Raw genomic sequence first — 90,884 nt, 5'->3', positions numbered from 1 at the left:
GTGTGTCGGACTCAGCGAATACCCCGCATCGTGTCCATCGTAGCCAGCGCCACCGACGCAAAGTTGCCACCACGTGCTGGGCGGTAGGTCGTGCCTTCACCGGACCCGATAAACTTCACGCGGTGAGCGCCTTTCCTTATTGTGACGATGTCCTGGATTCTTCGGTTTCCCTGTTTCAGCTGGCAGATGTAGCGAAGAATCTCGGGTTGCCGTTGAGCAAGGTGCACCAGTTGCTTCGCGATCGCAAGATCATCGCAATCAAGCGCCGCAGTGTCCTGAGCGTCCCCGAGGTGTTCTTCGACGAGGACGGTCAGATCGTGAAGTGGCTCCCGGGCCTCCTGGCTGTTCTGCACGACGGCGGCTACACCGACAAGGAGACCCTGCGCTGGCTGTTCAAGGCTGACGAATCGCTGCCGGGCCGGCCTGTCGACGCTTTGCATGGTGACCTGGCCCGCGAGGTCATTCGTCGCGCACAGGCAATGGCCTTCTGACGGCGGACCGCAACAACGCCGGAACGGCGACCCGCACGCGGGTCCTGGTGGGAACGGTCACTCGCCGATCAAGGATCTGAAAGTCGGCCGATTCCACCTGGTCGAGAATCGCGCCGTAGAGCACGTACGCGGTACGGATCGACGGCTGTACCCGCGGATCCAGCATCTCGATACCGCATTCTGCCTGGCGATACTGAGCACGGGTGACAGCGATGAAATGCGCCAGCGCGCGTGCGACGCGGGCGTCGGTTACACCGGTTCGGCGTCCGTGTTCGAGAAGTTCGACGTCGACGCCGAAAGGTGCCCACTCGTCGAGCGGAAGGTAGAGACGCCCGCGATCGAGGTCTTCGCCGACGTCGCGGATGAAATTGGTCAGCTGAAACGCTTCACCGAGCTTCGATGCCGGCGTGACGGCATCCTCGACGGGGACGCCGACGCCGAGGATCGGGAGGAGTTGCAGCCCGATCACGACAGCGGATCCGTACATGTACTCGTTCAGTTCGTTCATGGTCCGGTAGACCGGACGAAACTCCGGGGTGCCGGGCGCATCCATGCGCATCGAGCGGAAGAACGCATGGAAGTAGTCCACCGGAATGTCGAAGTGCTTGACCGTGTGGGCAAATGCGGGCAGCACCTTGGTCAACTCAGTGGGTAGGGCAGCGCCGATAGGGTCGGACCCCGACGCGCCGATAGGGTCGGACCCCGACGCGCCGACACAAGCGGACTCTGAGAGTTGGGCAAACGTGGCTCTTTCGACGTCGCCAAGCCTGATACTCAGATCAGCGGCGGCACCCGGCTCGACTACGTCCACCAAGTCGTCGACACCGCGAGCAAAGGCGTAGAGCGCGTGCACGGCTCGTCGGCGCGCCGACGGGAGCAGGCGGGCCGCCATGTAGTAGGTCCGACCGTTTTCTGCGGTCACTCGTTCGCAGAACGCAAATGATTCCGACAGTGCTTCTGGAGCAATCGAACTCATGGCTTGATCGAAACCACTTCAGCAGGTTCTTCGTCCGGCGTGCGTCCGCGTAAACGTAGTGGATCTTCGGTTCGAAGCGACATGGCCGCGACTACCGATGCAAACGTCGCCAGTGCGACGTGGGGGAACGAGTACATGCCGATCGAACCGTCGGGCTGGAAAACCAGCATCAGCCAACTGGAGAGCCCAACCAGGATGGCGAGGGTGGTCGGCGAAAGCGCGAAGCCCGCGGCGACGGCCAACGGCCACGAGTAATACCAGGGGAGTGCTGCGGGGGAGAGGATCACGATTGCGACCATGACGATGACAATGCCCATCACTGCATCGCGTTCGGTTTTGCGGTACCGCCACCACACCGCCGCGATGATTGCGACCAGCACCACTGCTGACACGGTTCGGGTAACCGCGAGTATGTCGTTGAAGTGGTTTCCGGTGAACCAGGATGTCGCGAGGGTGGAGAGGTGGGCGAAGATCGTCGGCAACGACAGCCAGTTGATGATCTTGTTGGAACCCGACAGCGCGGTCGTCCAGCCGAGTCCGACACCGGCGATCAACGAGGTGGAGCCGAGAACGGCGACAAATATTGCAAAGCCCGTACCGGCAGTCTTCACGAAGGAACGGATCGGTGACATCGGTTCGCGGCCTTCGGCCGCAGCGTCCTCGCGTTCGTGAATCATCCAGATCCAGACGATGAACGGCAGCGCGACGCCCGCGGTTGCCTTGATCGCGACAGCTACCGCGATCAGACCGATTCCGAACATGTGCCGACGTTCGAGAGCGAGGGCAATGCCGGCGGCCATGAGTCCGACCATCAGCATTTCGTTGTGCACGCCGCCGATGAGGTGAATCAGGACCAGCGGATTGAGTACAGCGAGCCACAGCGCAATCGCGGTGTTTCCGCCGAGTTTCTTGGCCAGATGGGGGACCGCCCACATCATCAGCGCAAGGCCCGGCAGCATCGTGATTCGCAGCAGCATCGTGCCTGCGATGACGTTTTCGCCGGTAAGTCGAACAATGGCGTCGGTCAGGAGGAGGTGAACCGGACCGTACGGAGTGGTGGTTGTTGTCCACACGTTGGACACGTTGTCGAGCAGAATTCCGGGATTGACCACCGGACCCACGGAGTATGGGTCGAAACCGTCACGAAGCAATGCACCTTGGGCGAGATACGAGAACGCGTCTCGGCTGAACATGGGAACCGAGAAAAGCAGCGGAAACGTCCAGAGCGGCACAATGTATCGAAGCCCGCGGAGCGTGACGTCGCCGCGCAGAGTGGAGCGACCCAGTCGCGCCCAGGCACCGATCATGCACAGCACGCCGATCCAGACGATCGCCGCGGACAGGATCGATCCGTGCCCGAATCGGAGCCAGGACAGATGCATCGATTCCAGCAGCGGGTCCTGTCGCCGAACGCTACCTGCGCCGAATCCACCGAACGTGATCATCGTGGCACCGACAAAACCGAGAAGTGCGCTGTGTCCTTCGGGAGTCCGAAGGAAGTCGGCGGCCCTTCGTTGCCACGATGGTGTGGTGGCTGCTACGTGCGGACCGGCTTCGCCGGACAGAGCGGCAGAGGACGTCATGGGTACAGCTTCCTCCCCCGAGGTGTTCGGTTGCGGTTCGTGTGAATTTCTGGCGAATGGTCGGTTACGAGGGGCTAGTTTAGTTGCTCCCGAGACCAAGTACGGCCTCGCCTCGATTGCGCGCGCCGGTGATGCGTTCGGCGGCCAGTCGCCCGGAGAGAAGGACCGTCGGCACACCCACCCCCGGTACCGTTCCGGAACCGGCCAGGACGACGTTGTCGAAGCCCGGTTCGAGGTTCTTTCGACGAAACGGTCCGGTCTGGCTGAACATGTGCGCGGCCGCAAACGGACTGCCCGCCGTCATCCCTTTGTCCAACCACGTTTGGGGCGTGTCGACGTGGTCGATGTCGAGTCCGTCGGCCAGCCCGTCGTATCCGCGTTGTTGCAGGTTACCGAGGATTTCGCGGACGTACGGAGTCTCCAGTTTCGACCAGTCGAGCGGTGCGCTGACGAGGTTGGGACACGGTGCGAGAATCGAGAGGGGCTCGCGTGTGCGGCCGTCCCTCATGAACGTCAACCCGGCATCGGTGACCGCTGGTCTGGTGATCAACAGTGACGGATCGCTCATCAAAGTGCCGCGACCGGGTCCGGTTGTAATCTCCGCAAAAGTGCGTTCCCACGCGTCGCCGAAATCGATCGTGTGGTGTCGGCTCGCGGGCCATCGGTCTGCAATCGACGACAAGATTGTGCCGTGAATCACCACCGCAGACGGTGATGTTCGGACCCGGCGGGGCCGTCGACGAGTGTGTGGGCGCAACAGTTGGTCGGTGACGAGGACGTCGGGCGTCAGGACAAGAGCGTCGCAGGAAAGGCGTTCGCCCGAGGTTGTACATACCGCGCTGACACGTCGTCCGGTTGTTTCGAGTCGTTCGACGGGAGTGCCGAGTCGGAGTTGTCCGCCGCTTGTCGTGAAAGCGTCCGCCATCGATGCCGCGATGGAGTGCATGCCCCCTTCGGGGAAGTAGACGCCGAGAGATGTGTCCATGTGCGCGATGGCGCCATAAACTGCCAGCGCGCGTGCCGGTGCGACTCCGGCATAGAGAGCTTGGAAGGTGAAGATCCTTCGGAGTCGCGGATCTCGGATGAACCGGTCCACTTGGCGTCCGAGGGATCCGAAACCGCGGAGTGCGAGAAGCTTGGATAGATCCTTGAGTGCCGCCGACGAGTTCACCAAATCGAGCGGTGAATCGAAGTTTGCATCCATGAAGCGGTCGAATTCGGCGTCGAAAATTTGCGCAAGCCAACGGCGCAGTGACCGGTATCGCCGAGCCTCGTCGGGACCGCAAAGTCTGCTGACCTCGGCCGCCATGGTGTCGGGATCCGAGCTGACGTCCAAGGTAGTGCCGTCTGCGAATCGGGCGTGGTACGCCGGATCAAGTTTGTGGACAACCAGTTTCGGAGTCGTCAAGTCGGAATGTGCGCCGACGGCAGCCAGTGCGTCATCGATCAACTCGGGCATCGTCAGAACGGTTGCGCCGTTGTCGATGGTGTAATCGGGGCCGCGGTACTGGCCGACGCGACCGCCGACGGTGGCGTCGGCTTCGAAGATCGTGACTGCGCGGCCAGAGCCGAGAAGGTGCAGTCCCGCGGACAGTCCGGCGAGTCCGGCGCCGACAATGACCACGTGATCGCTTGGGGCACTTACGGTTCGGATGTGGCTCACGATCAGTACGTTCGCGAGGTGGCCGCGATGGCCATATCGGTGAGCCGGATCTTGGCTTCCGGAGTCGCGCTGCTCGATTCCAGTGCGGAGCCGGCAGATTCGACCAGTGCCGCGATGCGCGCTTCGGCGTCCGCCACAGCCCCGAGATCGGTGATCGCGATACGCAAAGTGTCGACTTCGGAGTCGGTGAGGTCGGTACCGATCCCGTCGCGGAGTAGTTGCGCTGCAGCGGGATCGGTGGCGTCGGCGCGATCGAGTGCCGCAGCGAACATGGTTGTTCGCTTGCCGGTGCGCAAGTCGTCTCCCGACGGTTTGCCGGTGACCGACGGATCCCCGAACATGCCCAGCAGATCGTCGCGAAGTTGGAATGCGATGCCGATGTCGGTGCCGAACTTCCGGTACGCGTCGATCAGTGCGGCGTCAGCACCGTAGAGAGCAGCACCCAGATGCAGCGGACGTTCGATCGTGTACGCGGCAGTTTTGTAGCGGTTCACACGCATGGCTGATTCGACGGTTTCGTCGGCGCGAGCTTCGTTGCTGATATCGAGGAATTGACCGCCGAGAACCTCGGTGCGCATTGCCGACCACACCGGGCTGACGCGCGCCGCAGCATCGGCGTCGATGCCGGATTCACGCATCATGTCGTCGGCCCAGGCCAAGGCCAGGTCGCCGAGCAGGATAGCGACAGCTTCGCCGAAGTGTGCGCCGTCGCCGCTCCAGTTGTTGCCGCGGTGCTGATTCTCGAACTCGACATGCACCGTCGGGAAGCCGCGGCGAGTAGTCGAGGCGTCGATGATGTCGTCGTGGACCAGTGCGCAGGCCTGGACGAGTTCGAGTGCGGTGCAGGCGCGCAGAACGCTCTCGCCGTCCGCTCCCTGTGGATCGCCGCCGGCGCCGAGCCACCCGGTCCAGGCGAAGGCCGGTCGGACGCGCTTTCCGCCCCGCAGCACAAAACTCTCGAGCGCCGCCACGGCTTTCTCGTACCCTCCGCCGATGTTCTCGACCATGTCGCGGCGTGAGGCGAAGAAGTCGCGCAAGCTCTGCTCGAACAGTGCCGGCAACTCGAGGGAGGACGGGAATGCGGCTGTGGCGGCTGAATTCGCTCGGGTGGGGTCGGTTCCAGCAGACAGGATGGCCTCCAAGGTCGGTTACTTCTCACACCTGTGGATCACGGCACGGGGGTGAGCATCGAGTCCAGCTTAGTGGGGGATCCGCCGACGCTCGGTGTGGCCCGTGAACTGCATGATCCTGGCATTCGAGATGCCTGGCTGGGTGCGATGCGCTCTTCCTCGGCAACAAAACATATGCTTACCTCGTGACATTCGATGCAGTCAGGGGACGCTCCAGCGAGGGCTGGGCCAGCCGAACACCATCGATCGTCGATCGGATCACGTCTCACACAGACGGTCGCATTCCGTTCTCGGTCGAGTTTTCACCGCCGCGCGACGCAGAAGCCGAAGCGCGGTTGTGGCGTGCCGTGCGCACGTTCGAGAGGCTCGGTCCGGCGTTTGTCTCCATGACGTACGGTGCCGGCGGTTCGACGCGTGACCGCACTGTTCGGGTTACCGGTGAGCTGGCCGAAGAGACGACGCTGCTGCCCGTTGCGCATTTGACAGCTGTTTCCCACAGCATCGACGAACTTCGATCCATGGTCGGTGCGTATGCAGACCGTGGCATCAGCAACATCTTGGTTTTGCGCGGTGATCCGCCCGGGGACCCACTCGGCGAGTGGAAAAAGCATCCTGACGGTGTCGAGTACGCCGAAGAATTGGTGCGGATGGTCCGCGACCTCGGTGACTTCCACGTCGGTGTGGCGTCGTTCCCCGAAGGGCATTACCGGGCGCCGGATCTGGCCCACGACACGAAGTACCTGGTCGCGAAGTTGCGCGCCGGTGCCGAGTACTCGATTACCCAGATGTTCTTCGACGTCGACGATTACCTGCGTCTGCGTGATCGCGTCAGCGCGTTCGACGCCGAACAGGGCGCAAAGCCGATCATTCCCGAAATCATGCCTGTCACGTCGCTCGGATCTGTGCGGCGCATGCTGGAGCTGTCCGGTTCTTCGTTGCCGCCGGCTCTCGAGCGTAGGTTCGACGCCGCAGCGGGCAATGGCGCTCAGGAGAATCGGGCGGCAGTCCGTGAACTCGGCATCGATCTGGCCACTGAAATGGGCGAACGATTGATCGCTGAAGGCGCGCCGTGCCTGCACTTCATCACGCTCAATTTTGCGCGTGCAACCAGTGAGGTGCTCGAACGACTCGGGCTGACGTCCGAGGCATCGACGGGTACGGCTGCAGCTCGCTAGCGTCAGGGGATCGTTCGGCCTTTCCAGGTAGCCCGGCCGAGACGGTGCCTTCGGCTCGAGTCCACCGCGAGCCCGATTGCGGCTGCAATCGATAGTGGGTGGGCGGCCGCGTCGGCGAAATCGCGGGCGCGAATTGTCCGGCGGGTCTCCATGTTTCGTGATGCAAGTCGCGAGAGGATGCCAGCCGCGTATCCGATTGCCGCGACCGCGCGTACCCGGCCGGTGCCGCAGACGACAGTGACGGCGGGTGCGATCCAGATTCCGGCGGCGGCAAACAGTACTACTGCCGTGGACGTCGGCGAACCGAAGGCGGTCCACAGCCACTTTCCGTAGCCCTCGCGCAGTTCCGTTGCGCTGGAATACATTCGGCAGGATGCGTGCTCACCGGCCAGAGCCACGACGGTGCGTAGGCCGGCCGCGCGCAGTGCCCGCGCAAGATCGAGATCCTCGGTCACGGATGCCGCGACGGCGCGGTGCCCACCGATCTGCCGGTAGTGCGACGCGTCGAAAACGAGGAACTGACCGCACGCAACCGCCATCGACGGCGCCGTGACAGCGTTGGAGGTCAGCGTTGGCAGTGTTGCCGCCCACGACCAGCACAGCAACGGTTGAACGATGCGTTCGGCAGCAGTGACGGCAATTTGCGTGGGCCACGGACTTAGCAACGACGCTCCGCTGCGACGCAGTTCGGTGACGGCCGCAGCCAGAGCATCGGGGCCGAGTCGGACATCGGCGTCGAGGAATATCAGAATGTCGGCATCGGTCGAGTCACTGTGGCGCGCAGCCTGATTGCAGGCGGCGGATTTGCCCAGCCATCCGTCTGGCGGTTCGTGCTCTCCCCGGACAATGGTGAATCGAATATCGCCGGCGGCTGCGGCCTCGGCAAGTGACGCGGTGCGATCGGTGGAACGGTCGTCGTAGATCACGACCCGGAGGTGTGTGATCCCACTTTGCGCGCGGAGATCGTCGATCAAGTCCGGAAGCCGAGTTTCCTCGTTGCGTGCCGGAATAATCGCGGTGACACGTTCGAAGATCGGATCGGGTGACACCCCGGCGAGGGCGGGGGTAGTGATTCGGTTGAGCACGCTGGTGGCAGCGCTGCCGACCGCGAATGCGGAGGCAGCTGTCAGTGCCCATCGGCGGATCGTTCTCACGTGTAAGAGGATGTGGGACTTTTCGGCGGCATTGCAACAGGGGTGCGGTTGCGCATCATCTCGGCCCCATGGTGCGGTTGCGCATCATCCAGGCCATTGCACCGACGATGATTGCGACGCCGAGGGTGAGTCCGGCCATGATGCCGGCCCAGCCTGCAAAACTTCGAGTGCTCGGATCCGCATAGCTCACTTCGGCACGCACAGTGGATACTTCACCGGCGGGCAGAGTCCACGAGACTCGCGAATCGCCGTCGCGATTGCCGTTGGTTGTCGCGATTCGAGCTGGAAATGCGATGCTGAATTGGATATCGGAACCCTGGGCCGGGACGGTCTTCAAATCAGCTTTTCCATCGAGGGCGACGGTGTCACCACTTCGCGTGAGTGTGAGCTGAAACGAACCGGCGCCCTCGTCCGTCATGGAACTCAGTTGCGCGACGTCCCCGAAGCTGAGGTCCGAGAAGAACGCCTGCGAACCGACATAACCGTCCTTCTTGTACTCCTGGACCCGAACTTGTTTCTCGAGCGACGAGGGCGGCGTCAACTGTGGTCCCTTGTCCGTCTCGTTCGCCGGGATGACAGCGGCAACGATCTGGCCGGACACACGGTCGTCGGCGGAGACGCCCATCGACACTTGAACGCGCAGGCAGCCGGCCAGCAAGGGGACCAACATCAGTGCGAGAGCGGCCGACGCAATGAATCGCTTTCGACTTCTCGGAGTGATTCGCTGACGAGTTCTCGGGCTGGTGGAGTCATCCGTGGACTGGTGCACAGTCGTTATCGTGCCAGTCGCGTCATCGGTAGTCAGCGACGAGGGGGTGTGTCGGCCAGTGAAGTTCGATCCCGGATGAAGGTGAGTAGCAGCCAGGATCCGAGAATCCCCATCACCGCGAATCCGTACATCGCCGAGTAACGCAACTCCGGGGCGCTGAGGAAGACGGAGTGCGCGAGGGCCGAACCGAGCCAGGTCCACAGAAACAGCCCTATGGGGACGGCCTCGGAGCGGGAGTCCTTCTCGTATCGCGTCGAGATCAGCTCCATGATTGTCGCCATCACCATGCCGACCAGGATCCAACCGGCGTAGTTGGTCAACGGGATGTGCGAGATCCCGCGCAATCCGGCGTTTTCGGCGCACCACGCCCACTGGCGATCGGCCACCATTTGCGGATCGAGGTACAGGTCCCATCCGAGCAATCCCACAACTGTCAGTGTTATGCGACCGATCCGGCGAGACACCGTCGAAAAGTTCCGAACCAGGCGGGTTGCGACGCACCAGATCGGATAGAAACCGGCGGTCCACGCGAACGGAATTATCAAGGGGACACCGGACAGCGCTGGACCCAGTCGATCGACGCTGTAGCTGTAGCAGCCGTACGGAATTCCGGTTGCTGTGCCGACTATTTCCGACACAAGCCCGATTCCTGCGGTGACCGCGATCAATGCAATCGTCCACGCCGCGCCGCGGTTGATTACCGCATGACTGATCGACGCAGCGGCGAGCAATCCGACGACTGCGATCGTGACGAGATCGCGGGTAGACCCGTCGACCAACGGGTACACGATCTGAGCTCCGACAGCGGCGAGCGCCAGAATCAGCGGAACCTTTTGCGGTGTCATTTCTTTCGAAGGATTCGGCGCAGTATCGAGTGTCCGCGGCGTTCGGAGAGTGCAATGCGAGCAGCGTTGCGACCGCTCGCTCCGGATACTCCGCCGCCGGGGTGTGTCGACGCGCCGGTGAGGTACAGGCAGTCTGCGCCAGGTACCCGATGAGCTGACAATTCCGGGAGCGGACGCCACAGCATCATCTGGTCGAGTGACATCTCGACGTGCATCACGTTGCCGCCGATCAAGCCCATCTCGGACTCGAGATCTCGCGGAGTTTGGATGTGCCGCGCCAGAATGCTGTCGGTGAAGCCGGGGGCCGACGCCTCCATCTCTCCGATGATGCGATCAGCCTCGGACTCTGCCAGCGACGCCCAGTCTCGATCCCCGCTCAGTCGGTACGGCTGCCACTGCGACCACAGTGTCACCTGGTGCTCACCCGGGGGAGCGATGCTGGGATCGATCCCGCTGAAACTCATACCGAGGACCGCGGGGCGCGGTGGCAGTTCACCGCCCGACGCAGCGCCTTGAGCAGTTCGTAGGTGGGCGCGATCTGAGACCAGAAGTTGTAGTCCCGACGTGCTCTCTTCGATCGAGGCCGACGGATACTGCGGTAGTTCGGACGTCGCCAACCGCAGGACCATACCGATTCCCGGGCCGACTCGAATCTTTCGGCGCCACCGTTCCAGGGTGGTTGCGTCGAAGCCGCCGTTGCCGAGAAGATCGAGCGTCGTCAGGATGTGGCAGCCGGCGATGACGGAACGGGCCTGCACTTCCAGTCCGCTCGCCGTGGTGACAGTCCAGAGGTCGCCGCGCCGGGCGACCGCGGTGACGGCGTCGCCGAGGCTGACCGTGGCACCGTCGGTGTGCATCCGCGACATGAGCGCTGCGCTCAGTGCGCCGCTTCCGCCGACTGCTCGGCCCGGCGGGAGCGTGTGCATGAGTGCCGCGAACCCCACCATGGAAGCGGTACCAGGCTCCGACATCGGTGGGCCCGACTGGGCTCCGAACCACGCGAGTGCAGCTTTGAGGGGTTCACTGTCGAAGTACTCGTCGAGGAGGGAATCGCCGGTGGCAAGGAATTGGCGCGAGATGTCGCTGCCGCCGCTACCGGTGTCGAGACCCCAGAATGACGACAGCAGATTCGGGCCCGTCGGCGGGGCGGAGAATGCGCGCATAACTCGGGTGCTGCGCTCCGACCAGACGGAAACGAACCGGCGGTAGGCGTCGGCATCTCTTGTGCCACATGCTTGCTCGATAGATCTGCAGGTTTTGTCGAGGTCGCGGTGGAAGACTATTCCGGGACGGTCCGAACCAGGCGGAGACGGCGCGAAGGCCCAGGGATCACAGTCGATGTACCGGAGTCCGTGTGCTGCGAGCCCGAGTTCTTCGATGATTCCGGTGTGTCGAATCATGATGTGGGCCGACGAACCGCGATCCACTTTGTGTCCGGGGAATCGCTCGACCGTCGACACCGCGCCGCCGGGGACGGTGTCCTTTTCGAACACGCGAACCGACCAACCCTCGCGGGCCAGGTACGCGGCCGAGACTAACGCGTTGTGGCCGGAACCGATGACGGCCGCATCAAGAATGTGCGTCACAGGGGCAGTCCTCTACCGAGAACGGCAAAAGGCCGACTGTCTCCGGAGAAGCGGAAGCGTCGGAGTACGTCCTGAAATCCGAGCCGACGGTACAGGCGCCAAGCCCGATTGTCCTCGTCGAACACTTCGGGGGTGGAGAGCAGAACCGAGCGCTCGGGCCGATCATGGAGGAGATGCCGGATCAGGGATTCGCCTAGTCGATGGCCCTGGCCGTTCGGATGAATATGCAACTCGGTGAGTTCGAAGTAGTCGTCGAGAATGGCGGAGATCTCCGACTGTGCACGGCCGGAACGGTGCAGTCCGTGCAGGACCTGCTGGTGCCACCACTGATCTGAGCTCCCGCGATAGCCGTAGGCAATTCCGACCAGTGACTCGACAGTGGGTGAACCGGACCCGGGTCCGGCGAGCGCGCCTACTGCTTTCCATCCGGGGCGGGTCGAGTGCTCGGTCCACATGGGTGCTCGATGGAACTCGGTGCCGCGCGGATAGTCCATTGCGGTGACGTACACGGTTAACGCCTCGTGCAGTCGTTTCGCGAATTCCTCGCGGTTCAGTTCAACCGTGTGTGGTGTCCAGGCGATCTGCGGGTCGACCGGTCTCACCTCTTCTCTTGACGACTTGTCGGTGGGTGCAGTTATATTGAATAGGTCGAACGAATGTTCGATGTGAGTGATCCCGAACTAGCGGGCAATCGTCGGGTTCGGTCCACTCGCGAGGTTCGCAGTGATGTGGTGATGCCCGAAGGGAAGCGGGCATCACCACATCACCGGATTCTGTTTTTTCGTGGAGTGAATCCCTACGTCACGGGAGGTGCCCGGATGTCTGAACGAGTGAAGTCCCAACGAGTGAAGTCCCAACGAGCAAAGTCTGAACGAACCCTGCCCGCGGAATTGTCGAGTCCGTCGGTGTCGGCAGTGTCCAGACTCCCGGCAATTTCGGGAACCGCAAAATTGCCCGAACGCTCCGTGGGTTCCTCCGCAGTGATGGGTTCCGGAGATCGGCCCAGTGGCGGATTCGCGTGGAATCTAGTGGGGAAGGCCGACGCGTTGCTCGCCGAATCCGCCGGAGCCGGCGATGCTGCGGACCGTTTTCGATGCGGCTACCTGGCGGCGCTGCGAGGTGCCGGTGCGGTGTTGGCCGTCGGCGTCGTCGGGACGGGGTCGCGACGCAAGCGAAGCGGAAATGCCTGGGCGCTCCTGGATTCGGCGGCACCGACATTCGGTGCCTGGTCGCGGTATTTCGCGGGATGGTCGGATACGCGGGCGGCAGTCGAGACGGGACTTCGAGTGGAGATCAGCGATGCTGACGCGGATGCATTTGTTGTCGAAGTCGGTCGATTTTTGACTGCAGTCGAGGAATACATCGGACAGGCGCTTCGAATCGATCTGAGAGCGTCCTGAGATTCAGCGCGCCTGAGAAGTCCGAATTTGCAGAAATTGCAGGTTGCACGGCCGGATCGGAGCCGATTTACCGCTCGTCGACACAAATACGTACGCTTGTGGCGGAACTCGTACGTGGAGTTGGTGGTCCGGGACCTAAACTACTCGTATTATAAAAACAGGTAGTCGTTCACGTTGATTACCCGCCGCCTCACACCGTGAGGTGGTTGCCAAACTTCCAGTGCCGGGGGAGGTACCGTGCCACTCTCCGAGCACGAGCAGCGCATGCTCGATCAGATCGAGAGCGCTCTCTATGCCGAAGACCCCAAGTTCGCCTCCAATGTGCGAGGCGGCCGTATGCGGGCGCCGTCTAGTCGGCGACGTTTCCAGGCGGCAGCTTTATTAGTGCTGGGTCTGGTCCTGTTGATTGCGGGAGTCGCACTCCCGTTCAAACCGGGCGGTTTTCCGATAATCAGTTTGGTCGGGTTCCTGTTCATGTTCGGTTCCGGCATCCTGCTCTTGTGGGGTGGCGGTCGACGTACGACAGGAACGTCCACTGCGAATGGTGGTACTCACGGCAGCGAAACTCAGTCCGGACCTCCGGGTGCTGGTGGGCCGAGCGGCGGTCGGGGGCATTCACGCGGACGAAGGTCAGGCGGTGGATTCTCTTCTCGCATGGAAGATCGATTCCGTCGTAGGTTCGAGCAGGAATAGCTCGTAAGCAGATATGTTCATCGATTGCCCTGCTCATTGGGTCAGCAGGGGAGTCCTTGTGGGGTGGCGCGATCTGAGTAGTTGATGACTCCGGCAGGCCACATGTTCGGTGTAAATAGGACGGTCGGCAACCTTTGGTTGCCGACCGTCCTTGCATTTACAGGACATTGGTCCTCCTCCACTTTCCCCCCTGATATGTAAGGAAATGGAGGCCTGTTTGAACCATGAGGGCATTGGTGGGAATTTCCGTATTCTGAGCTGGTCTTTTGTCCAATTTGAGGGTTTACAAGGCTGGGCTGGTGTGAGCGACGGACGTGTGGCTCGGAACACTTCTCGGGATATTCCCCAGCTTCCCCCACCGGCTTTGAACTGCTATTACTCAGCAAATCGGACTCTTGGGTGCCCGTTTGCTCCTTGTGTGTGGGGGAAAGTGGGGTACTGTGGGTGCGGGCGGAGAGCTTGGGACCACAATTCGCCCAATCGGGAGGGTCTCGGTCCAACGCTGAATTTCAGGGTTGGCTCAAAGTTGGTTCCAGGTTGCAGCTTGAAGGACCAAGGCTCGCGGGAGGTGTCGAGTGTTTCTCGGTACCTTCACGCCGAAGCTCGATGACAAAGGCCGGCTCACCTTGCCGGCAAAGTTCCGCGAAGAATTGTCAGGAGGGTTGATGATCACTAAAAGTCAGGATCACAGCCTTGCTGTCTATCCTCGGGACGAGTTCGTCAAGCTTGCCCGCAAAGCAGCGGCAGCTCCACGCAATGATCCAGCAGCACGGGCGTATGTTCGCGCTCTCGCAGCTGGGACAGATGAACAGCACGCCGATGCCCAGGGGCGAATCACCCTCTCGGCTGATCATCGGCGTTACGCAAACCTCTCCAAGGAATGTGTAGTGACCGGCTCTGTCGACTACCTCGAAATCTGGGATCTTGCAGCCTGGGAGAGGTATCTCGGAGACAACGAAGAGGACTATTCGCAGGCAAACGGCGAATCTCTCAGTGAGATCGTCTAGCGGCGGATAGTCCACGGCGAATGCCGCGAGGCCTCTGCCCGGAAAGACCCTGACGCACTTCCCCAGCGCCAGGTTCTACTTCGGGCAGGGACCTCGAAGCATTCGCTGGTTCGAATAGTCATTCTTCATCGGAATCATGAAAGTAGGAGCCGGAGCAAACATGGTTGATCGCGAGGTGAACGAACCCTCGGACGCCGACGGCTTCGCGCACGTTCCTGTTCTGTTGCATCGCGCTGACGATCTTCTCGGTCCCGCCATCACCGCTGTCGGTGACGGCGGTGATGGCGCGGTCATGATCGACGCGACACTCGGTCTCGGTGGGCATTCCGAGTTCTTTCTCGGCAAGTACCCGGGACTCCACCTGATCGGTCTCGATCGTGATACCAACGCGCTGCGGATCGCCTCCGAGCGACTGGCACCCTTCGCGGATCGAACCACGTTCGTGCACACCACCTATGACGGAATCGAAGACGCACTCGAAGAGGCGGGCCTTCCCACCGCCGAGTCGGTACACGCAATCCTCTTCGACCTCGGCGTGTCTTCCATGCAGTTGGACGAGGCCGATCGAGGGTTCGCCTACTCCATCGATGCGCCGTTGGACATGCGGATGGATCAAACAGTCGGGCTCACCGCGGCCGAGGTTCTCAATACCTACAGTCATGGTGATCTCGCTCGAATCCTGAGTACGTACGGCGAAGAACGCTTCGCGGGAAAGATTGCCTCCGAGATACTTCGGCAGCGCGAGAAGGAACCGTTCACAACCAGTGCGGCTCTGGTCGAGTTGTTGTACCGGGCAATCCCCGCAGCCACCCGTCGTACCGGTGGGCATCCCGCCAAGCGCACGTTCCAAGCTCTGCGGATCGAGGTCAACGCCGAGTTGGATTCTTTGCGCGCGGCAGTTCCCGCTGGTCTGGAAGCTCTGGCCGTCGGCGGCCGCGTGGTCTTCATGTCGTATCAGTCGCTCGAGGATCGAGTTGTGAAGGCGGAGTTGGTTCCACGCTCCAAGTCGACCAGCCCTGAGGGGCTTCCGGTCGAGCTTCCCGGAATGGGGCCGGAGTTCAAGATCCTCACCCGCGGTGCTGAGCGAGCGTCGGAGCAGGAAATCGAAGAGAACCCGCGATCGGCGCCTGTGCGATTGCGAGCAGCCGAGCGTATTGCCAGGAGGCGGGCATGACGACGAAGGGAAGCAGTGGGGACGATTCTTCACAGAAGCGCCGTTCCGGTGCAGCGCAGCGTGCCTACGACAAGCGAATGGCCCGTACTGTCGGACGTACGTCGACGGGTAGTGAATCCGGTTTTTCGAGCTCTCGCGGAGGAGAGTTCAAAGCGCGAATTCCGTTTGTTGCCTCCATCATCGGATTGTTCTCGATCGGCCTCGCAGTGACGCTGCTCCTGACAACCAGGTCCGCCGAAGACTCCTATCAGCTGAGCGATGCCCGCGCATTCAATCAGTCTTTGGTGGAGCAGAAGGCTGCGCTCGAGAGGGACTACCAATCGCGTAATTCGGCACCGGAGCTTGCCAACGCGGCAAATGCTCTCGGAATGGTCCCGGCCAAGGATCCGGCTCGGCTCGTTGTACATCCGGACGGAACCGTCGAAGTTGTCGGTACGCCGGCGCCGGCCAGTGCGGCGCCCATGCCGCCACTCGACGCTCCCGTCCCGGCGCCTTCGCCTGTGGTTCCGAGGACGTCCGCAGTTCCGACAACAGTGCCGAAAACGACAGTGCCGGTCCCACCCGCCGCGACACCGGGCGTGCCCAGCAACCCGCAAAACCTCGCTCACGGTGAGCAATTGGTTGCGGTGACCTCTGCGCCGGCTGTACCGACATCGGCGGCGGTGCCGACACCGACCGAGGATCGTCGGTGAATCGCAACTCAGAGTACGACGGCCCTCGGCGAGATTCGGGTAGGCGCCGCGCCGCGCCGGTGAACCGGAAGCGTGCACGCGCGTCCAAAACTTCCGCCTTTCCGTTTCGCCAGCGAGTCGGGCGCATCACGATGTGTGGTGCGCTTGCGGTTGCGGCGTTGCAACTCTTGTGGATTCAGGGCGTCGACGCGCCGAGTCTGGCTGCTGAGGCGGCCAACCAGCGAACCACAACACAGGTGGATCCGGCGGTGCGGGGATCGATCACCGACCGCAACGGCAACCCCCTCGCATTCACCATGGAAGCGAAAGCTCTTACCTTCCAACCGAAAGCGGTACGTGCAGAGTTGGAAGAAGCTCGGTCCAAGAGCATCGAAGCGGGTGTCGAAGTCGACAAACAGCCACCCGAGGTAGCGGATCGCATTGCCGAGATCGCCGCCGGAGTTCACGCGAAGTTGGGCGATGCCGCTCCGGAAAAAGAAGTCCTCGCGAAGATGAACAGCGACGAGACTTTTGTCTACTTGGCTCGGAGCGTCGATCCTGCTGTCGCAGCCGAGATTTCGTCCAGCTTTCGTGAGGTCGGCGTCGAACGCCAGGACATACGCGAGTACCCGGGTGGGTCCCTGGCAGCCAACATGGTCGGTGCAACGGGGTGGGACGGGCACGGACTTCTGGGGCTCGAGTCCTCGATGGATTCGACACTGGCCGGTATCGACGGTTCGCAGACGTACGACCGCGGCAGCGACGGCGCAGTGATTCCGGGCAGTTGGCGCGACAAGCAGCCCGCCGTCAACGGTTCGGGAGTACAACTCACCATCGATTCCGATCTGCAGTTCTTCGTGCAACAGCAGGCGCAGATCGCCAAGGACAAGTCCGGCGCGAAGAACGTCTCGGTTGTCGTCCAAGACGTCCCCACCGGGCAGGTCCTTGCGATGGCCAACGACAATACTTTCAACCCCGGGATCGGTCTCGAAAACAATCTGCGGTCGGTCGAGACAGGCAATCTGTCGGTCACGAGTCCCTTCGAACCCGGCTCTGTGAACAAGATCATCACGGCGGCTGCGGCCATCGAGGACGGATTGACCACACCGGACGAGGTTCTGCAGGTTCCGGGCAGCATCACGATGTCCGGCGCTACCGTGAAGGACGCGTGGGACCACGGGGTTGCTCCCTACACGTCTACCGGTGTGTTCGGTAAGTCATCCAACGTCGGAACGCTGATGCTGGCGCAGCGCGTCGGCGAGGATCGTTTTGCCGACATGCTCGACAAGTTCGGTCTGGGGCAGCGCAGCGAGGTCGGGCTCCCCGATGAGAGTGCCGGCCTTGTGCCCAGCCGTGACCAGTGGTCCGGCGGTACGTTTGCCAACCTCCCCATCGGCCAGGGTTTGTCGATGACGTTGTTGCAGATGACCGGCATGTACCAGGCGATTGCCAACGACGGCGTGCGTATCCCACCGCGGATAGTCAAGTCCACCGAGAACTCGTCGGGAGAGCGGACAGAGTTGCCGCAACCCGAGGGTATCGAGGTGGTTAGTCCGGAAACAGCGGCAGCGGTTCGTGACATGTTTCGCTCGGTAACTCAGGACGACACCGGTAATCAGCGCGGCACGGGTGTGGCCGCCGGAGTCGAGGGTTACCAGGTCAGTGGCAAGACCGGCACCGCGCAGCAGATTGATCCCGCGTGCAAGTGCTACTCCAACTCCAACTACTGGATCACCTTTGCCGGCATCGCTCCGGCAGACAATCCGCGTTTCGTGATCGGAATCATGCTCGACGCTCCCGTTCGGGGTGTCGACGGCGGAGGCGGACAGTCCGCAGCGCCGCTGTTCCACAACATTGCCTCGTGGATGCTGCAGCGTGACAGCGTTCCGATGTCTCCGGATCCGGGTCGTAAGTTGGTGCTGCAGGCAGACTGATGGCGTGGGAATCATGACCGACGCGGTCTTCGTCGGTTCCCGCGCGCGGTAATCTCAGACGTCGCAGTTTTCTTGTTTCAGGATCCTGTGGCTGCCTTTCGACCAACCACAATTGCCAGGAGCCGAGTGACAGTGCCGAACAGTTCGCAATCGTCGTCGGAACCTTCGCCGTCGTCGCCGGATTCTTCCGCATCATCACAGCCTGGTGTTGCGCAGAGTGCACGACCAGTTCATCCGATCGACACGGAGATCGCGGTTCTGGCGGCATTGTCCGGGGCCCGCCTCGATTGGCTTCACGTCGAGTGGATGGGCGCCGCGAAGGCAGCCGACGTCGTCTCCGGTGTTGATCTTCGGGCGCAGGCAATTGTTCCGGGAGATCTGTTTGCGGCGTTGCCGGGTGCTCGCTCGCATGGCGCCGAGTTCGCCGGTGATGCACTTGCCCGCGGAGCTGCCGCGATCTTGACGGACGAAGCCGGCCTGGGTTTGCTTCGCAGATCCGTCCCGAAGACAGACCGACCGGTGAGGGTTTTGGTCCATCCGAAACCTCGTGACGTACTCGGCGAGATCTCGGCCGAAATTTACGGCCGACCGTCGGAGAAGATGCAGGTCATCGGCATTACCGGGACCTCAGGCAAGACCACGACGTCATATTTGCTCGAAGCTGCGCTGGCCGGCGCCGGGCGTACGCCGGGCTTGGTGGGCACTATCGAGACCCGGATCCAGGGCCGTCGAGTGCCGAGCGCCCTCACCACACCGGAAGCGCCGCAGTTGCATGCGTTGTTCGCAGTGATGGCGGAGCAGGGTATCGACACCGTCGTGATGGAAGTGTCGAGTCATGCTCTTTCACTCGGACGCGTCGACGGTATCCGCTTCGATATCGGCGCGTTCACCAATCTTTCACAGGACCACCTGGATTTTCACAGAGATTTCGAAGAGTACTTCGAGGCGAAGGCTCGTCTGTTCGATCCGCAGTCGACTGTCCGGGCCGACCGTTCAGTCATCTGCGTCGACGACGTCTGGGGTCGCCGGATGGCGGAACTCGTCGCCGCTGATGCTCTGACCACCGTGTCGACTTCCGAGTCTGACGCCGATTGGAATGTCGGATCGGTCGAGGTTGCCGACGACGGTTCGCAGACTTTCGATCTGATCGGACCGGATGGACAGTCGTCGCCGGTGTCGTTGCGGCTTCCCGGGCGATACAACGTTGCGAATGCTGCCCTTGCTCTGACCATTTGCGTTGCCGCCGATATCGATCTGCCGGCGGCCGTAGCGGCAGTGGGAGCAGTGGATGTTCCCGGCCGCGTCCAGCGCATCGATCGTGGCCAAGGATTCCTCGCCGTTGTCGACTACGCGCACAAGCCCGCTGCCCTCGAGGCGGTCATTGCAACGCTGAGAAATCAAGTCTCCGGCCGCGTCGGGGTCGTTGTCGGTGCCGGCGGCGACCGAGATGCCGGCAAGCGCGCACTGATGGGTGAAGCGAGCGCGCGCGGCAGTGATCTGCTGATCGTCACGGACGACAATCCGAGGACTGAAGTGCCCGCCACGATTCGCGCTGCAGTGATGGCGGGTGCGCTGGCGGTTCCGGAATCGGAGCGCGGGGTGGTGCTCGAAGTGGGGGATCGCGCCGAGGCGATCGAACAAGCCGTTCGTTGGGCACAGCCCGGCGACGTAGTACTGGTGGCCGGCAAAGGTCACGAAACAGGTCAGGAAATCGACGGGGTCAAGCATCCTTTCGATGACCGCGAGGTGCTGGGCGAGATGATCGACCGGATCGTCGTCAACACAGCACATGGAGGCAAGAAATGATCCCGATGACGCTCTCTCGGATTGCCGAGATCGTCGGAGGAACCCTGCACGACGTCGACGATCCGTCGGCGACCGTGACGGGGACCGTCGAATTCGATTCTCGCAGAATAGGTCCGGGTGGACTCTTCCTGGCGCTGCCAGGAGCCCGCGTCGACGGTCACGAGCACGCCGGTGCGGCAGTCGCGGCCGGCGCAGTGGCTGTATTGGCGGCTCGGCCTGTGGGAGTGCCGGCAATCGTGGTGGCACCACACTCGTCGACCGGTCCGAGTTCGGTCATGGCTCTCGAACATGACGCCGACGGTAGCGGTGCGGCGGTGCTGCGCGCGCTGGGCTTGCTGGCCAGAGCAGTCGTCGACACGTTGTCGGCCGATAACGGTCTGACCGTCGTCGGAATCACCGGTTCCGCCGGAAAAACATCCACCAAGGACCTTGTCGCCGCAGTATTGCGCGGGTCCGGTGAGGTTGTTGCACCGCCGGGTTCGTTCAACAACGAATTGGGCCACCCGTGGACCGCCCTGCGCGCCGACGAGCAGACAGACTTTCTGGTACTGGAGATGTCGGCCCGCGGTGTCGGCCACATCGCTGAATTGGCACAGATCGCGCCGCCCAAGATCGGTGTCGTCCTGAACGTGGGCACTGCGCACCTCGGTGAATTCGGCTCCCGAGAAGCTATCGCGACCACGAAAGGCGAACTGGTAGAAGCTCTTCCGTCGGCTGCTGAGGGTGGTGTCGCCATTCTCAATGCCGATGATCGTATGGTCGCGGCAATGGCGTCCCGTACCGATGCGCGTGTGGTGCTGGTCGGACAATCCGAAGGTGCCCACGTACGGGCAACGGACGTGACGGTGGACGATCAAGCCCGGGCAACTTTCACGCTGAATTCGGACAAGGGTTCGGCGCGAATCCGGCTGGCTGTCCACGGTGAACATCAGGTCGGGAATGCACTCGCTGCTGCAGCCGTAGCCCTGGAAAACGACGTCTCGGTCGCGGATATCGCTCGCATCCTCGAAGACACGAAGGCAGCTTCGGCCCGGCGCATGGAGGTCACCGAACGCAGTGACGGCGTCACCGTCATCAATGACAGCTACAACGCCAACCCGGAGTCGATGCGTGCTGCGCTCAAGGCTCTGGTGTCGATGGCGCGTTCGGATCGACACTTCGGCCGTCGAAGCTGGGCAGTGCTCGGCGAGATGGCGGAACTCGGCCCCGAATCCGTCATCGAACACGATGCAATCGGCAGGCTCGCCGTGCGTCTCGATGTCAGCAAGCTGATCGTGGTCGGGACCGGTCGCACGGCTCGCGCGATGAATCAGGGCGCTGTGATGGAGGGTTCCTGGGGTGACGAGTCCGTAGTGGTCCCCGACGCTGCAGCTGCCGTGGCGATCCTCGAATCGGAGCTTGCACCCGGTGACCTGGTGTTGGTCAAGGCATCTCAGTCGATCGGTCTCTGGACGGTGGCCGAGGCGGTTCTGGCGCAGAAGCAGGTGTCCGAGTGATTCAAATTCTGCTGGCCGCCGGCATATCGCTCGCGGTCTCGATCATGCTCACCCCGATCCTGATCAAGGCGTTCGCCAAACAGGGATTCGGTCAGGAGATCCGGACCGAAGGCCCGGCCAGCCACCAGGCGAAGCGCGGAACACCGACGATGGGTGGTGTCGCGATCCTCGCCGGAATATGGGCGGGATACTTCGGCACTCACCTCATCGGGATGGGTATAGACGGGGCGAGTGGACCGTCGGCGTCGGGGCTTCTTGTCCTCGGCCTGACCACGGCGCTCGGCGGTGTCGGGTTCCTCGACGATTTCATCAAGATCCGTAAGCAACGCAACCTCGGGCTGAACAAGACGGCCAAGCTCGTCGGACAATTCGTCGCCGCAGTAATCTTCGGCATCCTCGCGTTGCAGTTCCGCGGTGCTGACGGCCTGACTCCGGGCAGCGTTCACCTGTCTTACGTTCGTGACATCGCGACGGTCTCGCTCGGTTCCGTCGTGTTCATCGCGTTCTGTTACTTGCTGGTCAGTGCCTGGTCCAACGCGGTCAACCTCACCGACGGGTTGGACGGACTGGCTGCGGGAGCAATGAGTTTTGTTCTCGGCGCGTACGTCATCATCACCTTCTGGCAGTTCCGCAATTCGTGCGAGACCAGTCCGGTGAAGGGCTGCTACGACGTTCGTGACCCGCTCGACCTTGCGTTGATCTGTGCTGCCGGCGCTGGTGCGTGCATCGGTTTCCTGTGGTGGAACGCGGCTCCGGCCAAGATCTTCATGGGGGACACCGGTTCGTTGGCACTCGGCGGCATGCTCGCCGGACTGTCGATCACTACGAACACCGAATTGTTGATGGTTGTCATCGGCGCACTGTTCGTCGCTGAGGCCGCGTCGGTGGTGATCCAGGTAGCGGTGTTCAAGTCCAGCCGTCGACGGGTCTTCCGAATGGCTCCGTTCCATCATCACTTCGAGCTTGCCGGGTGGGCGGAAACCACGGTCATCATCAGATTCTGGCTGCTGGCCGCAATCGCGTCGGCAATCGGACTGGCGCTCTTCTACAGCGAGTTCCTCGCAGCCATCGGAGGCTGACCGTGACCAACCCTGTGGACTCGACCAACTCGGGGGATTTAGGTAACGATCTGAGTTGGCTTCGCGGACAAAGAGTATTGGTCGCCGGCGGCCGAGTCTCCGGCCAGGCGACCATCGAACCGCTGGTAGTCCTTGGCGCCGTGGTCACGGTCGCCGATTCCACGCTGGATTTTGCGGATCGTTGCGCCGAACTTGGTGCCGATACAGTCACCACCGCCTCGATCGAGGCAGATCAGAATTCGATTAAGCAGTACGCGCTCGTCGTGACTAGCCCGGGGTTCCGGCCGGACGCACCGATTCTTGCGGCAGCCGCCGGTCACGGTATTCCGATCTGGGGCGACGTCGAGTTGTCATGGCGGGTTGACCACTGCGGTCTGTACGGACCGCCGCGAAAGTGGCTCGTCGTCACGGGAACCAACGGCAAGACGACAACAACCTCGATGCTCGCCTCGATTCTGGACGCTGCGGGTCTCGAAGGTCGCGCGTGCGGCAATATCGGTCTGCCAGTGCTGGAAGCGTTGATGGACACGTCGCCTCGCGTCGACTATCTGGCCGTCGAGCTGTCGTCGTTCCAATTGCACTGGGCCCCTTCGGTGTGCCCTGATGCCGGCGTAGTTCTCAATGTCGCTGAAGACCACCTGGATTGGCACGGTGGTATGGCTGCGTATGCCGAGGCGAAGGCACGGGCGCTCAGTGGCAAGGTCGCGGTCGTCGGGCTTGACGACGCTATTGCCGCGCAATTGGGCCGCGCTGCTTCTGCCGACGTCGTCGTGGGATTTCGATTGGGCGCTCCGGTTGACGGAGAGTTGGGTGTTGCAGACGGGTTTCTCGTCGACAACGCATTCGGAACGGGCGTGCAACTGGCTGAGGCTGCGGATATCGATCCGCCCGGTCCGGCCGGCATCATGGACGCACTTGCCGCTGCCGCGCTCGCCCGAGCTGTCGGGATCGCTGCCGACGCGGTTCGAGCCGGGTTGGCAGCTCATCAGGTGGGACCGCATCGAGGCGCAGTTGTCGGCACGGTGGGTTCGGTGGTCTTCGTCGACGATTCCAAGGCGACCAATCCGCATGCCGCACGGCCGTCGATCCTGGCGCACGAACGCGTGGTGTGGATTGCCGGTGGACTGCTCAAGGGTGCCAGTGTCGACGAGTTGGTGGCCGAGGTTGGCAGCAGGCTTGCCGGCGCAGTGTTGCTGGGAAGCGATGCCGGTGAGATCGAGCAGGCGTTGTCGCGACACGCGCCCGAGGTCCCCGTCGTCCGCGTGGGAACGGAGGACGATGCACAGGTGAACAAAATTCACAGCTCGTCGACGAAGTTCGTGACCTTGCCTTCGGGATCCGACGCCGATGCGGTGATGGCGGCCGTGGTCGGTGAGGCCGCGGAGTTGGCCTTGGTATCGGTACTGCCCGGCAGTGCGGTGGTTCTGGCACCGGCAGCTGCGTCATTGGACATGTTCGACAGCTACGGCCATCGCGGCAACAGTTTTGCTGCTGCCGTTGCGGCGTTGTCCGATCCGCCACCCGGATCAGTGAGCGAAGCCGGAAACGCACAATGACCCAGGGTCCCAAGACCCGAATCGGTGCCTGGTTGGCGCGGCCGTTGGCGTCGTTCCATCTGGTGGTCACGATTGCCGTGATGTTGACGGTCTTGGGCCTGGTGATGGTGCTGTCCGCTTCGGGCGTCGAGCAATATACAAGCGGTGGTTCAGCCTATTCGCTGTTCTTTCAGCAGTTGATCTTCGCAGTGCTGGGTTCGGTACTTTTTTATGTGGCCTTGAGGATTCCGGCACACACTATTCGACGATTCTCGTTTCCGGTTTTTGTCGTCGTGTTGATCATGCTGGTGCTGGTGCTCATTCCGGGAATCGGCACCGCAGCTCAGGGTGCGCGTCGATGGTTCACGGTGGGCGGCTTCTCGCTTCAACCATCGGAGCTCATGAAAGTTGTGCTCGCAATTTGGGGTGCGCATTTGCTCGCGTCGAGGAGGACCGACGACAATTCGGCTCGCTCGATCCTGATCCCGCTCGTGCCGGCAGCGCTCCTGGTGTTCGCTTTGGTTGTCGCACAACCGAACCTGAGCACGACGATCGCTTTGGGCATCATCCTCGGTGCGCTCTTGTGGTTCGGCGGTCTTCCGTTGAAATTGTTCGGAACTATTGCCGTTACCGGTGTCGTGCTCGCCGGAACACTTGCATTGACCGCTGGGTACCGATCGGACCGGGTCAAGTCGTTCTTCAATCCCAGTGATGACCTTCAGGGCGGCAATTACCAAGCGAAGCAAGCTCTGTATTCGCTCGCTGACGGCAAGATCTTCGGGGTGGGTTTGGGGCAGAGCGCCGCCAAATGGAATTACCTGCCCAACGCGCACAACGACTTCATCTTCGCGATCATCGGCGAGGAACTGGGTTTTGTCGGTTGCCTCGTCGTTCTCGGACTCTTCGCGGGGTTTGTCTACACCGGCTTGCGTATCGCGGCTCGAAGTATCGATCCGTTCTGGCGACTGCTCTCCGCCACTGCAACCACGTGGATAGTCGGTCAGGCGATGATCAATATCGGATACGTGATCGGATTGCTCCCCGTGACGGGCCTTCAATTGCCACTGGTCTCCGCGGGCGGTTCGTCGCTGGCGATCACGTTGTTCATGTTCGGCATCATCGCGAATGCCGCGCGTCACGAACCCGAAGCCATCGCGGCCTTGCGTTCCGGTCAGGACGGTAAGATTTCCAGGCTCCTGCGGTTGCCGCTGCCGGTTCCGTACCAGGCATTCGGCGCAGTTCGTCGTGCTGCCCCGCAGCGTCGCAAGGAGCAGCCAGGCCAGGCAGGGCAGAATGGACGACGTCGGCAGGCGCCGACTCGGAACACACAGGACCCACAAGATATTCGAGAGCGAGGAATTCGTAGGTGAGCGGCAAAAATTCGGCCCTGTCGGTAGTAGTGGCCGGGGGAGGAACAGCCGGTCATATCGAGCCAGCTCTGGCAGTGGCGGACGCAGTGAAAGCTCTGGCTCCCGACACCGTGATCACCGCGCTGGGGACGGCCCGAGGTCTGGAAACGACGTTGGTACCGGCCCGCGGATACACCCTCGAACTGATCCCACCGGTCCCACTGCCCCGTAAGCCGACGATGGATCTGGTGAAACTCCCGATGCGCATTCGGGCCTCGGTCCGTAAGACGCGCGAGGTCCTCGACTCCGTCGATGCGGACGTCATCGTGGGTTTCGGCGGATATGTGGCATTGCCCGCGTATCTCGCTGCACGCGGTGGGTTGCTTCGACGCCGTCGCAATATCCCGATTGTCATTCACGAAGCCAACGCCAGTGCCGGGATCGCGAACAAGATCGGCGCACGACTTGCAACGCGAGTTCTGGCTGCAGTGCCGGGATCAGGTGTGAAGAATCGCGGCGCCGACGATGCCGACATCGTAGGGATTCCGGTTCGGGCATCCATCGCGAATTTCGACCGGGCGGGTTTGCGGTCGCAGGCTCGGGAGTACTTCGGGCTTCCGCAGGACGGGCCGGTTCTGCTGGTCTTCGGCGGTTCACAGGGCGCAGCATCACTGAACGACGCGGTCAGCGGAGCGGCGCAGGCTCTAGCTGATGCCGGAATTTCGGTGTTGCATGCGCATGGACCCAAGAACTCGCTTGTCGTGACGCAGCATTCGGCGTCGGCGCCGTATGTTGCTGTTCCGTACCTGTCTCGGATGGACCTCGCGTATGCGGCCGCCGACGCAGCGATTTGCCGTTCGGGTGCCATGACGGTTGCCGAGGTGTCGGCAGTTGGGCTACCGGCCGTGTACGTGCCGTTGCCACACGGAAACGGGGAGCAGGAACTCAATGCAAAACCTGTAGTCGCCGCGGGCGGCGCGGTCATTGTCAGTGATGCTGAACTGACGCCGGCATTTGTAGCCGCCACCGTCGTGCCATTGCTCGTCGACGCGACGCGTCTGCAGGAAATGAGCGACGGTGCCAGCGGCCTCGGGCACAGAACTGCCGCCACCGAAATTGCGCGAATCGTTCTGGAAACAGCAGAACGCCACAACACAGCTGTAAGCAACAACATTAGGGGAAACCGATGACCGCGCTGCCCGCCCACCTCGAGCGAGTACACATGGTGGGAATAGGTGGTGCCGGCATGTCCGGCATCGCACGAATTCTGTTGTCCCGCGGTGGACTTGTATCAGGATCGGACGCGAAGGAAAGCCGTGGCGTGTTGGCGTTGCGGGCGCGCGGAGCGCAAGTCCGTATCGGGCACGACGCCGACGCACTCGACTTGTTGCCCGGTGGGCCCACCGTAGTTGTCACAACACATGCAGCCATTCCCAAGGACAACCCCGAGCTCGTCGAGGCAGCACGTCGTGGGATTCCGGTGATTCTCCGGCCGGCGGTTCTCGCGTCGTTGATGGAGGGAAACCGCACGTTCCTGGTTTCGGGTACTCACGGCAAGACGTCGACGACGTCGATGTTGGTGGTTGCGTTGCAGCACTGCGGTTTCGATCCTTCGTTTGCTGTGGGCGGCGAACTCAACGAAGCCGGCACCAACGCGCACCACGGCAGTGGCGATGTCTTCGTGGCCGAGGCGGACGAGAGCGACGGGTCGCTACTGCAGTACGACCCCGACACGATAGTCGTGACCAATATCGAAGCCGATCACCTGGATTACTTCGGAAGCGTCGAGAAGTACGTTCAGGTATTCGATGATTTTGTCGACAAACTTGCTCCCGGTGGACTGCTGATCGCGTGCCTCGACGACGAGGGCTCTGCGGATCTTGCGAAGCGCGTAGTTGCATCCGGACGCAAGGACATTCGGGTTATCGGCTACGGCAGTGCAGATGTTGACGTAGCGGACGCCTTCGAGCCTGTCGACGGAGTCGAGGTGGGTGTGCGCCTACTCGATTTCCGTGCCCACGACGTAGGCGGTGTACTTCAATTCCAGTTGGCCGGAGAAGCTGCTGCGCGGACGGTGCGCATGGCGGTTCCGGGACGCCATATGGCGTTGAATGCGCTTGCTGCACTCTTGGCTGCCCAAGCTGCGGGCGCAGAAATCGACGAAATAGTCGAAGGTCTAGCCGGATTCGGGGGAGTGCACCGACGCTTCCAGTTCACCGGTCGTGAGCGCGGAGTGCGAGTATTCGACGACTACGCGCACCATCCCACAGAGGTGCGTGCCGTGCTGAGTGCCGCGGCGGATCTCGTTCGCCCGCAGGATGATTCGTCGGTTTCGAATTCTGCGGCCGGCCGGGTAATCGTGGTATTCCAGCCGCACCTGTATTCGCGGACGGCTACCTTCGCTACGGAGTTCGCGGCTGCGTTGGACCTGGCAGACGAGGTGGTCGTGCTCGACGTCTATGGCGCCCGTGAAGAACCGATGCCCGGTGTCAGTGGGGCACTGGTTGCCCAGTCGGTCACCAAGCCCGTTCACTATCAGCCTGATCTGTCGTTGGCGCCGCGTCAGGTTGCCGGGCTCGCGCACCCGGGCGACATCGTCATCACGATGGGTGCGGGTGATGTCACGATGTTGGGCAAGCAGATCCTCGATGCGCTGCGCACGGTTCCTCATCAGGCTCAGCGCACGCAGTCGCTATGAGTCCTGACGCACGCAGTCACCGTGGTCGGCGAGATCCGGGGGCGCGGCGGGCCACGACCACACGTCGGCGAAGCACTCGAACCGAATCCCGCTATTCGACGCGTGCAACCGCGCCGGCCGCGGCACCGGAGCCCACACCGAAGGCGCCGTGGTTCAAGCGACCCGCGATCATGCTGCCGTTTGCGACGGTGGTCGTCGTCGGGCTTTTCCTGACGGCGTGGTTGTCGCCGGTGCTTTCGGTACGTGGCACCGAGGTCCGGGGAGCGACGACGGTCGATGAGGCGCACATTCTGGAATTGCTGGCGATTCCGGCCGGCCAGCCGCTGATGCGGGTAGACACAGGCTTGGCTGCGGCTCGGGTTGCGGCTATACCCAAGGTGGCGTCGGCGCGGGTGCAGCGAATGTATCCGTCGACGATTCGTGTGACGGTGACCGAACGTGTGCCGGTTGTGTTCATCGATTCTCCGGAAGGCGCGCATCTTCTGGACGAAACGGGCGTCGATTTCGAGATCGGTGTTCCACCGCCAGGTGTGCCGCGATTGGTGACGGCAACACCGGGGTGGAACGATCCGTCGACGCTGGCTGCGTTGAACGTCCTCGCCGCCTTGCCACCGGAACTACGTTTCCAGGTGGGAGAGGTTGCTGCGCGGTCGATTTCGGATGTGTCGTTGACTCTGGTGGACGGCCGAGTGGTCAACTGGGGAGGCGTCGAGAAGTCTGATCGTAAGGCCGCCGTGACGCTTCCGCTGCTGACTCAGCCGGGTCAGACCTACGACGTATCGAGTCCTGATCTTCCGACGGTGCGCTAGCTTGCGTCGAATAGAGTGTATTTACGTCAAATACTTCCGTCTGTCTCGGCGCGCCTAATGGCGGATCGCGATGCCGATGCATAGCGTTTGGTTTCAGATCGAGTACTTGACATAACTCTAACCCTGTGGTTGAGGTTGAGTGTTGAGATTCCAGCGTTACCCAGCTTCATCCAGCAATAGACAAACAATGCGTAATACGACACAGAAGGCGAGAGCCGATGACGCCCCCGCATAACTACCTCGCCGTAATCAAGGTCGTCGGCATCGGCGGCGGCGGCGTGAACGCAGTCAACCGCATGATCGAACAGGGACTCAAGGGAGTCGAGTTCATCGCGGTCAACACGGACGCGCAAGCCCTCCTGATGAGTGACGCCGACGTCAAACTCGACGTCGGTCGCGAACTGACCCGCGGTCTCGGCGCCGGTGCGGATCCTGAGGTCGGCCGCAAGGCTGCCGAGGATCACAAGGACGAGATCGAAGAGGTCATCAAGGGCGCCGACATGGTGTTCGTGACCGCTGGTGAAGGCGGTGGAACCGGAACCGGTGGCGCACCTGTCGTCGCGAGCATCGCCCGGAAGCTGGGCGCACTGACGGTCGGCGTCGTGACGCGGCCGTTCTCCTTCGAAGGCAAGCGACGTGGCGGCCAGGCCGACACGGGAATTCAGCAATTGCGCGAGTCGTGCGACACGCTCATCGTCATCCCCAACGATCGCCTGCTCCAACTCGGCGACGCGGCTGTCAGTCTGATGGATGCGTTCCGTAGTGCCGACGAGGTTCTCCTCAACGGCGTTCAGGGCATCACCGATCTGATCACCACGCCCGGATTGATCAACGTGGACTTCGCGGACGTGAAGGGCGTTATGTCCGGTGCGGGTAGCGCACTCATGGGTATCGGCTCATCCCGCGGCGAAGGCCGTGCGATCAAAGCCGCTGAGTCCGCTATCAACTCGCCGCTTCTCGAAGCATCGATGGAAGGTGCCCGCGGCGTTCTGCTGTCGATCGCCGGCGGCAGCGATCTGGGTCTGTTCGAGATCAACGAAGCGGCTACGCTCGTGCAGGAAGCCGCACATATCGACGCCAACATCATCTTCGGAACAGTCATCGACGATTCACTCGGCGACGAAGTTCGTGTGACGGTCATCGCTGCTGGTTTCGACGGCGGTGCGCCTGCGCGTCGTCCTGTCGAGTCGGGTGCGCCCGGCCGTGGATCCATAGGCGCCGGCCGTGCGGGTGAGGTCGGACGTTCGCCCGTTGCGGTGGAATCCCCTGTGGAGCAGCAGGTTCCGGTCGCGCGTGAGCCCATCGGCGGCGGCTCGCTGCCGCCGCTCGACGGACCGCGTCACGCACCACAGCCGGAAGACGACGGCGACGACGACGTCGACGTTCCCGTCTTCATGCGTCGCTGACAACAGCGCCGCGCACAGTCTCGAGATCAGGGTATCCAGTTTTCTGGGTACCCTGTTCTTGACTGATCCTTTCTTTATCCAGGAACTGCACCCGGATCATGTCCCATGTAGCAGTGAACATTCGACGTTTGTGAGCACAAAATCTTGAGTACCGAGAAGTCGACCGCCAATTTTCGAGTCCGCCGCGTCGTGACGAGTCGAGCAGGCGGTGTTTCACAGGCGCCGTACGACTCGTTCAACCTCGGTGACCACGTTGGTGACAACGCCGACGCCGTCGAGTCCAATCGTCGTCGCCTCGCGCAGGAAATCGGCGTCGAGCCGAATCATCTTGTCTGGATGGAACAAATCCATTCGCGTAACGTCACCGTCGTGACGGAGCCGACGGATGAGGTCATTGCGGTGACCGATGCTCTGGTCACCACCGTCCCCGGGCTGGCTCTCGCGACGCTCAGTGCCGACTGTGTTCCGGTTCTGCTGTCCGACGAACAAGCCGGAGTGATCGCCGCGATTCATGCCGGTCGCATCGGCGCCCGCATCGGAATCGTGCCGCGTGTGCTGGCCGAGATGGTTCGCCAGGGCGCCGACGTCTCCCGGATCGGAGCCTTCCTCGGACCTGCCGCCAGCGGCCGCCAGTACGAGGTTCCCGCAGCGATGCGCGCTGATGTGGAAAAGCATTTGCCGGGCAGTGCAACTCGCACGGCAAAGGGAACTCCCGGACTCGACCTCCGGGCCGGAATCCGTAAGCAACTCCTCGATGCCGGTGTTACGGGCGTCGCCGAGGATCCGCGCTGCACCATCGAGGACAAGGCACTGTTCAGTCACCGTCGTGAGTCACTCACCGGACGTCAGGCCGCAGTGATCTGGATGGATCCGATCGCACCGGCCGAATCCCCGGTCGAATCCGCACCAGCCGAGTCCGCACCAGCCGAATCCGCAGCTGCGGAAACCGACTAGGTCATTCGGTATGAACGACGACGCCGATTCTTCGCGAGTAGCCGACATCGCGTCGGCGCTCGACTCGGTGCGGGCCAGACTGGCGGCGGCGTGTGTCGCTGCCGGTCGGCCTACCGCCGACGTGAAGCTCCTGCCGGTAACAAAGTACTTTCCGGCATCTGATGCGCGGATTCTCTACGACTTGGGTTGCCGCGAGTTCGGTGAGTCCCGAGAGCAGGAAGCGATCATGAAGGTCGCGGAATTCGACGCTGTGACGCGTACTGATTCCGCTGAGCCTGTTCGCTGGCACATGATCGGCCAGTTGCAACGGAACAAGGCGCGATCCGTCGCCAAGTGGGCCTACGCAATTCACTCTGTCGACAGCTCACGACTGGCCGATGCCCTCGATCGCGGCGCGCTTGGCGCGCTCGACGACGGTGATCGCACCTCGCCGCTGCGTGTGTTGATCCAAGTCAGCCTCGACGGAGACCCCTCGCGTGGCGGTGTCACTCTCGAAGAATTGGCACCTCTCGCAGACAAGCTCGAGACAGCAGAGGGTCTGGATTTTGCCGGCTTGATGGGCGTTCCGCCGCTGGGTACCGATCCCGAAGAACAGTTCTCGATCCTGCACGACGCGCATCGGGCGCTCCTCGGGTCACACCCGCAGGCAATCGAATTGTCGGCCGGTATGACCGGCGATCTGGAGGCCGCAGTTCGCCACGGATCGACATGCGTGCGTGTCGGAACCGCATTGCTCGGCTCACGACCAGTAACCTCGAAATGATCGCTCAGGTGATCGCCCAACCCGTCCACACCGCTGCGACCGGTCGCAGTCGGATTGATTCCGCCGCGCCAAGGAAGGTCGATCAATGAGCAACCTGCACAAGTTCAAGGCTTACTTCGGCATGGTTCCCCTCGACGACTACGAGGACGAGTACGTGGAGGAGCCCGACCAGGCTCGTCGCGCACCTCGTCGTAGTCACGATGGTTACGCCGAACGCGATGACCGTGAGTTTGCCGAGCCGGCATTCTCGAAGGCCGGTTACGCACCCAGTCGTCGTGAAGAGGAAGAAGCCGATTTCGATCGTTACGATTCGCGTCCGCGGATCGATGCAGTCGGAAGCCGCGCACCACGTCCCTCGATGGCACCGCGCCCGGCGAGCCGCGGAAACCTTGCAGTCGACGCTCGTGCCGAGCGCCCCGAGGTTCGCCGTGCTCCCGTCATCGACGACGGCGGTCCGCTGGCGAAGATCACCACGCTGCGCCCGCAGAGCTACGCTGAGGCACGGACTATCGGTGAGCGATTCCGCGACGGAACACCCGTCATCATGGATTTGGTCGACATGAGCAATGCCGATGCAAAGCGACTGGTCGATTTTGCCGCCGGTCTGGCTTTTGCCCTGCGCGGTTCGTTCGACAAGGTCGCCACCAAAGTGTTTCTTCTCTCACCGGCTGACATTGATGTGTCGGCCGAGGAGCGTCGTCGCATCGCGGAGACGGGCTTCTACAGCCAAAAATGATTCTCTCGATTGCGGATAGCTCCCTGAACAGCCGAAACGCTGCGTTTGTTGGTTGGTTGAAGCCGGTGCCGACGACCTCGGTCGTCGGCGTGCCCGCTCGTGATTCAGCCGGTTCGCGGAGCTCCGGTTTTGCTGCCGATGCAGGATGTCTGTTTTGGACACCACGCAGAAGTCAGGCAGAGTGAGAGTGTGAACGGGCTCCTCGAAGTGATCTATCTAGTGCTGGTTATCTTCTGGCTTTTGTTGATCGGCAGAGTGATAGTCGAGTTCGTTCGTTCGTTCGCCAGAGACTGGCGACCGTCGGGACTGGTCGCAGTCATTCTCGAAACAGTTTTCACTATCACCGATCCGCCGGTGAAACTCCTTCGTAAGTTGATCCCTCCGATCAACCTGGGTGGGGTTCGCCTGGATCTATCCATCATGGTCTTGCTTTTCATCGTCATCATCCTGATGTCGGTTGTCAGCTCGGCGCGGTAGTAGAGCGGGTGTGCCAGAATGGAACGCATAGCTCGTGTGGTGGTTCGCCGCTACGTACACCGTGTTGCAACTGAATGCTTGCTAGACCGCCTAATGACGCGTGAAGGGATCCTTCCATGCCGCAACTGACTCCAGCTGACGTGCACAACGTTGCGTTCAGCAAGCCGCCTATCGGCAAGCGCGGCTACAACGAAGACGAGGTCGACGCATTTCTTGATCTCGTCGAGCAGGCGCTGTCGCAGCTCATCGAAGAAAATGCAGATCTGCATCAGCGCGTAGGTGAGCTGGATCAGGAACTTGCCGCCGCGAAGAAGGCGCCGGCTGGTGCGCAGGCCGCTCCGGTTGCTCCGCAGCCCAAACCTGAGCCGGCTCGCGTGGTCGAGGCTCCCAAGCCCGCTCCTGTCGTGGCACCGGTCCCCGTGGCCGCAGCAGCTCCGGCACCACAGAGCGCTGACACACACATGCAGGCAGCCAAGGTCCTCGGCCTGGCGCAGGAAATGGCTGATCGCCTCACCGGTGATGCCAAGGCGGAGTCCGAGCAGCTGCTCGGTAGCGCTCGTACCAACTCCGAGCAGCTCATGAGCGAAGCTCGCAGCAAGGCTGACGGCATGATCTCCGACGCTCGCAACAAGTCGGAAGCAATGCTCACCGACGCGCAGACTCGCTCCGAGACCCAGCTTCGCCAGGCTCAGGAGAAGGCTGACGCTCTCAAGGCGGACGCCGAGAAGAAGCACACCGAGATCATGGCGACCATCAACCAGCAGCGTTCGGTCCTCGAAGGCCGCATCGAGCAGCTCAAGACGTTCGAACGTGAGTACCGGGTGCGCCTCAAGTCCTACCTGGAATCGCAGCTCGAAGAGCTCGAACAGCGCGGTTCCGCAGTGCCGGTCGACGGTGGCCAGGAATCTTTCAGCCCGTCGTTCGCAAAGGGAAACAGCTGACCGAGAGATTCTCGACGGTCAGCGGCGACACCGGTAGAGGTTGACACGTGCTGGTCTCGACGATAGTTCTCGCTGCGGCAGGATTTGCATTCCTGGTCATTGCTCTGACAACCGGTTCGATTGTCTGGGCGTGGGCATGTATCGCTATTTGCATCGCAGGTGCCGTTCTCTTACTGGTCAGTGCGCTTACCAGTAAGAGAACGGTTCTGCCGTTGGATGAGCAGGATAGGTCCGCTGCCTCCGGCGCCGGGCCGATCCCGGATTCCGGGGACGTGCCCGATTCTGCGGATGCCGATGGCGGATCAGCGAATGAAAACAACGAGCATTAGACTGGTCTACACGAACACAGGCTAATCAATATTTATTTGGCTAGTCAGGATTTATCTGGCGATGAACCGGCGATCACCGGGGAGCCTTCGGAAGAACAGTGATTCAGCAGGCAATTGAGCCCGCCGGGCACTCAGTAGAACCGAACGGGTGAGCCCGTCACAGCTCAATGAGAGAGGTAACCGGAAGTCCGGACGGTGAACGTCGCCGGATTCACGTGTTGCAAGCGGGGTGGTACCGCGGTACGTACGCAGATGCGCACTTATCGTCCCCGTGCCGAGTCGGACAGGCACGAGGAGATCGCAGTGGCGAGTAACGGGTACCCCAAAGTCGATTACGGCGTCCCCGCCGATACCGGAGTCAAGTTTCCGGTTCTGGAAGAAAAGGTCCTGAAAGAGTGGGCTGACGACGACACCTTCCGGGCGTCTGTTGCCAATCGCGACGGCAACGAGGAGTTCGTTTTCTACGACGGTCCACCGTTCGCCAATGGTTTGCCACACTACGGTCACTTGCTGACGGGTTACGTCAAGGACCTCGTGCCGCGTTTCCAGACCATGCGGGGCCGCAAGGTCGAACGCCGATTCGGCTGGGACTGCCACGGACTGCCGGCTGAGCTCGAGGCCGAGAAGCAGCTCGGTATCAAGGACAAGTCCGAGATCGACGTCATGGGTCTCGCCAAGTTCAACGACTACTGCAGGTCGTCGGTGCTCAAGTACACCGATGACTGGCGTGAGTACGTCACCCGTCAGGCGCGCTGGGTCGATTTCGACAACGACTACAAGACCCTCGATATCGACTTCATGGAGTCGGTCATGTGGGCGTTCAAGGAACTTTTCGACAAGGGTCTGATCTACCAGGGCTTCCGCGTGCTGCCGTACAGCTGGTACGAGCAGACGCCGCTGTCCAACCAGGAAACCAAGCTGGACGACGCATACAAGATGCGTCAGGATCCGGCTGTCACGGTCGACATGCCGTTGGTGGCACCGGGTTCGCCTCTCGACGGCGCCAACGCAATCATCTGGACCACGACGCCGTGGACGCTTCCTTCCAACCTGGCGACGGCGGTGCATCCCGAGATCGACTACGTCCAGGTACTCGGTCTGGATGGCAAGCGATATGTGTTGGCGGAGGCTCGTGTCGGTCATTACGCGCGTGAGCTGGGGGAGGACCCCGAGGTGGTTTCGCGCCACAAGGGCAGCGAACTCGTCGGATTGTCTTACACGCCGCCGTTCGACTTCTTTGCCGGCCATCCGAATTCGCATGTCGTGTTGTCCGCCGACTACGTCACCGTGGATTCGGGAACTGGAATCGTCCACCTCGCACCAGCTTTCGGTGAAGAGGATATGGATGTCGCTACTGCCAACGGTATCGAGGTCGTTCAGCCTCTCGACGCCGGTGGAAAGTTCACGTCGATGGTGCCGACGTACGAGGGCTTGATGGTCTTCGATGCGAACCCGGTCATCATCAAGGATCTCAAGGCCGCCGGAAAGTTGTTGCGGCACGAGACGATCGAGCACTCGTACCCGCACAGTTGGCGCAGCGGTCAGCCGCTCATCTACATGGCAGTTCCGTCGTGGTTCGTTTCCGTCACCAAGTTCCGCGACCGCATGGTCGAGCTGAACCAGGACATCACGTGGGTGCCCGACCACATCCGCGACGGCCAGTTCGGTAAGTGGCTCGAAGGTGCTCGCGACTGGAACATCAGCCGAAACCGCTACTGGGGCAGTCCGATCCCGGTGTGGATGTCGGACGATCCGCAGTACCCGCGCATGGATGTGTACGGTTCGCTCGATCAGTTGGAGGCAGACTTCGGTGTGCGCCCGGCCGATCTGCACCGCCCGGTTATCGACGATCTGGTCCGTCCCAACCCGGATGACCCGACCGGCAAGTCGATGATGCGTCGGGTGCCCGAGGTTCTGGACTGCTGGTTCGAATCAGGTTCCATGCCCTTCGCTCAGGTTCACTACCCCTTCGAGAACCAGGATTGGTTCGAGACTCACTACCCCGGCGATTTCATCGTCGAGTACAACGGTCAGACCCGCGGCTGGTTCTACAACCTGCACGTGCTGGCTACCGCATTGTTCGATCGCCCCGCGTTCAAAACTGTTGTGGCACACGGCATCGTCCTCGGTGACGACGGATTGAAGATGAGCAAGTCCAAGGGCAACTACCCGGACGTCAAGGAGGTTTTCAACCGCGACGGCAGTGATGCCATGCGCTGGTTCCTGATGTCCTCGCCGATCCTGCGCGGTGGAAACCTAGTCGTCACCGAGCAGGGTATCCGCGAAGGCGTTCGCCAAGCACTGCTGCCGCTGTGGAACGCCTGGAGTTTCCTGCAGTTGTACACACCGGAATCCGGAGTGTGGCGTACGGATTCGGAGAACATCCTCGATCAGTACATCTTGGCGAAGCTTGCGAGTACTCGCGATGTCATCACCGACGCTCTCGAGGCCAACGATATCTCCGGTGCCTGCGACGAATTGCGCTTGTTCTGCGACGCCCTCACCAATTGGTATGTGCGACGCTCGCGTTCACGTTTCTGGGATGAGGATCGCGACGCGATCGACACGCTCCACACTGTTCTCGAAGTGGTGACACGTCTGGCTGCGCCGTTGCTGCCGTTGGTGTCCGAAGTGATCTGGCGCGGATTGACCGGCGAACGCTCGGTGCACTTGGCTGATTGGCCTGAGGCGTCGGAGTTGCCGGCCAACCCTGAACTGGTTTCCGCGATGGACGATGTGCGTGTGGTCTGCTCCACCGTGCTGGGCCTGCGTAAGGCGCAGAACCTGCGGGTTCGGTTGCCCCTGCCCGAGGTCACTGTCGCTGCACCCGATTCGGAGCGTCTGCGCCCGTTCCTCGGCTTGATCGCTGACGAGGTCAACGTCAAGAAGGTCGATCTGACCGATGACGTCGACGCTCACGGCCGCTTCGAGATTGCGGTCAACGCGCGCGCTGCCGGCCCACGTCTGGGTAAGTCCGTGCAGACCGTCATCAAGGCTGTGAAGGCCGGCGACTGGACCGAGACGGCCGATGGCGTTGTCGTCGCAGCCGGAATTGAACTGCTGCCGGAGGAGTACACGCAGAAACTGGTTGCAGCAGAACCTGATTCGACGGCAGCTCTTCCTGATGGGGTCGGCCTGGTTGTTCTCGATTCGGCTGTGACCGAAGAGCTCGAGGCTGAGGGTTGGGCCAAGGACCGTGTACGTGAATTGCAGGATGCACGTCGCAATGCCGGCCTCGACGTGTCGGACCGCATCAAGGTCATCCTCGAGGTGTCTGAGGATCGCAAGGAATGGGCGCAGCGCCACGGCGACATGATTGCCGGTGAGGTTCTGGCGGTCGAATTCTCCGTGGGCGAGGCAGGTAGTGACGCCGTGGACCTCGGTGATGGAGTCCGCGCCGCGATCACGAAGGCCTAAGTACAAGCCTAAGTACAAGAAGGCCTAGTTCACGCTGACTCCGGTGCCCCGAAGTATGTCGGGGTGCCGGAGTAGCGTGCTGGCATGAGCTCGAGCAAAGACACCGTCGCGTGGATTCTGGAACAGTTGGAGCCGCTCGACGTCCGTGCCCGGGCCATGTTCGGTGAGTACGGGTTGTATTGCGACGAGAAAATGGTTGCGCTGATCTGCAACAACACGTTGTTCGTCAAGCCGACCGAGATCAGTGTCGAGTTCCCATCGCTGGCAGACCGCATGCCGCCGTATCCGGGCGCAAAAGACTATTGCCGGGTGCCGCAAGAGAGCCTCGACGACGTCGATCAACTTCAGGCATTCATCCAGCGAACTGCTGACGCAATGCCGCTGCCCAAGAAGAAACCACCCAAGAAGAAATTGCCCGTTGTCGCTGATGAATCACGCTGACCCGACGCGAAGTCGAAGGTGGGTACTTCATCTCGACATGGATGCGTTCTTCGCTTCCGCCGAGCAATTGACTCGTCCGACTTTGCGGGGACGTCCGGTGATGGTGGGCGGTCTGGGTGGCCGGGGTGTGGTTGCCGGTTGTAGTTACGAGGCTCGTGCGTTCGGGGCTCGCTCCGCGATGCCGATGCATCAGGCACGTCGATTGGTGGGCGGCGGGGGAGTAGTTCTGCCGCCGCGGATGTCGCTCTATTCGGTGTTGAGTAAGCGGGCGTTCGACGCGTTGAGGCTGCGAATGCCGGTGCTGGAACAGTTGTCGGTGGACGAAGCGTTTGGTGAACCGACAGAACTGGCGGGCGCTGGTGCTGATGAGGTTCGCGCGTTCTGTGAGGACATTCGTGCTCTCGTACTGGCTGAGACGGGATTGGTTGCGTCCATCGGTGCGGGGGCCGGCAAGCAGGTGGCTAAAATTGCATCGGGTCTGGCCAAACCTGATGGTGTGGCGGTTGTTCCGCCGGGTCAGCAGCGGGATCTGCTCGATCCGTTGCCGGTACGCAAGCTGTGGGGAATCGGCCCGGTTGCGGAGGAGAAACTCAAACGGCTCGGGATCGTGACGATCGGCGGATTTGTGCGTACACCGCCGGCGGAGGTTGCATCGATCCTGGGAACAACGGTGGGGCCGGGCCTGCACCGACTGGCTCAGGGTATCGACGATCGCCCGGTCGCGGAGCGTGCTGATTCCAAGCAGATCAGCGCGGAATCGACGTTCGCGACCGACATCGTGACGTTGGCGCAGTTGCGTGTTGCGGTCGAAAACAGTGGTGGCTCTGCCTATTCCAGGCTCGAGAAGGACGGCCGCGCTGCTCGGACGGTGGTACTCAAGCTCAGGAAATCCGATATGAGTGTCCTGACCCGATCAGTGACCCTGCCCTATGCGACCCTCGACCGCGCGATCCTGATTGCGACTGCTCAGAAGCAGGTGATCGATCCGTTGGAACTGGGACCGATCCGGCTGGTCGGGGTAGGTTTTGCCGGGCTGTCGACCGTCCGTCAAGGGTCGTTGTTTCCGGAACTCGACCAGGATGTGCCCGGGTATCTGGTCGAAACAGTGTCGGACGAAGCCGACGACGCTCCGGTGCCGGCGCGGGTTCCGGAGAGATACTGGCACCCCGGTCTGGATGTGAGCCATCCGGAATTCGGGCACGGTTGGGTGCAGGGTGCTGGACACGGTGTGGTGACGGTTCGGTTCGAAACGCGTTCCACCGGAACAGGAATCGCCAAGACTTTTTCCGACGACGACGCGTATCTCCAAGTCGCGGATGCTCTCGGCAGCCTACTCTGAGGAGATCCTTAGACTTTCCACACTTACCGTTGGGTAATGTGATGAAAGACCGCGAGTGCCCACGTTCATGGTGTGCTCGTATGTGAACACCGGAATGGATAGGACTGAGAAGTTGAAGCTTCGTAACATGACCGTCGCAGCCGTCGCGATTGCAGCGGCCCTGACGATGACTGCCTGCAGTTCCAGCGAGACTGAGACCCCGAAGACGACTACCAAGACCCCGACGGCCACTGTCGAACCAACCTCCGTAGCGCTGCCGTCGGCTGCCGATTTCAATGCGCTTCTGGTCAAGGGCCTCGACGAGAGTGTTCCCGTCGCGGAGCGCGCCAACCTCGTTGAGGGCGCCGAGGCTGATCCCGAGCTGATGAACCAGGTTGCCGCAGCTGCCAAGGCCGCCAACGCTACGGTCGAGATCCTTGACCCGGTCATCGACACGGGTAGCGATACGGCTTCAGCTTCCCTGAACATCATCGTCAACGGACAGCCGCTCGGTCAGGGCGCTCAAGCGTCCTTCGTGTACTCCGATGGCGTGTGGAAGCTTTCGAAGACCACCGCGTGTGCGATTCTTCCGGTCGCGAACCTGACGTCGCCTGCGTGTGCTTGATTTTCAACTCTGAATAAAACTGCCGTCGGTCCCCGAAAGGGGAGCCGACGGCAGTTTTGTCTGTTCAGCAGGTCAGTGGTGGAAGCCTTCGGTGACGCGCGGCCGGGGCATCGGAGTGGCGAGTTCGTCGAGGAACGCGGTTTCTTCCTCGATAATGCGCAACAGGCTTGCTGCCAAGTCCATGCTCAGGCCGTTCCGCACGACGATGCGCTGCACGGTCATCTCGGTGAGGTCATCGGGCATCGGATATGCCGGAACCAACCAGCCCTTCGCGCGCAGTCGATCAGACAGGTCGTACAGGGTCCAGTTTTCCGTGTGCCCGGGCTTGAGACGCCAGGCGAAGACCGGAATATCACTACCGTCGTTCCAGAGTTCGAAGGCGTCGAGTTTCCCGATGCCCTCCGCCAGGAACTTTGCGACGTTCTGCGACGACTGTTGGATCGAGCGGTAGCCCTCGCGGCCGAGCCGAAGGAACAAGTAGAACTGCAGGATCACCTGAGCACCGGGGCGGGAGAAGTTGAGCGCGAAGGTCGGCATGCTGCCGCCGAGGTAGCTCACCTTGAACACGAGGTCCTCGGGGAGCAGATCCACCGAACGCCACACGACCCAGCCCAGGCCCGGATACACCAATCCGTACTTGTGCGCCGACGTATTGATGGAGTGCACTCGCGGAAGCCGGAAGTCCCATTCGATTTCCGGTTGCAGGAACGGCGCGATCATGGCGCCCGAAGCCCCGTCGACGTGGATGGGAATGTCGAGTCCGGTCTTCTTCTGGATGGCGTCGAGTGCGTTGGAAATCTCGAGGACGGGTTCGTACATTCCTGTATAGGTGACGCCGAGGATAGCGACAACCCCGATTGTGTTCTCGTCGACGTACTTGTCCAGGTCATGCCCGTCGAGGGTGCGGTGCTCTTCGCTGATCGGGACGTATCGCGCTTCGACGTCCCAGTAATTGCAGAACTTCTCCCAGCACACCTGCACTGCCGAACTCATGACCATGTTCGGTCGATCCGTCGGCTTACCGGCGGCTCGCCGCGCGTGCTGCCAACGTCGTTTGAGGGCGAGTCCGCCCAGCATGCAGGCCTCGGACGAACCGATGGTCGATGTTCCGATCGCGTCCTTCGGGGACGGTGCGTGCCACAGATCTGAGAGGATTCGCCAGCAATACGTTTCGATTGCGGCGGTCTGCGGATACTCGTCCTTGTCGATCATGTTCTTGTCGAAGGATTCGGCGTAAAGGCGGGTGGCGTGATCGTCCATCCACGTGCCCACAAATGTGGCGAGATTCAGGCGGGCATTGCCGTCCAGCATCGTTTCGTCGTGGACGATCTGATATGCCGTTTCGGGAAGCATTCCGTCAGGTTCGAGGGCGTACTTCGAGGCAACCGAATCTTCGCCAGGCCTGGAAAAGATCGGATTCACGGAAACGTAGTCGGTATGTTCGGCTCTTCTCGGTTCTGGCATGAACTCTGCTCCTCACATCGGTGTGGCGCTATCGTCTTTTCCCAGCACTACTTACCGTTCATGGTGACAGGGGAGTTGTCAAAGGGTCTGCGGTTTGGCTTCTTTCGAGTAACAGGACGCCAGCAGGTAGAAGAGGACGGAAATTACTACAAGAACGCCCGCGATGCGCGAGAGGACGCCGGGCTCAATGATCACGAGTGCGACGCCGCCAATTCCGAGGGTGATCGCGTAGAGCAGCGTGAGTGTTTGCCACAGGGAAGAATCGGGCCGGATTGCGGAAGGCTTGCCGCGCTGCTCGTTCCACCAACTCAATGCCACTGGAACGACTACCGCGACATAGACGATCGTCGTCAGTTCGCCGTTCACGATGCCGGTGATTGCGAGGAAAATGGCGGATAGAACGAAGACGCCGATCGCAGCATTTCGAAGCAGGCGTCGGAAGTTCATAGAACCATCATGCCGTGCCATCTACTGAAATGGGCACTTCCGGATCGGGTGATGTTCTGGTTCCAGACGAGGTCAGGGTGTGGGGCGATCATAGACATCGATCATCGACAATGTTGATCGTAAATAGGCCTCGCTTGCTGCTATCCCTTACCCGGTCGCGCGTATCAACGCCGGAACTTCGGGGAGGGCACGCACGGCGTCATTGAGATGAGTGCAGCCTTCTGTTCCCGGAACTGTTCGAGAATAACGGTTCTGAGCGCAGACCGGGGAGTGCCGATAATGCGCCCGACATTCAGTGACGCGAGTGGGCATTCTTCGTAGGGAAGTACCCGAGGATCCGCGTCGATGGTGAGCAGCGTGCCGGTTTCGACATCGGCAGTGGCAGTGACGTGGTACTCGTGGACGGCGACACGTCCGCCGCCGCGGGTGGTTGAACTGTCCTGAAACATCGAGTCGATCTCGATCGTCTCGCCGACTCTGATATCGATACGGCCCGTCGGTTTGGCGCCAACCGTCTCGTAACAGATCACGCCCGGGGACCTGCTGAGCATGCTTGAGGTCGACAGGATCGAGCAAGGGGTGACCCTCCCGGATAGCAGTGCCCCGAGCAAGGTATGAATGCTGTATGGGGAGCGTCGAAGGAGTACGGATGCCACAGTTGCTGCACATCGATTCGTCCGCGGAGTTGGAAACCTCGGTTTCCCGAACTTTGACGGCGCTGTTCGCCCAGACCTGGCGCGAGCAGGGTGCAGGCAACATTGTTGTCGAACGGGATCTGCACCGGAATCAGCTGCCGCACCTCCCGGACGCCGAGTTGCACTACGCGAAGCGACTTCGCAAGGTGGGCAGTGCCCCTGACTCCCCTGCAGAAGCATTGCAAACGGAGTTGATTGCCGAGGTCGAGGCTTCGGATGTTGTTGTCATCGGCGCTCCGATGTACAACTGGTCGTTGCCTTCGACGCTGAAAGCGTGGATCGATTACATCCATGTCCTGGGTACGACGGTTCCCTTCGACGAACCGAATCGGCCCTTCGCCGGTAAACCTGTTGTCATCGTGTCGAGTCGAGGCAACACGTACGCGCCGGGGAGTCACAATGTCGGTCTTGATTTTACGGTTCCTCCCCTGCGAGAGGTTCTGGGAACCTCTCTGGGAATGAAGGTTTCGGTTGTCACTGCAGAATTGACGTTGGCCGGGCGTATTCCGCCGATGGCACCACTGGCGGACCGCGCTTCCGCTAGCCTCGAACATGCCGAGAATGCGGTGCGCGAGTTGGCAATTGCGCTCGGTTCCTGATCGGTTCGTTTCATCCCTACTGCACCAAGGAGTTTTCTGTGACGATTTCTGCGATTCTGGATCTGCGGCTGAAGAAGGAGAGTCTCGATACCGCTCGTGAGGTGGTCGGGAGAATCTTGACTGAAACTCGTGCCTTCGACGGTTGCGAAGGCGTCGACGTATTGATCGACGACGATGACGAGGGCCACTGGTTGTGTGTCGAGAAATGGGTGTCGGCCGAGGCTGACGCGGCCTACCGCGCGTGGCGTGCGGGCCCGGGCGCGATCAAGGACCTGGGCCCACTTCTTGCGGGTGCGCCGGGACTCACTAAATACACGGTTGATTCCGCAATCTGATCCCCGCGATTTTTGATTAGCGGGGCCGTCGAGTATCGGGTGGTTACGGGGTCGGAACGTTGAGTCGCTGCGCTGCCGTAACCGCCATGGACCCCAGCACATCCGGGGCGATGGGTGTCGGAGCCGTTGCCGAAAGCTGTGTCAGAGTTGTGCCGACCGCAGCGACGACAACATCGGCAACAAGTGTGAATCCTTCACTGGTAGTGATGATTCGGTACGAGAAGGATGCGTCGCCGACGCTCGGCTGGTGTCTTGCGCCGACCCGATAGGACACCGTCGTGCCGTCGGCGTCGGTACCTGAATACTCCGCGCAGCTGGCCAGGGTTTCCTGCATCGTGCGGAAAGCTGTTGCGGCAGCGGCACCGTCGGCAAAGGAGGCACTGTCCTGATCGATGCTCGTGAAATCCGGTCCGGTGAACATCTTCGTGATCGAAGCAGTCGATCCGGGGATCTGGGTGGCGATCGGTGCGAGCACGGCCGCACACGCGGCGGGGTCGGTAGTGGACTTGTCGGAGTCCGACGTCGACGGTGCCGGAGCGAGGCCCAAGTCTTCGACGGGGTCGGCCGCGATGTCGAAATCGGCCGGAAGATCAATCAAAGTGAGCGCCGTGCGCTGCAACGTCTCCTTGTCCAGGGGAGTGCCACCGAGATTGGTCGCCTCGATCGGTGTAATCGGAACGAGCGATACCTCCGGTGCAGGTGACGCAGTTGTGGCACTGTCACCGGAAGCGCCCGAGCTACACCCACTGACGACGAGGACAGCTGTAACAGCGAGTCCGAGTGCGATACGACGCGCCATTACTGCGTCCACCGAATGTTGTTCGTGATGCTCTGTTTGATGACGGACGATCCGTCCGGGTCGCTGTACGCCTGGTCGCCGCCGATCGACATGTCCCCGCTGACGGGAAGGGGCAGTGTCATGTCGACAGTGGCAGTCCCGGAACCAGTCATCACGTACTGATCGATGTTGAGTATCCCGGCGTTGCCGGCCAGATTCCAGACACTGCTCTGCGGAGTCTGAGACACCTCGACGGAGAGAGTGAGTCGGTCGCCGTCGCGGGCGGTCAACGTAACGGTGGTGGTCTGATCCAGCAGGATCTCACTGCTGACCTCCTGCTTGACGGTCCATCGCGCCCCGACTCCGACGGGAGCGTCGGGTAGTGCAACGGTGCGATAGACAGCCTGACCGAAAGCCTGCTCGATAGCGGCGCGGGCGGCATTCGCGGAATCGCCGGCCGGACGTAGCCGCAGTGCCGTGATGGATCCGGACTCCGTGATGCTCAATCCGGCTCCCGAACCATCGGCGCCACCGAGCGCTGCTTGCAGTGTCGCGTCAGGAGTGCTCATGTCCGACAGGGTGAGGTCGACCACCGTCGTGGGGCTTTGTGCCGACGCAGCCGTCGTGACAACTGCGCTCAGGGGAATCGTGATTTCGGGTGACGAGAAGTCTTTGACCGGTTGCTGATCGATCTGCTGACTAACTACGGCAGAGGTGATCAGTGTCGCAGTCTGAGTTGTTCCGACCGGCGCACTCATTCGAAGGCTTTGGCGTGGTTCGCTGCCGGCGTCGAGTACCTCGACGGTGGAGGCGGTTACCGGAACGGTGAACTCGCTGGGCGTTGCCGAGGAGGTGTTGGGAGGTTGCTCCGAGCCACTACATGCGGTGAGCAGAGCGGCGAGAGTGAGGGCGGCTGCGAACGCATACGGAACGCGCCTGCCGGACGTAGACAACTGTGGCACGCGCTCCAGGTTAACCGGTTCCCCGAAGTGCTCGGTCGGGGTCGGGGAGTGAGTGCAGGCCGAGCCGCGAACATAGGGGATGATGGTGGCGTGAGTACAGACCACCCAGAACGAGATGTCAACGCGGAGGATCAGTCGGTTACCGATTTATCGAAGCCCGATTCGCCTGAGGCCGATTCGCCGAAGCGGCCGTTGCGGTTGGTGATGCTGATCGTGATTGCGGCAGTCATCCTGGTCGCGGACATCCTGACCAAGGTGTGGGCTGTTGCAGCGATCACGCCCGGTCAGCCGATCGAAATCATCGGTGACGTTGTCACTTTCACGTTGGTCCGAAACCCGGGCGCAGCGTTCTCGATGGCGACGTCCATGACGTGGATCCTCACACTGGTGGCGATCGGTGTGGTGATCGGCGTGATCAAGATCGGCCGCACACTCCGCTCACCGTGGTGGGCTCTGGGCCTCGGTCTCGTACTCGGCGGCGCTCTCGGCAATTTGATGGACCGGTTGTTCCGCGCACCGGGGTTCATGCAGGGACACGTGGTCGATTTCATGTCCATCGGCTGGTGGCCGGTGTTCAACATCGCTGATTCCGCGATCGTGTGCGGCGCGATTCTCCTGGTCGTCTTGACCCTGTTCGGGTTCGAGCCCAACGGTGAGCGACTCCACAGTGGCAAGTCCGGCAGCGACAAGTCCGGCAGCGACAAGTCCGGCGACAGCAAGTCTGAATCCCAAGGGGAGAACAAATGAGGGAATCTCGGTCGATGCCAGTGCCGGACGGACTTGATGCCATGCGCGTCGACGCCGGCTTGGCTCGTCTACTCGGACTCTCCCGCACCGTTGCGGCCACCCTCGCAGAGGAGGGTTCGGTTCTGCTCGACGGCGTTGCCGTCGGCAAGTCCGATCGGTTGACCGCGGGTTCGTGGCTCGAGGTCACATTGCCGGAGCCGCCGCGTCCGCTGACCGTCGAGGCGACGCCGGTCGAGGGCATGGAGATCCTGTACTCGGACGACGACGTTGTTGCCGTGAACAAGCCCGTCGGAGTCGCAGCGCACGCCAGCGTCGGATGGACGGGGCCGACGGTGATCGGCGGACTTGCTGCAGCGGGCTACAGGATCTCGACGTCCGGCGCACACGAGCGTCAGGGCATCGTCCACAGGCTCGACGTCGGTACGTCGGGTGTCATGGTGGTTGCCACGTCCGAGCGGGCGTACACAGTGCTCAAGCGTGCTTTCAAGGAACGGACCATCGACAAGCGCTACCACGCGCTGGTGCAGGGACATCCGGATCCGAGTAGCGGAACCATCGACGCTCCCATCGGCCGTCACCACGGAAACGACTGGCGTTTTGCTGTGCGAGCTGACGGCAAGGCGAGTGTCACGCATTACGACACCATCGAGGCGTTTCAGGCCGCGAGTCTGTTAGATGTTCATCTTGAAACCGGTAGGACACACCAGATTCGGGTCCACTTCTCCGCACTGCGACATCCATGCTGCGGCGACTTGACCTACGGGGCAGACCCGCGATTGGCCGAGCGCCTGGGTCTCGAGCGCCAGTGGCTGCATGCGGTGTCGCTCGGTTTCGCTCACCCGGCCGACGGCCGGTGGGTCGAGATCAAGAGCGAGTACCCGAAGGATCTTGCGGACGCGCTCGAGGTCCTTCGATCGACGTGACGCTGCGCGGAATCGGTTCCGTGTCGGCCGGCGTGGCAGTTGTTGCGCTGGTGGTCGGCGCGGGACTGATGAATCCGGTGCCGACGGCGCCGATCGGAACGGATTCGCTCGGCCCTGACGGCGGGGAACTGGTTGTCGACTATCTCGATCGGGCAAAGGCGACACTGTCGACGGTGGACGGGCCAACCTGGGCGTTGGCATCTTTCGCGGCGCCGATGACTGCCGACGAGGTTATTGCTGCGACGCCCGGAATCAGGGTGTCGGAAGTGCTGTGGCGGGTGCCGATCGACCGCGTCCAGACGCCGTTGGTCTCGATTGCCGTACCGGACAACGACGTGGCGATCAGGCAGTCGCCGGGTGCTGCGGCGACTCGGCTTGCCTCGATGTCCGGGGTGGACGAGCGGCAGAAGCTGATTGCCACTGCGTCAGTTCGATCTCTCTCCCAGGACTGCGCCTGCGCGGTCGGTGTGGTTGTTCGCGGCGATGTCGGCGACCTGGCAATGCTGGCAGCAAATCCTGTGGTGCGGGCGCTCGAGGCGATGTCTGTCGACGGAACGCCGTGGCGCGCCGCAGTTCGGCCGTTGTTGCCCGAGTACGTGGACGTGGTTGTTCCCGGCCCTGACGACGGTCCGATTCCGTGAGACCGGTCTCGTAACTCTCGTCACTACTACCTCGGATACAGATGCTCGGCCGCCGGCCTTGTCGGTAGCGGGGCCTACACTCGATCAAGCTCCCAGACCTTCAGAGAGGCGCACGTGGCTGACTCGTTCGTTCATCTTCACAATCACACCGAGTACTCGATGCTCGACGGTGCGGCCAAAGTCGGCGCCATGTTCGAGGAGGCCGCACGTCTCGACATGACGGCAGTCGGCATGACCGACCACGGAAACATGTACGGCGCCAGCCAGTTCTACAACGAGGCTAAAAAGGCCGGCATCAAGCCGATCATCGGTATCGAGGCGTACATCGCTCCCGAGTCCCGGTTCAACACCAAGCGCGTGCTGTGGGGCGATCGTAGCCAGAAGTCGGACGACGTCTCGGGTAGCGGCGCGTACACGCATATGACGATGGTCGCGGAGAACGCGACGGGTCTGCGTAACCTCTTCAAACTCTCGTCGCTCGCGTCCATCGAAGGTCAGCTCGGCAAGTGGCCGCGTATGGACGAGGAGCTCATCGCCACGCACCACGAAGGCATCATCGCCACCACCGGCTGCCCGTCGGGTGAGATCCAGACTCGTCTGCGACTCGGCCATGATCGCGAGGCTCTCGAGGCTGCCGCGAAGTGGCAGGAGATCTGGGGTCCGGACAACTTCTTCCTGGAACTGATGGATCACGGTCTCTCGATCGAGCGTCGGGTCCGTGAGGGCTTGCTCGATATCGGTAAGCAACTCGGCATTCCGCCGCTGGCTACCAACGACTGTCATTACGTCACCAAGGACGCTGCCGAGAATCACGAGGCACTGCTCTGCATCCAGACCGGTAAGACGCTCTCGGATCCCACCCGCTTCAAGTTCGACGGCGACGGCTACTACCTCAAGTCAGCTGCCGAGATGCGAGCGATCTGGGACAAGGAAGTTCCCGGAGCCTGCGACAACACGGTGGCCATCGGTGAGCGTGTCCAGTCCTACGAGGATGTGTGGGCATTCCACGACCGCATGCCGATCTTCCCGGTTCCCGAGGGACACACGCAGCAGAGCTTCCTGCGCGCCGAGGTCATGCGCGGTTTGGACCGCCGATTCCCCAGCGGTCCGCCGCAGGAGTATCTGGCGCGCGCCGACTACGAGATCGGCGTCATCAACGAGATGGGCTTCCCGGCCTACTTCCTCGTTGTCGGTGACCTCATCAACCACGCCAAGGACGTTGGAATCCGCGTCGGTCCCGGTCGTGGATCCGCAGCCGGTTCGTTGGTTGCGTACGCGATGGGCATCACCAACATCGACCCCATTCCGTACGGTCTGCTGTTCGAGCGATTCCTCAACCCCGAGCGTGTGTCGATGCCCGATATCGATATCGACTTCGATGATCGCCGTCGCGGCGAGATGGTTCGCTACGCGACGGACAAGTGGGGAAGCGACCGCGTCGCCCAGGTCATCACGTTCGGAACCATCAAGACCAAGGCAGCCATCAAGGACTCCGCACGCGTGCAGTTCGGTAAGCCTGGTTTTGCCATCGCCGACCAGATCACCAAGGCGCTGCCGCCCCCGATCATGGCCAAGGACATCTCGGTGTCCGGCATCACCGATCCCAAGCACGAGCGGTACAAGGAGGCGGCCGAGGTTCGGGCGCTCATCGACTCGAGCCCCGACGTCGCAAAGATCTACAAGACCGCAAAGGGTCTCGAAGGTCTGATCCGTAACGCCGGTGTGCACGCGTGTGCCGTGATCATGTCGTCCGAGCCGCTGATGGACGCCATTCCGGTGTGGAAGCGCGCCCAGGACGGTGCCATCATCACCGGCTGGGATTACCCGTCGTGCGAAGACATCGGTCTGCTCAAGATGGACTTCTTGGGCCTGCGTAACCTCACGGTCATCGGTGACACGCTCGAGAACATCAAGGCCAACCGCGGTATCGACATCGACCTCGACACCTTGCCGATGGATGATCCGGCTACCTACGAACTCCTCGCGCGCGGCGACACCCTGGGTGTGTTCCAGCTTGACGGTGGCGGTATGCGCGAGCTGCTGAAACTGATGCAGCCCACCGGTTTCGGCGACATCGTGGCCGCTCTGGCGCTGTACCGACCGGGTCCGATGGGTGTGGACGCCCACATCTCGTACGCGAAACGCAAAAATGCACTCGAAGAAGTCAAGCCGATTCACCCCGAGTTGGAAGAGCCGCTCGCGGAGATCCTTTCGGAGACCTACGGTCTGATCATCTACCAGGAGCAGATCATGCAGCTGGCGCAGAAGGTCGCCGGCTACACCCTCGGACAGGCCGACTTGCTGCGCCGCGCCATGGGTAAGAAGAAGCTCTCCGAACTGGAAAAGGCGTACGCCGGTTTCCGTCAGGGCATGTTGGACAACAACTTCAGCGAAGCTGCCATCAAGGCTCTCTGGGACACCGTCCTGCCGTTCGCCGGTTACGCGTTCAACAAGTCGCACTCCGCTGGGTACGGGTTGGTCTCGTACTGGACCGGGTACCTCAAGGCCAATTATCCGGCCGAGTACATGGCCGGTCTGCTCACCTCTGTCGGTGATGACAAGGACAAGTCTGCTATCTATCTCGCAGACTGCCGCAGAATGGGCATCACGGTGCTACCGCCGGATGTCAACGAGTCGCGGGTCGACTTCGCGACCGTCGGTGAGGACATCCGTTTCGGTATGGGATCCGTGCGCAACGTCGGTGCCAACGTGGTGGCGTCCATCATCAAGGCGCGAACCGAAAAATCGAAGTTCACCGACTTCTCCGATTACCTCGGCAAGATCGACGCGATGGCATGCAACAAGAAGGTCACCGAATCTCTCATCAAGGCAGGCGGATTCGACTCTCTCGGGCATCCGCGTAAGGGCTTGATGTTGGTGCATGCCGACGCTATCGACGCTGTCATGAGCACCAAGAAGGCAGAGGCGATCGGCCAGTTCGATCTGTTCGGCGGGGCTGAAGCAGACGAATCCATCGCTTCGGTATTCGACGTCAAGATTCCGGAGGAGGAGTGGGAAACCAAGCATCGTCTTGCTCTCGAGCGGGAGATGCTGGGGCTCTACGTTTCCGGGCACCCACTCAACGGCGTCGAACATATCCTCAAGCAGCAGTCCGACACCTCCATCGCTGCGATTCTCGACGGCGGAGTCCAGGACGGCGCGCAGGTCACCTTGGGCGGCATCATCGCCTCGGTAGACCGCCGGGTGAACAAGAATGGCCTGACCTGGTGCATCGTGACTCTGGAGGATCTGGTCGGTGGCATCGAGGTGCTGTTCTTCCCGCAGGCGTACGCCGTCTACGGGATGGACATTGCCGAGGACGCGATCGTTCTGGTCAAGGCGCGCGTGTCCATCCGTGACGATCGAATGTCGCTGATCGGCAATGACCTTGCGGTTCCGGATCTTTCGGCAATCGGTGTGGCGCGGCCGCTCTCAGTGTCACTGCCGTTGCGTCAGTGCACCAAGGACAAGCTGGGTGCTCTCAAGCAGATTTTGACCCGCCATCCCGGAACGTCGGACGTACACGTTCGACTGATCGGTGGCACGGAGGTCACGTTGTGGAAGGTAGACGACGTACTACGGGTAGAACCGTCGTCGGCGCTGATGGGCGATCTCAAGGCGCTACTCGGTCCGGCGTGCCTGGCGGTGTAGCTCTAAGCCAATCTGGCTGACAAACCCCGACAACCCCGTCGAACACGGGTGGTGGAATCTTCCATCCCCGACGTTCGGCGGGGTTTGTTCGTGTTCGCGGACATTCTGTTGCGTGAGTTGCCGTGCGCCGGGAATCTGACTGCCCGTTTGATGTAGTTCGAACAGAGGACAGCGCTCGACCGGGTCTTCCTATTACGGTGGACGGATTGCCGATCCGTAGACTGGGAGCGCTCGTGAATTCGCCGACATGGTTCCAGGCACGCCGAAGCACTATCGCTTCTTTGCTGGTCATCGCCATGGTTGTGTCGATTGTGGGGGTTTTCGCGTGGCGGAGCGACGGATACACCTCGGCGGATGTCGAACTCAACGACAGTGGGGTCTGGGTTTCCGATTCCACCCGCTCGCTGGTGGGGCACTTCAACGACAGCGCCGGTGAACTCGACGGATCCGTCCGTCTCGAGCCCGGTGGGATGGATATCGTCCAGGACGGGGACGTCGCGTTTGCGGTCTCGTCCGGCTCCGCTGAAATGTTGCCGCTCGACGGGGCGACGATGTCGCTTGGCACCGGCGTGGCGCTGGATCCGGGAACGTCGGTCGCCCTCGGCGGCGGCGTACTCGCGTCCATCGAGGAATCCACCGGCGCGCTGCGAATTGCTTCGGAGAATGAACCGGTGGGCGTCGGGTCCGCGACGGATCCGATCGCAGAACTGGGTGCTTCGAGCGTCGTCTCGGTAGGTACCGACGGTGCAGTGCATGCCTATTCCCCTGGACCGAGTGAGTTGATCACGTTCCGAGCCGACGACGGGGGCGTGTTCTCCGAGGTCAATCGTGTTTCCGTGCCGGGTAGTCCGGCGCCGGGAACCGTTCAGATCGGAGCGGTGGGCGCAGTTGCCGTGGTGCTGGATCGCAGCGCCGGCCGACTGATCTCTACCGAAGGTCTCGATATTGCGGTACCGGATCCCTCCAACTCTGCACTGCAATTGCCATCTCCGGCGGCGGACTCCGTAGTTCTCGCCGCCGGAGGGCAGGTTGTCACCCAGTCGCTCGGCGGGGGAACGCCGCACGCGATCGACGTAGTCGGCAGTACCGGTAGGTCAGCGCGTCCAGCTGTCGTCGACGGTTGTGTCCATGCGGCGTGGAGCGGTGGCGCTTATGTACGTGACTGCGGCGGTACGGTCGACGAGTTGAGTGCCGGGACCGTCGATGGCAAGCGGAAACCGTTCGGGGCGCCGGTGTTCCGGGTCAACCGCAGTGCCGTTGTTCTCGATGACGAAGCGGGCACGGACCTGTGGGTAGCGGATCAGAACCTCAAACTCGTCGACAACTGGACTGACGTGATTCCGCCGGACATGGACACTGATCAGCGAGACGAACAGAGTTTGCGCAAAGACCAGGAACGCGCAACTGCGGACCGTCAGGATGGTAACCGGCCGCCCACTGCGGCGGACGACGACTTCGGTGTTCGACCCGGACGTTCGACCTTGCTTCCGGTGTTGGACAACGACAGTGACCCGGACGGCGATGTGCTCACCGTAGTTCCGGTCGGAGGACAACCGGTCGGCAGTGTCGTGGCGCCGGCGCGTGACGGTACGGCGCTGCAGATCACCGTTGCCCCGGATGCGATCGGCCGGCAAAGCTTCCGGTACGAGGTTTCCGATGGATTGGGTGGCACCGATCAGGCGAGTGTCTCCGTCGACGTACGCCCGATGAGTGTGAACGAGCCTCCGCGGCCTCAACGGGTTCCGGAACTGGTAGTCGCACAAAGCCGTTCGATTGCGTACAACGCACTCAACGATTGGATCGACCCGGACGGTGACGCCGTTGTCGCGGTGTCCGCGCAGCCGACTTCGCCGGGCGATTCCGCTCAGGTGCTCCCCAACGGGCGCTTCACGTTCGCCGACGGGGGCCAGGTCTTGGGTGCGCGGCAGGTGCCGATCACGGTGTCCGACGGTCGCGCCAGTGCCGAGGGCACGATTCGTGTCGTTGTGGAGCCGATCGAGAAAGTGCTTCCCGTTGCGAATGCCGACCATGTGCTGGTGCAGCAGGGGCGTCCGACATCATTCTCGCCGCTAGCCAACGATGTGGATCCGGCTGGTGGTCAATTGCGTCTTGCGAAGATCGGCGAGGTGCCTGACGCGGTTCTGGCCCCGGATTATGCTGCTGGATCAGTGCAGATCACGGCGCACCGCCCGGGCACGTATTACGTCTCGTACACAATCACGAATGGACCGGGAACGGCTGAGGGACTCATTCGCATCGACGTCGCCGAGCCTACCGGTGGCGGTCGTCCGCCCATCACTGCCGACGACGTCGCGTTGCTCCCAGCCGGTGGTGACGTATTGGTGGACGTGCTCTCCAATGACACCGATCCCGACGGTGGGGTACTGGTGGTCCAGTCCGTCGAGGTACCGACAAACTCCGGTATTACCGTTGCGGCACTTCAGCATCGGGTGCTGCGTATCAGCAACTCCAACGGCATCAGCACCCCGGTGACGGTGCGGTACACGGTATCCAACGGCAGTGCTTCTGCGCGCGGAAGCGTCGACGTGGTTCCGCTGCCGCCGCCGGCAAAATTGTCGCCGCCAAGCGCAGAACCCGACGAGGCGGTAGTTCGTGTCGGTGACATCGTCACGATCGCGGTAATGGACAACGACTCTCACCCTGACGGGGATGTCATCCGAGTCGTGCCTGATCTGGTGCAGGGGGTGGATCCAGCTGACGGCAACCTGTTCGTTTCGCAGAACGCTCTGCGAATGAAGGCCGGTGACCGGCCCGGTACTCTCCATGCGATCTATTCGGTGGTAGATACTGCCGGGCAGACAGATTCGGCGCAGGTCAGTATCAGAGTCGTGCCGCGCAACGACGAAGCCAACACCGCCCCCAAGCCGGTACCGGTGGCGGGCCGGGTCATTTCGGGGGCCACTGCCCGTATCCCGATTCCGCTCACCGGAATCGACGCGGACGGTGATTCGGTGTCTCTGGTCGGTATCGGTGCAGCTCCCGGCCGAGGTCGGGTCGGCGAGGTCGGTGACGGCTGGATCGACTACACCGCGCTTGAAGGTGCCACTGGTGCAGACTTTTTCGAGTACACGGTGGCCGATACGCTCGGTCGTCGCGCCACCGGACGCGTCGACGTCGGTATTGCACCGTCCAGTCCGCAGAATCAGCCGCCGACGGCAGTGGACGATCGTGTCACCGTCAGGCCAGGCCGTGACGTGTCGATCCCTGTGTTGGACAACGATATCGACCCGGACGGTGACCTGATTTCGTTGGATCCCGACGGGTTCGGCAGTGAGCAAGACCGTGACACTCTCGGGGCGCTGGCTGACGGCGACCTGGTCACCGTCGCCGCTCCGCACGACGCGGGAACATTTACCTTCGGATACGGGATCGACGATGCACGCGGCGCGAGTGCCCGGGCCATGGTCATGGTCACTGTCGATCCTGATGCGCCACTGCTGCGTCCGCTCGCGCGGGACGATCGAGTCGACGCCACGAAACTGGTGGACAGTGACGGCGCCCCTCGCTCGCAGGTCGAGGTGGATGTCCTGGCCAATGATTCGGATCCTGACGGAACCCTCGGGGCGTTGACGGTGGCATCGTCCGACGTGGGTGCCACGGTGGAGTCGAACGGGCGACTGTCGATCGCCCTGACCGATGCGGCACAGATCGTGACGTACTCGATCACCGACGCTGATGGTGGCCAGGCTTCGGCGTTCGTGCTGGTGCCGGGCAGGACCGGCGTCGCCCCTGCATTGCGGGATCGAAGCGTCGTCGAGGTGACGGCGGGACAGGACCGCGAGTTCGATCTGGTTGACGCGGTAGTGGTCAGGACAGGACGCACTGCGCGATTGACCGATGACCGCACGGTGAAAGCCCTGCACAGTGACGGCTCGCAACTGGTGGTCGACGCGACGCGTCTGCGCTACACGGCAGCGGCCGACTACACTGGTGACGACGCCCTGACCTTCGAGGTGACCGACGGTACCGGGCCGGATGATCCGGAGGGACTGACCGCCACACTGACCATCCCGATCAGGGTCCTGCCCGACGGCAATCAGCCCCCGACACTGCGCGGCACAACCGTCGAGGTTGCGCCCGGTGACCCGGTCACCGTGGATCTCCGTAAGCTCGCCACCGATCCCAATGCCGGTGATCTGGACAAGCTCACGTTCACAGCGACTTCGGGCACGTCGGCCGGCGTCACATCTGCTCTCGACGGATCGCAGCTCACCCTTACCGCCTCGGATTCGGCGGCACCGGGAACATCGGTACCCGTCGAGGTGAGTGTGACCGACGGCGCGTCGGAACCGGTGATCGGAACTGTGCTGGCGCAGATCACGGCCAGCAATCGTCCGCTTCCGATCGCCAACAATGACGACTTCGGTAATGCCGTAGCGGGGCAGAGTATTTCGGTTTCCGTCCTTGCCAATGACTACAATCCCTTCCCGAATACCCCATTGCGGATCCTTTCGGCCGAGGTGCAGTCCGGGCCGGCGAGCGCAACAATCGCCGGCGATCAGGTGCAGTTGACGGTGCCGGCGGACTTCGTCGGGACTGTCTCGGCGCGCTACCGTATTGCCGACGCCACAGGAGATCCGTCCCGGGAGTCCTCGGCTCTGGTCAGCGCCACGGTCCGGGGCAAGCCTGACGCCCCGGCAGCTCCGACGGTTGAGGAGGTGCGCAATGCGACGGTCGTCCTGAGTTGGTCGCCGCCGTCCAATAACGGTGCGCCGATTACCGGTTACCGGGTGCTGTCCGATAACGGGGTGCAGCAAGACTGCCCGTCCACCACCTGCACCATTGCCGGGCTACGCAACGGCGACGAGTACCGCTTCACGGTCGTAGCAGTCAACGAAGTCGGGGACTCTCCACCCTCGGCGGTCTCCGGTGCCGCCCGTCCCGATGCCAAGCCCGACACACCGGAAGCGCCAACCGTCGTGGCGGGTGACCGCTCGCTGCAGGTCACCTGGGCGCCTCCGAACAACGAGGGCAGTCCGATCGCCGATTACACGGTGGAAATCTCACCTTCGACTGCGGGTGGATCGCAACGTACCGGTATTACCGGGACCTCGCTGACGGTCAGTGACGCGCAGAACGGTGTGCCGTACCAGGTTCGGGTTCAGGCACGTAACAGTGCTCCGGATCCGTCGGAGTGGAGTGCGTTCTCGGCGTCGGTGACTCCGGCCGGCCTACCGCAGACGCCGAGTGCGCCGACGGCGCAACGCGCAGCGTCCTCGGTCAACGGCGGAGTGATCGATGTGGAGTGGGCGGAACCCGACGACAACGGCGCGGAGATTTCCAAGTACGACGTGCAGGTTCGCAAGGACGGATCGGTGGTGGACACCAAAGCTGGTCTCACCGGTACGTCTGTGCAGGTGACCGGGCTTTCGACGGCTGATGCCTACAGTTTCAGCGTCATTGCCTACAACAAGGTTGGTCCCTCGACTGCGGGCCCGGCCTCGGCAGCGGTCACTCCGTACGGACTACCGGCAGCAGTGAGCAGTGTCACCGCTACCGCCGCCGACGGCGCTGCGACACTTGCCTTTACGGCACCGGCAGACAACGGTAGCCCCATCACCGGCTGGCAGGTCTCCGTCAACGGCGGCGGATATCAGAGTTGGAGCGCCGGCCCGGGAGGGTCGTACACCGGCCTGGCCAACGGCACGTCGTACACCTTCTCGGTGCGCGCGGAAAACGCCGCCGGCACGGGACCGGACGGTTCGGCGTCGGCGTCCATCACGCCGTTCGGTACTCCCAAAGCGCCCACGATCAGCGGCGCTGCGGCCGGAAAGTCAGTGACCTTCACGTGGAACCCAGATCAGAGCAGCCTGACCAACGGCCGCCCGATCGCCAGTATGGACGTGACCTTCGACGGGCAGGCTGTGTCGAACAGCGGCAGCGTCACGATGGGTGACGGGTGGAGTCAGAGCCACACCCTGCGCATCAAAGTCTGTGCGAGTGAGGGCGGTTGCACCGAGTCGACGGGCACCGCGACATCAGCGGCAGAACCGAAACCGACGTCGTGGCAGATCAACATCTCCGCGACGAGTGGTACGTGCCCGGAACCGGATACCGGTGCACCGTTCAATCACCAGAACGGTACCTGTGGGAGTCCCGGTTACCAGAAGACCGGAACGATGACTGTCACGTGCTGGGCAGGTCCGTTCGGCGGTATCAGCCAGTGGTATCGCAGCAGTGGTGGTGCGGTCTCGGGCTACTACATCGCAGTTGAACATACGAATGCGACATCCGTCCCGGCCGGGATGCCCCGATGCTGATCGCCCACATGCTGATCGATACAGAGAGAAGGAATCAGAGATGACGATGACCCCTGACCAGGCAACCTGGTTCGCGTCCACGTTCGACGGATTGGTCGCCAACATCGGCCGGGCTGTTCTGGGCAAGCCGGACACCATCCGGTTGGTGCTGACGGCGCTCCTGGCGGACGGTCATATCCTGCTCGAAGATGCGCCGGGAACGGGCAAGACCTTGTTGGCGCGTGCGCTGGCGGCGTCGGTGGAGGGCTCGCACAGTCGCATTCAGTTCACCCCCGATCTGCTTCCCAGTGACGTGACCGGCGTGAGCATTTTTGATCAGCGCAAGGCGGAGTTCGAGTTTCACCCCGGCCCGGTGTTCGCGTCGATCGTGCTGGCGGATGAGATCAACCGTGCTTCGCCGAAGACCCAGTCGGCCTTGCTCGAGGTCATGGAAGAGTCGCAGGTGACGGTGGACGGGCGGCCGTACCCCGTCGGGCGTCCGTTCATGGTGATCGCGACGCAGAACCCGATCGAACAAGCCGGAACCTACCGCCTGCCTGAGGCTCAGTTGGACCGTTTTCTGATGAAAACGTCGATGGGATATCCGGATATTGCGTCGACAATCGACATTCTGGCCGGTGCCGCAACTCGGGATCGTTCGCTCGAGGTCCAGGCGATTATCACTCCGGCGGCGACGGCGGAGATGGCGGACCTTGCTTCTACCGTCCACTTGGATGTTGCGTTGTTGGAATATGTTGCGCGCCTTACCGAAGCGTCGCGCCAGGCGCCCGAGGTTCGGGTCGGTGTCAGTGTTCGTGGCGCCGTGTCGATGGTGCGTGCCGCCCGCGTCTGGGCTGCCGCGCAGGGTCGCCACTACGTCGTTCCCGACGACATCAAGGACCTGGTCGGTCCGGTGTGGACGCACCGCATCATTCTCGAACCGGAGGCTGAATTCTCGGGTGCTGTACCGGAATCGGTGCTCGGTCGCACTCTGTCCGAGATTCCCGCTCCGCAGATGCGGGCGCAGTCCGTGGGGGTCTGATGGAGCACCCCGAGCGGTTTCACCGAGGATGGCAATATTGGCCGGCTATTCGGCGCATCGCTACCCCGGTCGGTTGGTCCGTCGTCGCGCTCGCCGTTCTCGGCTTGGCGATTGGGTGGATGTTCTCGTGGATCGAAGCGGTAGCTGTCGGTCTGACCGCGTTGATCTGCGCCCTACTCGGCCTGCTGTTTCTGATCGGACGCAACCGCTTCGAGGTTTCGTTGGCGTTGGCGGGAAATCGGGTGGTGGTGGGAGACCGCGCTGCCGGGCAGATCGTCGTGCGTAACAAGGGCTCTCGTTCGGCGATGCCCGTCAATGTGGAACTGCCCGTCGGGAAGGGCGTCGCGATGTTCGCGGTACCGCGGTTGCGCGGCGGCGATACACACGAGGAGATCTATACAATCCCGACCGGGCGACGGGCCGTTATCGACGTCGGTCCGGTTCGAACGGTCCGGTCCGATCCGATCGGAATGTTTCGCCGTGAAGTTGCCTGGGGCGATCAACAACACCTGTATGTTCATCCGCGCACGATCCCGTTGGACAAGGTGACTGCCGGTTTCTTGCGTGACCTCGACGGTCGACCGGTCCCGGATCTTTCCGACAGCGACGTGGCATTTCATGCGCTCCGTGAGTACACGGTCGGTGACGACCGCCGATCGGTCCATTGGCGTGCAACAGCGCACAGCGGAACCTTGATGGTTCGTCAGTACGAGGAGACCCGTCGCTGGCATCTCGCAGTGGCGTTGTCGACGGCGCGGGCCGAGTACCTCAGCGACGAGGAGTTCGAGTTGGCCGTGGGTGTGGCCGGTTCGCTCGGCGTGCACGCCATTGTCGACGGCCGCGAGCTGACGGTACTGACTCACGACCAGGGCCTGCACACGATGTCACCGACGCGCTTACTCGATCAGCTCTCGGGCGTCGAAACATCCACGGGCAAAGCCACTGTGGTGACACTCGCGCAGGATGTGGCTACCGAGGCACCGGATGCGTCGATCGTGGTATTGATCGTGGGAGGTGGGGTGGAAATTACTCATCTCACGGAAGCGCAGTCGCGTTTGCCGATCGGTGCGATGCGGATTGCGGTCTGGGTCAAGCCCGGAGAACCGCCGACACGGCGTCGTATCGGCGACCTGGTTGTTCTCACGATTGGAACGCTCGCCGAATTGCCACGGGCGCTGCGTTCCACCGCGACAGCGGGAGTGTGATGGTGCGGTATCTGAATCTTCTTCCTGTAGCAGCGCTTTCCGCGCTGGCCCTGCTCGGTTTCGGTACGGTCTACAGCGGTACCGGTTACTTGATTGCGGGTGCTTTCGGTGTCGTCGTCGGGCTGGCTCTGGCAGCCGCCGGCGCTCGGTGGCGTTGGCGATTGCTACCGATGTTCGCGGCGATGTCTCTGTGCTACTTCGTATTCGGAGCCGCAGCCACGGGTCCGGACAGCGCGATCGGATCTGTGGTGCCCACAGGTTCGACTGTGGCGGAACTGGCATCCGGGCTTGTGACTTCGTGGAAGCTGTTGCTGACCGCAGATCCTCCCGTCACCAACGAGTCGATTCTGCTGATCATTCCGTACGTCTGTCTATTGGTAGCCGGCACTGCGGCCGGGAGTGCCGCGCTGAGACTGCCGACGTACCAGGCATCGACCGGCCGAGCGCTGGCAGTGGTCATCTCGGCAGTGCCGTTGATGATCGCCATTGCCTTCGGCACCGAGGCGACGACGCGTCCGGCAATCCTGGGAACGGCTTTCGCAGTCATATCGATCGGTTGGTGGGCGGTTTCGGCTCAGGCCGGGGTGTACACGTCGTCGGCAACGAGGCTCAGGCGTGCCGGGGCCGGGGTTCTCGTGATTGTGGTTGCAGCGGTGGCCGGTGCCACGCTGGCACCAATCCTGACATCCGGAGAGCGCAGCCTGCTCCGCGATCATGTGTTGCCGCCGTTGGAGCTTCGAGAGTTCCCGACACCGCTGGCCGCATTTCGCAGCTATCTCAAAGACTCTCGGGACACGCCCCTGTTTACCGTGACGGGACTTCCCAGTGGACAGCGAATCCGGTTGGCCACACTCGACCTGTACGACGGACGAATCTACAATGTTGCTGCCTCCAGTGACCGTAACTCCGACTCGGGAGTCTTCGGCCGACTCGGGCGATCCGACGGGGGAGTCGCGGCGCAGTTGCCGCAGGGCGAATCGCAGTCGCTGCATATTGTCGTCGATCAATATCGCGGAGTCTGGATTCCGGTCCCCGCCACGTCGTCGGCGATCGATCTCGGTGGTGCACGCACGGAGGAACTGTCGGCCGGACTTTTCTACAACCCCGCCAGTGGCACAGCGATGACCACCGCCGGCTTGCAGACGGGCGACGAGATCGAGATCGAGGGAACCTCGCCGGTTTCGGCAGGGGATGCGGATATCGGCGACAGCAAGCCTGCGACGCTCAATCTGCCGGAGCCCGAGATGATTCCGCCGGAAGTCTCCGAACTACTCGCCGCCGCGATAGAAGGCGCGGTGACACCGATCGAGCAGTTGCGGGCAATCGAGGCCTCCCTGCACGGTGAGGGCTTCTACAGCAATGGACTCGAAGGGCAGGTTCGTTCCCGTGCCGGCCACAACGCCGACCGGATTTCGGTCTTGCTGGGCGGAACTCAAATGATCGGGGACGCCGAACAGTACGCGGTGGCAATGGCACTGATGGTGAGGCAGTTGGGGATGCCCGCTAGGGTCGTTGCCGGGTTCGAACCTCTTGCGCGCCCAAGCTCGTCCGGCGCCACAACTGTCACCGGCGCCGACATCGACGCCTGGGTGGAGGTTCCGTTCGAAGGAATCGGTTGGGTTGCATTCGACCCCACACCTCCGAAAGATCGTACCCCGCAGCAAGAAGTCCCCGAACCCAAGACCAGTTCCGATCCACTGGTCGTCGCGCCGCCGCAACCGCCGCAGGATCCGGTGGAACTGATGACCACCAGCAGTCCCGGCGAGCGTGAGGACAGCAACAACGTCTGGTCCTGGGTGTGGGCGCTGCTACTGGATCTAGTGTGGCTCCTCGCGCGTACCGCCATTCTGTTGTTGGTTCTGGCTGTCCCGTTCGTGATCGTGTTGTTGCTCAAAGCACGTCGGCGCCGGCTCCGACGTAGTCTGACCGATCCGGTAGCCGGCGTCGCTGCGGGATGGGACGAATTGATCGATACCGCAATCGATCTCGGAATTCGAGTGTCGGCCGGTTCCACGAGACGTGAAACGTCGCTTCACGTGGCTCGCGAGTTCCCGACAGCGGGCATCGTGACCCTCGCGCAAGCTTGTGACGTCGCGGTATTCGCTCCCGGCGGATTGACCGACGATCAAGTGCAGGCGTACTGGGTAGAAGTTGACCTTGCACGTACACGGCTACGGGATGCAACCGGACTCACCACTTGGTGGCGCGCACAGGTCAATCCGCGGTCGCTCGTATCAGCGGGGTTGTTCGACGGCATTCGACGACAGAGTTCGGCGTCACGCACGAGGATGGAAGCCCTTGTACAGCGAGTCCGGCCGAAGCGGAAACGGGAGTGGATCGGATGAATCAACCGTACGACAGAAACGCCAGGCCGCACGGGTCTCCGCCCCCGCCGCCGGAGCAACAGCAGTGGCCCGAGCAACAGCAGTGGCCCGAGCAACAGCAGTGGCCCGGGCAACAGTTCTGTCCTGGTTGTGGTTCCGGTTCGCCGTTGAGTGCTCCGTTCTGTGGACGGTGCCGGCGGCCATTCGAGGGGCAGTCGCCGGTGCAGTCGTCCGTTCTGGCGGGACCTCCGCAGCAACCGCCACAAGTGCAGCGACCACGAGATCCGATGGTTCCGAGTTCGCCCCGACGGTTCCTGGCGGCGCTGATCGACCAGGGTATTGCGGCAGTGTTGTTGTCGGTTCCGCTGTACCTGGTTGTGATCAGCGATGATTCCGGGCTGGTGCCGGTGCTCGTGCTGGCGGCCGGTGTGTTGTACCTGCTCGGTTCGATAGTCGTGCAAGGCATTACGGGCAGAACTTTCGGAAAGTGGATACTCGGACTGCGCACCGTGTCGATTATCCCGGGAGGAGACGGCACGTTGTGTGCTCCCGGGATCTCGCGGTCGCTGTGGCGAACAGTGGTACTCGCACTTGCGAACGTGCTGCTGTACTTCGGTGCTTGGTCGGTGTTGCTCGACGGAGGACGCCGCGGCGTCGCGGACAAACTTGCATCCACGCGGGTCATCGACGTTCGGACTATCGGTGACCCACTGGTGGCGGGGCGGAACGAATCATCGGAAAATATTGCGCCACGAGGGTTCTCGCGCCTGCAATTTACTCCGGAAGAGCGGGCGATGATGCCGACGTCGGTAGAGTCGGGGAGTGTGCCGAGGCCCAGTCCGGCCGCAAATTCCGATGTCGTGATCAACGAGGTGCCGGGAGTCGGGCGAGACCGCGAATCGGGGCCACCCGTACCGAAGTACCAGTCGCGCAACATGGATCCGATACGCGTCGTAGCGCGTACGGTCATGGAGTCGGTGCCGGTGCCGGTGCCGGTGCCCGTGCCGGTGCCGGTGCCCGTGCCCGTGCCCGTGCCGGTGTCGGTGCCTGTGTCCGTGTCGGATCAGGTCGAGGAAACACGCATGGTGCCTCCGCCGGTCGATCGAACACGGATGACGCCGGCTGCGGTCGCAGTCATCCGGTTGGAATTCGACGATGGTCGGACTCTCGAGGTTGCCGGTTCCGGACTGGTGGGTCGTGACCCATCGCCAGAGGTCGGTGAGTCCGTCGAGCACTCGGTGGCGATGGAGGACACCACCATGTCCTTGTCGAAGACGCATCTCGGATTCGGTGTGGTGAAAGGTGTTCTGTGGGTCGAAGATCGGCACTCGACCAACGGTTCTGCTTGGGAGTACCAAACGCGTCGGCAGAGTTTGGTCGCCGGAGAGCGGACCGAAGTACCGACTGGCGCAACCATTCACATGGGTGCCCGGTTTTTTCGGGTGACGACATGAGTGGGGCAATTCCGGTGACGCTGAGGTGGGGCGCGTCAACCGATGTCGGCAAGGTCAGGAAAGAGAATCAAGACGGCTATTGCGCGAGCCCACCGGTGTTTGCGGTTGCCGACGGTATGGGAGGCCGCGAGCAGGGAGCCGCCGCGGCAGCAATTGCCATCGACGCGATGCAGTCTCTGGTGGCGAAGGAGAACATCGAAGCGGATGACCTGCAGCGATGTGCGGCTGTGGCGTGGCAGGGGATCGTAGAACTGTCGCTCGAGTCTGAATCGACACCAGGCACCACCCTGACCGCGGCAATTCTGGCCGAAGACGCCGGAACCCCGTACTGGATCATTCTCAACATTGGTGATTCGCGGACATATCGGTTTGGGTCCGACGGACTGGTCCAGATCACAGTTGATCACTCGGTGGTCCAGGAAATGGTGGAGACAGGTGCGCTGACCCGGGAAGAAGCGCGAACACACCCGCAGAGCAATCTTGTGACGCGTGCCATTGTCATGGAAGTGCAACAGCCAGCTGATATCTGGAAGATTCCGGTGCTTCCGAACGATCGGCTGGTGCTGTGCTCGGACGGCCTCACCGCGGAACTCCCGGACACCTACATTGCGAAATTGCTGGACCGATATGACGATCCACAGGTCGCGGCGGCACGCCTTGTGCAGGTTGCTGTCGATCTGGGCGGACGAGACAACGTGACGGTGGTGGTGGTTGATGCGACCGGTTCACCCACGAGCACGGAGCGGACCGTCCCAATTCCGGTTCGAGGGCAGGAGTGAACATGCCTCATCTCTATCGGCCTGGCTGCAATGTGGCGGTTGTCGGCAAAAACGTGGTTGTGGTGCTCGAGGCGGGCATAGATCCTTCATCGGTGCTGGCCGTTTACGACGTAGTGCGCGATGGGGGTGGCGTTCACGACGTCGAATCGCGCCTGGCAGGTGTCGAGAACTTTGCTGTGGTGCCGCGCAGCGGTGATCTGGTGGTGTGCGGACGGTTTCGGACCCACGACGTCGGTGGCGCTGTTGCGGTCTCGCAGCCTGGTCTGGGGGTGTGGGCGAGCACGGTGCAATTGCCGGTGGGTTCCGGTGTAGTCCTGATGTCCGAGATAGCAGTGGCCTGGGCTCAGTCTGAGCCGGAAATCCGACCGGAGCCGATTGAGCCTTCTCCGGTAGGAATAGCTGTCACCGAGGAATGGCGCGGCGAAGCTGGATTCGTGGACCCGTCAACCGATCTGGTGGGTGCGTACGACGACATGCTCGGGTCACCGCTTTCAGTCGTGCCGGCGCCGCCCGCGGCTAGTTCCACGCCGCCTACGCCGCCCACGGCTAGTTTCACGCCGCCCGCAGCGCCCGTTGTGGGCGATCACGATGGTTTGACATCGATGTGGTCGCAGGTCCTTGCGCCGCCACCGCCGCCGGCAGCAGCTGTTCCGCCGCCGATCGCGGTGATTGAGGGACCGACTGTGCTGGCACGGGTGTGTCCTCTGGGGCATCCGAATCCGCCACACCGGGATCGATGCCGCGCGTGTGGTGCGCCGTTGGAAGGGGAGAGCCGTACTGTTCCGCGACCGGTACTGGGAAGCATCCGTATGTCGACCGGCGTTGTGCATCACATCGAGCGGCCCGCATCGATCGGCCGTCAACCTGTGGCCACTCAAGCGTCGGGATATGATGTGCCGCAATTGATCACGGTTCCCAATCCGTCCGGCGACATTTCCCGCTCGCACCTCGCCTTGAAGGTGGACGGATGGCATGTTCTGGCCGTGGACCTCGGCAGTACCAATGGTTCGTTCCTGCGTCGCGGTGGGCATGCCCCGCAGCGCCTGCTGCCCAATGATCCTGTGCTGCTGGTCGATCGTGACGTCGTTGTGCTCGGCGACGAGGTCACACTGACCTTCGAGGGGTTGTCGTGAACGCGCTTCGGCCGCAACCGTCGCCACCTCGGATCCCGGGGTACGAGTATGTCGAGATGCTCGGATCCGGTGGATTCTCGGACGTATTTCTTTATCAGGAGCACGCGACGCGGCGTCGGGTCGCGGTCAAGGTATTGCTTGACAGCACAATGAAATCGGTTGCCCGGCGTACCTTCGAGAACGAAGCGCAGTTGATGGGTCAACTGTCCTCGCATCCGGCGATCGTGCCGGTGTTCAACACCGGGCATGCTCCGGACGGGCGTCCCTACCTGGTCATGGAGTATTGCCCGTTGCCGAATTTCGGTGCGCGGTTTCGCACCGAACGGTTACCGGTCGCGGACGTACTTCGGGTGGGTATCGAGATTGCGGGTGCCGTCGAGACAGCCCATCGTGGGGGAATTCTGCACCGCGATATCAAGCCGGCGAATATCTTGGTGACCGCCTATCGTCGTGCTGTCCTGACGGACTTCGGAATCGCCGGTATGCGGGGGGCGGAGGGTGACGCGCTGTCGGGCTTGTCAGTCCCGTGGGCACCGCCGGAGTTCTTCGAGGAAAACCCGCACGGTGAGGTGCCGTCGGACGTGTGGGGTTTGGCGGCGACGCTGTACTCGATGTTGGCGGGACGCGCACCGTTCGAAATACCGGGTGGCGATAACTCGGCTCATGCTCAGGCAGCACGGATTTCGTCAATTGCCCTGCCGCGGACAGGTCGTCAGGATGTGCCGGCGTCTTTCGAGAATGTTCTGGCTACGGCAATGGCGAAGATTCCACAACAGCGTTATCCGTCGGCGCTGGACCTGGCGCGGGGACTGCAGACCGTGCAGGCCGAATTGCAATTGCCGGTGACGTCGGTCGATTTGGTGGAAGCGGTTGCACCGAACGAACGTGTGATCACGGAAGCCGAAGACGGTGACGGTACTCGATTCTCGGTTCGCAGTATCGACCCCACCGGTGGCGGTCAAAATCGCGCTGCGTGGGCATCTGCGCCGGCGCTACCGGTGGAGCGTGTGTTCGAGACGCCGGCGCCGGTTCGGGCACCTACCGCGGAGGAGTTGACGTCAACTCGCGCGCGTCTGGATATTGCGACACCGATCCCTGCCCCTGAATCTGCAGCGCCCACACGGAAATGGCCCTTGGCGCTGGCCGGGGTCATCGTTGTCGTCGGGGCTGCGGCCGTCGGTGGGGTAGTGGTATTCGGTGGGGGGCCGGATTCGGATGTTCCGGAATCATTGGCGCCGACGCTGCCTAGCGCGGCACCGGCTGCGGCGAGCGGTGGCCGGGTTCCCGCAGTGACCGACGTCGTGGGGGTTGTGAACGGCGATACCGCAACGTTTACCTGGGTCTACCCTGACCCGCAGGTAGGGGACAGTTTTCGCTGGACCCGCACCCGCACCGGGCGCGACGAGTCGGTCCAGCAGAGCAGTGCGAGTTCCGTCGCGGTACCGGTGTCGTCGGGCCCCAGTACTTGCATCGAGGTCACCGTGGTCCGTGAATCGGGCCGAGCATCAGCGATCGCTACCGAAGGATGTGCGACATGAGCGGAGCGAGGCTCGAGTTCTGCGGCGAGGTCACAACTTTGGCGATCGAGCAGGAATTTGTGGTCGGTCGTGAAGGTGACCTGTATATCGACGACAATCCGTTCCTGCATCGGAGATTTCTTGTTCTGCGTCATGAGTTGGGGTTCTGGTGGCTGATCAACGAGGGTATGCGGTTGTCCGCGACGGTCTCGTGTGCAGGGGACGGACTCCAGGCGTGGCTGCCACCGAAGTCGCGGTTGCCGTTGGTGTTCGGTGAGACAACAGTGGTCTTCACGGCTGGTCCGGTGACCTACGAGTTTTCGGTTCATGCGGAATCTCCGACCTTTCGCGGCGCGGTGATTCCCGGCTCCGGGCCGGGGGTTCGTTCTGCGGAATCGCGCGGCAGTCGGCTGGACGAAACTCTCGGGGATCTTCCCCTCACGGACGCGCAGAAGGCGCTGATCGTGGTGTTGGCCGAACCGTTGCTTCGACGCGAAGGGACAGGTTCGAGCCGGATTCCGTCGTCGGCGCAGGCTGCGGAACGGCTCGGTTGGCCGATCACCAAGTTCAATCGCAAGCTCGACAATGTGTGCGACAAGTTTGACCGGATCGGCGTGTCAGGGCTCAGGTCTGGGCCGCAGGGTCCGGCAACGAACCGTCGTACCCGGTTGGTCGAATATGCGATGGCCGCGCGCATCGTCACTCGCGACGATTTGCCACTTCTCGATCGTATGGAGGGATGACGGGTGCATCTGAAGCTGACACTGCACAGGGCGCAGGGGCGCACGACGAATGTATCGGTCACGGTCGATGCCACTGCGTTGGTCGGTGACCTCGCGCGGGCACTGTATTCGAACGATCCTGTGCGCGCCGGTAGCGAGGCCACTGTTCCGCCTGATCTGACACTGCGGGTGCAATCGAGGTTCGGTGACGGAGAATCCGGCTCGACACTGGATCCGCAGCGCAACCTCACCGAAGCAGGCTTGCGCTCGGGTTCCGTAGTGGCGATCACGCGTCATACACATCGATCCGTAGGTGTCGGCCGCGGACCGACCGCCGCGTTACTGCGAATTGTCTCCGGCCCGGAACAGGGCCGTGAGATTGCCCTTCCAGCGGGAATCAGCTCTATCGGTCGTTCGGCTGACTGTGATGTAGTACTGCGTGACTCAATGGTCAGCAAGCGTCACTGCCGTGTCCTCGTGGGTGAGTCGATCGAGATTGTGGACGCGAACTCCGTCAACGGGATCGTGATGGGTGGCCGACGCGTGCAACGTGCCCAGGTTGGCCCCACCGATCAGGTAGTCCTCGGTGACAGCCTTCTGACATTCACGCAGACAAAGCTGGCTGGAACCGTGGAACCCACAAGCTCCGCAGTGGAATTCAATCGTTCGCCACGTGTGGTCGCGCGCTTCGACGAGCAGTCCTTTGATCCGCCCGCGTTGCCCAAGGTCATGGAACCGCAACGGTTTCCGATCGTGTCGATGGTGGCCCCGCTCGTCATGGGTATGGTCCTGTTTGCCGTCACTCGCAGTCTGTTGAGCATCGTCTTCATCGGGTTGAGCCCGATGATGATGCTGGGCGTGTGGCTTGACGGAAGGTATCAGTCGAAGAAGCGACTCGAGCGAGAGATCGCGAATTTCGAAGCGGAACTTGTTGCTCTGCAACAGGAAATTGTGGTCGAGAAACAGCTCGAACGTGCGGTCCGGCTCAGCCGAACACCTTCGGTCGCGGAAGTGCTGACCTCCGTGCACCGACTCGCGTCGCCGATGTGGTCGTATCGGCCCGAACACGACGCGTTTCTCACGGTCCGTCTCGGGTTGGGTACCGTCCGCTCGTTCTGCACCTTGGAATCATCGGGTAGTTCCGATGGGATTGCCGAGTATCGCGGACGGATTCGGGACTACAAGCGAGTGGTCGACATCATCGACCATGTCCCGTTGATCGGCGACTTTCGCACCGCCGGCACCATCGGTGTTGCGGGTCGCCGCGGTGTTGTCGAAGGAGTTGCGCGAGGTCTGGTTCTGCAATTGGTAGGTCTGCATTCGCCGGCGGAACTCGTACTTGCAGTGATGGCATCACCGTCGACATGTCCGGTCTGGGAGTGGGCGGAATGGTTGCCGCACACAGGTTCTGTGCATTCCCCCATCTCGGGGGCACATCTGGCAGGCAATCCGGGAACCGGATCGGCGTTGCTGACGCAGCTCGAGGACGTGATCGCCTCCCGCGGTTCGGAGCGCCCGGGTGCGCCGCAGGAATGGGGCAGCGTCGACGGTGAAGACGGGTCGAGTGTCCTCGCCGAACATGACCGCCCGATCTTGCCGGCCATCGTCGTCGTGGTCGAGGATGACGCCCCAGTCGATCGGGCCCGATTGACGAGGTTGGCGGAATTGGGCCCTGACGTCAACGTCCATGTGCTGTGGGTGGCCAGTCAATTGGAGTCGCTGCCGTCGGTGTGCCGGACATTCATTCTGGTGGAGGTAGATTCGAACGGTGCCACCGTAGGGCAGGTGCGTCACGGTGTTCACTCGCACCCGGTGCAGTGTGAGTCGGTGGACGAGCAGTCGGCGCAGGCTGCTGCGCTGTTCCTCGCACCGGTCGTCGATTCCGGAGTGGCGGTGGACGACGCCAGCGACTTGCCTCCGGCCATCAGTTGGTTGGACCTGGTCGGCCTCGACATTGCCGAGGAGAGTGGCGCCGTTCTCGAAGGTTGGCGCCTGGACGGTTCCTTGACCGAGCGTGACGGAGACGGTGTGCCGTTGCCGGATCAGGATCGACGCAAGGCGGGTGACCTGCGGGCGATGATCGGTTCGCTGGGAGCTGGAGCGTTGGCGTTGGATCTGCGAGAGCAGGGTCCACATGCTCTCGTCGGCGGAACCACCGGTTCGGGCAAGTCCGAGTTTCTGCAGACCTGGGTCCTGGGAATGGCCGCTGCACACAGCCCGGATCGGGTCACCTTCCTCTTTGTGGATTACAAGGGTGGGGCAGCGTTCGCGGATTGTGTGGATCTGCCGCACACAGTTGGTTTGGTAACGGACCTGTCGCAACACCTCGTTCGGCGAGCGTTGACGTCCTTGCGCGCCGAGATCCATTTCCGCGAGCGACTTCTCAACCGGAAGAAGGCCAAAGACCTGATTTCGCTGGAGAAGACAGGCGACCCCGAGTGCCCACCCAGCTTGATCATCATCGTCGACGAATTTGCGGCGCTGGTACAGGAAGTCCCGGAGTTCGTCGACGGTGTTGTGGACGTTGCGCAGCGTGGCCGTTCGCTCGGCTTGCATCTGATTTTGGCCACGCAGCGTCCGGCCGGCGTTGTCAAGGATAATTTGCGTGCCAACACCAACCTGCGAATCGCGTTGCGGATGGCGGACGCCGAAGATTCGAGTGACGTGATCGGAGTCCCGGACGCGGCACATTTTCCGACGAATATGCCGGGGCGCGCTGCCGTGCGGACCGGGCCGGGTCGACTCACCGCATTCCAAGCTGGTTACGCCGGCGGACGAACAACGGAAGTACCTGAGGCGCCACCGATTTCGATTTCCGAAATGCAGTTCGGCGCGCGCGTGCACTGGGACGAGCCGCTACCCGAGGGACAGGTCGAGGAGGACCTACGACCGACCGACATAGTGCGTACGGTTTCGACAATCCGCGCTGCTGCGGAAGCGGGGCGTATTCCGGCGGCCCGTAAGCCGTGGCTGCCGGTACTCGAGGAGGCTTACGGTGTGCGGCAACTGAATCCGCCGGGCCAGGGCTCCTCTGACAATCGACTGCTCCTGGGCGTTGCCGACGACCCGCAGAATCAGGCCCAACCGACGCTGTACTACGACCCCGACGTGGACGGGAACCTGGCGATCTTCGGGGCCGGCGGTTCGGGGAAGTCAGCGACGCTGCGGCAGATTGCGATTGCCTCGGCCATCACGGTTTCCGGTGGTCCGGTGCATTGCTACGGGCTCGATTTCGGTTCGGCGGGATTGAAGCTGATCGAACCACTGCCGCATGTCGGCGCAGTAATCTCCGGCGACGACGAAGAGCGGATCGGGCGCCTGATGCGCCGACTGGTAGAGCTCATCGACACGCGATCGGAGTTGTATGCACAGGCCAACGCGTCGAACATTACCGAGTATCGCAAACGGGCAGGGCAACCCGACGAGCCTCGCATCATGGTTCTGGTCGACGGCATCGGCGCGTTCCGCGAGGCCTACGAGCTCTCGACGCTCTCGCCGTGGTTCAGCCTTTTCACTCAGATCGCCACGGATGGACGCAGTGTCGGTGTGCACGTGGTGATCTCGGCCGACCGGCCCACCGCCGTGACGGCGTCACTCGGATCGACTATCGGACGCCGTATCGTCCTGAGGCTTGCTGGTCCCGACGACTACATGATGCTCGACGTCCCGAAGGACATTCTCGACGCGACCTCCCCACCAGGCCGTGGCATCATCGGTGATCTCGAAGTGCAGATCGCGATGATCGGCTCCGACGCGAATGTTGCGGTGCAGGCGAGGGAAGTTCAGGCACTGTCGACGGCTATGCGTCGGCGCGGAGCCGATGTGGCTCCGACCATCGAGGCGCTCCCCTCAGAGATCGAACTCAGCTCACTGGTCGAGTATGTCGGCCGCACAGCAGATTCCGAGCCGATGCCGGCATTCGCCGTCTCCGATCGCTCACTCGAACCGATCGGATTTCCGCCGACGGGAGCATTCCTGTTGTCCGGACCGCCAGGTTCGGGGCGCACGACCGCATTGCACACCATGGCGCAGGCCGTTCGGCGTGCCACGCCTACTCGCAATCGAGTTCTGCTGGCTCCCAGACGAACTCCACTCGCCGATCGGGAGCAGTGGACGGAGAAGGCGGTGGGCTCCGAGGCAGTGGGAGCGCTCGTCGGGCAGATCAGCGAGGCAGTCCGCAGTGGGCAGGTGGAACCGGGGAGTATTTCCGTGTTCATCGATTCGGTGACAGCGTTCACGTCGACTCCGGTAGAAAACGACCTCGTCGAGATGATTCGACTACTCGGATTGGACGGTCACCTTATCGTCGGGGAGTCCGAACATTCCACCTGGTCGCAGGCGTGGTCGCTAGCCGGTCCGTTCAAATCTGCCCGGCAAGGCCTGCTGCTGGTTCCCAACGACGGTGACGGCGACACATTGCTTGCGACAGCGCTCGGCCGTATCCGACGGTCGGACTTCCCGCCGGGCCGAGGCTTTCTCGTCGGTCCGGGAGGCGCGCAGAAAGTGCAGGTGGCGATGCCGAGCTAAGCAGATGAATTTGGGCGATGGGGAGAACTGCCCATTCCGGTACTGCCGGAATCGCCCTAAATTGATGTCAGTAGCAATCTCAGATGCCAGAAGTAATCGCACACAAGCGTTCCCGTTCGCGGAACCTATTCAGAGGAGTTGTCATGGCAGGAATGGTTGGTCTCAATCCGGAACAGATCGAACAGATGGCGCAGCAGATCAAGGCTCAGGCCGACGCGATCACCGACGTCATCGCTCGTGTGACCAGTCAGGTCAACACCAATGTTCCCGCCAATTGGGCGGGCCAGGATGCTCAGCAGTTCAAGGGCGATTGGGAAGGGCAGCTTCGTACTTCTTTGCAGAACGTCGTGAACCAGCTCGACCAGTTTGCGACCATAGCGAAGACCAACGTGCAGAAACAGCGCGAGGTTTCGAACTCCCTCTGATGTCCGAGTCGGACTCACGCCACATGCCGTGGCGTGAGTCCGCGATTTGTCTGTCCAGTCCGGAAGGAATCGAAAATGGCGGATCAATCAATGATCGGCGCCGACGTCGCAGCATTGCGAAACTTTGCCCGCGAACTTGATCGGGCGGCAGTCGATGTCCGGGCGGCACGCAAGTACGTCAATGCGATTGTGGTGAACAACGGTGCCTGGTTCGGTCCGAACTTCGGGATGTTCGTGGCGGCCTGGGCGAAACTGGCGATCAATCTGACTCAGGTGTCCGAGCAACTCGAGGCTGCGGGACGAACTGTCCGTGCAAACGCGGACGCGCAGGCCGCGGTCAGCGGTGATCTCGGCGCTCATGCCATCGGTTTGGTTGGGTCAGCCGGCGGGGCGGCATCGAATTCGCCTCGCACTTCGGCAACGTTGGCGGGTTTCCTGAATCAGGCAAGCTCGGCGGACGGCACAAACGAGAACGGGATACGCATCCAAACGGTGATCGGGGCAGACACTGAGAAACGCTATGTCGTATCTATTGCCGGATCGGGCGGTGGTGCGAGCGGTGATTGGAGTGGTTGGGATCCCACGAAGGCATTGACCTGGTGGGAGAACCTTCCAGTTGCCAATGGATTTCCGGGTTGGGCGACGCTGGAAGTCGCATACACTTTGCACTTGATGGGAGTCCCGAACGACGCAGAGATTCTCTTCGTCGGCCATTCTCAGGGCGGCGCGCACGCGGAAATGCTGGCGGAAAGTGGTTTCTATCCCCACTCCAGCGCTATCAACGAAGGTGGACCTCGAGTTCCGGGAGGAACCGGTGCGAACATCCTTCGCCTTGAAGGAAACAGCGCTGCCGACAATCTGATCGAGTCCCTGTCGATGGCTGGAGAGAGGGTGCGTAGCCTTCCGTACGACCCATTGGGGCTATCGATGCTGTCGCGGGGGAACGACGGTGCGATCTTCCAGGCGCATTCAGCCCGTGGGAATATTTACGGCGGCCATTTGGACCACGCCGCGTTCGGCCGGGCCGCCGATCAGTTCGAGGCCAGCGATGATCCGAAGCACCAAGCGTTGCAGGAGAGACTGTCCAGGTTCACGAACAGTGAAATCTATTTCGATACCGATCCGCGCTGAGAAGGGATTGAAGGCTGATGGCTTCCGGAATGATCGGTGCGGACATTGTTGCGTTGCAGAATTTTGCCCGCGAACTTACGCGATCAGCGAATGACGTTGCGGCCGTACGGAAATATGTCAATTCGATTGTCGTGAACAACAATGCTTGGTTCGGTCCCAACTTTGGCCTGTTCCTGCAGAAGTGGGGCCAACTCGCGGTCGAACTGACTGTGGTGGCGGCCAGGCTCGAGGACGCGTCGCGGACCGTTGCGGCCAATGCCGAAGCGCAGGCTCAGGTGAGTGGATCGCTCGTTTCCGGTGGGACCACCAGCAACACCGGTGGGGTGCCCGGGGCCCTGTTTGATCGTGGTGTTCTCGATGGTGTCAATGCAGTCGTCAATGCCGGCCGAGTCGGTGTGTCTGTGCTCGGACACGAACTTGGTTTCGGTCAGTCGGTCGGTGACGTCGCCGGAGTGATCCCGGTCCTTGGGACGGCTATCACTGCGGTCGGATTGGTCAACACCTGGAACGATCCGCAGTGGAGCTTGGAACAGAAGCTCGTCCAGTCGGTCGGTGTGGGGATGGACGTTGCGGGAGGTGAGATGATGTCGGTTGGACTCAAAGGCCATCCACTTCTGTTCGGCGCGGGTATGGCGACAACATCGTGGTCGATGGCGATACAGGCCGCGGGGCAAGCAGACTTCAGCCCTGAAGGCATCAACACAGTTGTGCAAGAGATAGCGCGCGATCCCAGCCTCCTGGTCGGGGATCTGGGGAACGCCTCGGTGAAGGTGCTCACGGGGTTCGGTTTGAGAATCGGCGGCGCAGCGCTGTAAGCCTGAAGTGTTTGACGGATGAAATATGCTGAGCGAGAACAGGATTTCCTAATGAGTATCACAACTTTGTTGACCGACGACGAGATCTTGGCTGTGTCACTGCATGGTGGCTCGAACTGGCCGGGATTGTTGCCGAGCGTCGCGGAATCGGCGGCTTTGCGAACCGTTGCTGCGATGCGCGGCGTGCGTTCAATGCTCGTGCGGGAATTGGCGAGAGCAGACAACGACTCGTTGTCTTTCCCTGCGGATATCCATGACCATGTCGATTCGTTTCGCACTGCGAAAGCTGTTTTCGGCTACCATGTTTCGACTCTGGATGCACCGGTCTTCTTCGGTGGCGACGGTGCCGCCATTGCGGTGCCTGCTTTCGGTGAGGCGAGGATCAACTCGGTGACATCGGCTGGTGTGCATCGACTCAGTCGTTCGGACTCGTCGACGGTGGCGCGATCGCTGCGCGATCTGTTGGTCGGCACGTATTCGGTGGGTGAAGCGTCGGAACTCGGCGTGTTGATCTATGCGGGAATTCGACCGGGTGCGTCCGTTCTGTGGGTGAGCCGCGACCGAATTGTTCGGGGCGTCTTCGGGTTAGATACACCGGAGCGGGGTAGTCGACTGATTGTGGTCGATCGACTCGAGGTTGATGGCACCGCGATCGAACCGTTTGTGTGCGAGGTCCTTGGATCGGTGCCGACAGGGTAGGTGCTGCTACTTTTGAGGCCTGAACGCGGCATGTCAACCGACACATGTATGCCGAGGCAGGTGCTGTCAGGTTTGTTGAAAGAAGTAGCAGTGCAATTTGTTTGGAGTGTTTCGACCTGGATTCAGGCGTAGCGAACCTGGGGTATGCGAGCGGCAGTCGGGAGGCTGCGGAGCTGGCTGCGGCGTTGCAAAGTCGGGACAACGGCTTGTGCGCCGGACATGTTCTGCATGATAGCGATAGCTGCCATTCTGATCGGAGCTGCGTGGTGATGGTCGAATTTGAGGTGCTCCAGGGGTCCGCAGATCGAGATGGCCGCAATCGCGCCACCGATCGGGCCGATGGGCACGGCGATACCGCCTATGCCCGCGACATTTTCACCGGTTGCGAAGGCCATACCCTGTTGGCGAATCTTGTCGAGCTCGTCCGCGAGGGCGGGCGAGCCTGCCGCCGGCGCTGTGGCCGAGCAGGCAAGGAGTGCTTTCCCGATTGGTGACTTGTCCGCGGGGAATCGACCCCCGGCGCGGGACGGTAGTGCGAATGCGACGCGCCCACCGATCTTCTCGAGATAGATCACGTCCGAGTCATGGAGGATGCCGAGATGCACGACGTGACCGGTTACTCGATGCAATTCGTGGAGGAACGGCAGTGCTGCGTGATGTAGGCGATCCTGATGGATGGCAAGAGATCCCAACTCCATGAGGCGGAGTCCGAGTTCGTAGTTACGTCCGTCTCGCCGCAGCCAACGTATCTGCACCAGTCGTTCGAGTATTCGATGTGCGGACGATCGCGGCAGCCCGGTCAGTGTGACTACTTGGGTAAGCGTGAGGAGCCCTGGTCCGTCGAAGGCGTCAAGGACCAGCGAGACCCTGTCCAGAATTGCAGTGGGGGCGGAATCGGTACTCCGGACCTGACCGGTCATGTCTTCTCCCTGTTGTAACTGTCTGTTCGGCGAAGCTGTCGATAACGACCAGCAATGCTCTGATATCGGTATTTCAATGATGAATCGTGGGGGATATGCGTCCGGCCTGCGGGGCGCTGACACGTCCCGCAGGCCGGAAGGTTTATCGTCAAGTGCTCAGATTGCGAAGAGTGTCGCGCTTCCTGGTTAGTCGTGAACGTGTCTGGGGATCAACAGCATTCGGGAATGCTGGGTGAATTTGTCTCGGCCGGGCCGTCAGTGCCCCAGGTACGTTTCGCCACTCAAGATTCGGTGTCCTGCAATTCGGATTCGCGCCGAGCAATGATCTCGGCTACTTCCTGTTCCCAAACTGTGACGGCCCGAGTCGTATCGATTTCGAATTCGAAGCGGTGAGTCATGTCCGGGGTGATATCCGCGACGTCGACATAGAACTGCTGGTACCAGCGTCGCAGCTGATAGACAGGTCCGTCCTCTTCGCAGAGCAGGGGATTGTCGATGGGAGCCTTGTTCTTCCAGATCTCGACATCCTGTAGGAAACCGCTCTCGACGCCCGTGACGAACTGGACCGCCATCGCGGCGGACTCTTCGTCGGTCATGCCCGGCAGCTTCTTCATCGAGACGCCGTACATCAGGACAAACGAATTCTCGTCGATCGGATAGTGGCAGTTGATCAGCGCCGTCTCGACCTCGGCGCCATTGGCATTGATCCAGAGTTTGTCGACCATGTACGACGGGCCGAAATAGGACGCATCCGAGCGCAAATGCTGGTTCGGATCGTCATAGGATGCTTCGACGTCGAGTCGGGGTGTCGACTCCTGGTACTGCGTGGCGATGTGACCCTCGAAAATGTTCTTGAAGTATCGAGGGAATGACTTGTGGACATAGAAGAAGTGCGCCATGTCTACGACGTTGTCGATGATCTCGCGGCAGTGAGAACCCTTGATGATCTGTGCGTTCCACGTCCAGTCAGTCCACTCGTCGGTGCCGATGCCCTCGATCTGGGGGATGGTGACTTCGTCGGTGGGCTTGGATCCCTCCGGGTCGTGCCAGACAAAAAGTTGGCAATTACGTTCGATAGTGGTCCAGGCGCGAGTGCGAGCAAGGGGAGGTACGCGTCGTGCGTACGGAATGTCGGTGCATTTCCCGTTGCCACCCCAGCGCCAATCGTGGAACGGACACGCGATCGAGTCGCCCTTTACTTCTCCGAGTGCCAAGTTGCCACCCATGTGTCGGCAGTAGGCATCCAGCACTTTGATGTCGCCCTTGCTGTCGGCGAAGACAACGAGGCTTGTTCCGAATGCTTCGATCTGGTGTGGCTTGGCGTCTCGGAACGTCTCGCTCAGGCCGAGGCAATGCCACCCGCGGGCGAAGCGAGACGGTGCCGGTGCAGCCTCGATCAAGCGGATAGCTTCGTCAGTGTCAGTGTCAGTGTCAGTGTCGGCGTTGTTGGTGGGGGCGGTGTCGAGCGTCATGTTTCCTCCGTGCCGCGTCGATGTTGCGTCGAGCGCTCAGTCGTTTCCATGTGATCCACCTCATAGAATCTTGAAGTGCGGATGTGGGCAAGATCGTCTCCCGGTAGGCGGAACATGGCCACTGGCCTGTGTCTTTTCAGTCGGACTAGGGCAGGGGTCGAGTTCGTGAGTACTACTGCAGTGTGGGCAGGTGGCACTGTTCACGACTCCCGCTCACTGGACCGTGTGAATTGGGAATTGTGGTGCCGGTCATAATCGGAGCGTGGACAGTGTCAGTGATTCCCTTGCCGAAGCAATTGCTTCCTTGCTTCCCGAGATCGCCGTGCATGCGGCCGAAGCGGATCGCCGTGGGCGGTTGCATGAGAACACTGTGGACGCTTTGAGTGAAGCCGGGGCATTTGCACTGTGTATCCCGAATCGATTCGGTGGATCGCAGGCTGATCCGTCTGTATTTCTACGGACGGTGCGTGAACTGGCAACGTCCTGCACATCAGCCGGCTGGGTTACTGCATCCTTCGGGATCGCCGCTTGGCAGTTGGCGCTGTTCACGGATGAGGCGCAAGCCGACGTGTGGGGCGGTCCGAGCGGTCACCGTGCCAGGTTATGCGGCTCGCTCACCCCAGGCGGCACTCTGACTTCGACTGGGCGAGGACTCGTTCTGCGAGGCCGATGGAAGCACGTCGTGGGAAGCCGCGGATCGGAGTGGGCAATCGTCGGGGCGGTGCTATCGGATCAGTCCGGCGCGCCCGTCGACTTCGTCCTCGTACTGGTGAATGCCAAGGACTATCGGATTGAGGCGGGCACCGATGCCCTCGGGTTGCGTGGGGCGGACATGAACGACCTCGTTGTCGCCGGAGTTTCCGTTCCGCAGCATCGAGTGTTCGGAACGGCCGAGCGCGCGCAGATAAGTAGCCGTCACGAACTTCTGTACAGATTCCCACAATCAGTCTTGTATGTGCATGCACTGACGGAGCCGATCATCGGTGCAGCGCAGAGCGCGTTGAGGCATCACATCGAGAGTGTTCGGTCCGCTCACGAAACAAGATCGGGCCCATTGTCGTCGGCCGACCGCGACAGCTATGTGACGATCGCGCGGGCTGCCGGCGAGATCGACACCGCTGCCTTGCTTCTGGATCGCAGCATCGAGGTGGCGACAACGGCCACTGAAGAGCATCGAGAACTCGAAACGGGTGAGTGGGTTCGAGGTCGCCGAGATCCGGTCCTGGCATTCGAGCGTGTTGTCGAAGCAGTCGAACTGATTTTCGCGACAGCGGGCAACGGCGCGATCGCCACCGACGATCCGCGGCAGCGTGTGTGGCGAGATGCCCGCACAGCCAAGGTGTACACCGTCCACAGTGCGGAGCGCCCTCTCGAAGTGTATGGACAGTGGGCGACCGGACTGGATGTGAGCGCCGGGTTCCTGGCCATCTGATCGAGGCGACAACACAGTGAGATATCGGACCAGCAGAAATACGGACCAGGAGGCGAGGCGAAAATGACTACCGGATCTCCGTCGATGATCGAGCGAATGACTCTGATCATGAGTGTCTTCGACACCGACACGTCGATGTTGCGCCTCGTGGACGTTACCGAGCGCACAGGGCTGGCACGGTCGACTACCCATCGGATTCTCGACCAGTTGGTGGGTTACGGGTGGCTTAGACACACGGGCGACTTCTATCTATTGGGTGACCGCTCCAAGGAGCTTGGCGCCAAGGTGGTCAACCATTCCAGACTGAGAACCGCCGCTGCACCGATTTTGCATACGCTGCACGCCGAAACCGGACTGGTTGCGCATCTCGGGTACGTGGACGGAACCGACGTCGTCTATCTCGACAAGGTGGGGGGACAGGCGTTTCCGCGGGTGCCGACGCGAGTAGGCATCCGGATTCCCGCGCATGCCACCGCTCTGGGAAAATCGGTGTTGTCGTTTTGGTTGCCTGAGCAGGTGGACACCGTACTTCCTGCGAAGCTGTCTGCCCGTACCGCGTCGACGATCGTCGACCGCAGCGTATTGCATCATGAACTTGCCCGAATCCGTGCTCGCAACGGACTTGCCTTCGACCGTCAGGAAGTCGCCTTCGGAATCGGTTGTGTGGCCGCGGCATTGCGGGCGCCAACCGGTGTGCACGCCGGCTTCTCACTTTCCGGTGACCTCAGGTCCGGGGTTCTCGAACGCGCAGCGCCAGTCTTGCTCGCCGCCGCGCGCCGCGTGACAGAGGCACTGTTCCCAGATGCGCCCGGCGATGCTGTTGTGCGCGAAGGTAACGCGGCACCGGAGAGTGGCCGGGTGTTGTCGTGGATGCTCGATATGAGTCGTGGAACCGAACGAATCTGACTTGAGATAATCGGTCCGATTCCGGCCTCCCGTTCAGTGGGAGAGTTGTGTGACCCAGCCCCTCGGGTGGCTCTATCCTCACTGCACTGCCCGCAGTTGCGGCTACCGGGAAATCTCCGCTGCGACGTTCAATTGACGTCGAGGTGACTCACAATGTGTCTTAATCAGTTGCAATGCAACATTTTTCAGCACATTTCATTCCATTCGTGAGCTCCGGTCAATGTTCATGTCGACCCGACCGCCGATGTGCGCGCGGGTTCTCGAGGATGGTGAAGCTGATGGTGCGATTTATCAGGCAACGGGTGTTACTTGCCATACCGACGATCCTCATCGTGACATTTCTAGTCTTCGTCCTGATGGAGTTGTCGCCTTCCGATCCTGCTCTGGCACTGGCCGGCGATAATCCGACTCCGGAAAAACTGGCAGAAGCGCGAGCTGCGTTGGGGCTGGATCGGCCCATGCTGGCCAGATACGTCGAATATCTGGGAAACGCCGTGCGAGGTGATTTCGGGACTTCGCCGATCACTCACCAATCAGTACTGAGTGACTTGATGTTCCGCTTGCCGATCACTGCCGCGTTGGTGCTGCTTTCACTCATTTTTACAGTCGTCCTGGGTGTCACGCTCGGAACCCTCGCTGCCGTCTACAAGGGAGGGGTCGTGGACTGGTTCGCAAATAGTGTTGCCGCGCTGTTGATGTCAGTCCCGCCGTTTGTCGCGGGAGTTCTACTCATCTTGTTTCTCGCAGTCTCGTCGCAGATGTTCCCGGCAACCGGATACGCGACGCTGTCGGACGGACTAGTGCCTTGGCTCACGTACATGACCCTGCCCGCGTTGTCTCTCGCCCTGATTCCTGCAGCATTGCTTACGCGCCAGGTGCGCAGCGCCATGGTCGACGCTCTTGAAGAGGACTACATCCGAACTGCGAGGGCGAAAGGGCTCCGACGCGTCACCGTGGTCGGAAAACACGCGGCCAAGAATGCTGCCGTTCCAGTAGTGACTGTCTTGGGATTGGTGGTTACCCAAATGGTCGGTGGCGCAGTAGTGGTGGAGAAACTCTTTGCCATCCCCGGACTCGGGTCGGTGAGCGTAGACGCGGTGCTGACCGGTGATCTGGTGACTTTGCAAGGCCTCGTGCTCTTCATTGCACTGGTGGTAACCGCGGTGAATCTACTTGTTGACGCCTCCTACGGCTACTTCAACCCGAGATTGAGAGTCCGATGACGATACCTGAGCTCGAAAAGTTCGAAGTTGTTGTGAATCGGCCGGATTCGCAGAGTGAGGCACCGGTCGAGTCGAAGTCGTGGGTCCAGCGCAGCAGAGTCCTTCGGAGACTGCTCGCAGACAAGGTCGCGATGGCTGCCGTCGGAGTCATCACGTTCCTGATCGCAGTGGCTGTATTTGCGGATTGGCTTGCCCCGCAGGACCCGAACAAGGCGTCGATCGCGGATCGACTGAAACCACCGTCGTCGGCGCACTGGCTGGGTACCGATGAACTCGGCCGGGACGTCCTCAGTCGGTTGATCGTGGCCACCCGACTCGATTTGCTCGCGTCCTTCGAAGCAGTGGGTATAGCGCTGGTAATCGGCGTGCCGCTCGGTCTGTTGGCCGGGTACTTCGGCGGAGTCGGTGACGCCGTGACGAGTCGAGTCATCGATGCTCTGATGACCTTGCCTCCACTCATCCTGGCGGTGGTGATCATCGGAATTCTCGGCCCCGGACTGACTACGGCGATGCTGGCCATCGGCATCCTGATCATCCCGTCCATCTACCGAGTTGTCCGCGCGTCCACCCAGAGCACTCGTTCCGAGTTGTACATCGAAAGTGCCCGCGCCGCTGGATGCGGGCACGGTCGTATCATCTTCAGGCACGTCCTACCCGCAGTATCAGCGCCGTTGCTCGTCCAGGCTTCCTTTGCTGCTTCGGCAGCCATCGTCGCGGAGGCAAGTCTCTCGTACTTGGGCCTCGGAGCCCGTGCGCCGCAGGCGACCTGGGGTCTGATGCTCAAGGAAGCTGCGTCCTCGCTTGCTACCAGCAGCTACCTACTCTTTCCGCCCGCAATCATGATCTCGGTGACGATCTTGGCACTGTCACTGCTCGGCGACGGCCTGCGGGACGCCATGGGACGACAGAACAAGGAGGGAGGCAAGTGACTACTCTTGATCAGGCGGTGGTCGTCGACAAGGCCGCCGGTTCGGACGTCGTTCTGCAGACCACCGGTCTCACAGTGGAGGTCAGTACTGAGCACGGTTGGGTTGAGGTCGTGGACGGCGTTGATCTGACGGTTCGGCGTAACGAGACCGTGGGACTGGTCGGTGAATCCGGATCCGGAAAGACACTGACTTCGCTTGCGGTCATGGGGTTGCTCCCGGAGAACGCACGAATCAGCCGCGGCGACGTGAGACTGTCCGGACGAACCATCTCCGGGTTGTCGGAGAAGGCGCTCAGTGACATCCGCGGTGTTCAGGCCGCGATGATCTTCCAGGAGCCTCGGCGTTGTTTGAATCCGGCATTCACGGTGGGCGATCAGGTGGCTGAATCCTTACGTAGACACCGTGGTTGGTCACGCAAGCAGGCGAAGGCGCGAGTCATCGAACTGTTCGAGCTTGTCGAGATCCCCGATGCGGCTCGTCGAATTGATCAGTACCCGCACGAGTTCAGCGGTGGCATGTGCCAACGCGTCATGCTTGCAATGGCGTTGGCCTGTGATCCCGAACTGTTGATCGCAGACGAACCGACCACGGCTCTGGACGTGACCGTGCAGCGCCAGGTTCTCGAACTCATCCGAAGGTTGCAGGGAGAGTTGGGCCTGGGAGTCCTGCTCATCACCCACGATCTGAGTGTCGTTGCCGAGATGTGTGATCGGGTGACCGTCATGTACGCCGGACAAGTTGTGGAGTCGGCAGAAGTGGATCCCTTGTTCTATACGCCGAAGAATCCGTACACGAGTGCCTTGCTGCAGTCGATGTTGGAGCCCTCTGGGCGCGGAGAACCGTTGGGCTACATCCCCGGATCCGTTCCGCCTCCGCATCTGTTTCCGTCGTCATGCCGTTTCCAGGAGCGCTGCACACACGCAGTCGAATCCGTGTGTGGCCGCGCAGTGAATCTCGAGACTGTGAGTGCAGCGCACCTGACCCGGTGTGCCCGAGCTGCCGATCTGGCTTTACCAGGAGTGTCCGCATGACTGTGCAACCGAGCGAACTAGCAGTGTCGACGGGCCAGGCAACACTGTCCGTTCGGGGCCTGACAAAGACTTACGGGAACGGACCTACTCTGTTGCGTCGTAAGGGTTCTACCTTCACAGCTGTGGATTCGGTGGACCTCGATATCGCGCCCGGCACGACTATGGGGTTGGTGGGGGAGAGCGGGGCCGGCAAATCCACAGTCGGGCGGTTGGTGCTTCGCCTCATCGAACCCGATTCGGGTTCGATCGAACTGCTCGGGACCGACATTGCAGCACTCGGGCGCCGTGAGCTCGAGAAGATGCGTTCGGATGCCACCATGATTTTCCAGGATCCGTACACTTCGCTCAATCCTCGTATGCTGATCAAGGATTCGGTGACCGAGCCGCTGTTGGTCAAGGGCGGAAGCTCTCGCGCCCAGCGTTACGCCAAGGCCACGGACATGATCAAGCGAGTGGGTCTTACGGCGGCTCACCTCGAGCGCTACCCGTACGAAATGTCGGGTGGACAATTGCAGCGTGTGGCAATCGCACGGGCATTGATTACCGATCCGAGTTTCATGGTGTGTGATGAACCGGTGGCGGCGTTGGACGTGTCCACCCAGGCGCAGGTGATCAACCTGCTTCGGGACCTTCAAACCGAGCGAGGCTTGGCCTATCTGTTCATCTCACATGATCTTCGGTTGGTACGCCTTATTGCAGACAACGTTTCGGTGATGAAGCGGGGACGGATCATGGAGACGGGTGACGCGGTCGCGGTGTTCGATCATCCCCAGCACGAGTACACGCGAGAACTGCTCTCGGCGATTCCTGGTCGTAGTCCTCGTTTGAGACGCTTTTCGCGCTGAGCGCCGGGTAAGTAGGTACCGTCGACGAAATTGCAGGCGGTACCTACTATCTGGCCGAATCGAGGTATTTTCAGGTGGGGCGCACAATGTGTGACCGGTTGAGTTCGGCCACGGAACTGACTCCCATGAGCGTCAGGGTGCGGGCAATCTCCTCGTGAAATATCTCGACCACTCGCGACACCGTCTTCTCCGCCCGCAGCGAGTCCGTAGACGTAGGGGCGGCCGATTCCCACCAGCAGGCTCGCCCAACGCAAGAGCTTTCACGACGTCGCTGCCGCGTCGGATGCCGCCGTCCAAGCAGACGGGCACTCTTCCAATGCCACCGACCCGGTCCACTGCTGCGGGAAGGGCTTCGATGCTCGACAATGCGCCGTTGAGTTGATGCCCGCCGTGGTTCGACACCACGATGCCGTCGGCCCCCAGTTCTACCGCTGCGGCAGCGTCCTCGGGATCGAGGATGCCTTTGAGTCGTTGCCCACCGTGGCCGGCGTGCTGCGTCGAGCATGCTGGTGGGTGTCAGGGTGGGCGGAATTCCCATGCCGCGCTTGCGTTCACCTTCTCGATTTCCGGGGACGGGTACGTCGACGGTGATAATCAATGCACTATATCCGGCATTGCGTGCTCGGTCTACGAACTTCTTGGCCAAGGATCCGCCGGTACGGACGCTTGTCCACGGATAAAGCTGGAAGAAGTGGTTCTCGCTCGTTACGTCCGCTACCTCTTCGGCTGTGTACCTCGAGGGAGTCGAGATGACGGCGCGCATTCCCGCACGCTCGGCGGCGCGGGGGCGGCGCACTCACTCCGCCAGTGGATCAGTCCGGTCATTCCAGTGGGGAGAGGACGACCGGCAGGCTCAACGGTGTATTTCCTACCGTGACAGCGAGATCGGTTCCTTCTTTACCGGTGAGAATTCAAGACTGCAGTGTCCACCGGTCGTGATCAGCTTCGTTCGGGACTAGCGGCTGAATTCAGAGGCGGATATGGCAATACCCAGTGATCGAGGCGGGTGTTCGGCTTGCGCCGAACACACGCCTCGATTCTTGCGGCAGAAGCTACCTACTTGGTGATGTACACATTTCTCAGATCACTAACTCCGAACGGAGTGAAGGGAAGATTGCCCGTGCCGGTTCCGCCGACCTTCGGGGTGATCAGCATTCCCGTGACGCCCTGCATGAGCGGCGCGTATATAGCATTCTCGACCGAGAACTTGTTCACGGCTTCAGCTTTCGCCTGGCGCTCGGTGTCCGAGAGTGAAGAGTCGTCGATGCCGACCAGAAGAGGCTTCATGGCTTCGGGAGTGCCGCCGGGAAGGGTGAGCGGGCTGGTGTAGAGCCAGGTGAACCAGGCGGAAGGATCAAGAGACGCGGAGGTCATGTACGTGAACATGCCGGGTGCGTTGGACTTGCTGTATTCAGTGGTCAACTGCAGGATATCGACCGAGCGCAGTCCGATCTGGATCCCGATCTCCGCCAATCCTGCCTGGATGGCCTGAGCCTGGGCCGGCATCCTGCCGCTGTTGGCTACCAGGAACTCGCCGAGGTCCAACCCGTTCGGGTATCCGGCCTCTGCGAGAAGTTTCTTGGCTGCGTCGACATCGTAGGCGTAGGAATTTTCGCCGGCCTCGTAGAATCCGGGCAGAGTGCTCGGGAAGGGTTGCACACGTGCTGCCTGGCCTTCGCCGAACGCCGCCACCAAAGACTCCCGATCGAGGGCAGTGTTGATAGCCTGACGGACCTTGATGTTGGCCAGCGCGGGAATCGTGCTGTTCAAGAACATTCCGGAAACCGTCGAGGCAGTCGGTTGGCGTCGGACAATCACCTTGCCCGAGTCGATCTCACTCTGCAGTTGCGTGGTGCCGCCGCCGGCCTGCGCAACGTCCAACTGCCCGGTTCGAATGGCGTTGTTGCTGGCATCGGGAGCGTAGGCACCGATCTGTACTTCTGCGGGCTTTCCGGCATTGGTATCCCAGATATTCCCGTCGGAGCGCCGCTTGTAGGTGATCTTCTGTCCGGGCTCGAATGATTCGAGGACATACGCACCGGTGCCAACCGGTTTTGTTGCGAGATCGGAGTTTCCGAGTGCCTTGGGACTGATCATCGCGCCACCGATCGGGATGGCGATGGTGTTGAGGATGGTTGTAGTGGGACGGCTCAATCGAAGCTTCACTTCGTTGGGTGCCACTACGTCTACCGAACTGATGGCTGCGGTCGCGGTTGCGGAGGCAGATCCTGCTGCCGCCCGGTACCGGTCGATGTTCGCCTTTACTGCATCGCCGTTGAACGGTGTGCCGTCGGTGAACGTAACCCCTTCTCGCAGTTTCAGATCCAGCGTTGTGCCGTTGTCCGAGAAGTTCCACTCGGTGGCGAGCATCGGGGCGTACTGGCCGTCTTCGGTGACTTGGAGAAGTCGGTCGTAGACGGGCCATGTCGACATCAGGGTCCGCACTGCCTCGGGGGCCGCGACCGGATCGAGCGACGTGGCGACAGTTGCCCCGACGCGTATCGTGGCGTTGGTATCGACCTCGCCGGTGTTGCCTTGACTTCCCGTGCCGGCCGCTGCGCCTCCGACAGCCGTACTCGGGCTGCCACAGCCGGTCAAGGTCACCGCTCCGGCAGCCGCGACGGCCGCCACAGACAGCCAACGCTGTTCACGTTTCGATCTCATGAGAGTTCCTTCCAGAGGTGACGCGAATGCGTCCGGATGGCGAAGTTCTGTGATGACCGTAGTGCGCGGTGTGCGTGGCGGTCGTTTCATCTTCCCGTTCACCGGGAGATGTGTATTTCTTTGCAGCCCTAATGATTTGGTGCTCTGGATGAATCCAGTCGGGTACTCAGAAGCGGGGAATGCTGAGCCTGGAATGGGCGGCTCCGTCGACCGGGACCAGCGTGCCGTTGATGTAGGCGGACTCGTCGCTCACCAGGAATGACGCTACCGACGCGATCTCCTCGGCAGTGCCCAGGCGTCCCGACGGGATCTGCGACGCATAGGCTTCGGAGCCGCCGGGAAGGGTTGTGAGCCATTGACGTAGACCGGGGGTGTCCATCGATCCCGGTGAGATCACGTTGGCTCGAATACCCAAGGCCCCGTATTCGACTGCGATACTTCGGGTGAGGCTGATCATCCCGGCCTTTGCTGCTCCGTATGCAGCCAGGCCCGGCACCGCTCCGATGCCTGCTCCCGAAGTTGTCGAGAGGAAGACCCCAGATTTCTGTTCGAGCATGAATGGTAGTGCGGCCGAGATCCCGTAGTACATGGAATTCAGGTTGAGCACAACGGTATTGGCGAAGGCGGCGGGAGTGACCTCCAGGGTGGGTTTTGGTTGCTGCCCACCGGCATTGCTGTAGAGGATGTCCAGTCGACCGTATTTCTGGACGGCACCGGTGACGAGGAAGGAAACCTCGCCGGCGTCGGTGACGTCCGTCGTCACGGCAGTGGCGTCGCCACCGGCGTCGGTGATCAGATCAGCCGTGGCTGTCGCAGAATCGCCGTTGATATCGCTGACCACGACGGTAGCTCCGTCGGCTGCGAAACGTATCGCAGAGGCCCGTCCGATACCGCTGCCGGCGCCGGTGATAACAGCAATCTTGTTGCTGAGCTTTCTGCCCATGGTCTTCTCGATTCTCTCTGGGATTGCAGGGGATTTACGTCGCTGACGACATCTTTCGGAATCGCTCGGCAGCTTCGAGAAGCAGTGCGCTGCGGTCGAAGCCGCTTTGCTTCTGTGCCGTCTCGAAGTGGCCGGTGGTAATCCAGATCGGGCCCTGATCGAGGTGCTCGATGCCTTCGCGGGCTACGTCTTCGGGATCAGCCAAGACCAAGCCCGGCATATCGAGGTTCAATCCGAGGCGACCTAATGCAGGCGTTCGTGTTGCGCCGGGAATTACTTCGAGGACGTGAACACCGTGCGGAGCCAGTTCGAGCCACAAACCCTCGGCAAAAATTCTTCCGAAAGCTTTTGCTGCAGCATAGAAACTGATGTGCTCGGTTCCGAGGTATCCGGAGATCGACCCCATCAGGATGATGCCGCCACTGCCACGATTTTTCATCCGGCCGCCGAAGTGGTGGGTGAGGGCCAGTTGGCTCTTGATGTTCAGATCGATAGTGCGCTGCACGGCCGCGAGGTCACTGCTGACGAATTCGCTGGCATATGATCCTGCCCCGGCGTTGAAAACGAGCAGTCCCACGTCGAGTGGGTCCGTGACCGTTCGCAAGAGATCGAGCGCATCGTCGTCCAGTAAGTCGAGTTCGAGTGTCGTGACCTCGACACCCAGGGCGCGCGCCTCGGATGCGGTCTCTTCGAGTGGGCCACTCTTGCGGGCGAGAAGTACGAGATTAATACCGGCAGTGGCTAATTGGCGGGCGTAGGCACTGCCCACACCTTCGGATCCGCCGGCGATGACAGCCCAGGGGCCATAGTAATTCTTGTCGATCATCGTGCACCTCTCGAGTATGTATCAAACATTTGCTACGTAGGAGAATGTAGTCGGTGGTGTGAACTGTGCGGGGTCGGTCATTCTTGTGGTTCGATGCCTTCGAGGAAGACCGAGATCAAGGTATCGCCGAACTGTTCGATCGAATAGTTCTTGGTGGGGGTGAACCACCGCAGCGACAACCAGACCGCGTCGCGCATCAATCCGTAGATCACGTCTGCGGGTAGATCCGCGCGTAGCTGTCCGGCTTCGATTCCGGAGGCGATCGCATCCATCCACGTTGCCTTGGTGGTGCGGGCAGCGGAACGAATAGTGTTGTTCCCGGGAAGTTTTCGAAGATACTCGGAATTGTTCTGATAGATCTCCGAGGCATGTGGGTGCGCAACGCTTGCGGCCAGCGAGGCGTGAACGATCGAGGTAAGCCGATCCCGCGGATCGGCGTCGGTAATCGCTTCGTATCGAGCAGTCAGATCGTCGAGATACCTCGACACGATCATGTACGCGATTGCATCCTTGGATTCGAAGTAGTGATAAAGGCTGCCGGAGAGGATGCCGACTCCGTCGGCAATATCCCGCACCGGGGTGCCTGCGATTCCCTTGGTGGCAAACAGTGATGCTGCCTGCCCGAGAATCAGGTCGTGGCGCTCAGACCACTCCATGCCTACCTCCGATGTTTGTGCAAGGATCGCGTCGCGAATTCTACGACAGTTGAACAAAGGTTTGATGCGCGCCCGGCGAAAAGGGCGCCGCGGCGTTTCACGCGAGGTTCTGTGCGCGCGACCAGGCCTGTGCAGCCAGACGCTGTGCCTGGACGCCGAACGATTCGGGGGTGCGGTCTGTACGGCCCATCGATCCGCGAGATACCCGGGTGTAGACGCCTTCGACGATGCAGGCCGTTTTCCACCAGTTGAATGCCAGGTAGTACTCCAAGTCGTCGCCAGGCAATCCGGTCGCAGTCAGATAGCGTTCAGCCAGTTCGTCTCGGGTGGGTAGACCGGCCGCGAACGTCGGGGGCGTCTCGAGCGCGGTTACCTCGTCGCCAGGTTGCGCCCAGTACATCAAGAACTGCCCCAGGTCCGCCAATGGGTCACCGACTGTCGACAGTTCCCAGTCGAGCACTCCGAGCACCTGGCCCTGTGTACCCATCAGAGCGTTGTCGAGGCGATAGTCGCCGTGTACGACGCTCGAGCGCAATTGGGGTGGGATCCGACGACTCAATGCGTCACGGGCGCGACTGATGTCCTCGAGGACTCGCACACGATCTCCTTCCCAGCTGGCGGACCAGCGTGAGAGTTGCCGTTCGACATAGCCTCCCGATGCCGAGCGCTGCGACCAACCGTGAGCCGCGGGGTCCAACGAGTGCAGGCGCGCGAGAGTGTCGACGAGCGAATCGCCAAGTGCGCGGCGTTCTGTGAGAGGGAGGAAGGCCTCCACAGCGTCCGAGTCCCGCAGGATTTCTCCATCCAGGAATTCCATGACGAAGAATGGAGATCCGTTGACCTCGAGGTCAGTACAGACCCCGACGACCGTTGGAACCGCAACGCCGGTACCTGAGAGTCGCGACATGATGCCTGCCTCACGGACGACGTCGTGGGCGGTGGCCACGATCTTTCCCAACGGGGGTCGCCGGAGTACCCAACGAGTACCCTCGGCGTCGGTGACCAGGTACGTCAGATTCGAACGGCCACCGGCTATTTGTTCGAAGGTGAACGGAGCGAGAGCATTCGGGACTGCGCGCTCGAGCCAGGCGGTGACCGCGAGATGGTCGATACCGAGCGTGGCAGTGGTTCCAGTAGCAGTGGATCTATCGGTCATGTGCGGTCCTTGTTCATGCGTAGGCCTACTTTGTCATCGCAAGATGGCGAAGATCGTAGATTCCGACGTTGACCCACGGGACGTCGTCGGCGCCGACCACTTTGTTGCTCGAGAGCGTGGCGTTGGTCTGGTTGCAGATCGGGACCCACAGAGCCTTCTCCAGCGTCTTCGCCGAG

The 90,884-nt window shown here is 61.8% G+C and carries 76 protein-coding genes (1 of these 76 cut by a window edge); 53 read left to right on the top strand and 23 right to left on the bottom strand.

What is annotated here, in order from left to right:
* Positions 1–122 precede the first annotated feature (122 nt).
* The gene (locus QM600_RS03470; protein ID WP_094275107.1) at positions 123–491 is read left to right on the top strand and encodes an Rv2175c family DNA-binding protein; all 369 of its coding nucleotides are present in this window, start codon (positions 123–125) and stop codon (positions 489–491) included.
* Here the strand turns inward: QM600_RS03470 and QM600_RS03465 are convergent.
* From QM600_RS03465 to QM600_RS03450, 4 genes are all read right to left on the bottom strand, one after another.
* Positions 460–1,467 (bottom strand): phytoene/squalene synthase family protein, encoded by a 1,008-nt coding sequence (locus QM600_RS03465; RefSeq protein ID WP_283260084.1) that lies wholly within the window; start codon positions 1,465–1,467, stop codon positions 460–462. The genes QM600_RS03470 and QM600_RS03465 overlap by 32 nt on opposite strands.
* Entirely contained in the window at positions 1,464–3,050 is a 1,587-nt protein-coding gene (locus QM600_RS03460; RefSeq protein ID WP_283260083.1) for an alpha-(1->6)-mannopyranosyltransferase A, read from the bottom strand. The genes QM600_RS03465 and QM600_RS03460 overlap by 4 nt, the downstream gene beginning before the upstream one ends.
* Before the next feature lie 79 nt (positions 3,051–3,129).
* Positions 3,130–4,716 (bottom strand): phytoene desaturase family protein, encoded by a 1,587-nt coding sequence (crtI, locus tag QM600_RS03455; protein WP_283260094.1) that lies wholly within the window; start codon positions 4,714–4,716, stop codon positions 3,130–3,132.
* Positions 4,716–5,855 (bottom strand): polyprenyl synthetase family protein, encoded by a 1,140-nt coding sequence (locus QM600_RS03450; RefSeq protein ID WP_283260082.1) that lies wholly within the window; start codon positions 5,853–5,855, stop codon positions 4,716–4,718. Before QM600_RS03450 ends, crtI begins: the two co-directional genes overlap by 1 nt.
* 173 nt (positions 5,856–6,028) lie before the next feature.
* Here QM600_RS03450 and QM600_RS03445 point away from each other — a divergent pair, with 173 nt between their 5' ends.
* A complete protein-coding gene (locus QM600_RS03445) occupies positions 6,029–7,018 on the top strand; it encodes a methylenetetrahydrofolate reductase (protein WP_283260081.1) in 990 nt (329 codons plus the stop codon).
* Positions 7,019–7,020: 2 nt separating this feature from the next.
* Here the strand turns inward: QM600_RS03445 and QM600_RS03440 are convergent, their stop codons facing one another.
* The 5 genes from QM600_RS03440 to QM600_RS03420 form a co-directional block, all read right to left on the bottom strand.
* Positions 7,021–8,172: a glycosyltransferase family 2 protein gene (locus QM600_RS03440; protein WP_283260080.1), complete on the bottom strand. Its 1,152-nt coding sequence runs from the start codon at positions 8,170–8,172 to the stop codon at positions 7,021–7,023.
* A 55-nt stretch (positions 8,173–8,227) separates the two neighbouring features.
* Positions 8,228–8,842 carry an LppM family (lipo)protein gene (locus QM600_RS03435; RefSeq protein ID WP_283260093.1) on the bottom strand — a complete coding sequence of 205 codons (615 nt, stop codon included), beginning with the start codon at positions 8,840–8,842 and terminating at the stop codon, positions 8,228–8,230.
* 131 nt (positions 8,843–8,973) lie between these two features.
* A complete protein-coding gene (locus QM600_RS03430; protein WP_283260079.1) occupies positions 8,974–9,786 on the bottom strand; it encodes a carotenoid biosynthesis protein in 813 nt (270 codons plus the stop codon).
* Positions 9,783–11,363 carry a phytoene desaturase family protein gene (locus QM600_RS03425; RefSeq protein WP_502942860.1) on the bottom strand — a complete coding sequence of 527 codons (1,581 nt, stop codon included), beginning with the start codon at positions 11,361–11,363 and terminating at the stop codon, positions 9,783–9,785. The genes QM600_RS03430 and QM600_RS03425 overlap by 4 nt, the downstream gene beginning before the upstream one ends.
* Before the next feature lie 5 nt (positions 11,364–11,368).
* Entirely contained in the window at positions 11,369–11,974 is a 606-nt protein-coding gene (locus tag QM600_RS03420) for a GNAT family N-acetyltransferase (protein WP_283260077.1), read from the bottom strand.
* A gap of 216 nt (positions 11,975–12,190) precedes the next feature.
* Between QM600_RS03420 and QM600_RS03415 the strand changes: the two genes are divergently transcribed.
* The 25 genes from QM600_RS03415 to QM600_RS03295 all read left to right on the top strand — a co-directional run bounded on the left by QM600_RS03415 (position 12,191) and on the right by QM600_RS03295 (position 40,430).
* A complete protein-coding gene (locus QM600_RS03415) occupies positions 12,191–12,772 on the top strand; it encodes an SAV_6107 family HEPN domain-containing protein (RefSeq protein ID WP_283260076.1) in 582 nt (193 codons plus the stop codon).
* A gap of 237 nt (positions 12,773–13,009) precedes the next feature.
* Positions 13,010–13,465 (top strand): SCO2097 family morphological protein, encoded by a 456-nt coding sequence (locus tag QM600_RS03410; protein WP_283260075.1) that lies wholly within the window; start codon positions 13,010–13,012, stop codon positions 13,463–13,465.
* 575 nt (positions 13,466–14,040) lie between these two features.
* Complete coding sequence (mraZ, locus tag QM600_RS03405) at positions 14,041–14,472, top strand: division/cell wall cluster transcriptional repressor MraZ (protein ID WP_094273699.1); 432 nt, start codon at positions 14,041–14,043, stop codon at positions 14,470–14,472.
* Between the two features lie 160 nt (positions 14,473–14,632).
* Positions 14,633–15,646, top strand: a complete 1,014-nt coding sequence (rsmH, locus tag QM600_RS03400) for a 16S rRNA (cytosine(1402)-N(4))-methyltransferase RsmH (RefSeq protein ID WP_283260074.1) — start codon at positions 14,633–14,635, stop codon at positions 15,644–15,646.
* Positions 15,643–16,338, top strand: coding sequence for a cell division protein FtsL (gene ftsL / locus QM600_RS03395; protein WP_283260073.1), 696 nt, complete (start codon positions 15,643–15,645; stop codon positions 16,336–16,338). Before rsmH ends, ftsL begins: the two co-directional genes overlap by 4 nt.
* A 131-nt stretch (positions 16,339–16,469) precedes the next feature.
* On the top strand, positions 16,470–18,251 hold the full coding sequence (locus tag QM600_RS03390) for a peptidoglycan D,D-transpeptidase FtsI family protein (protein WP_502942859.1): 1,782 nt from the start codon (positions 16,470–16,472) through the stop codon (positions 18,249–18,251).
* 126 nt (positions 18,252–18,377) lie between these two features.
* Positions 18,378–20,057, top strand: a complete 1,680-nt coding sequence (locus QM600_RS03385) for a UDP-N-acetylmuramoyl-L-alanyl-D-glutamate--2,6-diaminopimelate ligase (protein WP_502942855.1) — start codon at positions 18,378–18,380, stop codon at positions 20,055–20,057.
* Positions 20,054–21,553 carry a UDP-N-acetylmuramoyl-tripeptide--D-alanyl-D-alanine ligase gene (locus tag QM600_RS03380; RefSeq protein WP_283260072.1) on the top strand — a complete coding sequence of 500 codons (1,500 nt, stop codon included), beginning with the start codon at positions 20,054–20,056 and terminating at the stop codon, positions 21,551–21,553. The genes QM600_RS03385 and QM600_RS03380 overlap by 4 nt, the downstream gene beginning before the upstream one ends.
* Entirely contained in the window at positions 21,550–22,632 is a 1,083-nt protein-coding gene (gene mraY, locus QM600_RS03375) for a phospho-N-acetylmuramoyl-pentapeptide-transferase (protein WP_094273696.1), read from the top strand. The genes QM600_RS03380 and mraY overlap by 4 nt, the downstream gene beginning before the upstream one ends.
* A 2-nt stretch (positions 22,633–22,634) precedes the next feature.
* Positions 22,635–24,188, top strand: coding sequence for a UDP-N-acetylmuramoyl-L-alanine--D-glutamate ligase (gene murD, locus QM600_RS03370; RefSeq protein ID WP_283260071.1), 1,554 nt, complete (start codon positions 22,635–22,637; stop codon positions 24,186–24,188).
* Positions 24,185–25,537 (top strand): putative lipid II flippase FtsW, encoded by a 1,353-nt coding sequence (gene ftsW / locus QM600_RS03365; RefSeq protein ID WP_283260070.1) that lies wholly within the window; start codon positions 24,185–24,187, stop codon positions 25,535–25,537. The genes murD and ftsW overlap by 4 nt, the downstream gene beginning before the upstream one ends.
* Entirely contained in the window at positions 25,534–26,706 is a 1,173-nt protein-coding gene (murG, locus tag QM600_RS03360; protein WP_283260069.1) for an undecaprenyldiphospho-muramoylpentapeptide beta-N-acetylglucosaminyltransferase, read from the top strand. The genes ftsW and murG overlap by 4 nt, the downstream gene beginning before the upstream one ends.
* Positions 26,703–28,214 (top strand): UDP-N-acetylmuramate--L-alanine ligase, encoded by a 1,512-nt coding sequence (murC, locus tag QM600_RS03355; RefSeq protein ID WP_283260068.1) that lies wholly within the window; start codon positions 26,703–26,705, stop codon positions 28,212–28,214. Before murG ends, murC begins: the two co-directional genes overlap by 4 nt.
* A gap of 170 nt (positions 28,215–28,384) precedes the next feature.
* A complete protein-coding gene (locus tag QM600_RS03350; RefSeq protein ID WP_502942857.1) occupies positions 28,385–29,023 on the top strand; it encodes a cell division protein FtsQ/DivIB in 639 nt (212 codons plus the stop codon).
* 218 nt (positions 29,024–29,241) lie between these two features.
* Positions 29,242–30,429: a cell division protein FtsZ gene (ftsZ, locus tag QM600_RS03345; RefSeq protein WP_283260066.1), complete on the top strand. Its 1,188-nt coding sequence runs from the start codon at positions 29,242–29,244 to the stop codon at positions 30,427–30,429.
* Positions 30,430–30,570: 141 nt separating this feature from the next.
* Entirely contained in the window at positions 30,571–31,383 is an 813-nt protein-coding gene (pgeF, locus tag QM600_RS03340; protein WP_283260090.1) for a peptidoglycan editing factor PgeF, read from the top strand.
* Positions 31,384–31,393: 10 nt separating this feature from the next.
* Complete coding sequence (locus QM600_RS03335) at positions 31,394–32,146, top strand: YggS family pyridoxal phosphate-dependent enzyme (RefSeq protein WP_283260065.1); 753 nt, start codon at positions 31,394–31,396, stop codon at positions 32,144–32,146.
* A gap of 85 nt (positions 32,147–32,231) precedes the next feature.
* Complete coding sequence (locus QM600_RS03330; RefSeq protein WP_283260064.1) at positions 32,232–32,882, top strand: cell division protein SepF; 651 nt, start codon at positions 32,232–32,234, stop codon at positions 32,880–32,882.
* Positions 32,883–33,071: 189 nt separating this feature from the next.
* Positions 33,072–33,359, top strand: coding sequence for a YggT family protein (locus QM600_RS03325; protein WP_283260063.1), 288 nt, complete (start codon positions 33,072–33,074; stop codon positions 33,357–33,359).
* Positions 33,360–33,475: 116 nt separating this feature from the next.
* A complete protein-coding gene (gene wag31, locus QM600_RS03320; RefSeq protein ID WP_283260062.1) occupies positions 33,476–34,300 on the top strand; it encodes a DivIVA-like cell division protein Wag31 in 825 nt (274 codons plus the stop codon).
* 47 nt (positions 34,301–34,347) lie between these two features.
* Complete coding sequence (locus QM600_RS03315; protein ID WP_283260061.1) at positions 34,348–34,629, top strand: hypothetical protein; 282 nt, start codon at positions 34,348–34,350, stop codon at positions 34,627–34,629.
* Positions 34,630–34,881: 252 nt separating this feature from the next.
* On the top strand, positions 34,882–38,046 hold the full coding sequence (gene ileS, locus QM600_RS03310; RefSeq protein ID WP_283260060.1) for an isoleucine--tRNA ligase: 3,165 nt from the start codon (positions 34,882–34,884) through the stop codon (positions 38,044–38,046).
* An 84-nt stretch (positions 38,047–38,130) separates the two neighbouring features.
* Complete coding sequence (locus QM600_RS03305) at positions 38,131–38,487, top strand: TfoX/Sxy family protein (RefSeq protein ID WP_283260059.1); 357 nt, start codon at positions 38,131–38,133, stop codon at positions 38,485–38,487.
* Positions 38,474–39,826 carry a DNA polymerase IV gene (locus tag QM600_RS03300; RefSeq protein WP_283260058.1) on the top strand — a complete coding sequence of 451 codons (1,353 nt, stop codon included), beginning with the start codon at positions 38,474–38,476 and terminating at the stop codon, positions 39,824–39,826. The genes QM600_RS03305 and QM600_RS03300 overlap by 14 nt, the downstream gene beginning before the upstream one ends.
* Before the next feature lie 112 nt (positions 39,827–39,938).
* The gene (locus tag QM600_RS03295; RefSeq protein WP_502942854.1) at positions 39,939–40,430 is read left to right on the top strand and encodes a WKL family lipoprotein; all 492 of its coding nucleotides are present in this window, start codon (positions 39,939–39,941) and stop codon (positions 40,428–40,430) included.
* Between the two features lie 72 nt (positions 40,431–40,502).
* Here QM600_RS03295 and gad read toward each other — a convergent pair whose 3' ends face one another.
* The 3 genes from gad to QM600_RS03280 all read right to left on the bottom strand — a co-directional run bounded on the left by gad (position 40,503) and on the right by QM600_RS03280 (position 42,892).
* Entirely contained in the window at positions 40,503–41,894 is a 1,392-nt protein-coding gene (gad, locus tag QM600_RS03290) for a glutamate decarboxylase (RefSeq protein WP_283260056.1), read from the bottom strand.
* A gap of 78 nt (positions 41,895–41,972) precedes the next feature.
* The gene (locus tag QM600_RS03285) at positions 41,973–42,341 is read right to left on the bottom strand and encodes a hypothetical protein (RefSeq protein ID WP_283260055.1); all 369 of its coding nucleotides are present in this window, start codon (positions 42,339–42,341) and stop codon (positions 41,973–41,975) included.
* Between the two features lie 164 nt (positions 42,342–42,505).
* The gene (locus QM600_RS03280; RefSeq protein WP_283260054.1) at positions 42,506–42,892 is read right to left on the bottom strand and encodes a DUF2889 domain-containing protein; all 387 of its coding nucleotides are present in this window, start codon (positions 42,890–42,892) and stop codon (positions 42,506–42,508) included.
* Between the two features lie 98 nt (positions 42,893–42,990).
* Here QM600_RS03280 and QM600_RS03275 point away from each other — a divergent pair, with 98 nt between their 5' ends.
* Together QM600_RS03275 and QM600_RS03270 are read left to right on the top strand one after the other, a co-directional pair.
* A complete protein-coding gene (locus QM600_RS03275) occupies positions 42,991–43,635 on the top strand; it encodes an FMN-dependent NADH-azoreductase (protein ID WP_283260053.1) in 645 nt (214 codons plus the stop codon).
* A gap of 38 nt (positions 43,636–43,673) precedes the next feature.
* Complete coding sequence (locus tag QM600_RS03270) at positions 43,674–43,970, top strand: putative quinol monooxygenase (protein WP_283260052.1); 297 nt, start codon at positions 43,674–43,676, stop codon at positions 43,968–43,970.
* Between the two features lie 43 nt (positions 43,971–44,013).
* Here the strand turns inward: QM600_RS03270 and QM600_RS03265 are convergent, their stop codons facing one another.
* A complete protein-coding gene (locus QM600_RS03265; RefSeq protein WP_283260051.1) occupies positions 44,014–44,781 on the bottom strand; it encodes a sensor domain-containing protein in 768 nt (255 codons plus the stop codon).
* On the bottom strand, positions 44,769–45,710 hold the full coding sequence (locus QM600_RS03260) for a hypothetical protein (RefSeq protein ID WP_283260050.1): 942 nt from the start codon (positions 45,708–45,710) through the stop codon (positions 44,769–44,771). Before QM600_RS03260 ends, QM600_RS03265 begins: the two co-directional genes overlap by 13 nt.
* A gap of 90 nt (positions 45,711–45,800) precedes the next feature.
* On the opposite strand from QM600_RS03260, the gene lspA reads away from it, so the two are divergent.
* From lspA to QM600_RS03170, 18 genes are all read left to right on the top strand, one after another.
* Positions 45,801–46,457 (top strand): signal peptidase II, encoded by a 657-nt coding sequence (gene lspA, locus QM600_RS03255; protein ID WP_283260049.1) that lies wholly within the window; start codon positions 45,801–45,803, stop codon positions 46,455–46,457.
* A complete protein-coding gene (locus QM600_RS03250; protein WP_283260048.1) occupies positions 46,454–47,380 on the top strand; it encodes an RluA family pseudouridine synthase in 927 nt (308 codons plus the stop codon). The genes lspA and QM600_RS03250 overlap by 4 nt, the downstream gene beginning before the upstream one ends.
* Positions 47,377–48,021 (top strand): hypothetical protein, encoded by a 645-nt coding sequence (locus QM600_RS03245; RefSeq protein WP_283260047.1) that lies wholly within the window; start codon positions 47,377–47,379, stop codon positions 48,019–48,021. The genes QM600_RS03250 and QM600_RS03245 overlap by 4 nt, the downstream gene beginning before the upstream one ends.
* 114 nt (positions 48,022–48,135) lie before the next feature.
* Positions 48,136–51,672, top strand: a complete 3,537-nt coding sequence (dnaE, locus tag QM600_RS03240; RefSeq protein WP_283260046.1) for a DNA polymerase III subunit alpha — start codon at positions 48,136–48,138, stop codon at positions 51,670–51,672.
* A 233-nt stretch (positions 51,673–51,905) separates the two neighbouring features.
* Positions 51,906–57,953, top strand: a complete 6,048-nt coding sequence (locus QM600_RS03235) for an Ig-like domain-containing protein (RefSeq protein ID WP_283260045.1) — start codon at positions 51,906–51,908, stop codon at positions 57,951–57,953.
* Positions 57,954–57,993: 40 nt separating this feature from the next.
* A complete protein-coding gene (locus tag QM600_RS03230; protein ID WP_283260044.1) occupies positions 57,994–58,974 on the top strand; it encodes an AAA family ATPase in 981 nt (326 codons plus the stop codon).
* Complete coding sequence (locus tag QM600_RS03225; RefSeq protein ID WP_283260043.1) at positions 58,974–60,179, top strand: DUF58 domain-containing protein; 1,206 nt, start codon at positions 58,974–58,976, stop codon at positions 60,177–60,179. Before QM600_RS03230 ends, QM600_RS03225 begins: the two co-directional genes overlap by 1 nt.
* A 2-nt stretch (positions 60,180–60,181) precedes the next feature.
* Positions 60,182–62,524, top strand: a complete 2,343-nt coding sequence (locus QM600_RS03220; protein WP_283260042.1) for a transglutaminase-like domain-containing protein — start codon at positions 60,182–60,184, stop codon at positions 62,522–62,524.
* 266 nt (positions 62,525–62,790) lie between these two features.
* Positions 62,791–63,957: an RDD family protein gene (locus tag QM600_RS03215; RefSeq protein ID WP_283260041.1), complete on the top strand. Its 1,167-nt coding sequence runs from the start codon at positions 62,791–62,793 to the stop codon at positions 63,955–63,957.
* Positions 63,954–64,736, top strand: a complete 783-nt coding sequence (locus QM600_RS03210) for a PP2C family protein-serine/threonine phosphatase (RefSeq protein WP_283260040.1) — start codon at positions 63,954–63,956, stop codon at positions 64,734–64,736. The genes QM600_RS03215 and QM600_RS03210 overlap by 4 nt, the downstream gene beginning before the upstream one ends.
* Before the next feature lie 2 nt (positions 64,737–64,738).
* Positions 64,739–65,869 (top strand): FHA domain-containing protein, encoded by a 1,131-nt coding sequence (locus QM600_RS03205; protein WP_283260039.1) that lies wholly within the window; start codon positions 64,739–64,741, stop codon positions 65,867–65,869.
* Entirely contained in the window at positions 65,866–67,407 is a 1,542-nt protein-coding gene (locus QM600_RS03200; RefSeq protein ID WP_283260038.1) for a serine/threonine-protein kinase, read from the top strand. The genes QM600_RS03205 and QM600_RS03200 overlap by 4 nt, the downstream gene beginning before the upstream one ends.
* Positions 67,404–68,129: a hypothetical protein gene (locus QM600_RS03195; RefSeq protein ID WP_502942853.1), complete on the top strand. Its 726-nt coding sequence runs from the start codon at positions 67,404–67,406 to the stop codon at positions 68,127–68,129. The genes QM600_RS03200 and QM600_RS03195 overlap by 4 nt, the downstream gene beginning before the upstream one ends.
* Before the next feature lie 3 nt (positions 68,130–68,132).
* Positions 68,133–72,635: a type VII secretion EssC family protein gene (locus QM600_RS03190; RefSeq protein ID WP_283260036.1), complete on the top strand. Its 4,503-nt coding sequence runs from the start codon at positions 68,133–68,135 to the stop codon at positions 72,633–72,635.
* A 143-nt stretch (positions 72,636–72,778) separates the two neighbouring features.
* A complete protein-coding gene (locus tag QM600_RS03185) occupies positions 72,779–73,060 on the top strand; it encodes a WXG100 family type VII secretion target (RefSeq protein ID WP_283260035.1) in 282 nt (93 codons plus the stop codon).
* Between the two features lie 75 nt (positions 73,061–73,135).
* Positions 73,136–74,191, top strand: a complete 1,056-nt coding sequence (locus tag QM600_RS03180; protein ID WP_283260034.1) for a hypothetical protein — start codon at positions 73,136–73,138, stop codon at positions 74,189–74,191.
* Positions 74,192–74,208: 17 nt separating this feature from the next.
* Positions 74,209–75,006, top strand: a complete 798-nt coding sequence (locus QM600_RS03175; protein ID WP_283260033.1) for a hypothetical protein — start codon at positions 74,209–74,211, stop codon at positions 75,004–75,006.
* 51 nt (positions 75,007–75,057) lie between these two features.
* Positions 75,058–75,705: a hypothetical protein gene (locus QM600_RS03170; RefSeq protein ID WP_283260032.1), complete on the top strand. Its 648-nt coding sequence runs from the start codon at positions 75,058–75,060 to the stop codon at positions 75,703–75,705.
* Positions 75,706–75,827: 122 nt separating this feature from the next.
* On the opposite strand, the gene QM600_RS03165 is transcribed toward QM600_RS03170, so the two are convergent.
* Positions 75,828–76,625 carry an IclR family transcriptional regulator gene (locus QM600_RS03165; RefSeq protein WP_283260031.1) on the bottom strand — a complete coding sequence of 266 codons (798 nt, stop codon included), beginning with the start codon at positions 76,623–76,625 and terminating at the stop codon, positions 75,828–75,830.
* A 281-nt stretch (positions 76,626–76,906) separates the two neighbouring features.
* Positions 76,907–78,097 carry a 3-ketosteroid-9-alpha-monooxygenase, oxygenase component gene (locus tag QM600_RS03160; protein ID WP_283260029.1) on the bottom strand — a complete coding sequence of 397 codons (1,191 nt, stop codon included), beginning with the start codon at positions 78,095–78,097 and terminating at the stop codon, positions 76,907–76,909.
* Between the two features lie 262 nt (positions 78,098–78,359).
* Between QM600_RS03160 and QM600_RS03155 the strand changes: the two genes are divergently transcribed.
* From QM600_RS03155 to QM600_RS03130, 6 genes are all read left to right on the top strand, one after another.
* Entirely contained in the window at positions 78,360–79,529 is a 1,170-nt protein-coding gene (locus QM600_RS03155; RefSeq protein WP_283260027.1) for an acyl-CoA dehydrogenase family protein, read from the top strand.
* A 63-nt stretch (positions 79,530–79,592) separates the two neighbouring features.
* Positions 79,593–80,435 (top strand): IclR family transcriptional regulator, encoded by an 843-nt coding sequence (locus tag QM600_RS03150; RefSeq protein WP_283260026.1) that lies wholly within the window; start codon positions 79,593–79,595, stop codon positions 80,433–80,435.
* Between the two features lie 173 nt (positions 80,436–80,608).
* On the top strand, positions 80,609–81,658 hold the full coding sequence (locus QM600_RS03145) for an ABC transporter permease (protein ID WP_349307239.1): 1,050 nt from the start codon (positions 80,609–80,611) through the stop codon (positions 81,656–81,658).
* Complete coding sequence (locus tag QM600_RS03140) at positions 81,655–82,587, top strand: ABC transporter permease (protein ID WP_283260024.1); 933 nt, start codon at positions 81,655–81,657, stop codon at positions 82,585–82,587. Before QM600_RS03145 ends, QM600_RS03140 begins: the two co-directional genes overlap by 4 nt.
* On the top strand, positions 82,584–83,618 hold the full coding sequence (locus QM600_RS03135; protein WP_283260023.1) for an ABC transporter ATP-binding protein: 1,035 nt from the start codon (positions 82,584–82,586) through the stop codon (positions 83,616–83,618). Before QM600_RS03140 ends, QM600_RS03135 begins: the two co-directional genes overlap by 4 nt.
* On the top strand, positions 83,615–84,463 hold the full coding sequence (locus QM600_RS03130) for an ATP-binding cassette domain-containing protein (protein ID WP_283260022.1): 849 nt from the start codon (positions 83,615–83,617) through the stop codon (positions 84,461–84,463). The genes QM600_RS03135 and QM600_RS03130 overlap by 4 nt, the downstream gene beginning before the upstream one ends.
* A gap of 70 nt (positions 84,464–84,533) precedes the next feature.
* Here the strand turns inward: QM600_RS03130 and QM600_RS03125 are convergent, their stop codons facing one another.
* The 7 genes from QM600_RS03125 to QM600_RS03095 form a co-directional block, all read right to left on the bottom strand.
* Positions 84,534–85,259, bottom strand: a complete 726-nt coding sequence (locus QM600_RS03125; protein ID WP_502942852.1) for an alpha-hydroxy-acid oxidizing protein — start codon at positions 85,257–85,259, stop codon at positions 84,534–84,536.
* A gap of 260 nt (positions 85,260–85,519) precedes the next feature.
* Positions 85,520–87,127: an ABC transporter substrate-binding protein gene (locus QM600_RS03120; protein ID WP_283260021.1), complete on the bottom strand. Its 1,608-nt coding sequence runs from the start codon at positions 87,125–87,127 to the stop codon at positions 85,520–85,522.
* Positions 87,128–87,293: 166 nt separating this feature from the next.
* Positions 87,294–88,070 carry an SDR family NAD(P)-dependent oxidoreductase gene (locus tag QM600_RS03115; protein WP_283260020.1) on the bottom strand — a complete coding sequence of 259 codons (777 nt, stop codon included), beginning with the start codon at positions 88,068–88,070 and terminating at the stop codon, positions 87,294–87,296.
* 34 nt (positions 88,071–88,104) lie between these two features.
* Positions 88,105–88,896, bottom strand: a complete 792-nt coding sequence (locus QM600_RS03110; protein ID WP_283260019.1) for an SDR family NAD(P)-dependent oxidoreductase — start codon at positions 88,894–88,896, stop codon at positions 88,105–88,107.
* A 77-nt stretch (positions 88,897–88,973) separates the two neighbouring features.
* A complete protein-coding gene (locus QM600_RS03105; protein WP_283260018.1) occupies positions 88,974–89,552 on the bottom strand; it encodes a TetR/AcrR family transcriptional regulator in 579 nt (192 codons plus the stop codon).
* A gap of 97 nt (positions 89,553–89,649) precedes the next feature.
* Positions 89,650–90,708 (bottom strand): phosphotransferase family protein, encoded by a 1,059-nt coding sequence (locus tag QM600_RS03100; RefSeq protein WP_283260017.1) that lies wholly within the window; start codon positions 90,706–90,708, stop codon positions 89,650–89,652.
* A gap of 25 nt (positions 90,709–90,733) precedes the next feature.
* A protein-coding gene (locus tag QM600_RS03095) for an ABC transporter substrate-binding protein (protein ID WP_283260016.1) crosses the window boundary here: on the bottom strand, positions 90,734–90,884 show its end. The gene runs 1,424 nt beyond the window's last position; only the last 151 of its 1,575 coding nucleotides appear in the window; its start codon lies off the right edge, out of view — the gene reads right to left on this strand; its stop codon occupies positions 90,734–90,736.

The sequence above is a fragment of the Rhodococcus sp. IEGM 1379 genome, from assembly GCF_030056815.1.
Lineage (GTDB): Bacteria > Actinomycetota > Actinomycetes > Mycobacteriales > Mycobacteriaceae > Rhodococcus_F.
The sequence above is the reverse complement of the archived record's forward strand: the minus strand, read 5'-3'. Positions and strand labels throughout refer to the sequence as shown.

What these genes read in the sequence shown, in the direction of transcription:
- QM600_RS03335 (WP_283260065.1), top strand. Translation starts at nt 31,394, where the DNA reads ATGAACGACGACGCCGATTCTTCGCGAGTAGCCGACATCGCGTCGGCG.
- QM600_RS03165 (WP_283260031.1), bottom strand. Translation starts at nt 76,625, where the DNA reads ATGACCGGTCAGGTCCGGAGTACCGATTCCGCCCCCACTGCAATTCTG.
- QM600_RS03275 (WP_283260053.1), top strand. Translation starts at nt 42,991, where the DNA reads ATGCCACAGTTGCTGCACATCGATTCGTCCGCGGAGTTGGAAACCTCG.
- QM600_RS03175 (WP_283260033.1), top strand. Translation starts at nt 74,209, where the DNA reads ATGGCTTCCGGAATGATCGGTGCGGACATTGTTGCGTTGCAGAATTTT.
- QM600_RS03465 (WP_283260084.1), bottom strand. Translation starts at nt 1,467, where the DNA reads ATGAGTTCGATTGCTCCAGAAGCACTGTCGGAATCATTTGCGTTCTGC.
- QM600_RS03230 (WP_283260044.1), top strand. Translation starts at nt 57,994, where the DNA reads ATGACGATGACCCCTGACCAGGCAACCTGGTTCGCGTCCACGTTCGAC.
- QM600_RS03435 (WP_283260093.1), bottom strand. Translation starts at nt 8,842, where the DNA reads ATGTTGGTCCCCTTGCTGGCCGGCTGCCTGCGCGTTCAAGTGTCGATG.
- QM600_RS03330 (WP_283260064.1), top strand. Translation starts at nt 32,232, where the DNA reads ATGAGCAACCTGCACAAGTTCAAGGCTTACTTCGGCATGGTTCCCCTC.
- QM600_RS03100 (WP_283260017.1), bottom strand. Translation starts at nt 90,708, where the DNA reads ATGACCGATAGATCCACTGCTACTGGAACCACTGCCACGCTCGGTATC.
- QM600_RS03110 (WP_283260019.1), bottom strand. Translation starts at nt 88,896, where the DNA reads ATGATCGACAAGAATTACTATGGCCCCTGGGCTGTCATCGCCGGCGGA.
- QM600_RS03115 (WP_283260020.1), bottom strand. Translation starts at nt 88,070, where the DNA reads ATGGGCAGAAAGCTCAGCAACAAGATTGCTGTTATCACCGGCGCCGGC.
- ileS (WP_283260060.1), top strand. Translation starts at nt 34,882, where the DNA reads ATGCGCACTTATCGTCCCCGTGCCGAGTCGGACAGGCACGAGGAGATC.
- QM600_RS03300 (WP_283260058.1), top strand. Translation starts at nt 38,474, where the DNA reads ATGAATCACGCTGACCCGACGCGAAGTCGAAGGTGGGTACTTCATCTC.
- QM600_RS03225 (WP_283260043.1), top strand. Translation starts at nt 58,974, where the DNA reads ATGGAGCACCCCGAGCGGTTTCACCGAGGATGGCAATATTGGCCGGCT.
- QM600_RS03120 (WP_283260021.1), bottom strand. Translation starts at nt 87,127, where the DNA reads ATGAGATCGAAACGTGAACAGCGTTGGCTGTCTGTGGCGGCCGTCGCG.
- QM600_RS03180 (WP_283260034.1), top strand. Translation starts at nt 73,136, where the DNA reads ATGGCGGATCAATCAATGATCGGCGCCGACGTCGCAGCATTGCGAAAC.
- QM600_RS03150 (WP_283260026.1), top strand. Translation starts at nt 79,593, where the DNA reads ATGACTACCGGATCTCCGTCGATGATCGAGCGAATGACTCTGATCATG.
- QM600_RS03145 (WP_349307239.1), top strand. Translation starts at nt 80,609, where the DNA reads ATGCAACATTTTTCAGCACATTTCATTCCATTCGTGAGCTCCGGTCAA.
- QM600_RS03105 (WP_283260018.1), bottom strand. Translation starts at nt 89,552, where the DNA reads ATGGAGTGGTCTGAGCGCCACGACCTGATTCTCGGGCAGGCAGCATCA.
- QM600_RS03205 (WP_283260039.1), top strand. Translation starts at nt 64,739, where the DNA reads ATGCCTCATCTCTATCGGCCTGGCTGCAATGTGGCGGTTGTCGGCAAA.
- QM600_RS03305 (WP_283260059.1), top strand. Translation starts at nt 38,131, where the DNA reads ATGAGCTCGAGCAAAGACACCGTCGCGTGGATTCTGGAACAGTTGGAG.
- QM600_RS03285 (WP_283260055.1), bottom strand. Translation starts at nt 42,341, where the DNA reads ATGAACTTCCGACGCCTGCTTCGAAATGCTGCGATCGGCGTCTTCGTT.
- QM600_RS03415 (WP_283260076.1), top strand. Translation starts at nt 12,191, where the DNA reads ATGTCTGAACGAGTGAAGTCCCAACGAGTGAAGTCCCAACGAGCAAAG.
- QM600_RS03210 (WP_283260040.1), top strand. Translation starts at nt 63,954, where the DNA reads ATGAGTGGGGCAATTCCGGTGACGCTGAGGTGGGGCGCGTCAACCGAT.
- QM600_RS03250 (WP_283260048.1), top strand. Translation starts at nt 46,454, where the DNA reads ATGAGGGAATCTCGGTCGATGCCAGTGCCGGACGGACTTGATGCCATG.
- QM600_RS03390 (WP_502942859.1), top strand. Translation starts at nt 16,470, where the DNA reads ATGTGTGGTGCGCTTGCGGTTGCGGCGTTGCAACTCTTGTGGATTCAG.
- QM600_RS03160 (WP_283260029.1), bottom strand. Translation starts at nt 78,097, where the DNA reads ATGACGCTCGACACCGCCCCCACCAACAACGCCGACACTGACACTGAC.
- QM600_RS03185 (WP_283260035.1), top strand. Translation starts at nt 72,779, where the DNA reads ATGGCAGGAATGGTTGGTCTCAATCCGGAACAGATCGAACAGATGGCG.
- ftsW (WP_283260070.1), top strand. Translation starts at nt 24,185, where the DNA reads ATGACCCAGGGTCCCAAGACCCGAATCGGTGCCTGGTTGGCGCGGCCG.
- murC (WP_283260068.1), top strand. Translation starts at nt 26,703, where the DNA reads ATGACCGCGCTGCCCGCCCACCTCGAGCGAGTACACATGGTGGGAATA.
- QM600_RS03350 (WP_502942857.1), top strand. Translation starts at nt 28,385, where the DNA reads ATGCTGCCGTTTGCGACGGTGGTCGTCGTCGGGCTTTTCCTGACGGCG.
- QM600_RS03130 (WP_283260022.1), top strand. Translation starts at nt 83,615, where the DNA reads ATGACTGTGCAACCGAGCGAACTAGCAGTGTCGACGGGCCAGGCAACA.
- QM600_RS03460 (WP_283260083.1), bottom strand. Translation starts at nt 3,050, where the DNA reads ATGACGTCCTCTGCCGCTCTGTCCGGCGAAGCCGGTCCGCACGTAGCA.
- QM600_RS03280 (WP_283260054.1), bottom strand. Translation starts at nt 42,892, where the DNA reads ATGCTCAGCAGGTCCCCGGGCGTGATCTGTTACGAGACGGTTGGCGCC.
- ftsL (WP_283260073.1), top strand. Translation starts at nt 15,643, where the DNA reads ATGACGACGAAGGGAAGCAGTGGGGACGATTCTTCACAGAAGCGCCGT.
- QM600_RS03380 (WP_283260072.1), top strand. Translation starts at nt 20,054, where the DNA reads ATGATCCCGATGACGCTCTCTCGGATTGCCGAGATCGTCGGAGGAACC.
- QM600_RS03215 (WP_283260041.1), top strand. Translation starts at nt 62,791, where the DNA reads ATGGTTCCGAGTTCGCCCCGACGGTTCCTGGCGGCGCTGATCGACCAG.
- wag31 (WP_283260062.1), top strand. Translation starts at nt 33,476, where the DNA reads ATGCCGCAACTGACTCCAGCTGACGTGCACAACGTTGCGTTCAGCAAG.
- QM600_RS03195 (WP_502942853.1), top strand. Translation starts at nt 67,404, where the DNA reads ATGAGCGGAGCGAGGCTCGAGTTCTGCGGCGAGGTCACAACTTTGGCG.
- QM600_RS03170 (WP_283260032.1), top strand. Translation starts at nt 75,058, where the DNA reads ATGAGTATCACAACTTTGTTGACCGACGACGAGATCTTGGCTGTGTCA.
- gad (WP_283260056.1), bottom strand. Translation starts at nt 41,894, where the DNA reads ATGCCAGAACCGAGAAGAGCCGAACATACCGACTACGTTTCCGTGAAT.
- ftsZ (WP_283260066.1), top strand. Translation starts at nt 29,242, where the DNA reads ATGACGCCCCCGCATAACTACCTCGCCGTAATCAAGGTCGTCGGCATC.
- QM600_RS03140 (WP_283260024.1), top strand. Translation starts at nt 81,655, where the DNA reads ATGACGATACCTGAGCTCGAAAAGTTCGAAGTTGTTGTGAATCGGCCG.
- QM600_RS03430 (WP_283260079.1), bottom strand. Translation starts at nt 9,786, where the DNA reads ATGACACCGCAAAAGGTTCCGCTGATTCTGGCGCTCGCCGCTGTCGGA.
- rsmH (WP_283260074.1), top strand. Translation starts at nt 14,633, where the DNA reads ATGGTTGATCGCGAGGTGAACGAACCCTCGGACGCCGACGGCTTCGCG.